The organism is Ureibacillus manganicus DSM 26584 (genome assembly GCF_000772945.1).
GTDB lineage: Bacteria > Bacillota > Bacilli > Bacillales_A > Planococcaceae > Ureibacillus > Ureibacillus manganicus.
Genome location: NZ_JPVN01000002.1, coordinates 57,672 through 173,014, shown reverse-complemented (window position 1 = coordinate 173,014; position 115,343 = coordinate 57,672). Strand labels below are relative to the sequence as shown.

Here is a 115,343-nt window from a genome sequence, read left to right as displayed (position 1 = left end):
GACGGGCACCGGTAATACCGTTCACCGTTACAGCATAAATAAAACCTTCACTTGCTTTCGTCAGACGTTCGATTCGTTCTGGTGAACTTGCTAGTGAAACCAATTGGACGAGCGCAATGCCTTCATCTTTCAATGGAGGGTGTACAACGCTACTTTCTTCTAATGGCATATCAGGAATAATTACACCACGAATCCCAGCTGCCTTTGCGTCACGTGCAAATTCCTCCACACCGTAAGCTAAAATTGGATTTAAGTAAGTCATAGCCACAAGTGGAACCGTAATTTGCTCTGCAAAACTGCGTAGTGTTTCAATAATTTTACGTAACGTAGCACCATTAGCTAAAGCGCGTTCACCTGCACGCTCAATCGTTGGACCATCTGCAACTGGATCAGTGAATGGAATCCCAACTTCAATCGCTGTAACCCCAAGTTCTTGCAATTTTAAAATAGTCGATTGTAGTTTATCTAATCCACCATCACCAGCCATGATGTAGGGAACAAAAGCTTTATCTCCATTGGCAGTTGTTTTTAAAATCGTTTCTTTTAATTGACTCATGCTAAATCACCTCCAAGTGCAGAAGAAATGGTATGAACGTCTTTATCGCCACGTCCAGATAGACAAATTACAAGAATTTCATCTGGAGACATCGTTTTTGCAAGCTTTGAAGCATAGGCAATAGCATGAGCACTTTCTAGAGCAGGTAGGATTCCTTCTGTACGGCAAAGTAGTTGAACACCTTCAAGGGCTTCTGCATCTGTTGCATTGACGTAAGTTGCGCGGCCGATGTCATTTAGATAGCAATGTTCAGGACCAACCCCTGGATAATCTAGGCCAGCTGAAATAGAATGTGCTTCTTGAACAAAGCCATTTTCATCTTGTAATAGATACATAAAGGCACCGTGTAATACACCTGTTTGCCCACCATTAATGGCAGCAGCATGTTTACCTGTTTCAATGCCCAGACCAGCGGCTTCTACACCATATAATGCAACATCTTGATCTTCCACGAATGGATAGAACATCCCAATGGAATTACTACCTCCGCCAATACATGCAACAACAGCATTTGGAAGGCGGTTTTCTACTTCTATTATTTGCTTACGTGTTTCATCCCCAATAACACGTTGAAAGTCACGTACAATTGTAGGGAATGGGTGAGGACCCATAGCTGAACCTAAAATATAATGTGTGTCTTCAATATTTGTAACCCAGTGGCGAAGTGCTTCATTCACGGCATCTTTTAATGTAGCTGAACCTTTTTCAACCCCAACTACTTTTGTGCCAAGTAGCTCCATACGGAATACGTTTAATGCTTGACGCTTTACGTCTTCAGCACCCATATAAACGATACATTCTAAACCAAGTAGAGCACATGCAGTAGCCGTCGCGACACCGTGTTGACCAGCACCAGTTTCTGCAACGATTTTCTTTTTACCCATACGTTTTGCAAGAAGCGCCTGACCTAAAGCATTATTAATTTTATGAGCACCCGTATGGTTTAAATCTTCACGTTTTAGATAAATTTTTGCTCCACCTACATGGGCTGTTAGTCGTTCAGCGAAATAAAGAGGAGTTTCACGTCCAACATAATTTTTTAAGTAATAGCTAAGTTCGTTTTGAAAATCTTCATCAATTTTATATTTGTCATAAGCTTCCTCAAGCTCTTGTAAGGCTGTCATTAATGTTTCAGGGACGAATTGTCCTCCAAAACGGCCAAAGCGACCTTTAACTTCTGTCGTTGTCATATTGAATACACTCCCTTATTTTGAGTTGCTATTTTAATGAATTCTTTTATTAAATTTGAATCTTTTACACCGTCGCGTTCAACACCACTAGAAACATCTACACCAAAGGGGGATAATTGTTTAATGGCTTGTTGAACGTTGCCGCTATTTAGTCCACCTGCTAAAATGACTCGATCTTTTGAGATTGAAAGTTGGTCAAGCAATGACCAGTCAAATACACGCCCACTCCCACCGGCAAAATCAGTTCCTGGTGCGTCAAATAAATAGTAATCTACATGATATTTGCTAGCTTTCTCTACATCTTCATACCCACGAATCGAAAAAGCTTTAATGGAAGGGTAGCCAAGCGTCTTAATGAAATCGGCACTTTCATTCCCATGATATTGAACGTAATCAAGACCAACTGTTTCAACGGCTTCACGTACATCATCTTCAGTTGGGTTAACGAAAACTCCGACTTTTTTAACATGAGGGGGAACGATTTTTGCAAGTTTTGCAGCGTGTTCAATTGTGATCCGACGTTTACTTGGTGCAAACATAAACCCAATAAAACTTGCACCTGCTTCGGCAGCTACTTGAACATGTTCAATTTCTTTCAGCCCACAAATTTTTACTTTTACCATTTACTTCACAACCTTCGTTGGAAGGGAAACTTGCAATGATTTTAGTGCATCTTCTACATTTCCACTTCTCATTAATGATTCACCAACTAAAACGCCACGAGCGCCAGCATTTGCTACACGTTCTGCATCTTCACTAGTCCAAATCCCACTTTCACTAATAAATGCAATATCAGGAATCGCATTTATTTTTTCAGCGAGTTTTTCTGTTTGTACTAAATCAAGATTAAACGTTTTTAGATCACGGTTATTCACACCAAGAATTTTAGGATTAATCGCTAATGCGCGATCAAGTTCTTCATCGTTGTGAACTTCGACTAAAACATCAAGTCCTAAATCAGTTGCATAATTGTAGAATGCTTTTAGATTTTCATCAGAAAGGGCTGCAACGATTAAGAGGATCACTGAAGCGCCAGCAGCTTTTGCATAATCAATTTGAACTTCATGAATAATAAAGTCTTTATTCAAAATAGGGATATCTACGTTATTTGCAATATCCGTTAAATCTTGGTAAGAACCTTTGAAATATTTGTCTTCAGTTAAAACGGAAATACAAACGGCACCGGCAGATTCATATTTTTTCGCTTGTTCAACTGGATCTGCGCCTTCGTTAATTAAACCTTTTGAAGGGGAAGCGCGCTTCATTTCAGAAATAACCTGCATTGTATCAGACTTACGCAATTCGTTATATAAAGAGGGACGAACCTTTTCCACTACGTCAAACTGTGGTTTATTTGCAAGTAAAGTTGGAATTAGTGTTTCTTTGTAATCAATAATTTTTTGTAGGATGGTCATTGTATTACTCGCTCCTTTAGGATACTTTCGCTAAACTCAACTATGGATTCTACTTTTGCTAAAGCACGGCCAGATAGGATTGATTCACGTGCTAATTCCACACCGTCTTTAATCGAACCGACAGAACCGGAAGCATAAAAGCCAATTGCTGAATTTAATAACACTGCATCAAAATAAGCACTTTGCTTACCTTTTAATAAGTCCAATAGGATAATTGCATTCTCATCAGGTGTACCACCACGTAAGGCAGTTACAGGTACAGGGGATAGTCCTAAGTCTTCTATACGAAGTTCAAATGGAGTAATTTCACCATTTTCTAACAATGCAAATGTGTTATCGTTTGAAAGGGATGCCTCATCCATCCCTTGTGTTCCAGAGACAACAATGGCACGTTTACGTCCTAAAATTTTAAGTACTTCTGCATATTCCGTAACAAATTCAGGACGGTTAATACCGATAATTTGAGTTTTTAAATTAACAGGGTTTGTTAAGGGTCCGGTCATATTGAAAATAGTAGGCTTTCCAATAGCACGTCGCACTTCACCGATACGTTTTAATTTTGGATGAACATTTGGAGCGTAAAGAAATGTGATTCCTTCTTGCTTTAACATGTCAACAGAATCTTTAATTGAAAAATCAGTGTGAATGCCTAATGCCTGTAAAACATCTGTGCTACCAGATGCACTTGAGATTTTACGGTTTCCATGTTTAGTTACTTGAACACCTGCAGAAGCTAACACGAATGCAGATGTTGTACTGATGTTAAAGCTCTTTAGACCATCTCCACCAGTCCCACAGTTATCGATATACGAACCCTCTGGAACAGGGACAGTGATAGCATTTGATTTCATAACCGTTGCAAGTGCAGCTATCTCTTGTGCCGTTTCACCCTTCTTGCTAAGTGCAATCAGGAAGTCCGCAATATCGTCTTTAGGTGTTTCTTCATTAAATACAAGTTCAACAGCTTGAATCATTTCTTCAAAAGGTAGATCTTGGTCGTTTCTAACTCGTTTTGTAAATTCCAAAATAGACATATTTATATTCCTCCTAATGTTTTAATGGAGGTTTAGATGGAAAATAAAAAAGCCCTCTACAAAAGAGAAAACCCTTTTGTAGAGGACGATAAATACCGCGTTGCCACCTCTGTTGAAGTATACGAATTACTTCCACTTGGCGTGTTTATTTAACTAAAAACGAAATAAACACTTCCTTATAACGTAGGAAAAACGTCAGCAGACTAACGCCAGCTGCTCTCATAAGACCCATTCACGAAAGGTATGCACTAGTTCACACCAACCACTAGCTCTCTAAACCATACGATTTTCGTTACTATTCTTATTCATCAATTTTACTCGGCTATTCTCATCTAAACTCTAATCTAGGCTCTGCTCTGACGGTGGTCGCGCTACCGCAACCTTTCTCCGTATCCGAACAATTAGTTAACTAGTATTGTAGTCTTAATTTTATTACTTGTCAATGTTTTCAGAAAAGTCGGTCGATACCTTTAGAAATAAAAAAACCGGTAGGCTTAGATCCTACCGGTTATAACGATTAAATTAAATCTTTAAAATTCAAACGTTTATTTAAAAGGTACATTATTGGTGCACCTACGGTTAATACGACAAATTCACCAACTGCACAAGTAAACCATGTCCATAAGAACAATGACCACGGAATCTCGAATGCTAAGTGTAACTCAAATGCGATGATGAACATTGTAAAAGTGAATAAAAATGAGTTAATGATCAAGCGTGCCCAAATATTTTTCACAAACTTACAAATGATGATGAAAAGTGTAAGGGTAATAATTGAGTGGGCAACACCAAATACTAAATCATACATGCCAAGTGGTGAAAATAAATTTGCAATAAATACACCAATGACAACCCCAGGCATAAAGCTGGGGCTAAATGCAACTAGATGGTTAAACATTTCAGAAACTCTAAATTGAATTTCTGTAAATCCAAACGGTGCAACAAGTAAGGTAACAGCAACATAAAGAGCTGCAATAATCCCTGTAGTTGCAATAAATTTTGCTTTCATATTCATTTCTCCTTAGTTTTTTTTCGTGGGATGGTTACGAACCACGGTGCGCGTAGTCAAATGTCGCATCTATATTGTTATTTTAAGTGCAAAATAGTATTATATGAAAATTCATTTCATGCTGTAAAAGGAAAACGCACAATAAAGTATATTAACAGAACCATAGAAATAGGTCAATATAATTAAGGAGAAGAAACTAAAGAACGAACTTTTCGTGTGAAAAGTCAAAATTTTAACTAAATTTAGCACTTTAAAGCGCTAAATTAATATGCTAGAATGAATAGTAGAATTACTAGTGAAATTACCCGCATCTAAATCTTATTGACTAACAAATGTTCTGATTGTAGAATAGCATAATCTCACTAGATTCAGAATATTCAAAACACACCATCTATTATCGTGGAGTGTGAAAGATAAAAACGGAGGAAGAAAATATGAAAAAATTGTCATTTTTATTAATTGGACTAATTTTACTTCTTGCTGCTTGTGGCGGCGGAAACAATAATGCGTCTAACGAACCTAAAGAAAATACAAGTGGTTCAAATGCAGGAGAAACATCTGAGGAAACAAAGTCTTATAAAGTTGGGATTACACAAATCGTAGAACATCCATCATTAGATGCTGCAACAGAAGGATTTATTGCTGCAGTTAAAGATTCTGGCTTAAATGTTGAGTTCGTGAAAAACAATGCACAAAACGATCAAAGTATGAACGTAACAATTGCCCAAGATTTAGTAAGTCAAAACGTAGATTTAATTTTTGCAAACTCTACACCATCAGCACAAGCTGCTAAAAATGCAACAGGTGATATTCCAATCATCTTTACATCTGTAACAGATCCTGTAAGTGCTGAGTTAGTAAGTTCTATGGAAGCTCCTGGAGCAAACGTAACTGGTACAGTTGATTTACATCCAGAGACAATTGCAAACACTGTTAACTTTATTGTCGATGAACTAGGTATTAAAAAAGTTGGTACGGTATATAACACTGGTGAACAAAACTCAGTTGTTCAAGTGGATCAAGTGAGAGCGCAATTAGAAGCAAAAGGCGGCCAATTAGAAGAAGCTGCTGTAACAACTTCAGCAGAAGTAAAACAAGCAACAGAATCATTATTAGGTAAAGTAGATGCAATTTACATTATTACTGACAATACAGTTGTATCAGCACTTCCTACAGTAGTGGATGTTGCAAATTCAAACAAATTACCACTAATCGTAGGTGAATTAGATTCTGTAGCTGGTGGCGGTTTAGCTGCATTTGGATTCTCTTACTATGATATCGGGTATGAAGCTGGTGAAATGGCTGTTAAAATTTTAAAAGGTGAAGCAACTCCATCTGATATTCCTTCAGCATACCCAGCGAACTTAAAATTAGTAGTAAATAAAAACACTGCTGATACAATCGGTGTTGAAATTAAAGATTCTTGGAATGCAGAATTAGTAGAATAATAGAAAAAGTCATTTTTTTATAAACTTCTCACTTTGCCAATGTGAAGTGGCAAAGTGAGTTTTTATAACAACTTAGAATAATTAAGAAGCTAGGAGATGATTCAATATGTTTTTATCAATCTTTGGTTCAGTCGAGCAAGGAATCATCTATGCAATTATGGCACTCGGAGTGTATTTAACATTCCGAGTGTTGGATTTTCCAGATTTAACGGTTGACGGGAGCTTTGTAACGGGAGCAGCAACAGCAGCAATGATGATTGTTTTAGGCTATCACCCGATTATAGCTACATTGATAGCAATCGTTGCTGGATTCGTTGCAGGATGTATGACTGGTCTATTACACACAAAAGGAAAAATAAACCCGTTATTATCAGGAATCTTAATGATGATTGCATTGTACTCAATCAATTTAAGAATCATGGGGTTATCTGCAGAAAATGCAATTGTAAAACCAAATATACAATTACAAAGTAATGAAACAATTTTTTCACAGTTTCAAAGTTTTTGGAGTCCTTTAGGCATTGATGATACGTTATCAAATTTTGTGAAATCTTTAGGAGCTGCTGTAGCTCCAAATACTTGGGGAACTGTTTTGATCGTACTAATCATTACTGTAATTATTAAGTTCGTTGCTGATTGGTTCTTAAAAACAGAGGTTGGTTTAGCCATTCGTGCAACTGGTGATAACAAAAGAATGATTCGAAGCTTTTCGGCAAATACAGACCGTTATACTATATTAGGTCTTGGGATATCCAACGCTTTAGTTGCATTTTCTGGAGCATTAATCGCACAATACTCTAAATTCTCCGATGTAAATATGGGAATCGGGATGATTGTAATTGGTCTTGCTTCCGTAATTATCGGTGAAGCTATTTTCGGTACGAAAACAATCTTTAGAGCAACACTAGCAGTAGTTTTTGGTGCGATAATTTACCGCATCATTTACGCACTAGCATTACGTGTTCCTTGGTTAGATTCTAGTGATATGAAACTAATTACGGCTATTATTGTCGTATTAGCTCTTGTAATTCCTCAGCTAGTGAGCAAACAACGTGATAAAAAGCGTAAAGAAAAGAGACGTTTAGAACGACTAGCACAGCAACGAGAATTAGTGACGCAGGGAGGGGAATAACCTTGCTTAAATTAGAAGGAATCAATAAGATTTTTAACGAAGGTACTATGGATGAAAAAGTAGCTTTAAACAATATCAATTTACATTTAGCACCTGGCGATTTTGTTACTGTAATTGGGAGTAATGGTGCAGGGAAATCGACAATGCTAAATATGATTTCAGGTGCATTAACACCCGACTTCGGAGCCATTACAATTGATGGGAAAGAAGTTACAAAATTACCTGAGTTCAAACGGTCACAATATATAGGCCGTGTGTTCCAAGATCCAATGGCTGGAACAGCACCAACGATGACGATAGAAGAAAATTTGGCGATTGCTTATTCGCGCAATAAAAAACGCGGTTTACGATTCGGCGTAAACCGTGAGCGAAAAGATTTTTTCAGAACATCGTTAGAGAAATTGGGTTTAAATTTAGAAAATCGTTTAAATGCAAAAGTTGGATTGTTGTCAGGTGGGGAACGCCAGGCATTATCTTTATTAATGGCGACTTTTACTCGTCCTGCAATTCTTTTGTTGGATGAACATACAGCTGCCCTTGATCCATCCCGTGCTGAGTTAATAACAAACTTAACGAAACAACTCGTTGAAGAAAATAACTTAACGACTTTGATGGTAACGCACAACATGCAACAAGCCATCGATTTAGGGAACCGACTGATTATGATGGATAAAGGCCAAATCATTTTAGAAGTTGATGAATCGAAGAAACCAACCTTAACAATTCCCGATTTGATGACCGAATTCGAACACATCCGCGGCGAAAAAATGGCGTCTGATAAGGCGTTGTTGGGAAGTTAATGAAAAAGATATGAATATACGAAAATAATCATTTCATAATTGTTGTGATTCAGGAAGAAACCTCCTACCTCAGGGGTTTCTTCCTTTTTATTTGCCTTTCTTACAGCTTGAAAACAAGATTTCTGTTTCAAAAATCAAGTGAAATTATACTTTTAAGAATTCGTTTTATGAAACAAAACAAATTAAAATTGTCAAAAAAGGAGGAGCTAAACTTTGATTGTTCTTAAGCGTGTAAAGTCAAATAGATTACAAGTTTTAGAAGCGCTATTGCGCAGATTACCAGTTGAAGATTGTGATTATCCTAAATTTCAAAAAAGCTTTTTCCAATTAAGGAAAGGATACTTAGGGGAGCTGCGAAGTGATCGTGAATGGAATGAAATTCGAATGCCCGATGATCATTATTTACTCTTCAATTATGAAACTGTGAATGAAGTAGGAAATATTAATCAGATTGACACCCTTATGCTAAGTCGTTATTTTCTTTTCATAATGGAGGTAAAAAATATTACAGGAAAAATTGATTTCGATGATGAAAAAAGACAGTTCACCAATTTTAAAGGTGATAATAATATAGAAGTTTACACGAATCCAGAAGATCAAATTGAAAGACACATGCGAATGATTTATAAAATCATGAAAATGCTTAATATCCATCTACCAATTTTAGGAGCAATAGTATTTAGCAATACCTCTACTATTATCGGAGAACCACCGAAAAGGATTCCAGCATTTCATTTAAGTGGGTTGAACTCTCATGTAAACTCCTTATTTCACAAATATTCTAAACAAGTAATAACTCTCAATGAATTGAATCTACTAAAAGATTATTTGTTAGAAATATTAGAAAGAGATAACTGGAAACCTAATATAGATAAAAGTAAATTGAAAAAAGGTGCTATATGCGAAAATTGCAATGATCATTCGCCGATGAAATACTACTATGGAAGGTTTATTTGCCAAAAATGTAAATCAATGAGTAAGGACATCTTGTTAGAAAGTTTACTTGATTATCGGGTTCTCTTTAACCCCTGGATATCAAATAATGAATTTAAACAATTCTTCTCTATTTCTTCAGTTAAAACATCCTATAAATTATTAAAATCATTGAATCTAGATTCTAAAGGGAACGATCGTTCAAGAATTTACTATATTCCTAATAATATAAAAATAAAGTAGGTGAAGGTAAATGTGAGGGGAGAAACTGCCAAAAAGAAGATCGATTAAGACACAAAGTAGGGTGAATCTGTCACAAAGTAGATCTATTGCTAAGCAAGAGAGCGATACTGCCATAAAGTTGATCGATTTTGTCACAAAGTAGGGCGAATCTGTCACAAAGTAGAACTATTGCTAAGCAAGGGGGCGATACTGCCAAAAAGTTGATCGATTTTGTCACAAAGTAGGGCGAATCTGCAACAAAGTAGGGCAACTCTGACACAAAATAGATCTATATCAACAACAACAACACATACAAAACCCCCGCACCTCATAAAAGTGCGGGGGGCCTATCAAAATCACTACACCAGCTACACCAACAACCCAAACAGCTGGCTATCCTTATTAACCTCTGTGAACTCAAAGCCATTGACACGCATACGATCGATTAAACCTTGGTAGTCTTCAGGCTTACTAACTTCGATTCCAACTAAAGCTGGGCCGCTTTCTTTATTGTTTTTCTTTGTATATTCGAAATGAGTAATATCATCATTTGGTCCAAGAACCACAGTTAAGAATTGGCGTAACGCACCCGCACGTTGAGGGAAGTTGACAATGAAGTAATATAACAATCCTTCAAACAGCAAAGATTTCTCTCGAATTTCTGCCATGCGACTAATGTCATTGTTCCCACCAGTAATGATCACAACTGCAGATTTTCCTTTAATTTGATCTGCATAAAGATCAAGTGCAGATACAGGAAGGGCTCCAGATGGCTCAGCTACAATGGCATGTTTGTTGTACAAATCAAGAATTGTAGTACTTACTTTTCCTTCAGGTACAACAACAATATCATCTAAATACTGATGACAAACTTCGTAAGTTGTATTGCCTACAAGTTGAACTGCGGTACCATCACAGAATTTATCAATTTTAGGAAGGTGAGTAGGGCCTCCGTTTTCGAATGCGGCTTTCATACTGGCAGCACCTGTTGGTTCGACACCGATAACCTTAGTGCTAGGTGAGATGCTTTTCACATAAGCAGAAACTCCGGACATTAGGCCACCACCGCCGATTCCACCAAAAATAAAATCTAGTGGTTCATCGATATCATTTAATACTTCAACCGCTACAGTACCTTGACCAGCAACGATATCTAAATCATCAAATGGGTGGATGAAGATCATCTCATGCTCTTTACAATATTCTTGAGCAGCCACAACAGAATCATCGAATGTGTCGCCTGTTAATATGATTTCAACTTGGTTGCGACCGAACATACGAACTTGGTCAACCTTTTGTTTTGGAGTCGTTAAAGGCATGAAAATAGCACCTTTAATTCCTAAATGGGCACAGGAATATGCTACGCCTTGTGCGTGATTGCCCGCACTTGCGCAAACAACTCCGCTATTACGTGCTTCAGTCTCAATTTTCTTAATTTTATAGTACGCGCCACGTAACTTAAACGAACGAACCGATTGTAAATCTTCACGTTTTAAATAAATATTCGCACCATATTTTTCAGATAAATAGTCATTTTTTTGAAGTGGTGTATGTACAACAACATCTTTCAAAAGATGATAGGCTTTTAATATATTTTCTACTGCATATGATTTAGCACCAGTAACTTCCATCGTTATGTACCTCCGTTATTGTTAGAACATTTTATCATTTTAACATAAAAACTAATGGTTTTTTCGAAATTTTCAAAATGAAAACGCTTTTAAATGAAAATAAATTTTTCCCATTTTTTCAACCTCTCTAATTGACGTGATTCAAAAAAAGAAGCTAGCATTTAAGCTAGCTTCTCTGAAAATTATTAGAATAAAATATGAGCAATTGCTGCAACAATTGGGATTGAGATAATAGTACGGATTAAGAAGATAGAGAATAATTTCCAAATATTTAATGGAAGCTTCGTACCTAAGATTAATCCCCCAACTTCAGACATGTAAATTAATTGCGTAACTGAAACTGTTGCAATAAAGAAACGCGTTAATTCTGATTCTATGCCAGCACCTAATACTGCAGGTAAAAGCATGTCAGCAAAACCAACGATCATTGTTTGTGCAGCTGCACTAGCTTCAGGAATTTGAAGTAGAGCTAAGATTGGCTCAAAAGGCATACCTAAAATTTTAAAGAAGCTTGTGTATTCTGCAAGAACAAGGGCGATTGTACCGAATGCCATAATTATTGGTGTAATAGCAAACCACATTTCAAGAACGTTTTTAAAACCTGAACCAATTACTTGTCCTAAATTTTTATTGCTTTCAGCTTTAGTTAAAGCATTTTTTAATCCGAATGAAACTACGCTAAAGCCCTCTGGTACATCTTCACGATTAGCAGGTGGTGTTGTCCCATCGATATTTGTATCATCAATACGACTTAATGGGAATATACGTGGCATAATTACTGCTAAAATAATACTTACTAAAATTACAGATACATAAAATGGTACAAAATAATTACTTATATCAATTGTTTCAAGAACTACGAAACAGAAAGTAATTGATACTACTGAGAATGTAGTGGCGATTGTTGCTGCCTCACGTGCAGTATAGTTGCCTTCTTCATATTGTCTATTTGTTAGTAAAACCCCGATTGTACCGTCACCTACAAATGATGCTAAACAGTCAATGGCAGCGCGACCGGGAATTTTAAATAATGGTCGCATAATTTTAACCATCATTGATCCGAAAAATTCTAGTAAACCAAAGTCTGTTAATAAAGGTAAAAGTAAGCCTGCAAATAAGAATAATGAGAACATCATCGTTACTAATCCGCCATCTGGTGTAATTAATAATCCAGATGTGTAGTCACTAGTGAAAGCTTCAGGTCCAATTTGGAATAAATACATCGCTGCGAAAATAACAGCTAGAATACGCATGATTGTCCAAAACCAGTGAACACGGAACAGTGAATCTACTAGCGTACGCTCTTTTTTCTCTGGAACAAAGTGCATAATGATCGATCCTACAGCTGCAATAATAAATACTATAAATGCAAACCAATGTATAAATGAAACGACATTAGCCGATAAAATATTTGCTAATATAGCGATTGGTACTTTTAAACCGTCCCCTGTATCAATTGGTGTAATAAATAAGAAAACACCTACTACAGATAAAACGATAAATAAGAACCATGTATAAGGTGTGAATTTTGTAGTCATGTTCTTTCCCTCTCAGATGTAAAATGTATGATTGAATATTTATACACTATAATAGCTGAATATTCATTTGTCTATATGTATATAAAAAGTAATATTATTCTGAAACTTTTGAACTTATTAAAATAGTGTTCGTTCTCTATTTTGTGGGGAAATTAGGAAATCATACTCAAGAAAATTAAAGTGGGTAAGGCAGCGAAATCTAGTTGTCGAAAAAAGAAAAATGACAGGAAGTGTTTTCCTGCCATTGCATATTTATTAATCTTCGAATGAATAAAGGTAATACGATTCTACATTAAACCAACTATCAAGCTTTGTAGTTTCTTCTTCAGTACGATGCTTTGTTTCTTGCATCATCCAACCAGTTTGAGAACTATGTGCTCGGAGTGCTGCTTCTTTCTCTTTTCTCACGCTACTTACATCGTGAACGATTGTTGGAACACCTAGCTTCGCCATTGTGTTATTAGCAAAACCTACTGCATAAATTCTTGGTCTAGCTTCTTTTGGAATACGGCGAACTGCTTCCATAACAGCTCGACCCGTTGCCTCGTGATCTGGATGGACTGCAAAACCAGGATAGAAGGTGATGATTAAGGAAGGATTTAATTCACTAATTAAGTCTGTTACAAGGTTAACCATTTTCTCATCATCTTCAAATTCAACGGTTTTATCGCGTAATCCCATCATACGGAGATCTTCAATCCCCATAGCTTCACAAGCGGCAATTAATTCTTTACGACGAATTTCAGGGAGCGATTCACGAGTTGCAAATGGTGGATTTCCAAGATTTCGTCCCATTTCTCCTAATGTTAAACATGCATATGTAACTGGAACTCCCATGTTTCGATAAAGTCGTATTGTTCCTGCAGAGGAGAAGGCCTCGTCATCTGGATGAGGAAAAATAACTAGTACATGACGTTCAGGTTGTAATGTCATTGGTTCATCTCTCCTTAATAAGAAAATGGCGTTTCACTAATTTCTAGTGCAACAGCAAGTTTTCCAGTATAGTCTAGTCCCGCCATCAATAGGCGCCCTTGTTCATCTGACTGATAATGGGTAATTCCTTGAGCATAAACCCATCCGTGTTCCATTTTCAATCCAACCCGGTGAGGGGATTCACCAACAACTTTACCTAATTCATAACGAATTTTAACATTTCGAATGAAAGCACCAGCATTAAAAAACTTTTCATCATAATGAGAAGCATAGGAACCATTAGTGGTTTCGAGGTGAATAAAGACGTCTTTGTTCGCAAAAGAATTTAGCAATGTTTGGAGTTCATTCACGTTTATTTCCTTCATCCTAATTCTCCTTTCCACGTATATGTAGTTAATAGTATAGTAAAAATTTCTATTTAATGATATTAAAATGCAATTCAAATTGAAAAAGCAGCATGGAACTGTTAGATGTATAGCAACTGCACAAGAATGTTTCTCCTTTTAACATATACAACCTAATATATGAGGATATCTTCCGCACAAATTACATTGAAAATCATCGCCCAATCAAGTACCGTAAATAATATGAGGTGTTAATAGATGAAAAATGTGTTCAACAACGACTGGCAACAAATACTCGCTGAAGAATTTGACAAACCATATTACGAGCAACTAAGAAAGAAAGTTGCACAAGAATTTAAGATAGCTACAATTTATCCACAGTTAGAGGATGTCATGAATGCCTTCAATAGCGTTTCCTATAAAGATGTGAAAGTAGTAATATTAGGACAGGACCCATACCATGGACCGGGACAAGCCCACGGAATGAGTTTTTCTGTTAGAAAAGGAGTGCCCCATCCTCCGAGTCTCCGTAATATTTTTTTAGAATTGCACAATGACTTAGGGTGTTCTGCGCCAACAGATGGCTCTTTAATGAAATGGGCAGAGCAAGGAGTATTTTTACTTAATACGGTACTAACTGTTCGTAAAGGAGAAGCTAATTCCCATAAAGGTATAGGGTGGGAACTGTTTACCGATGTAGTAATTGAAAAACTTGCACAAAGACAAGACCCAATAATTTTTGTCCTATGGGGAAGGCCTGCTCAAACAAAGGAATCAATTATCCATAAACTTGGTTCACACCATGCAATTATTAAAGCACCACATCCAAGCCCATTAAGTGCCCATCGAGGTTTTTTTGGAAGCAAACCATTTTCAAAAATAAATGACCAGCTTAGACAGTGGGAGAAACAGCCTATCAACTGGTGTCTCAATTAATCTACATAGAGAATTTGAAAAAACAGTACAATTTTAATAGCACAATCTTTTGTTATAGAAAGAAAGGGAGTCACTTTGAGAATCAATTGTTTTCAATGTCAGTATTTTAAAGTTACATGGGATCAAAACAACCCAAGAGGCTGTGCTGCTTACGGATTTAAAACTAAAAAACTTCCTTCAGTAGTCGTAAAGCAATCCTCTGGTATGGATTGTTTGCATTTCAAACCAAAAAAGCAGGAGGGAAAATAATGATCACTTTTCAAACACTGTTACAAACAATCGAAAAACATACTAAACTAGCTCAAAATACAGAAAATGAACAAGAAATTCGCGAGCAATTCATAGCCATTCGGACAATTTGTGAACTCGCTCTAACGGAACAAGGTTCTAACATTTCTGTGACAAAGCAACAATTTGAACAACAAATTATCCCCCAAACAGTACAATTAAATAGCACAACACAAAGCTCATTGTCATCTAATCCACTGAAAGAACAAGATGGAGCAAATGGGAGCTCGTTATTTGATTTTTAATAGTTTGATTAGTTTGATAAAATAAATTTAAAGAAATTGAGGAATGACGATGAAAGGTTCAATTATATCAGGTAGTATTCACGGGTTTCTTGCAGTTGCACTTGGCGCATTTGGTGCTCATGCATTAAAGGCAGTCCTCGATGATTATGGAGTAGGAATTTGGGACACTGCAGTCCAATATCAAATGTTTCACGCAACAGCTATTCTAATTATTGGAGTCTTAATGAGTACAAGATTAATGGGAAATGTTGCTACATTAAAATGGGCTGCTATTTTAATGAACCTAGGAATTATAATTTTCGCAGGTAGTTTATACGTACTTGCAATTTCAGGGATAAAAATCTTAGGTGCAATCACACCGATTGGCGGGGTACTGTTCCTCACAGCATGGATTTTAGTAATAGTTTCTGTTTTAAAACATGCAAAATAAATGAATTAGGTTCCAAAAAAGAGGTTATCTAGAAAGCAAAAATTTCTAGATAACCTCTTTTATCTTTTCCATAATGAACCCAATTTGGAAAAAAATCATTCAATTCTCACAGAAAGTAAATAAAATAGAGTATCATAATATGGAAGTATAACTTTAAGAACTTATTTACTTCATTCAGCAGAGGTCTCCCACTTCTATAAGTGGTGTGATGAATGCAATCAGTTTATGCTTCAGTAAGGTTCATAATCCAACTGAATGAAGTAAAAGCCTCCGGCGGATGCCACAGATTTTTAGAGGTAATTATCGAGCGAGCTCGATAAAATCTGGGCGCAAATACGCCAAGGCGCATTTGAATAGATAGAAATATAACTAGAGGGGGGCTTTTATATGGAACATTTATTAACTACGTTAGATAAAGAGTTTGAAGAAATGGTGTCAATCAGACGCTTCTTACATGCGAATCCTGAACTTTCTTTTCAAGAGGTTCATACGCCTGCATATATTGCAAGCTATCATCGGGAACTTGGACTCGAGGTTCGCGAAGGAGTAGGTGGTAGAGGTGTGGTAGCTACTCTCCGTGGTGCAAGACCTGGTAAAACGGTTGCATTACGGGCAGATTTTGATGCGCTAGCTATACAAGAATTAAACGATATTCCATACAAATCAAAAGTAGATGGTGTCATGCATGCTTGTGGTCATGATGGCCATACAGCAACATTACTAGTTCTTGCAAAGGTATTAAATGATAAAAAGGATGAAATTGCGGGAAATATTGTCTTTATTCACCAATTTGCTGAAGAAGTTGCACCAGGTGGGGCTAAACCGATGATAGAAGACGGCTGCTTAGATGGCGTAGATGTAATCTTTGGTACACATTTATGGGCTCCTACACCTTTAGGTGAAATTTGGGTCCGAAACGGTCCGATTATGGCTGCCGCTGATCGATTTGAAATAACGATTCACGGGATGGGGGGACACGGTGCCGAACCACATCATTCCGTAGATGCCATACTAACTGCTTCCCAGTTTGTAACACAACTCCAATCAATAATTTCAAGAAGAGTAAATCCGTTAAAATCTGCGGTTATTTCAGTGGGACATTTTGAAGCCATTAATCCATTTAACGTGATTGCCGGTAAAGTTGAATTAAAAGGGACAGTTAGAACATTTGATGAAGATTTACGTACACTCATTGAAAATGAACTCGAATTACTGTTAAAAACTGTTTGTGAGGGTTCTCATGCAACCTATGAATATAAGTATGTGAGAGGATATCCACCAGTTGTTAATCATCCTAATGAAACAAAGTTTTTGTCTAATATATCTAGTCAAATTCATGAAGTGAAGCAGGTGATAGAATGCGATCCATTCATGATAGGAGAAGATTTTGCTTATTATCTTGAAAAGGTTCCGGGAACATTTTTCATCACAGGGGCAAAAGATCCATCTTGGGAAACAGCATATCCACATCACCACGCGCAGTTCAATTTTGACGAAAGAGCTATGCTGATAGCAGCAAAGACTTTAGGTTTAGCAGCATTAGAGTATTTGAATAACAGCAACTAAATACAAAACTAGTATGATAATCTTATGAGTAAATTACATGTATAATAGAGTATACATCTACGATAAAAGAGAAAGAGTGATTCTATGAGCATTGGGAAAAAACTCAATACAGCGTTTTATACATTTATTGCGCTAATATGTATTATTATTGGTGTTAATTTCTACAACTTAAATAATATTGAAAGTAAGTTAGAAGAAGCATTAGATGATAGAATTGTACAAATTCAATTAACGGAAGATATTCGATATTATGCTTCTATGTTAGGGCTAAATTTACGTCAAGTTATGTTAACAGGTTCTACAAAAGCCCAAGAAGAATTAAGATCTGATAGCGATAATTTAACTAACAAGCTTGTAGAACTAGATAGCTTATCCGATAGTGATACGATGAAAACCTACCTTTCACAAATCGAACAATATAAGAATGATTATGAAACAAATCTCAATCTAGTTTTATCAACTTATCGTAAAGGTCAAGTAGAAGAATCTAAAAGAATTATGTCTACAGACTTATCAGTCGCATTTGAAGGTTTAACAGAAACAATCGATCAAATACATGTCTATCAAAATGGACAACTCACACAAATAAATGAAGACTCAGATGCAGCCATGGTCAATTCAAAATCTACATCGATTGTCATTCTAATCATCAGTTTAATAATCAGTGTCTTCTTTGTTCTTTATGTAAGGAAGACTATTTCTCTACCACTGAAAAAATCTGTTGAAAATTTAGAAACAATTGCTTCTGGAGATTTAACTTTAGAGGATATAAAGCATCATTCAAAAGATGAAATTGGTCAACTTGCAAATTCATTTAACATGATGAAAAACAACTTGAAATCCCTTATTAACAGAGTTCAAGAAAATGCGGAACATCTTAGTGCAGCTTCAGAAGAACTGTCAGCTAGTACAGAAGAAATTACCGCAACAACTGAAGATATTACAGCTCGGGTAAGCGATACAGCAAAAAGCTCGGGAGTTAGTGCCAAGGCGGCCATTGATAGTGCTGTGGCAATGGATGAAACGGCTGCTGGAGTTTCGCGTATTGCAGAATCGACACAAAACTTACATTCAAGTTCTGTAGAAGCAAGTGAAACTGCAAAAAATGGTGGTGCTATTATACTTACCGCAAAACAACAAATGGATGAAATTAATCATTCAACCAACTTGGTGAATGACCTTGTGCAAAAACTAAGTCAACAAACAAATGAAATTGAAAAAATTTCGAGAGTCATTACCGAAATTACAGAACAAACCAATTTACTTGCGTTAAATGCGGCGATTGAGGCTGCACGGGCAGGCGAGCATGGTAAAGGCTTTGCGGTTGTAGCAGATGAGGTTCGTAAACTTGCAGAACAATCAAAAGAATCAGCTGGTCAAATCGTAGGCTTAACAGTAGAAATAAAAAAAGATACAGAAAATGTTACTCATGCAGTAACAAACTCCATCTCATGTGTAACAGATGGTGTGAATATTATTGGGAATGCAGGAGTAGCATTTTCAAATATCGTACAAGCAGTTGAAAAAATGAATGTTCAAATTGCAGAAATCTCCGCAACAGCAGAGCAAATTTCTGCAAGTGCTGAAGAAGTTTCAGCATCTGTTACCGAAATTTCAAACAGTTCGTCTAAATCATCAACAGATGTAGATATAATTGCAGCTGCCATTGAAGAACAAGCTGCAACAATGGAACAAGTAAATACCATTGCTGTCGATTTAAGTGATAAAGCGCTATCCTTAAAAACGGAAGTTCAACAATTTAAACTTTAAACAAAGAAACCCACTTCATTTACCAAAATTGGAAATGTAGTGGGTTTCTATTTTTACTGTCTTGGGTTTGAGTTAACAACTGAACCGCCACGTAAATAAGTAATTGGTTCTTCAAATCTTGCATAGTCAAAGTAAATCATTGGGAATAAGAAATAATGATCCGTTCCAAACTCGTGAATAACAGCATGGTCACGTCCTGCTTCTACAACAGCACCTCGAACTAGTATTGTATTACCAGCTTCTTCAGTTCCTGTAGCTGATGGAATTGTGAAGGAAAATACAGCTTCTTTTCCACGATTTAATCTAAGTATATTTTCGATGTAAGATTCTTCACCGCGAATTGCGGCAGCTGGAATGCCAGCTCCTCCTGCTGGTGTGAATAATGCTCCACCAGAGTATGTTGGAGGCATCATTTGTTGTGATTGAGTAGGTGATTGATTTTGGGATTGGAATTGTGTGTAGGGTGAATAGGGTTGTTGCTGATTGCTAGGGTTCCAATAATAATAAGCCAATCAAAAACATCCTTTCAATTTAAATTTTAATTCCAGGGGTAATTCCTGGACTTGGCGCTAAACCACAATGGGAATTATAGCACCCCATGATCTCCAATCGAATTGAGCGCTACAACTGCAGGTATGAAAACCGAAGTGAACATTAACAAATCTTTTGCCAATAAGGTTTATTCATTGCAAATATTTTCGATCATCCATACCTCCTCTAAACAATGTATGCATCTGTAATCATTTCAGAATAAAAAATGATAAAAATGTAGAAAATTGTATTACAATGGCAAGAATTTTAATCCAAGTAACAAAATGAGTAAGAATTTAATCAGTTCGTAAATATACTAGTAAAAAGGGTGTGTAAAATACTAGGAAATGTTTTCGGAATAACTAAAGAGTAAGAAGAGTGGATTATAACTTAACTTAAGGGGTTGGTAAAATGCAATTAGGACCTTGGATCGCTATTGTCATTAGTGCAGTAATCGCATTTATCGTTGGTTCCTTATATGATCAACCTTTGCATTGGTATTTGTTTATATTGATTATATTTATTGGATTTTTCATTAATACAATCATATTAATATTAAAGGCAAATGATGAAAGTAAATAACAGGCTAGGACATACGTGAAAAGGTACAATCCATTCAATTGAAGTGACCCCTAAAAGTTAGACACGGTTATTTCATTTAAGCAACTAGGATAAAATGAGTTCGGTATTGAACCGGACTCATTTTTAATTTTGCCTTCAAGCGTTTCGTGTTGTAATAATTTATATAGTTTTCAAGTTCCAATTTAAAATGTTCGACACTTTGAAATTCTTTTAAATAGAGGAATTCTGACTTCATGATACCGAAAAAATTCTCCATTACCGAGTTGTCGTAACAGTTTCCCTTACGGGACATACTTTGAACAATACCTCTTGATTCAAGGGCATGACGATATTGCTTCATTTGATAATGCCAGCCTTGATCAGAGTGCATCAGTAGCTTGTGTTCTTCTGGTAATCTCATTAAAGCCTTCTCTACCATTTCAGAAACTAAAGAATATGTAGGTCTTGAACCAATTGTATATGTAATAATTTCTCCGTTAAATAAATCTAAAATCGGTGATAAATACAGCTTTTCTCCAAATAACTTAAACTCCGTAATATCCGTTACCCACTTCTCATTTGGCGCTTCAGCTTTAAAATTGCGATTTAAAATATTCGGGGCAATTTTACCAACTGTTCCTTTATAAGATTTATACTTTTTCATTCGAACTAAGCACTTTAAGCCTAGGGCTTTCATGATACGTTGCACTTTCTTATGATTAACTTTTTTCCCACGATTCGCTAGCTCATCTCGAATGCGACGGTATCCATAACGGCCTTCGTGTTCGTTATAAATGGCTTGAATTTCAGCCTTTAACTCGGCATCTGGATCTGGTCGATTCATCTTTTTTACTAAATCGTAATATGAGCTACGTTTGATTCCTGCGAATGCCACAAGCGCCTTCACCGAGTATTTATGCCTTAATTCAAAGATGACTCTTACCTTGTCTTTTTTGGTGATATTTCCTTGTCTTGAACTAAGGCGTTCAACTTTTTTAAATACTCATTTTCCATTTCAAGTTGTTTGATGCGTGCTTGGAGTGCTTCAGATGAACCTTCTACTGGTGCTTGTTTTAGTTGTCTTTTCGTTTCTTTTTTCATGGATAGACGCCCCTTTTTCCTTGATTGAAGGGCATCAGGTCCTTTTGTTTCAAATTGTTTTTTCCAGCTATCAAGTGTAGAGGGAGTAGGTATGTTAAAGATAGCTGCTGTTTCACGTGAGGACGTACCGTGTTCAATCATGTAATTTAGTACGTCTAGTTTAAACTGTACAGTATAATTTGTATACCGTTTAATAAAAGCTTCTACACCATGATGTTCATATAGTCTCGCCCACTTTAGAATCGCTGCGTGATTAGTTCCCATTGATTCAGCGATTTCAGTTGAACTTTCTTTTCCATCTAAGTAGCGTAGAGCTGCTTGTAATTTTCCTTCAGATGTATATTTCGCCATAAAAAAGCTGCACCTCCATTGTTAGACGTGTCTAACAATTGGGGTGCAGTTCATTCAAATGGATTGTACCTTTTTGATATAGTGACGTTCGTTTCCGATGCATGCTTCGCTTTCCGCAGGGAAGCCATGAGCCTCCGGGAGCTAAAGCTCTCCGGGGTCTCATGACTGCTTCTACGTCCTGCAGGAGTCTTCGCATGCCTCTCCAACGAACGATTTTCTAAAATTAAGTTAGCAGATTTTTATTATAAATAGAACTGACTTTCTGTAAAATTTATCTTTTGTCCAGCCTCTTTTATTTAGATACAGATAAGAATTTTAGTAAACGTTCTTGATCAAGCAGGTTACCAACTAAAAACTCACCGAATTCTCCGTAACGTGCTGATACTTCATCAAAACGCATTTCATAAACGATTTTTTTGAATTGTAGCATATCGTCTGAGAATAAAGTAACGCCCCATTCATGATCATCTAAACCGACAGAGCCTGTAATAATTTGTTTTATTTTACCAGCATATGATCGCCCAATTAATCCGTGAGAATGCATTAATTTACGACGCTCATCCATAGAAAGCATATACCAGTTGTCATTACCTTCACGGCGCTTGTCCATTGGATAGAAGCAAACATATTTCGTGCTTGGTAGTTCTGGATATAGACGTGCACGAACATGTGGGTTTTGGTATGGATCTTCATTTGATTCTTTTGATAGATAGTTTGAAAGTTCTACTACTGAAACGTATGAATATGTTGGGACAGTAAAATCAGCAATCGCAAGTTTATTGAACTCTGCTTCAAGTTCTTGTAGTTCTTCTGGAGTTTCACGAAGAATCATTAACATAAAGTCAGCTTTTTGACCAAGAATAGAGTAAAAAGCATGGGAACCTGTTTTAGCCACATGTGCTTCGTTTATTTTTTCTAAGTATTGAAGAAATTCTTCTGTCGCTTTTGTACGTTCTTCTTCAGAAACTAATTTCCAAGAAGTCCAGTCAATTGCACGGAAATCGTGTAAACAGTACCAGCCGTCTAATGTAATAGCTGCTTCATTCATTGGTTGAACACTCCCTTAATTGATTAACATTATCAATTACAATATTAGCATAAAAACAAAAATTTTTCCTTGAAATGAATGCTTTAGAATGTTGAAATTCATGATTTCGTCACTAGTGTGCCCACTTTTCTTCAAAAACTAAAACGTGTATGCTTAAAAAGTGAAGCAAATGTTAAAATGGATATTTAGGAGTTTTTAATAATGAATCATTTACTAAATCAAAAAAGTTGGCGCTTTATCGATCAATCAATAGTTGCATTAAATCGAACACCATTAGAATCCTTCGCAATGGACGATACCCTTTGTCATTTAGTTGGTCAAGGTATGAGTGATCCAACCATTCGAACATGGGTGCATAATGAAACAATCGTCTTAGGCATTCAAGACCATAGATTACCATACGTTCAAGAAGGTATTAACTTTTTAGAACAACGTGGCTATCAAGCAATCGTACGTAACTCAGGTGGGTTAGCAGTTGTACTAGATTCAGGTGTATTAAATATTTCGTTAGTATTACCTGAAAAAGACAATGCCATTAGTATTAATGCTGGCTATGATGCAATGGTAGATTTAGTTAAATCACTATATCCAGAAATTCAAGATGATATAAAAGCCTATGAAATAGTTGGTTCATATTGTCCAGGCTCATATGATTTAAGTGTTGAAGGTAAGAAATTTGCAGGGATATCACAACGTCGAATTAGACAAGGGATCGCTGTGCAAATCTATCTTTGTATTGAAGGTAGTGGCAGTGAGAGGGCAGAGCTAATTAGAGAGTTTTATCAATTAAGTTTAAAAGGTGAGAAAACAAAATTCGTATATCCAGACATTAATCCAACTGTTATGGCAAGTTTAAGTGAGATATTGAATAGAGAGATAACAGTTTATGAAACTGTGTTAAACTTACAAAAACTTATAAAATTCAATGGTGATATGAAACTGCAAAATCTCAGTAGTGAAGAAACAGAATACTATTCATATTATTTAAATAGAGTATTCGAGAGAAATAAAAAAATGCTTAACTCAAATGACTAGAAAATAAAAGCACGGATGTGCTTAGTGAGACACATCCGCGTTTTCTTTTCCAATCTCGCTACTATTAGTAGCATAGTTGGCAACTAGGTTCCCGTTTTTCTCCATCTTAAATACGGGTGCAATACGTTGTTCATCTTCTTCTAATGTTACGAGTCTTCGAGCACGATTCATAATTTGTACAAATTGCTCATAATCTTCACGAATCGCACGGTTCTCTGACTCAAGTAAAGTAATCTTTTTCTCTAGCTCTTTCATTTTCTCTGTTGCTGCATTTGCAACTTGACGCCATTTAGTAGCTTCATTGTCAGAACCGCCGTTATGTTGCAAACGTAGTAAGTAAGCAATCACTATATCTAGATTAAGAGCTGAAAGAGGAATAGATTTTACTTCTTCAGTAGTCTGAGAGGCAGTAGTTGTAGTAGGTAGTAAATATACACCTTGGCTACGACGTCTACCGTTCATTCCTAATACTCTCATTCTCTCTTTTCGCTCTTTTTTTGCTTCTGCTAATTCTTTTTCATATAAACGACGGACAACGGCATTCCAACGAAAACCACATGCAGCTGCCGTACGATTTAGTGCATCTCCTGCTTCCTCAAAAGCATTTAATTGAGTACTACCTTCTTTAACGTGACGCAAAACCGCTTCAGCTAATAATTCATCGTTTTCTTTTAGCCAAGCATCTTGTCTAATTTTGACCATTGTTTAACCTCCTGTGATGTTAATAGTTTTATTTGTTCAATATGAATCATCGCCAAAATTTTAGAATAATATTCATAATTATTAACTTAATAGTAAAAAAAATGTGTTGATTTAATATATACATTCAGACCTTTGACGGAAATGTCTGCTTTTGCTTGAATGCTACATCTTTTTTAGTTTAAAATAGCTTTTAGACTCGTAATAATTAAACTAATGATTAAAAGAAAATATACAAATAGAAAGGGTTGTAGACAATATGGCAAACGAATTTAAAGTTTGCGATGAATGTCAGGCCGTTAATTTAAAAACGTTAATTCCAAAGTTAAAAGAACTAGATCCAGAAGCAACGATTGAAATAGGCTGTCATTCATATTGTGGACCAGGTCGTAAAAAAACATTTACATTTGTAAATGGAAGACCCCTTAATGCATTAACTGAAGATGAGTTAATGGAAAAAGTAAAAGTAAAGTTAAAAGGAAAATAATGATGAAGCTATCTCAAAATAGAGATAGCTTTTTATTTGCGGATAAGAAATTATAAGTTTTTAAGGAAATCCGCATAAGAAAAGACATCATCTCGACCTATTTGGTTCGAGATGTGTTTTTCTATTGTACAATGAAATCAGTAGAGTTTAATGTAAATTGTTTGAAACTCACATATAATAGAAAGTAAGATTGTGGGAGTGAGGTGTGAACAGTGAGTAATTACGCTAATTCTAAGTTAGTAGAAGAAAAAGTATTTAAGGATCCTGTGCACCGCTATGTTCATGTGCGCGATCAAGTGATTTGGGATTTAATTGGAACAAAGGAATTTCAACGTTTACGTCGTATTAAACAGCTAGGTACTGCCTATTTGGTATTTCATGGTGCAGAACACAGCCGTTTTAACCATTCCTTAGGTGTCTATGAAATAGTACGTCGAATTGTAGATGATGTGTTTCGTGGTCGTCCAGAGTGGGATGATAGTGAACGTTTAGTAGTACTTTGTGCGGCTTTACTTCATGATCTTGGCCATGGACCATTTTCCCATGCATTTGAAAATGTTTTTCATACAGATCACGAATATTATACAAGACAAATATTATTAGGAAACACAGAAGTCAACGCGATTTTGAGGAAAGTGTCTGGAGATTTTGCAGAAAGAGTTGCATTAGTTATTGAAAAAAATTACACAAATAATATCGTAGTCAGTCTTATTTCAAGTCAAATTGATGCAGATCGAATGGATTATTTACAACGTGATGCTTATTTTACAGGTGTAAGCTATGGTCATTTTGATATGGAAAGAATTTTAAGAGTAATACGTCCAAGACAAGGTCAAATTGTCTTTAAAGCGTCAGGAATGCATGCCATTGAAGATTATATTATGTCGAGATACCAAATGTATCTACAAATCTATTTTCACCCTGTCTCAAGAAGTGCTGAAGCCGTTCTCAATCATATTTTAAAGAGGGCCAAAAAGTTATATGAAGAAGGGTATCAGTTTAAGTTTGAGCCAGTTCATTTCCATGCGTTCTTTAACAATGTTGTTTCGCTAGAAGACTATTTAGCTCTTGATGAGAATATTTTACTTGCGTACTTCCAATTTTGGATGGGTGAAGAAGATGCCATATTAAAAGATTTATGTAGAAGATTTTTAAACCGAGATCTATTTGCCCATGTAGATTTAAATCCTGAAGAAGAACCGGAACGTTATGCGTGGTTAATTGAGCAGGTGAGAGCACAAGGCTTAGACCCAGAGTATTATGTGAAACCAGATTCAACATCAGATTTACCTTATGATTTTTATCGCCCTGGTGATAAATCAACGAAAAAACCAATCTACCTTGAAATGCCGAGCGGTGAAATAAGAGAACTATCCGAACAGTCTCATATTGTTTCAGCTATGGCAAATAATATTAAAGTAGATTATAAAGTGTATTATCCAAAGGAAATATTATTTATATAATTTAAAGCGAACCTACAAACTCTAAGCATAAGTTATGAGTTTGTAGGTTTTTGAGTTAAAAAAAGAGAACCCTCCGGGATTCTCTTTTAAATGGAGCTTATTTATCGCTAGCTCGTACACCAGCAGTTGCATAATGATTTTTAGACATTTCTTCAATCACAATAGTTACTGCTTCTGGTGGCGCATTTACAGTTTCTACAACGGCTTCAGTTACTCTTTCAACTAGAGCTTTCTTTTGTTCATCTGTACGACCTTCAATCATTTTTACAGTTACAATTGGCATGTTGCATCCTCCTTAGTGGATATAATTAGTGTATATTCATTATAATAGTTGTAGATGGAGGGATTTACAATGACTAGTGGAGAAAAACCAAAACAAAAAATAGGATTCACGATTATAAAAGACGACCCAATTGATGGACATAAAGGCTTTGGTATTGGATCTTTGTCTTTAGAAAATGTAACACCATTATTTATCGATATTGAGGAAAAAAGTGCATTTATTGATATTGGAGCAATGCATGCGAAAAGTGCAGTAGAAAAGGGAATTAAATTCACAACAGATCGCGCTGATTCAGAAGGTGGTAAACCTTATTGGCTTGTGTGGGTAACCATTGATTTTAAAGAAGATGGCCCTTATTATGCTGGTGTGACAGCATGCGAAATGGTAGTTAACCGTGAAAAGAGGCGCGGGTATAAGATTTTAGCTGACCATGTAAATAGAATGGATAAATCCTTAAAGCGAAAAATTATGGTTGATTATATGGATGATGCATCTAAAGAAGTATTAGTCGATTTCTTACAAACTCATAATAAAGAAATGTGGGAACGAAGTGATGGACAGCTAAAAGTGGATTTAAATTCCAATTAATGAAATTATTTTACAATAATTCGCTAACTGTTGTAAGCGCTTTTGTCAATGATAATGGAATGGATTGCATTGTATTTATGAACAAAGTGTGACAGTTGAGGTTACCAATTAATCCTTTATTGAAACTACTGGTGAAAAAAGGTACATTAACATTATAGTTCAAATAATGAGCTAGGACACAGTGGCAATAGAAGGCTATGAAAACTATGCGGCATTTGTAACATTCCCAAGCCGAATGCCCCATAATTTTCATGCTTTCGAAGGCCCAAAAAAGCTCTCTCTTGTATTGGAAAGTATTATTTCCATATAAGAGAGAGCTTTTTTAAATTATTTACCGTTTAGAAACCAAAAATATCTGTAAAGCCTTCTATATCAAATAAGTTAAAGAATTGATTCCAATCGTCATTTTCAAAGAGTGAACATTTTTCTGTAGGTACATCTTCTGTTTTTACATAGACAAGACGTTGTTTTGGACATGCATCTGTAGCAATCTTTCCTGATTCAATGTCCACTACGACACTTTCAACCCCACTTGGAACTTTAAACGATTCGTTTTCAGTACCTTTATGAATTGCCTCCATAAATTCAATCCAAATTAGTTTTGTTGCACCTTTATCTTCTGAATTAGTTAATGTTTTCCCTTGGTCATATCCATTCCATACACCAGCAGTCAAACTTGGAGTATAACCAATTAACCAGTTATCACTAACTGTTGAGCCTGATTTTGCCGCATAAGTATGCGTCATACGAGCTCTTAAGGATACTCCTGTCGCAGGTGAGTAGTCATTGAATACTGGGTCAAATATCCCAGTCATTAACTGAGTCATTATAAAAGCATCCTGTTCAGATACTACTTGTTCTGCTGCAGGTGGACTATATTCGTATATAACTTCGCCCTTAGCATTGTGAATTGAAATGATTGTTGTTGGGTTACGTTTTTGACCATATGCTGCAATCATATTATAAGCATTCGTCATATCATATAAAGATGTTTCAATTGTTCCTAGAGCAGCTGATGGGTTATCACCTGATGAATAGGATAAATTAAAACGCTTAAGCATATCTCGGAAATCATTATGGCCAATTTCTTGTAACGTTTTTACCGCATAAATGTTATCTGAAATAGCAATCGCTTGTGCTAGAGACATAGCGCTATCAGCAAATTGCCCATTGACGTTTTTTGGTTGATATGTGGACCTGCCATCGTCATAAGTAAAAATCGTTTCGCTAACATCTAAATAAGTTAAAGGTGAAAAATCATTTTCTAATGCAGCGGTATAGAGAATAGGCTTAATTGTTGAACCGGGTTGTCTTGCTGCTTGTGTTACACGGTTAAACGAACTAGATCGGTAGTCTCGTCCACCAACCAATGCTGTCACAAATCCATTTTCTACATCCATGCTCACAAAACCAACTTGTAATTCGTTCTCTGGCATATTTTTCTCAATGGCAGCTTCTGCGGCTTGTTGATGTGCCTGATTCAGTGTTGTTCGAATTGTCCAACCGCCTTCTCGAATATTTAACCCTTTTTGTTCTAGGATTTGTGTAACTTCTTGCCAAACTGTATCTAAAAAGTATGGCGCAATCTTATGAGAAGCAATCCACTCATCATTTTTTAATACAATCTGTTGAGAAAGTGCACGCTCTTTTTCTGTTACACTAATCATTTGTTGATCTTCCATTAAACTTAAGATTAGTTTTTGACGGTTTGATGCCTTTTCAAAATTATTTAATGGCGAATAAATGCTAGGACCTTTTGGAATACCTGCTAACATAGCAGCCTCGGCTAAAGTTAACTCACTTGCGGATTTACTAAAGTAATACTGACTGGCTGCTTCAACCCCATACATACCATGTCCGTAGTTGACAGTATTTAAATAGCCTTCAAGGATTTCGTCTTTTGAATAGAAAATTTCTAATCGATAAGCATAGAGCGCCTCATTAATTTTTCGCGACCAATTTTTATCTAGTGTTAAGTAAAGGTTACGTGCTAGTTGTTGTGTAAGTGTACTTGCACCTTCCGCCATACTTTGAGTTTTTATATCAATAAGAATGGCACTAGCAATTCGAGAAAAATCGAATCCATTATGTGAATAAAAATCCTTATCTTCAACAGCAATAGTTGCATCTAGTAAATATGGTGATATTTCTTCAAGCTCGATCCAATATCGTCTTTCCTCGGTATAATAATCACCAATTTTATTTCCATTATTGTCTAAAAACACTGATGCTTTAGGTATGATTAGTGGAGGTGCTCCTGCAATTTGGGCGTAAATACGTAATGACAAAAGCCCTACAGCCATGGCACAAACAAACCCGACAACTGTTAAAACTGCAATCTTTAACCATTTTTGTCGTCTCTTTTTACGAAAATAGCTTCGTCTTTTCAACCATATTCACCCCATTCTTTCCAATTTACTATAGTATAGACGTGAAATGTTTCGTTTAATCTGTTCTTTTTTGAAAAAAGTATTGCACTATGACAGAAAAGCTCTATACTTTTTTGATGGATAATAGTTTCATGTTATTAGTGTTTTAGGTAAAGATTACAAATGTGACCGTCTTAAAGAAATAATGGTAACTTTGTATACAATTTAATACGAATATGATTAAAAAAAGTTTCAAAGCAAGATTTATTCATAATTTTCGGCAAATTTTTTTAGTGGAGATAGTTTTCACTAATATAGAAGCGTTGAAAAATGGGAAGATTAGCATTGGTAGATAGGTTAGAGTGCATTTTTAAATGTGAGCTTTATTAAAAAGTTATTTGTTGTAGATTATATTCAATTAAAAACTTATTAGCAGGTGATGAAAAATGAGATTTGATGAAACATATTCAGGAAATGTATTTATTAAAAGTCATCCAAATTACGAGGAATCAAAAGCAGTTCTTTACGGGATGCCAATGGACTGGACAGTAAGCTATCGTCCAGGTTCACGTTTTGGTCCTGGCCGTATCCGTGAAGTATCAATCGGATTAGAGGAATATAGCTTATATTTAGACCGTGAATTAGATGATGTGAAATTCTTTGATGCGGGTGATATTCCACTTCCATTCGGAAATCCAGAAAAATCACTAAAGGAAATAAAAGATTTCGTGAGAAAAGTATTAGCGGATGGAAAAGTTCCGATTGGAATGGGAGGAGAGCACTTAGTTTCTCTACCAGTTATGGAAGCTGTTTATGAAAAATATAATGACTTAGCCGTTATTCACTTTGATGCTCATACAGATTTACGTACAGATTATGAAGGTGAACCATACTCACATGCAACACCAATCCGTAAAATCGCTGAACACATTGGGCCAAATAATGTGTATTCGTTTGGTATCCGTTCAGGGTTAAAAGAAGAATTTGAATGGGCAAAAGAAAATGGTATGCACATTTCACCATTTGAAGTGTTAGAACCGTTAAAAGAGGTATTACCAACACTATCTGGCCGAAATGTTTATGTCACAATTGATATTGACGTACTTGATCCAGCACATGCTCCGGGAACAGGTACTGTAGATGCTGGTGGGATTACTTCTAAAGAATTATTAGCATCAATTCATGCAATTGCTGGTAGTGGTGTAAATGTCGTAGGATTTGACTTAGTTGAAGTTGCACCAATTTATGATCATTCAGAGATGACTGCAAATGCAGCTGCCAAGTTTATTCGTGAAATGATATTAGGTTGGGTAAAGTAATAACTTAAAGCATAAAAAATCATCTATTCTGCACCGAAAGAGAAGCGACAGGTGCAAATGCAGCTGCCAAGTTTATTCGTGAAATGAATTTAGGTTGGATAAAATAATAGAAAATCTGCACGGGGCTGAATCTGCCTCGTGCTTTTTTTAGTGGTAGTGCGATATTGTCAAAAAGGTTGGCGATACTGACACAAAAGAGGCTGATATTTTCACAAAAGAGGCTGAAATTTTCACAAAAGAGGTCCCTAATAACAGCAAAGAATGATGAATTAACAAAACTATCTAAAAATTCGAGTTGCCAAGTTACTTCTTGATTAATATCATTCAATCGTCCTATAATAAAAAGGTTATAAAAGGAAGGAAGTGACCACATATGAGCAATGTTGAAAAACAAGTAAAAATTAAACTTAAATCAACAATAGTTCCAGAGGGCGGAGAAAGCGAATCATATGAGCTTTGGTTACAAGGATCCTTTATTCAAAAAACAGATAAAATGTATTTACGTTATGAAGAAGTGTTAGATGGACAGCGTATTCGTACAACAGTAAGGATGAATACGGAAAATGCTCTTATCTTACGAAGTGGTGGCGTGAACATGAGGCTTCCATTGAATTTGGATCAACAAGAAAACGGACATTATGAAACGCAGTACGGTACACTACCAATACTAACAAATACAAAATCATTAACTCATAAAAATAATGAAGAAGCCTCTATAAAAGGAAGGTTTCATGTAACCTATGATTTAATGGTTGGTGGCCAAGCCGTTGGAGAATATAATTTAGAGATAAAATATTCGGAGGGATAAGCATGAACGCAGTAGAACAATTACAACAATCGATTAAAAATGCGTTAGCACAAGCTGTAACAAAAGCTGGCTTAATTGATAATGCGACTGAACTTAACATTCATTTAGAAACACCAAAAGATAAAGCAAATGGTGACTATGCAACAAACCTTGCTATGCAATTAACGAAACTAGCAAAAAAGCCGCCTCGTGCTATTGCAGAAAGCATACTAGAGAATCTTGAAACAGAAGGAACAGACATTGAAAAACTAGAAATTGCTGGACCTGGATTTATTAATATAACTGTACGTAAAGACTTCTTAGCACAAGTTATTAAAGCTGTAATAGATCAAGGCGAAAACTACGGGCGTTCAACAGCTGGTGGCGGTGAAAAAGTTCAGGTTGAGTTTGTATCGGCGAACCCAACAGGAGATCTTCACCTAGGTCATGCTCGTGGAGCGGCATTTGGAGATTCATTATGTAATGTTTTAGATTTTGCGGGCTATGCTGTATCTCGTGAATATTACATTAACGATGCGGGTAATCAAATCAATAACCTTGCGTATTCTTTAGAAGCACGCTATAAACAAGCACTAGGAATGGAAGCAGAAATGCCGGAAGATGGTTACCACGGCCAAGATATCATTGATATTGCAGGTAAAATTGTAGAGCAATACGGTAACTCCATTTTAGAAAAATCTGATGAAGAACGTTTTAATTTCTTCCGTGAAAACGGCTTAAAACTTGAGTTAGATAAATTAAAAAATGACTTAGCAAACTTCCGTGTAAACTTTGATGTTTGGTACTCAGAAACTTCTTTATACCAAAATGGAAAAATTGATGTTGCTTTAGATAAATTGAAGGCAAATGGTCATGTGTTTGAAGAAGAAGGTGCAACATGGTTCCGTTCCACAACGTTCGGTGACGATAAGGACCGTGTATTAAAAAAATCAGATGGTTCTTTCACATACTTAACACCAGATATCGCATACCACGAAGATAAAATTCAACGTGGCTTTGATAAATTAATCAACATCTGGGGTGCTGACCACCATGGTTACATACCTCGTATGAAAGCGGCAATTCAAGCACTTGGTTATGACCGTGAAAAATTAGAAGTAGAAGTCATTCAAATGGTTCAGCTATATAAAAATGGTGAGAAGTACAAAATGAGTAAGCGTACAGGGAACGCAGTAACAATGCGTGATCTTGTAGAAGAAGTTGGATTAGATGCTGTTCGATACTACTTTGTGAAAACTGCATGTGATTCGCACATGGACTTCGATTTAGACTTAGCTGTATCACAATCGAATGAAAATCCAGTTTACTATGCACAATATGCTCATGCTCGTATTAGTTCGATTTTACGATCAGCCCAAGAACAAGGCTTTGCAGCATCACTAGAGAACTTAAATTTACTAACTGCTGAAAAAGAAGAAGAAGTATTAAAGAAAGTTGGTTCATTCCCACAAGTTGTGGCAGACGCAGCAAAACACCGCACACCGCATAGAGTGGCGAACTACATCCAAGAACTAGCAGCAAGCTTCCACAGCTTCTACAATGCAGAAAAAGTATTAAACCCTGAAAATAAAGAGTTAACAGAAGCTCGTTTAGCTCTAATAAACGCTGTTCGCGTTACACTTGCTAATGCATTACAACTAATCGGAGTTAGTGCTCCAGAGAAAATGTAAAAAGATCAATTTAAACTTTCCTGTAAAGGGCATTACTTAAAAAATAGCTCCCTATTAGGTAGATGAAAAAATCATCATGCCTCGTAGGGAGCTTTTTCGTTCCAAAATATGAGTTAACACATTATTAGTGAGAATTACTCATGCTCAACTCCAATAACTTCATTTTAATTTGGGTAACGCCATCACGCTCTGCATAAATTACTTTGTTTTCAGGGAACTCATCTTTGATAGCATACATATTCCCATGGGACAGTCTTTCTAGACATACAACAATGAAGTCTTTATCTTTTGCATTTTGTTTAATTTTTGCTATTGGACCAAAGCCGTCAACAGTTGTTACATCATAGCCATTACGGCCAAGTTGTTGTTTATAGTTTTCAGAAAGAGCAATATTTCCAACAATTAATATCGGTGTTAAATCTTTTGGAGTAGAGTACGTAAACACTGTTTGTGATTTTTGTACCGGTCTTCTTGCCAATCTTTGTTCCAATGTTTCTTCCTCTGAAATTTGTTTATTATCTATCACATCTAGAAACGAATGATGTTCATCTATAATAATTACATCATCTACTTGTGGTTCATAGCTATCAGAAATATTTTTAATAATTACTATTTCACGATTTGCTTTCTTTGCAAAGCAATCTCCATCAATCTCGTAAATTGTAGCGAATTGCGTATGTTTATAATATTTTGATAGTTTATAAAATAGTGGATTACGAAAAGTACGAATCATTCTATTTTCTATGGCTGTTACTAAACTATTTTCATATAAACCATCCTCATTCTGTTCAAACACAATGTATTTTTCCTCATTTGTAAATACGTTTTCAACAATTGCACCATTTGCTACTAATTTCTGAATGAAATAAGGTGTATGGCCTTTCAACTTCATAGATTCATCAAAATAATCTAAAGTCATCCGCTTTTGCTTATAAAACCTTACAAGCTCTAACTGGGATGTAACTGATATTATTTGTCCATCTATTAATGTAATGTTTTGATCGTGAGTTACTTGTTCAAGTATTCCATTCACGTTCACATGAGGTTTTCCATCTGAAAATTTTACTGTACAGAAAAACCGAATGTTATGGTCGATTGGAGATTCGTCAAAAAAATTGTTATACACCTGCACAAACTCGTAATCTTTCGTTACTTGTACGAATTGCCCCTCACCTAAATATATATTTTCTGGTATTGCAATTATTTTATGTTTATCTCCATTTGGTAGGTTTAGATAATGCCCGTTAGAAGTAATTGTACAGTAACCGAATAAGTTTGTAGGTAACTCGCTCTTAGGCCTTTTTGCATTTTTCTCATCACAAGCAATTAAAAACATTTCAAAAAATTGCTTTATATTAGCTTCATCTTCATCCGAAACATTTTGAATTATTTTATGACCAATCTCTAGCCAATCTGTAACTGTTTCTACTTTTGGTATAGCAGCGGCTTTTAGTAAAGGTTGTAATTTCCTCTGTAGTTGACTATTTTCATTTTTTAGATGATCAATTTGGGCATCCCTCGCAAAAACTTTACGTTCACTTTCAGATGTTAACGATTGAATTTGTATTAATAGTTGGTCACGCTCGGCGGTCAGCTTTTTTACACTGTCTTCAAGATGTATATCTTTTACAATCGTTGTAGTTGCCGACTGTTTAGATTCTTTCAATTGTTCCTTTAGCTCGTTTAATTTAGTTTTTTGTTCGTTGAATTTTTCCTTCTGTTTTTCTAACTTCACATTGTTCTCATCATTCTTTTTCTTTAATGTTTGTATGGTTGTTTTATCTTTTTTTGCATTAGATTTTAAGTGTTCTGTGTAGCAAAGATATAAAACATGAATAAATTTATTTGATGTTATAGAACGTTGATTTTCAATTATTAATTCAAAATCCTTATCTTCTAAACTGCCTGAAATATCAAATAAGAATCTCCGTAATTGACTATAAAGAATAACACTTTCTAACATTGAAGTTAGAGGGGCAGTGTTTTTCATAAATATTTTAACAAATGTTGTTTCGTTAGTTAGTAAAGCTAAAAGTAGCTGAATGTGTGGATAGTCTTGGAAATCTTCATTGTACTTGCAGTTTAATTTTAACGGATCTAGGCGCATTTTTAATCGGAATTCTAAAACGCGAATGACCATTAATGATTGCGGTGAAATAGTATAGGTTTCCTCATTTTGTTGGAATACAATTTTATCTTTTAGTAGTCGCTCTTTTGTAAAAGGTACTAGCTCTTGTTCATAACCTTCAAAGGTAAAAAAATAAGAACTTTGAAGGTATTTGTAAGTAGAGTAGTCAAAAAAGTTAGATAATTCAAAAGTTAACTCACTACTCTTAATCTTAGAGTAGAATTGTGTGACCTTTGCAAGTAGATCTTGCTGTTGGGAGATTGAACTCTTTTTATAAAGAACCGCAAAATTTTTCACTAACGCTTCGAACTTTTTCTGGTCATTTAATGTTGTGAAAAAATCTTCGTGTTGTTCCTCAAACAGATCTATAAAGTGAGAGAAAATGGCGAGTTCGACAGTTGATAATTCTTTAAACAAGAGGTCATATTCAATGTCAAACTGAAAAAATGAGACGCCTTCAGCTATTGAAATTCCTTCAATTTTTTTTGTTGGATACATATAAGTAAATTCTGTCATTTTCAAAAACCCCTTTTATAATTGTTGGTACTGTTTTACTAGATAAAAGAAAAATGTATAGGGAAATAAGTTCCCCTTAAAGAAGCAGAGAATCTATTAAATTATACCATTTACATATACAAATGGTATAAAGGTCCCTAAAGTTACATTGCAATACTTAGAAAGTAAATTTTTTCTGCAAATAGTTAATATTTCAGCGTTATATGCTTATTTTTACAATTCCTACAAGAAAACTCAGAATTACCTATTGACGAAAGAATAAACTGGAAGTAAAATCAATTTTAACATTTAACCGACTTAACTAAGTGGTGAAGTAGGGATTAACCTATAAAAGTAGTTTGATTAACTAGGGGGGGCTTAGATCTGTATGAAAGATCTATTTATAAAAACAGAACAACAAAAACTTTGGATTGATAAGCTTTCGACTTTAGAACAAACGTTTAAGAAGAATGCTAGACAAATCGATGAAGACTCAAGTTTTCCACGAGAGCACATACAAGCATTACGGGATATTGGCTACACAAAATTAACATTGCCAAAAGAACTTGGGGGAGAAGGATTTAATGTATATGAGGCAATCGCATTACAAGAAACACTAGGTAGCTATGACGGAAGTACAGCACTTGCCACTACTTGGACACTTCTAACGGTGGGTGAGCTATTTGAAAATAAATACTGGGAACCGGCGAAATTAGAATCCTTTGCAAAGGCAGTTAAACAGGGAGCAATTATTAATCGTGCGGTTAGTGAAGTTGCAACGGGCAGTCCTATAAGAGGCGGGCGTCCTGGAACGCAAGCTGTACGCGAAGGACAAAAGTGGGTTATCAATGGTCGTAAAAGCTACACAACGGGCTCACCAGAGTTAGATTATTTCCTCACATCTGCGTGGATTGAAGAAAAAGAGAAAGTAGGATTTTTCTTAATTCACAAAGATACACCTGGTTTATCGATAGACGAGACTTGGGATGTGGTTTCGATGCGTGGAACAGGTAGTCATGATTTAGTACTTGAAAATGTGGTAGTAGATGAGTTCGATTTAGTTGAACTGCCTAATTATAATACAGGTTTTAAATTAAACGGTTGGTTATTATTAGTTCCTGCCACCTATTTAGGGATTGCACAGGCTGCACGTGACTATGCGTTAAGGTTTGCCAATACTCATTCACCAAATAGTATTCAAGGAACGATTGGGAGTTTACCAAACGTTCAAAGTTTACTAGGCGAAATTGAATTAGAACTTTCAACTGCAAGATTCTCATTATATGGTGCAGCACAAACTTATGTTGAGTTAAAACGAAAAGAAAACGATGGCCACGAATTATCGGAAGATGAAGGAACGATGATTGTGAACGCTGTAAATACTGCTAAGCATGTTGTCACAAATGCAGCGATTAATGTGGTCGACAAAGCAATGCGAGTGGTGGGAGCGAAAAGTTTACAAAGACAAAACCCATTACAACGTTATTATCGAGATGTTCGTGCTGGACTTCATAACCCGCCGATGGATGATTTAACGATAAAAAAGTTAGCGGAATTTGCATTAAAACAAGATGAAAACAAAGGGGATCAATAATTATGAAATTCACTAAATTACTTAAATTTGCTGCTGTAGGTTTTGCATCGATTTCAATTTTAGCTGCTTGTGGAAATGGAGAACAATCGGGCGGAACAAAAACAACTGAGGATGGTACTGAAGTTCGTGTTGTTAAAGTAGCTTACGATCAAGCGAGTAAACCGATGTCCTATAACGATGAAAATGGTAATCCAACTGGCTACGATGTAGAAGTTATGAAACTAGTAGATGAACTGTTACCAGAATACGAATTTCAATATGTTGGAACAACAAGTGACGATTTATTAATTGGAATTGAACAAGGAAAATATCATGCAGGTGTTAAAAACGCATTCTGGACACAAGAACGTTCAGAGAAATTCGTCTTCCCTCAAGAATTCTTAGGTCTAAGTAGTGCGGGACTTGTTTTGAAAAAAGAAAATGAACATATTAAAAATTTGAGTGATTTTGCTTCAGCTGGTATGACGCTTGCTCCGATTGCGGCTAACAATGCACAGTATACAGTAATTGCAGAATACAATGAGGCTAATCCAGATAACCCAGTGAAATTAAAAGCTGGTGAAGAATTCACTGTTGACGTAGTTCAATGGGTAAATGAAGGTCGTGTTGATGGAGGAGTAATCATCGAGGGCTCATTCAAAGGGCAAGTACTTACAGAAGGTGGTCCATATTACAACTTAAAAGATGAAGTCGTTTATAGCGAATTCGCGGTAATTAAAACATGGCCATTATTTAACAAAAAAGAACAAGAATTTGCAGATGCTTATGATAAAGCTGTAGCGCAATTAAAAGAAGAAGGGAAATTACGTGAATTAAGCGTTGAATTTTATGGCAGAGATTTATTTGAAGTTTTAGATCAAGTAAAACGTTAATATGTCAATCGAAGGGCTCTTAGTAGTCAGTTATTTAGAGCCCTTTTGTCACTTTAATAAAATCTATGAAAATGCTTTTGTTTCGGAAAATGATCTTTGTCGAAGGATTCTTGATAAAGAAAGTGGTGAGTAAATGGAGAAATATTTTGATATAAACTACCTTTGGACGGCACTCCCTCAATTATTACCATATCTTTGGATTACATTGTTTGTTGCTGCATTAGCCGTCATCTTTGGTTCTTTGTTAGGTTTAATAATTGCCGTCTTCAAGTTATCAAAGAATAAGTTTTTAAGTTTCTTAGCAAATAGCTATATTACTATAATGCGTTGTACTCCATCCATCGTACTATTATTCCTAGTTTATTATGGTATTCCAGCTTTTTCGGAACGCTTTTTTGGTATCTATTTACAAGATGTTCATACAGGAGTGTTCGTAGTCATCACATTTAGTTTACAATTTGCTGCAATGATGGCAGAAGTGATTAGATCAGCTTATTTATCAATAGATAAAGGTCAATATGAGGCAGCAGTTAGCGTTGGGTTAACTCCATTCCAATCTTATGCCCGTATCATATTCCCACAAGCAGTAGTCGTTGCTTTACCAAACTTCGGTAACGGGTTAATTTCTGTTCTACAAGAAGGAGCACTTGCTTATACAATTGGATTTATCGATATTGTTGGAAAAGCAAATCTCATAATTGCTAATAACTACAACACACATGCTCTAGAAATTTATATTGCTCTAGCAGTTTTTTATTGGGTATTATCCGTTGCTATAGCAAAAATCTTTGGGAAACTGGAAAAAGTATTTAGTAAAGGGCAACGCACGTTAAAAACTAGTTAAGGAGGCGCATTTAAGATGGATTCTAGTTTTATTAATATGGAATTTCTCATTGATACATTTTTCGTCGCTCTAAGTGGCGTTCCAATTGCGCTTCTAGTAACAGTTGTTGCTCTTTTGATAGCTATGCCTATTGGGTTTTTTCTAGCATTATCACGCATCACTGAAGTGCCAATTGTGAATGGTTTTACGAAGGTGTATGTTTCCTTTGTGCGAGGAACGCCAATTATTATCCAAATTTTTGTTTTATACAGTATTTTACCGTTAATATTAGCGGGGATCTTTGAACGATATAATATTGATTTCCCAATTTACGATGTAAATCCATTATGGTATGCATTTATTATCTTTTCATTTAATACAGCAGCAGTTTTAGTTGAAGTTTTTCGCTCGGCACTTAAAACGGTTCATGCTGGCCAATTAGAAGCGGCCTATTCGGTCGGCTTAACAACTGCCCAGGCTTATCGCCGTATTGTTATACCGCAAATGCTAGTATCTGCCATGCCAAACCTTTGTACCGCAACGATAAATTTGATCAAAGCAACATCATTGGGGTATGCAATATCATTGCAAGAAATTACGTTAAAAGCGAAAGTAGCGGCAAATGTAGGGTACAACTATTTGGAAGCATATATTGATATTTTTATAGTTTACTTAATTTTGTGTATTACAGTTGAATACTTATTTAAAGTGTTTGAAAAACGGTTAAGTCGATATAAGGCTGTAGCTACTGCATAGGGGGTTGTATAATGTTAGATATCCAAAATGTCCATAAATCTTTTGGGAAAAATGAAATATTAAAAGGCGTAAATCTTACCGTAGATAAAGGCGATGTAGTTGTCATTCTTGGGCCAAGTGGATCAGGGAAAACGACACTCTTACGATGCATTAACTTTTTAGAAAGAGCAGATCAGGGGACAGCAAAATTTGGGGAGCTGACTGTTGATTTACATTCCGCTTCCAAAAAAGAAGTGTTAGATGTTCGCAAAAGGTCAGCATTTGTATTCCAAAACTACAATCTATTTAACAATAAAACTGCAATAGAAAATGTAGCAGAGGGATTGATTGTTGGTCGAAAAATCCCGAAAGTAGAAGCATACAAAATTGCACGTGAAGCTCTAGATAAAGTAGGGTTATCTGAAAAATATGATTCTTATCCAAGCCAATTATCAGGTGGTCAACAGCAACGTGTCGGGATTGCGCGTGCGGTGGCTCTAAATCCAGATGTCATACTTTTCGATGAGCCAACTTCAGCCCTAGACCCTGAGCTAGTTGGTGAAGTGCTTGAAGTAATGAAAGAAATTGCACGTGAAGGAACAACCATGATTGTTGTAACACACGAGATGCAATTTGCTAAGGATGTAGCAAAAAAAGTGATCTTTATGGATGGTGGTAACATTGTAGAGGAAGGAACACCTCATGAAATCTTTGTTACCCCTAAGGAAGAACGAACACGTAGATTTTTACGTCGAGTACTGCCAGGAGAATATGATTTTCAAATTTAACCAGTCCTTAAAAGGGCTGGTGTTTTTTTATATGTAATAGTAAATGTAGGTGGCGAGGTGAATTCGCGGATCCCTTAATATTAAACTTTCACGATCAGAGAGGAAATCTTTTTTGAAACAGCTTTTTATGTAATTACTGATCATTTGCTATATATTATAAATAATGGGTTAGGTTTTTACGTTAAAGTATGAAGTAATTATTAAGGGGAGAAGAAAAATGAAATTATATACAAAAACAGGGGATAAAGGGAAAACTGGTTTATTAGGTGGTCGGGTGAGTAAAGATGATCTACGTGTTGAAGCGTATGGTACGATTGATGAACTAAATTCATTTATCGGAAAAGCAGTGACGGAACTCGATCAAAAGGTGTTTAAAGATCTGATAGAGGACTTAGAGGCAATTCAACATGAGTTGTTTGATTGTGGTGGTGACTTAGCAAATGTGATGAAGGAGAGAAAGTACAAACTGCAAGAGGCATCGATTGAAGTGTTAGAAAAACGCATTGATGTATTGTCAGATGAGGTTCCACCTTTGAAACGTTTTATTTTACCTGGGGGATCAGAAGCCTCCGCAACCCTGCATATAGCAAGAACAGTGTGTCGACGTGCAGAACGACGTGTCGTTACGCTAATGAACTCAACTGAAGATGTACCAACCATTGTACAAAAATATTTGAACCGCTTATCAGACTATTTCTTTGCAGCAGCAAGAGCAGTGAACCACCGTCTTAATGTGAAAGACGTTGAATATGTTCGTGGCGGAGATGTGTTTAAATAATGTAATGAGCCTAGTATCTTACTGAAGATATCTAGGCTTTTTTATTTTTAAGGATTGAAGCAGGGTGGGAGATGGCAAGTGTATATTTGAAGCGGTTTACTGGACAAAATTTGGCGAAATACCATGAAAGTGTCTAGTAAAAGCGATTTACTAGACAATATTTAGTGAAACGCCAAGTAAGAGTCTAATATAAAGGATCAAAATTTTTATTAAAAGAATGCACATCAGATTGCTAAATTAGTAATATACTATAATTTCAATAGCATTCTTTATAATATTTAGAAAATTGTAAACTACTCATTGACTGAATGCTCATTCATAAATTAAAATAAATGCATAAACGAAGAATTTTGGATGTAAACGCTTAAATCTCGTAACATATTTAAGGTTTAGTAGGAATAAGAACGTATTACAGGGAGACTAGGGGGAAACGGTATGAGTCCATTGTTAATTGCCAATTGGATATTCTTCATTGCGGTAGTGCTCTACGGGGTTGGATTATTTGTCTATCTTTTAAAAACAAGATACGCATATGTGAAACTCGGTAAAAAGGAAGAATTTAATGACAGTGTAAAAGAACGACTAGAGAAAATTTGGGTGAATGTATTCGGCCAATCGAAGCTTTTAAAAGATCCAAAAAGTGGATTAATTCATGTTTTATTTTTCTATGGCTTTATACTTGTCCAACTTGGAGCGATTGATTTTATATGGAAGGGACTAGCTCCGGGATCACATATGCCATTAGGTCCGGTATATTCGATTTTTACACTTTTTGAAGAAGTTGTTGCACTAGTTATTTTATTTGCCGTAGTTTGGGCATTTTATCGTCGTTATATAGAAAAGCTTGTCCGCTTAAAACGCGGCTGGAAAAATGGACTTGTTCTTATTTTTATTGGTGGATTAATGGTTTCCACTTTAATAGGAAATGGAATGAGCTTAATTTGGCAAGGTCATGAATTTACTGCTAGTGAGCCAATCGCATCAAGCATAGCAGCAATTTTAGGTTTTTTATCTCCTACTATTGCAGCAGTAGTCTTTTATGTTATGTGGTGGGTACACTTACTGATTTTATTAACATTCTTAGTATACGTTCCACAATCGAAGCACTTCCATTTAATTTCCGGACCTGTCAACGTCTATTTCCATCGCCTTGATCGTGCTGGAACACCTCGTCCAATTGATTTTTCGGCAATGGAAGAAGCAGAAGATGAAGATGAAATGCCAACATTCGGTGTAGGGAAGATTCAAGACTTTACACAGAAACAGTTAATAGACTTATATGCATGTGTAGAGTGTGGTCGCTGTACAAATATGTGTCCGGCAACTGGAACAGGAAAAATGTTGTCTCCAATGGATTTAATCGTAAAGTTAAGAGACCACTTAACAAATACAGGTGCTGTTGTAACAAAGAAAAAACCGTGGGTACCAGCTTATTTCTTTAATAATTCAAAAGGCAATCAATTGGCTCTCGCTGCTGGAGCAGAAGGTGCTGTTATTGAAAATATCTATAATCCTTCCTTAATTGGAGACATCATTACAGAAGAAGAAATTTGGGCTTGTACAACTTGCCGTAACTGTGAAGACCAATGTCCAGTTATGAATGAACATGTTGATAAAATTATCGATCTTCGTCGTTATTTAACGATGACTGAAGGGAAAGTAAACCCAGATGCGCAACGTGCGATGAACAATATCGAACGACAAGGAAATCCATGGGGAATTAACCGTAAAGAAAAGGAAAACTGGCGTGATCTTGATCCAACAGTGAAAATTCCTACTGTGAAAGAGGCAACTAAATCTGGTGAAGGCTTCGAATACTTACTCTGGGTAGGATCTATGGGGGCATTTGACAGTCGCTCACAAAAAATTGCTCTATCCTTTGCTCGTTTAATGAATGAGGCTGGTGTCAAATTTGCAATTTTAGGAAATAAAGAAAAGAACTCGGGGGATACGCCTCGTCGTTTAGGTAATGAGTTTTTATTCCAAGAATTAGCGACAGCAAATATTGAAGAATTTGAGAAAAATGATGTAAAGAAAATCGTCACAATCGACCCACATGCATACAATATCTTTAAAAATGAATATAAAGATTTTGGTTGGGAAGGCGAAGTGTATCACCATACAGAGCTTCTTTATGATTTAGTGAATGAAGGACGATTAACATTAAATCACCGTGTAGATGAAACGATTGTATTCCATGATTCATGTTACTTAGGTCGATACAATGATGTCTACGATCCACCACGTGAAATATTAAAAGCCATTCCTGGTGTGAAACTTGTAGAGATGGAACGTAACCGTGAAGAAGCTATGTGCTGTGGTGCTGGTGGAGGGTTAATGTGGATGGAAGAACATGTAGGAAATCGCATTAACGTAGCTCGAACAGAACAAGCATTAGCAACAAATGCATCCGTCATTTCTTCAGGCTGCCCATTCTGCTTAACAATGCTTTCAGACGGAACAAAAGCAAAAGAAGTAGAAGATAAGGTCGGCACGTATGATGTTGTTGAGTTACTAGAACAATCTGTCTTCGGAGAAAGTGTGAAAGAAGAAGTAGCTGTCGTTGCTGAATAATTGACTAAAAGCAGAAAATATAAGAGTAATAGAGAAAATATTTATTTGATAGAAATATCAGAATTGAATGAAATGTGATTATGGAGTAAAATGAATGAAGATAAGGGAGTTCTAAGCGACTCCCTCTTTTCATATGAATAAACCGAGCGAGCGTTCAGTCAATTTAATGAAACAACTTTGTTGTTTCATTAAATTTGCGCCGAGGATAGCGAAGCGACGCAGAAGCAAAAATCTAGAAATGGATAATTGTACTTAGTGACATTTGCTAAGAAAAAATGAGACGACATGTTTGCTTCGAGGATGGTGACAACTCGTTGTGACCACCGCAGAAACACAATAATTTGCGCCGAGGATAGCGAAGCGACGCAGAAGCAAAAATCTAGAAATGGATAATTGTACTGAAGTGACGTTTGCTCAGCAACAATGAGACGACATGTTTGCTTCGAGGATGGTGACAACTCGTTGTGACCACCGCAGAAGCACATAAATTTGCGCCGAGGATAGCGAAGCGACGCCGTACGAATTAATTCATCAAAGGGGAACATTAATAATTAATTAACTTTAGAAATCTTAAGAGTTTAATAGTTTTAAACAAAAACAATAGGGGTGGGAAAATGAGAAAAACGGTTATTTTAGATGGAGCAAGAACAGCATTTGGGAAATTTGGTGGGGGTTTATCTTCACTATCAGCTAGCGACCTTGGAGGTATAGCTATAAAAGGGGCGTTAGAAAAAGCTAATATTAAACCAGAAGATGTAAACGAAGTCATTATGGGGACAGTCCTACAAGCTGGCCAAGGCCAAATACCTTCTCGTCAAGCAGCAACTAAAGCTGCTATTCCATTTAACGTAAAAACAGAAACAATCAATAAAGTATGTGCTTCTGGTATGAGAAGTGTTACTCTTGCAGATCAATTAATTCGATTAGGGGACGAAGAAGTGATTGTAGCAGGTGGTATGGAGTCTATGTCGAACGCACCTTACCTTTTACCAAAAGGACGATGGGGTCTTCGTATGGGAGATGCACAACTAATTGATGGAATGATTTTTGACGGGTTATCTTGTGCCTTTGATCCGAATCATGTACACATGGGAACGTACGGAAATAGTACTTCAAGTGAGTTCGAAATCTCCAGAGAAGCACAAGATGAATGGTCCCTACGCAGTCACCAACTAGCTTTACAAGCAATCGAAGCAGGAAAGTTTTCAGAAGAAATAGTACCTGTAGAAATTAAAGGCCGAAAAGGAGATATCACGGTAGTAGATCAAGATGAAGCTCCTCGAAAAGAAACTTCATTGGAAGCGTTATCAAAATTAAAACCAGCCTTCGATAAGGACGGCACTATTACAGCCGGAAATGCACCAGGTGTCAATGATGGAGCTTGTGCAATGGTATTAATGAGTGAAGAACGTGCAGATAGAGAAGGACGCAAACCACTTGCTTATATTTTAGGGCATGCAGAAATTGGAGTAGAGCCAAAGGATTTCCCGCAAACTCCTGGATTAGTTATCAATGAATTGTTAAATAAAACTGGTAAATCAGCAGAAGAAATCGATTTAGTGGAGATCAATGAAGCATTTGCTACTGTTGCTTTAGTTAGTAACAAAATCGCTGGCATAAATCCTGAAAAAGTTAACGTTAACGGTGGTGCAGTCGCTTTAGGTCATCCGATTGGAGCTTCAGGTGCAAGAATTATTTTAACACTTGCTTACGAGTTAAAACGCCGTGGTGGTGGCATAGGTATTGCTGCAATCTGTTCTGGTGGTGGCCAAGGAGATGCAATCATGATTGAAGTACCAAAACAATAAAAGAGCTGTAGAATCCAACTATTTACTAATGAATAGCAAAATATAGGAGGAAAATATTATGGCAATCCAAAAAGTAATGGTAATTGGTGCAGGACAGATGGGATCGGGTATTGCCCAAGTGTGTGCCCAGTCAGGATATGATGTCATTTTAAATGATATTAAACAAGAATTTTTAGATCGAGGGATACAGGTAATCACTCAAAATCTTTCAAGAGATGTTGAGAAAGGTAGAAAATCAGAGGAAGAAAAAGTTGCTACACTAAGCAGAATTACTCAATCACTTGATATAAAGGATGCAGTTGACGTTGATATAATTATCGAAGCTGCTACTGAAAATATGGATATTAAACAATCTATATTTAGAGAAATTGATGCAATCGCGCCAAAAGATGCAATTCTAGCAACGAATACTTCTTCATTACCTATTACTGAGATTGCAGCTGTGACAGAAAGACCGGAACAAGTTATAGGTATGCACTTTATGAATCCGGTTCCTGTAATGAAGCTTGTAGAAATTATTCGAGGCCTTGCCACAACTGATGAAGTATATAAAGCAGTTGAAGATATGACAGTTACATTAGCAAAAACACCAGTTGAAGTAAATGACTTTCCAGGATTTGTATCAAACAGAATATTAATGCCAATGATTAACGAAGCAATCTATACATTGTATGAAGGGGTTGCCTCTAAGGAAGCCATTGATAGTGTGATGAAGCTAGGAATGAATCATCCAATGGGTCCTTTAACTTTAGCCGATTTTATCGGTCTAGATACTTGTTTATCTATAATGGAAATTTTATATGAAGGATTTGGAGATAGTAAATACCGTCCATGTCCTTTGCTTCGTAAGTATGTAGCGGCAGGTTGGTTAGGAAAGAAATCAGGTCGCGGCTTCTATGTGTATGACTAAAAGGGGAGATTTCCGATGAACTTGCAATTTACTGAAGAACAACTGATGGTTCAAGACATGGTTAGAGACTTTGCTCAATCTGAAATTACACCATTCATCGAAAAGATGGAAGAAGGCGAATTTCCAAGAGAAATCTTAAAGAAAATGGGAGATTTAGGTCTAATGGGGATGACGACACCAGAAGAATTAGGTGGTGCCGGAATGGATTTTACATCCTATATATTAGCGATCAATGAGCTTTCAAAAGTAAGCCCAGTTGTGGCTGTCATTTTAGCTGTTCACACCTCTGTTGGAACTAATCCCATACTCTATTTTGGAACGGATGAGCAAAAGAAAAAATATATTCCTAAGTTAGCTCGTGGGGAGTATTTAGGTGCATTTTGTTTAACGGAGGCAGAAGCTGGGTCAGATGCAGCATCTATTAGAACACGAGCTGTAAAATCAGCAGACAATTATGTATTAAATGGTTCAAAAGTATTTATTACTAATGGTGGTGAGGCTGAGGTTAATATCGTGTTTGCTTCCACGAATCCTGAAAAAGGCGCACGTGGCATTTCCGCTTTTATCGTAGAAAAGGATACACCTGGTTTTATTGTAGGTAAGAATGAAGAAAAGATGGGACTTCACGGCTCAAAAACGGTGCAAATTACCTTTGAAAATATGAAAATACCAGCTAGTCAATTGTTAGGTGAGGAAAACCACGGATTTAAAATTGCAATGGCTAACCTTGACGTTGGACGGATCGGTATTGCTGCTCAAGCGCTTGGCATTGCAGAGGCGGCTTTAGATGCTTCAATCGAATATGCTAAACAGCGCGTCCAGTTTGGAAAGCCAATTGCACAACAACAAGGTGTAGGCTTTAAATTAGCAGATATGGCTACGATGGTCGAGGCTGCTAAATTACTAGTTTATAAGGCGACTGATTTAAATAATAGGGGTAAAGATTGTAGTAAAGAAGCATCAATGGCGAAACTGTTAGCTTCTAGAGCTGCAGTACAGGTGACGACAGAAGCAATACAAGTATTCGGAGGTTACGGTTACACAAAAGACTATCCAGTAGAACGATACTTCAGAGATGCCAAAATAACCGAAATATATGAAGGTACAAGTGAGATTCAAAGAATTGTTATAAGCAAAAATCTTTAATAGTACTAGGCATTTAAACAATCGGGGGGAAAATGATGAACTTTCAACTTTCTGAAGAACATGAGCAATTACGAGAAATGATAAGAGATTTTGCGGTAAATGAAGTAGCACCTTCAGCAGCAGAACGCGATGAAAATGAATCTTTTGATCGTTCGATATGGGATAAAATGGCAGAACTAGGTTTAACGGGGATTCCTTGGCCAGAAGAATATGGCGGAGCTGGTTTTGACTATTTAGCTTATTGTATTGCTGTCGAAGAACTTTCACGTGTCTGCGCTTCTACTGGTGTAACTTTATCTGCCCATACCTCACTTGCTGGATGGCCAGTTTATAAGTTTGGAACGGAAGAACAAAAGCAACAATATCTACGTCCAATGGCAGAAGGTAAAAAAATGGGTGCTTATTGTTTAACGGAATCAGGTTCTGGTAGTGATGCTGGTGGTATGAGAACAACAGCAAAACTTGAAGGTGATGAATATGTCCTTAACGGATCGAAAATTTTCATTACAAACGGTGGAGAAGCTGAAATTTACGTTGTTTTCGCTGTAACGGATCCAACTTCAAAACATAAAGGAACAAGTGCTTTTATTGTTGAATCTAACTTCCCAGGATTTAAAGTTGGGAAAAAAGAAAAGAAAATGGGTATTCGTTCATCTCCAACAACAGAAATCATCTTTGAAAATTGCCGAGTACCAAAAGAAAACCTACTAGGTAATGAAGGTGATGGATTCATCATTGCGATGAAAACATTAGATGGTGGACGAAATGGAATTGCAGCTCAAGCAGTTGGAATTGCACAAGGTGCGTTAGATGCGGCGATAGGCTATGCTAAGGAACGTGTCCAATTTGGGAAGCCAATTGTTGCAAATCAAGGGGTATCCTTCAAATTAGCAGATATGGCAACAGCAGTTGAAGCATCTAGACTATTGACATATCAAGCTGCATGGTTAGAAACAAATAACCTTCCTTATGGTAAAGCTTCTGCAATGGCAAAATTAATGGCTGGAGATACTGCGATGTCAGTAACAACAGATGCTGTTCAAATTTTTGGAGGCTACGGCTATACAAAAGAATATCCAGTAGAACGTTTTATGCGCGATGCAAAAATTACTCAAATTTACGAGGGTACACAAGAAATTCAACGTCTTGTGATTTCTCGAATGATAACGAAATAATGTATGACAGAAAAAGAGAAAATTGTTGTTAAAACATCTGTCAAGGATGAAAGCCTTATTGAAATTAGACGACTCCAAATTATAAATGGAGCAGTCAACCTTTTTAAAGAAAAAGGATTTCATCGGGCTACGACAAGAGAAATCGCAAAAGCTGCTGGATTTAGTATAGGGACATTGTATGAATACATCCGGACGAAAGAAGATGTCCTCTATTTAGTATGTGATCACATTTACGACAAAGTGAAACAACAACTTAGCATGATACTTTCAGATACTGGAACAGTTAAGGAGTTAAAAGAAGCCATTAAGCAATATTTTTACTTAATAGATCGCATGATTGATGAATTTACCATTATGTATCAAGAAACAAAGTCACTTTCCAAAGAAGCCATGCACTATATATTTGATAAAGAACTAGAAATGGTTCGAATATTCGAGGGGATTATTAAAAACTGTTTACCTTCTTTGGAAAATAGATTAACGGATAAAGAGGTCTTTTTAGCTGCCAATCATATCGTTGTCCAAGGGCAAGCATGGGCTTTTAGAAAATGGGCATTAAAAAAGCGATACACAATTGAAGAATATGTAGAAGACCAAACGAAACTATTTCTCTCTGGTATTCTAAATTTTCATGAAAAGTGAAATGAAATATAGCTAGTTTAGAAGAACACACTTTTAGAAGTTCAAAAATTGACACCGCTAAGTAGCATACGTTTAACGATTGTGCATTAGCGGTGTTTATTTATAAGAAAAGCAGTTTATGTTCTAGAAAGGGGTTAGTCGTATGGTGAAACTTGAAAATCAAGTGGAAAATGGGGTATATAAAGCGAAGCATCACGTACGATTTGTGACAGCATCTAGTTTATTTGATGGTCATGATGTTTCAGTAAATATAATGAGAAGAATATTACAAGCAAGTGGCGCGGAGGTCATTCATCTCGGACATAATCGTTCTGTAGAGGAAGTGGTCACTGCTGCGATACAGGAAGATGCTCAGGCGATTGCGGTTTCTTCTTACCAAGGTGGGCATTTGGAGTACTTCAAATATATGTATGACCTACTTCACGAAAAAGGTGCTCCTCACATCAAAATTTATGGTGGGGGTGGGGGGGTTATTCTCCCTCGTGAAATTAAAGAGCTTCATGAATACGGGATTGCTGGAATCTTCTCTCCGGAAGATGGTATGAAGCTGGGACTTCAAGGAATGATTAATAAACAGCTTGAAGGTTCAGACTTCTCGACACTAAAAGGAAACTATATAGAATTACTTAACCAATTATCAACAGATAAGCCAGAGGTACTAGCGAATTTAATTACCGCAGCGGAAATTGGTGGAACACAAGAAATAAATGAACTAATACAACAAGCCAAAAAGAAAAATAAAAATACACCAGTCCTTGGTATTACTGGAACTGGTGGGGCAGGAAAATCCTCACTAACCGATGAATTAATCCGCAGATACCTTAGAGAGTTCCCAGAAAAAACTGTTGCAATCCTATCTGTGGATCCGACAAAACAAAAGACAGGTGGAGCACTATTAGGTGATCGCATCCGAATGAACGCAATTTTTGATAAAAGAGTATATATGCGTAGTTTAGCAACACGTGGATCTAGAACCGAACTATCAGCATCAATTGGGGATGTGCTTTCAGTTGTAAAAGCGGCAGGTTTTGACTTAATCATTGTTGAAACAAGTGGAATTGGTCAAGGTGATGCTGAAATTACAAAATATACCGATTTATCAATGTATGTAATGACAAGTGAATTCGGAGCTCCAACACAACTTGAAAAGATAGACATGATTGACTATGCAGATTTAATCGTTATCAACAAATTCGAACGAAAAGGCTCTGAAGATGCGTTAAAACAAGTACAAAAGCAATACCAAAGATCCCATGGATTATGGTCAGAAAATCTTGACAATATGCCAGTTTTCGGGACAATAGCAAGTCAATTTAATGATAAAGGTACAAACTCGCTGTTCGCGGCGTTAGTAGCGAAAGTAAATGAGAAATTTGGTTTCAATTGGCAAACTTCTTATGAGCAATTCGTTAAAACACAAAAACAAGATATTATCATTCCTTCTAATCGTAGATATTACTTAAGAGAAATTGTTGATACAGTACGTCATTATCACAAACATGCACAGCAGCAAGTAGAACTTGCTCGAAAGTTATATCAGCTTGAAGGTACAATTGAAACAGTTCGAACACAAAATACAGATGCGGATGCCTTAATTGCCTCTCTTACATCACTAGCAGATGGTATTAAAGGGCAATTAACCAACGAATCCATTCGCATTATTGAAAATTGGGAGAAACTTAAGGAAGCTTATTCTGGGGATGAATTCATTACAAAAGTTCGAGATAAAGAAATTCGGACTATATTAAAAACAACATCACTATCGGGAACGAAAATTCCAAAAATTGCATTACCAAAGTTCAAAGATTATGGAGAAATCCTACGCTGGGTATACACAGAAAACGTACCTGGTGAGTTTCCATATACAGCTGGTGTATTCCCATTCAAGCGAGAAGGAGAAGACCCTAAACGTCAGTTTGCTGGAGAAGGAACACCAGAACGCACAAATAAACGATTCCATTATTTATCTAAGGATGATGATGCGAAACGACTTTCCACTGCCTTCGACTCAGTAACACTTTATGGAGAAGACCCAGACTATCGACCAGATATCTTCGGAAAAGTAGGAGAGTCAGGTGTGAATGTTTGTACATTAGATGACATGAAAAAGTTATATGCAGGTTTTGACTTATGTGCTCCAAGTACATCTGTATCCATGACAATCAATGGACCTGCACCTATTATATTGGCTATGTTCTTAAATACAGCGATTGATCAGCAAGTGAAGAAAAAAGAAGAAGAACTTGGCCGTACTTTAACATTAGAGGAATTTACAGAGGTGAGGGAAAAAACCTTACAAGTAGTGCGCGGAACTGTACAGGCGGATATTTTAAAAGAAGACCAGGGGCAAAATACTTGTGTTTTCTCAACAGAATTTGCTCTGAGAATGATGGGTGATATCCAACAATATTTCATCGATCAAAAAGTGCGAAATTATTATTCTGTATCAATTTCTGGTTACCATATTGCAGAAGCTGGTGCAAATCCAATCTCACAACTTGCATTTACACTAGCAAATGGGTTTACTTATGTTGAGTATTATTTAAGCAGAGGAATGCATATTGATGATTTTGCGCCAAATTTATCATTCTTCTTCTCTAATGGTTTGGATCCTGAGTACACAGTAATTGGTCGTGTTGCGCGAAGAATTTGGTCCATTGTTATGAGAGATAAATACGGAGCAAATGAGCGTTCACAAAAATTGAAATATCATGTACAAACATCTGGCAGATCCCTTCATGCACAAGAAATAGATTTCAATGATATTCGAACAACACTTCAAGCATTGATGGCATTGCAAGATAATTGTAATTCATTACACACAAATGCTTATGATGAAGCTATTACAACACCAACAGAAGAATCAGTTCGTAGAGCAATGGCGATACAACTCATTATTACAAAAGAACACGGACTATCAAAAAATGAAAACCCGCTGCAAGGTTCTTTTATTATTGAGGAGTTAACGGATTTAGTAGAAGATGCCATTCTAGAAGAATTTGAACGAATCAATGATCGTGGTGGAGTTCTTGGAGCGATGGAAACCCAATATCAACGAGGGAAAATTCAAGAAGAATCCATGTATTATGAGCACCTAAAACATTCAGGCCAGCTGCCAATTATCGGAGTAAATACTTATTTAAATCCAAACGCACAAAATACTCTCGATATTGATAATTTACAAGTTGCTCGAGCGACAAAAGAAGAAAAAGAACTTCAAATCTATAATTTAAGAGAATTCCAAAAACGTAATGAAGATCACATTGATTTAGAACTTGAAAAACTAAAACAAGTTGCCCTTTCTGGTGGAAATATCTTCGCCCAACTAATGGAAACTGTAAGGTTTGCAAGCTTAGGTCAAATAACAAGTGCCCTTTACGAAGTGGGAGGACAATATCGAAGAAATATGTAATGAAAATGTAATAGAAGAATTAAAAAAAAATCAAGCAAAAGATTGTTTTCAGTGGTATGTTTATTGATGAAATGAAAGAACTCATTAGGCGTTTATGAACATGACTTGAAGGAAGGTTACATCGATGGGGCGATTCGTACACTATTTCATTATTATTTCTTGTGTGATTACAACTTTTCTTTTGTATAATTTTGGAAAAGGTGCGATTCCGTTATTGGTTTTATCTGCATATTTTTTCTTTCTAGCATCGATTGAAGTTAATAATATAAAAAACAGTAAATCAAACTAGCATAGATTATAGTACTTTGTATATAATGGTTATTATTGCAAACTTGTTTGCCGTGTGAGTAATGTATTAAGGAAAGGACGTGCACGAATTGAACCTTCGTGAATTAACAAAAGATCAATTAGTGGAAGAATCATTAATAGATCTAGCGTACGCACTACTTGAAGAAAGAAAATCTCCTCTAGCATTTTTAGATCTTTTAAAAGAAATCCAAAACCTGAATGGTTTTTCAGACGAAGAAATCCAAAAGCGCTTAGTTCAGTTTTATACAGATATGAACGTTGATGGACGTTTTTTACTAAACAATGACAACACTTGGGGTCTTCGCGAGTGGTACAAAATTGAAACAATTGAAGAAGAAACAGCACCTACTGTTAAATCTCGTAAAAGAAAAACTAAATCTGCTCTTCTTGATGAAGATGAAGAAGAAATCGAAATTGATGAAGACGATTTAGTATTTGAAGAAGACCTAGATGAATTTGTTGACGAAGATGAAGAAGATTTAGATGTAGATGAAGATCTTGATTTTGATGAAGATATCGATGATGTGGATGCAGACGTAGATGTAGACGTTGACGTTGATGTTGATGTCGATACAGAAATTGATGAAGATCTCATCGACGAAGAAGATGCGTTCATAATTGATGAAGATGAAGATGAAGCTTTAGAAGAAGATGACGAAGAAAAATAAAAACATCTAAAAGCTACAGATGAATCATTGTATTTATTAAATTTCGCGACTGAAAAGTAGGAGTTCTTCGGAAAATTGTATTAGAAAACATCTTGACTTCTATTATCGTTCCGTTTAATCTTTTACTTGGGCTCCTTGAAAAAGGAGAATGGCCGTGATTATTAATTGCTCCCCCTGCAAATGATATGCAGGTGGGGCTTTTTTGTTTTTTATAACATTGACACTCTTTTTTAAAGATTCGGTGTGCTATAGATAATCCTACATAAATCAGATGTGTACGATTTGCCAAATACCCTTCCATTCACATCAAAGAAAAATAAAAAGAAAAGTAAATAGAAATATTTATGTATAGCTATGAAGAACTCGTGGAAAGTTGCATATAAGGTGAAATTTGAACGAGAATCTCAAGGCTTTTCTTCGCGGATTCTATTGTATCGGTTTTGGAAATCCGCATAAGAAAGACATCAACTCAGGCCAACAGGATGTTGGTCACAAAGCCATTGCCACAGAGGCCAACAGGAAGTTGGTCATGTCGCTGATGCTACAGAGGCCAACAGGAAGTTGGTCATATCACCGATGCCACAGGACGTGGCGTTTTCGGGGATAAGTAGCGTTCTCAGCGACAAGTGGCGCTTTTTGGCTTTGTTCATTAATTTGGGTCGAGTTGTGTCTTTCTAGTTTATTCGTATAAGAGGAGGAAAAAATAAATGACAAAGTATATTTTTGTTACAGGTGGAGTAGTTTCATCATTAGGGAAGGGAATTGTCGCATCTTCATTAGGGAGATTGCTAAAAAATCGTGGTTTACAGGTAACAATTCAAAAATTCGATCCATATTTAAATATTGACCCAGGTACAATGAGTCCATATCAACATGGTGAAGTTTTCGTAACAGATGATGGTGCTGAAGCGGATTTAGACTTAGGTCACTATGAACGCTTTATTGACATTAACTTAGGGAAACATTCTACGGTTACTTCTGGACGTGTATATCAATCAGTACTTGCAAAAGAACGTCGTGGCGATTACAACGGAAAAACAGTTCAAGTAATTCCACACGTAACAAACGAAATTAAAGACCGCATTCAACGAGCAGGTCGTGAAACAAATGCAGATATCGTAATTACAGAGGTTGGCGGTACTGTTGGTGATATCGAGTCACTACCTTTCCTTGAAGCAATTCGTCAAATGAGATCAGATTTAGGACATAAAAATGTAATGTACATTCACTGTACGTTAATTCCATATATCGCAGCTGCAGGTGAATTAAAAACTAAACCAACACAACATTCTGTTAAAGAATTACGTTCTTTAGGAATTCAACCAAATATATTAGTAGTGCGCACTGAACAACCAGTTTCAGAAGAAATGAGAGAAAAATTAGCATTATTCTGTGACGTAACAGCTCGCGATATTATTGAATCTGCTGATGCTGAACATTTATATGAAATTCCATTGAACTTACATGCTCAAGATTTTGATGATATTGTTTTAGAACATTTTGGGATTGAAGCACCTGAAGCGGATATGTCAGATTGGAAAGAACTTGTTCATAAGGTGAAAAATCTTTCAAATAAAACTCGTATTGCACTTGTTGGAAAATACGTTGAACTTCAAGATGCATACATCTCAGTAGTAGAAGCATTAAAACATGCTGGTTATGTATATGATTCTGATATTGAAGTAGATTGGATTAATGCAGAACATGTGAATGCGGAAAACGTGAGTGAGTTATTGCAAGGAGCAGATGGAATTTTAGTTCCTGGTGGCTTCGGTGATCGTGGAATAGAAGGGAAGATTTCTGCAATCCAATATGCTCGTGAAAACGACATCCCGTTCCTTGGTATTTGTTTAGGTATGCAATTAGCAACAATTGAATTTGCACGTAATGTACTTGGGCTACAAGGAGCACATTCAACAGAGTTAAACAAAGAAACACCTTACCCAATTATTGACTTCTTACCAGATCAAAGCGATGAGATAGACCTAGGTGGAACATTGCGTTTAGGGTTATATCCATGTAAATTAAAAGACGGTTCTCGCGCGATGGAAGCTTATAATGATGAGTTAGTTTACGAGCGTCACCGTCACCGTTACGAGTTCAATAATGAATTCCGTGAAGCTATGGAAGCAGAAGGACTAGTATTCTCTGGTACAAGCCCAGATAATCGTTTAGTAGAAATTATTGAATTACCTGAGAAAAAGTTCTTTATAGCATGTCAATTCCATCCAGAACTTGTATCTCGCCCACAACGTCCACAACCATTATTCCGTGAGTTCGTAGGTGCTGCATTTAATAATAAGCAATAATTTAGTTATACGAGAGAACCTCCAAGTGTACTGTGCTTGGAGGTTTTTTATATTGATCACTTGATTAAGTGGTAAGAAATTTATCAAATATGGTTGGATAAAGTGATGAACGACATTCTAAAGAACAAGTGCGAAGGGTTATGGTTACGGACACAATGTATTTTAAAGGCATATTAATGAAGGCGTTTTCTAGTAGAATTTCCAGCTCAAAAGGTCTTCATCATCAATATGCAGACCTGTTATAGTGAAATTTCCCGCTCAAAAGGTCTTCATCGCCTTTATGAAGACCTTTTCTAGTGGATTTTTTTGCTCAAAATGTCTTCATCATCCGTATGAGGACATTTTCTAGTGAAGTTTCCGGCTTAAAAGGTCTTCATCGCCGTTATGAAGACCTTTTCTAGTGGATATTCCGGCTTAAAAGGTCTTCATCGCCGTTATGAAGACCATTTCTAGTGGATTTTCCTGCTCAAAAGGTCTTCATCGCCTTTATGAAGACCTTTTCGGGATGAAGATCTTGTTAAAAAAAAGTCTACATTTCCGCAATGAAAGACATTCAAATCCGAGAAACGAATTCAAATGTCCTTCATACTTGTTACTAGATTGAATGATTGAATCGAACTTACAATTCGTCATCATCAAAAATGATTTCATCATAGTTCAATTTAATCGCTTCGTAAACAAAAAGCGCACCAAGTAAATGAGGTATTAATGTTCGTTCACCTAATTTTGTAGGATGTGGTAAAATACCACCTCTTATTTTCATAGAAATATAAGTGTATGCTAATTCACTTAATGGATTATTTTCATCTGCTTTTTCACTTGCAACAGCTGCAAAAGGAATGAATTCTTCAGATAACTTTTTTGCAAATGCAAGTGCGGCCTCATTTTCACAACTTTTTGTGAAAATACAAACTCGATCAACGTCGCTTATAACGGTTTCAGGTGTCCATTTTGCTAATTTATGAAATGGTTCAGAACCATTTAACGCATTTAACTCAACACCTTCTAACTCATCAAAGCAAGCAAGGTAAACTTTTCCTTCACCAACTGATGCTTGAGCTAGTAATCGTGCTGTTTCTTCAATTGCTTCTTCTTCACTTTGAGCTATTCTCTGTAGTAAACCTGATAATTGTGTTGTAAGTATTTTCAATTCCGTCACCTCTAAACCGTATTATAAAGATATATTAGTAAAATGGAAAATTGTTTAGATATAATTGACCAATTTGTAGTAACAATATATTTTGGCTATCAACATATTAAGTATTACGGTACTATCGTAATTCTATTAAAGAATATTAAATAGGGTGCAAATACCTACAAGAAATACAACTAGATTTATAAATATACAAATAAATGTTTCAAATGCAAATTTTGAGGGAAGTGAATAGATAAATAACTTGATAATTAATGGGAATAGGTGATGATTGTAATGAAAGAACTATTAATTGTAGATGACCATCAAGGTATAAGAATTTTATTAAAAGAAATTTTTAATAAAGAGGGATATCTAGTTCATCTTGCAACTAATGGGGCTGAAGCAATCAGTATAGCTGAAAGTAAAGAAATTGATTGTGTGATACTTGATATGAAAATTCCAGATATGGATGGTCTAGAAATTATAAGAAAAATAAAGGCTATAAAGTGTGACATACCTGTTATTATGATGTCTGGTTTTTCTGAGCAGACTGTAATTCGAGAAGCTATTGAACGTGGCGCTTCATGTTTTTTTACAAAACCATTTAATATACATGATTTAATAGATAGTGTGAGGAACAATGTTTTGATAAAAAGTGATATGACCTAATTATTGCAAATAAGTAATATTGAAAAGTATTTTTGCACCTGTCGCAAACTTTCGGTGCAGAAATCCCTCCACACTTGTGAGTGTGATAAAGGATAAATGATACTAAATATTGGGAAAATCTAATAAAGTTTTTTTTGTGGCTGTCGCATGCTTTCGCCACAGGAAAGGCTGTTGTCTCTTGGCTTGTGAGACTGACAAAACATAATCGTTCTAATTCTTTGAAAATACTAACAAGGTTCTTTTTGTGGCTGTCGCAAGCTTTCGCCACAGAAATCCCTCCACACTTGTGAGTGTGGAGGGATTTTGCTAATATTAAATGGAATATTTAATAAAAAAAACAATCTTCAGGAGGATTTTCATAATGCCATTAGTATCAATGAAAGAAATGTTAATTAAAGCAAAAAATGAAGGATATGCGGTTGGTCAATTCAATATTAATAATTTAGAATTTACTCAAGCAATTTTACAAGCGGCAGAAGAAGAAAAGTCTCCGGTGATTCTTGGTGTCTCTGAAGGCGCAGGAAAATATATGGGCGGATTTATATCTGTAGTTCATATGGTTAAAGGTTTAATGGAAAGCTATAAAATTACAGTTCCTGTTGCGATTCATTTAGACCACGGTTCAAGTTTTGATAAATGTAAAGAAGCAGTTGATGCAGGTTTTACTTCAGTAATGATTGATGCTTCTCACCACTCATTTGAGGAAAATGTAAAAATTACTAAAGAAGTTGTTGAATATGCACATGCAAATGGCGTTTCTGTAGAAGCAGAATTAGGTACTGTTGGCGGAGAAGAAGACGGAGTAATTGGTGGTATTATCTATGCAAATCCTAACGAATGTAAAGCGCTTGTGGAACAAACAGGAATTGATTGCTTAGCACCAGCATTAGGGTCTGTTCATGGGCCATACAAAGGTGAACCTAATTTAGGTTTTGCTGAAATGGAAGAAATCTCAAATTTAACTGATATTCCACTAGTACTTCATGGTGGTACAGGAATCCCAACAAAAGATATTCAACGTTCAATTTCTTTAGGTACAGCTAAAATTAACGTAAATACAGAAAACCAAATTGCAGCAACAAAAGTCATTCGTGAAGTATTAGAGAGTGACAAAAAAGTATACGATCCACGTAAATATTTAGCTCCTGCACGTGATGCAATAAAAGCAACAGTTATTGGCAAAATGCGTGAATTTGGAAGCTCTCAAAAAGCTTAATTGATAAAAAGGAATACAATCGGTGGGCTTTTGACACAAAGGGCCTAGTAAGCATATGTTATATTTAAAATACAAGTAGCAGTATTAATATAAATCTTGCACACATATGTACGTATAACCATAAAAATGGTTAAACTGAAAAAAGAAGCCGAATTATCTTAATAATTTTATCCAATTAAGTAAATAATATGTGATACGTATACACTGCTTTTCTAAATTCATTTTTATCAAGGTGAATGTTCTGGAGGAGAAGTGTCTGGTAGAATAATCAGCCTTCTCTATTCTTTTAGGTAAGGTTTTCCAATAATATGCAGGAGGAAATACGAAATGAAATTTTTTATTGATACAGCAAATTTTGAAGAAATACAAGAAGCACACTCATGGGGGATTATTTCTGGAGTAACAACAAATCCATCATTGGTTGCAAAAGAACAAAATATCTCTTTTCATGATCGTCTGCGTGAAATTGCAGAACTTGTAAATGGTTCTGTAAGTGGTGAAGTAATCTCGCTAGATGCAGAAGGGATGATTAAAGAAGGACTTGAACTTGCGGCTATTTCCCCTAATATTACAGTGAAATTACCAATGACTCCGGATGGATTAAAAGCATGTAAGTTTTTTGCTGAAAAAGGTATCAAAACAAATGTTACGTTAATTTTTAGTGCAAACCAAGCTTTAATGGCAGCTCGTGCTGGAGCAACGTATGTTTCACCATTTGTTGGTCGTTTAGATGACTTAGGTCAAAGTGGAGTTGAACTAATTTCTACTATTGCCGACATTTTTGCGATTCATGATATCCAAACAGAGATTATTGCCGCTTCAATTCGTCATCCAGCACACATTACTGATGTTGCTTTAGCAGGAGCTGACATCGCTACTACACCATATAAGGTATTGAAACAATTATTCCATCATCCACTAACTGACAAAGGTATTGAAGGCTTTTTAGCGGATTGGAAAAAGCGCGAAGGTCAATAATAATGTTAAAATGATTATGCTCATATTTTTTAGCTGATATGAGGAGGATTTAATTGTAGATTAAAAAGTTTACAACTTTCTAACCTGCATAAGTGAGAAGTAGACTAATCACCAAACTCCGGTGATTAGTCGTAACATTCTCTAAGAAAATAGTCAAGGGACACATCTTTCAAGCTAATTTAGTTGGAAAATGTATTTCGTATTTCTATTGTAAGGAAATCTCGTTTCGTACCTAAATTTTTGTGGCAATTCACTAATTTTCACTAGTAGGTACACATACAAAAATTGCCGAAGTTGACTATAATAAGGGAAACTTTCCAATTACGAGGGAGAACGCGTTATGGATGTATATAAAATCATTGGCGAAAATCGTCTAAAGGGTACAATCAAAGTCAGCGGTGCCAAAAATAGTGCGGTAGCGTTAATTCCAGCATCAATTCTGGCAAATTCCTCAGTTACTATTGGGGGAATACCTGAAATTGCTGATGCATGGACGTTGAAGGCATTATTGGAAGAAATAGGTGGAGAGGTAACATTTGAAAATGGACAAATGATTGTTGATCCAACTAATATGCTTGCAATTCCTTTACCAAACGGTAACGTTAAGAAGCTGCGAGCTTCTTATTACTTAATGGGAGCAATGCTTGGGCGTTTCAAAAAAGCAGTTGTAGGATTACCGGGTGGATGTTTCTTAGGACCACGCCCAATTGATCAACATATTAAGGGCTTTGAGGCGTTAGGTGCAAAAGTGACGAATGAACACGGTGCCATCTATTTGCGTGCAGAAGAGTTAAAAGGTGCTAAAATTTATTTGGACGTGGCAAGTGTTGGTGCTACGATTAATATTATGCTCGCAGCAGTTCGAGCAAAAGGTCGTACAGTTATTGAAAATGCAGCAAAGGAACCAGAGATTATTGATGTTGCAACCCTCCTTACAAATATGGGAGCGAACATTAAAGGTGCTGGTACGAGTGTCATTCGAATCGATGGAGTAGATGAACTTCACGGGACAAAACATACGATCATTCCTGACCGTATTGAAGCTGCTACATTTATGATTATGGCTGCTGCAATTGGAGATGGTATTACGATTGATAATATTATTCCTTTACATTTAGAAGCAGTAATTGCAAAACTTCGAGAAATGGGTGTAAAGGTAATTGAAGGTGAAGAAAGTGTCTTCATTCCAAAAGCAGATTCTTTGCAGGCCGTTGATGTAAAAACACTAGTATATCCAGGAATCCCCACAGACATTCAACAACCACTTTCCGTTTTAATGACTCAAGCAGTCGGAACATCAAAAGTTACAGATACAATCTATTCAGCAAGATTTAAACATATCGATGAATTACGTCGTATGAATGCAAATGCGAGAGTAGAAGGTAATACTGCCATTATTCAAGGACCAGCAATACTACATGGTTCGTCTGTTACTGCAACTGATTTAAGAGCTGGTGCTGCACTAGTTTTAGCTGGATTGCTTGCAGAAGGAGAGACAGTAATTCACGACATTCATCATATCGAACGTGGATATAGCTCTTTAATCGAAAAGTTAAATTCTTTAGGTGCTAACATTAGACGTGAAACGATTGCGGTTAGCTCCCTTGAATTACAGGAATAAAATTGTATAATCTCTAAAAATGTTTTATGTTACAATAGAGTGTGACATAAACATTCGGGTCACCGAATCGGGAGGAAATATAGCATGGAACGCAGTTTAACAATGGAAGTTGTCCGCGTCACTGAAGCAGCAGCAATTGCATCTGCAAAATGGATGGGACGTGGATTGAAAGACGAAGCAGACGAAGCAGCAACCGCAGCGATGCGTGCATTATTTGATACTATACCAATGCACGGGACAGTTGTAATTGGTGAAGGTGAAATGGACGAAGCTCCGATGCTTTACATCGGTGAAGAATTAGGTCTTCGTAATGGTGGCCCACATGTTGATATTGCAGTAGATCCGCTTGAAGGGACGAATATCGTTGCAAAAGGTACAAATGGCGCGATGACAGTACTTGCAATTGCTGACAGTGGAAACTTATTAAATGCACCTGATATGTATATGGATAAGTTAGCAGTTGGACCTGAAGCAGCTGGAAAAGTAGATATTAACAATTCAGTTACAGAGAATTTGCATGCAGTAGCTAAAGCAAAAAATAAAAACATTTCAGACGTAGTAGCTGTTCTTCTTGATCGCCCTCGTCACCAAAAAATTGTTGATGAAATACGAGCAGCTGGTGCACGTATCAAATTCATTCAAGATGGTGACGTAAGTGCCGCGATTAATACAGCCTTTGATGAAACAGGAATTGATATTATGTTTGGTATGGGTGGAGCCCCAGAAGGAGTCATTTCAGCGGTTGCCTTAAAATGTTTAGGTGGCGATTTCCAAGCGAAATTAGTTCCAGAAGATGATGCACAACTTGAACGTTGCGTAAAAATGGGTATTGATGTATCTAAAGTTCTTTACTTAGAAGACTTAGTAAAAGGTGATGATGCTATTTTTGCTGCTACTGCAGTAACTGATAGCGAATTACTTAAAGGTGTTCAATATAAAGGTGCATATTGTTTAACTAATTCCTTAGTTATGCGTGCAAAAACGGGCACAGTTCGTTTTATCGAAGGTCGTCACAATATCGATAAGAAACCTAGATATGACAAATAACTTCTAAAATATGATGTCTGGTAATATATATAGTTATCAGACATCCTTCCTACAAAACTTTCATTTAACCCTACAATTAGAACATTCCAATGTGTAGAAAACAAAAAAATAAAAGACTGGAGTCATGCAATGTCAGCACTAACAATAGCTCAACTAGAGAATATGACCTTAAAAGAATTATATTCTTTAGCTCGCGATTATAAAATTTCATATTATAGTAAATTAACAAAAAAAGAATTAATATTTGCTATTTTAAAATCTCGTTCGGAACAAGAAGGCTTTTTCTTTATGGAAGGTGTTCTAGAAATTGTATCAAGCGAAGGTTTTGGTTTCCTCCGTCCGATTAACTATTCTCCATCAAAAGAGGATATTTATATTTCTGCTTCACAAATCCGTCGTTTCGATCTTCGAAATGGGGACAAGGTATCTGGAAAAGTAAGACCGCCAAAAGAAAATGAACGTTATTTTGGTTTATTACAAGTGGATGCTGTCAATGGTGAGGATCCAGAAATAGCTAAAGAACGAGTGCATTTTCCTGCATTAACTCCACTTTATCCTGACCGTCATATTAAACTTGAAACAGTACCAACCAAATTATCTACTCGTATAATGGATTTAATTGCTCCTGTAGGATTTGGACAACGTGGATTAATCGTAGCACCACCAAAAGCAGGGAAAACGTCATTATTAAAAGAGATTGCAAATGCAATTACAACAAATTACCCGGAAGCTGAACTAATTGTTCTATTAATCGATGAACGACCTGAGGAAGTTACAGATATTGAACGTTCTGTAAATGCAGATGTAGTAAGTTCAACGTTTGATGAATTACCTGAAAACCATGTTAAAGTAGCTGAGCTAGTTTTAGAACGTGCACGCCGCTTAGTTGAGCATAAAAGAGATGTTATTATTTTAATGGATTCTATTACACGTCTTGCACGTGCATATAACCTTGTTATTCCACCAAGTGGAAGAACGCTTTCGGGTGGTATTGACCCTGCTGCATTCCATAGACCAAAACGTTTCTTCGGTTCCGCAAGAAATATTGAAGACGGTGGAAGTTTAACAATATTAGCAACTGCATTAGTCGACACTGGCTCGCGAATGGATGAGGTTATTTACGAAGAATTTAAAGGTACAGGTAACCTTGAACTGCATTTAGACCGCCATTTATCAGAACGTCGAGTATTCCCAGCGTTAGATATTCGTCGCTCTGGAACGCGAAAAGAAGAGTTATTAATCCCAAGTGAACAGTTAGAAAAGTTATGGGCAATTCGTAAAACATTTACTGATGCACCTGACTTTACTGAGCGTTTCTTAAGGAAGCTTCGCGTTTCAAAAACAAATGAAGAATTTTTTGAAAAGCTAAATGAAGAAATGAAAAAAGCTACTAAAGGAAAAGGTCTAATCTAAGAACTATTGAAATTGGTTAAATCTACAATTGGATTTAATCTTGCATTAATAAATAATTCTTGCTATAATCTTTCAAGTATGTAACGTGTGCATATGTAACTGGCATATTCGGGTTATGTAAGGCACAGTTGGAATAATAAACTCTGTTCCGGATGGTTCAGGGCGAGAGGAGAAAACGAATATGAAACAAGGAATTCATCCAGATTACAAAACTGCAACAGTAACTTGCTCTTGCGGTAACACTTTTGAAACTGGTTCAGTAAAAGAAAAAATTGCAATTGAGTTTTGCAATGAATGTCACCCATTCTATACTGGCCGTCAAAAATTCGCGTCTGCTGACGGACGTGTTGATCGTTTCAACAAAAAATACGGTATTAAATAAGATGAAGTTTAAAGTGCCTGCCATACTAATGGCAGGCATTTTTTAGCTTAAAACACTTAAAATTTTATAAACTAAACTGACTCGATCGAATTTGAGTCATATAACACATAATGTTAATATAATTTTCCATTCCGAAAATGGTTAACAAAAGACAAAATTATTACAGGATAAAATAGATAGAGAAAGTTCATGATAGGGAAAGAGGTAGTTTTAATGGCACAATTATTTTTCAAACATGGTGCAATGAATAGTGGAAAATCAATTGAAATTCTTAAAGTTGCACATAATTATGAAGAACAGAATAAACCAGTATTACTCTTCACTTCTGGTATTGATGATCGTGATGAGGTTGGTTATGTTTCAAGTCGAATTGGACTTAGACGTAAGGTAATTCCAGTTTTTGACCATACAAACATCTTTGAGTATGTAAAGCATCATCACGAACAAAATGAACAACTCTATTGTGTTCTCATCGACGAAGTTCAATTTTTAAAGAAAGAACAAGTTTTACAATTAACAAATATCGTTGATGAACTAAATATCCCCGTAATGGGCTTTGGATTAAAAAACGATTTCCAAAATGAACTTTTTGAAGGTAGCCGTTACATGCTTATTTATGCAGATAAAATTGAAGAAATGAAAACAATTTGTTGGTTCTGTCATAAAAAAGCAACTATGAATTTAAGAGTAGATGAAAATAACAAACCTGTTTATACAGGTGAACAAATTCAAATCGGTGGCAATGATACATATTATCCTGTTTGTAGAAGATGTCATGGGAACCCGCCACTGTAAACTAAGTGCAGATTTTTAAAAAAAGGCCCCGAAAAGTGCCATTCCATAATACACATTTTTACCATAACACTAGCGGTATAGCACATTTTTCTATATACTAATGTAGTGGTTTTTCAATAGATACACGGTATTATGCCGATTATAAAATAAACAAAACTAGAGAGAACAATAGAGGTGAAGTACATGTTTGATCGACTGCAGGCGGTTGAAGATCGTTATGAACGACTGAACGAATTATTAAGCGATCCAGACATCGTTAGCGATAGTAAAAAACTTCGTGAATATTCAAAAGAACAATCAGATATTCAAGATATGGTTGAGGTTTATCGTGAATATAAACAAGTAAAACAACAATTAGCTGATGCAAGGGAAATGCTTGATATCGAAAAAGATCCAGAAATGCATGAACTTGTAAAAGAAGAATTTAATGAGTTGAACGATCGAATTCCAGAATTAGAAGAACGTTTAAAAATCCTTTTAATTCCAAAAGATCCTAACGATGATAAAAACGTTATTATGGAAATACGTGGAGCAGCAGGCGGGGATGAGGCGAATATTTTCGCAGGTGACTTATTCCGTATGTACACTCGGTACGCAGAAGCACAAGGGTGGAAAATTGACATTATGGAAGCATCACCAAACCCAGCAGGTGGTTATAAAGAAGTAATCTTTATGATTAATGGTCAAGGAGCATACTCTCGATTCAAATATGAAAATGGTGCACACCGTGTACAACGAGTTCCAGCTACAGAATCTCAAGGTCGAATTCATACTTCTACAGCAACTGTTGCTTGTTTACCAGAAGTAGAAGAAGTAGATGTAGATATTCATGAAAAAGATATTCGTGTCGATACATTTGCATCATCAGGTGCAGGTGGTCAATCTGTAAATACAACAATGTCCGCGGTACGTATGACCCATCTTCCAACAGGTGTTGTTGTTTCCATGCAAGATGAACGTTCGCAAATTAAAAACCGTGAAAAAGCGATGAAAATCTTACGTGCTCGTGTTGCTGATATGTATATGCAAGAAGCACAGAAAGAAATCGACGCAACGCGTAAATCTGCTGTTGGTACAGGTGATCGCTCTGAACGTATTCGCACATATAATTACCCACAAAACCGTGTTACAGACCATCGCATTGGCTTAACAATCCAAAAGTTAGACCAAATTATGGAAGGTAAGCTTGATGAAGTCTTTGATGCATTAATATTAGAAGACCAATCTGCAAAACTAGCTCACCTAAATGATTAAGCATAGAACGATTTTCGAGGCCCTTAATTGGGCTTCTTCTTTTTTAGTAGAAAAGGGTCGTGATGAGAATGCAGCAAGACTATTAATGCAACACGTTCTCGAAACAAACTATTCTGGATTAATGATGCGAATGCACGATGAAATATCACAAAACCATGGTCTGCAATTTGAACAATATGTTTATGAGCATGCAAAAGGTCGCCCAGTACAATATATTACTGGGGTTGAGGAGTTTTATGGAAGGAAGTTCCTTGTTGACGAGACTGTACTAATTCCTCGTCCTGAAACAGAAGAATTAGTACATGGAATGTTAGAACGAATTTACCGTATGTTTGGAACTACTAAGAGCATTAACTTAGCTGATATCGGAACTGGTAGTGGGGCAATAGCGATTACTATGAAACTTGAACATCCTTCTGCAAGTGTTACTGCAACAGATATTTCGGCAGATGCCCTACAAACTGCTAGGCAAAATGCAAAGATATTAAATGCTGACATTAATTTTAGGCAAGGTGACTTAACGGAACCAATTCAAAATGAAAAGTGGGATGTTATATTATCCAACCCACCGTATATAGCTTTTGATGAAGCAACTGACATGTCTGATGTTGTTTTGGACCACGAACCGCATACAGCTCTTTTTGCTGAAGAAAACGGACTGATTCTCTATCGTAAACTAGCAGAAAACCTTCCAAAACTAGTAAACAAACCTGCAATAATTGGGGTGGAAATAGGTTATACACAGGGAGAAGCGGTTGCGAGTTTCTTTAAAAATAGTTTCCCCCAAGCGAAAATTGACATTGTAAAAGATATTAACAAAAAAAATAGAATGATTTTTTGTGAAATAAATGAATAAAAACATTCCTTTCTGACAATCATGGTGTCAGGGAGGAATGAAACTATGTTAAATGATTACGAGATTACAAGAGAAGAAAATCCTATAAAGTACCATCCAATCATTAGTGTTTTAAGATTAATAGCTAGTGCTATTGCAGTATATTGTGTGATTTTAATGGCTCCACAAGTAATGGAACAAATCTATGAAACTCGTGGAAGCTTTGTAGATGATTCTTTGAAAATTCGTGTAGTTGCGAACAGTAATACAGTTGCAGATCAAAAGTTAAAAGAAACAATGGTTGAAGACTTATCTCCACTTTTTCATGAAATAAAACAAAATGAATTGCTATCTCTTAGTAATGAAGAAGCGTTATCCAAATTGTCTACAGCGATTGAACAAAACTACGCACAGCATGATGTGAAAATCACATTAGGCAAGCATGTCATCCCTGCAAAAGTAGATGTGAATTATTTCTATCCACAAAGCTTGTATAATTCATTAGTTGTGACAATCGGAAGCGGACGTGGGGATAATTTCTGGTGCAGTATATTTCCAGATGTTTGCGAAGGGCCAAGTAGTGCACAAAATGACAATAAAACTGTAGAAGAAAAAGAAGAAAAAGAAGTTGTATTTGTTATTTGGGAATGGATCTTAAGTTTGTTTGGATTCTAAATCTAAATAGTTGGAAAATTCAAAGAATTAAAAACTTATTCACATTTCAGAATAATCTATCCACAAGTTGTGAATAAGTATGAGTGAACTCGATTGAAATAAGGAAGTGTCAGTATGAAAACGTCTTGTATTTCTGTGCGCAATTCGGTGGATAATTCAGAAATTTATTCACAAGCTGTGGATTTGTTAAATGAAGGAGAAGTTGTCGCATTTCCAACCGAAACTGTTTATGGGTTGGGGGCAGTCGCAACAGATGATGAGGCTGTAAAAAAAATTTTTGCTGCAAAAGGCCGTCCTTCAGATAATCCACTCATCGTACATATTGGTTCGATTGAAGAAGTATCATATTATATTGAAGAAGTTCCAGAAACTGCAAAACTATGCATGGAAAAATTTTGGCCAGGTCCATTAACAATTGTCATGAAAGCAAAAAAGGGTATTTTAGCACCAAGTGTTACTGCAGGACTTTCAACGGTTGGTTTACGAATGCCCGATCATCCAGTAGCATTAAATCTCTTAAAAGAATTAAAAAAACCTGTTGCAGCGCCAAGTGCAAACAAAAGTGGAAAGCCAAGTCCTACTAAAGCAAACCATGTAGAAGAAGATTTACAAGGAAGAATTCCATTAATACTTGATGGAGGAACAACAGGAATTGGTTTAGAATCAACTGTATTGGATGTAACGGTTACACCACCCGCGATATTAAGACCAGGGGGTGTAACAAGAGAAATGCTAGAAAATGTAATTGGCGAAGTACTCCAACCATCATTGTCCGAACTAAATCAGAAAGAAACACCTAAAGCACCGGGGATGAAATATACTCATTATGCACCAAATGCACCTGTATTTTTAATTCAACAAGATAGAGAAACTGTGAAAAAAGCAATTAGACAATTACAACTAGATGGTGAGATTGTTGCTTTAATAGCGCCAAGTAAGTTTGAAGATTTAAAAGCTAACTTTTTCTTTTCTCTTGGAAGTAATTTGATTATGGAAGAAATTGGTGCGAAGCTTTATGATGATTTACGTGCTTGTGATAAAACGAACGCTACAATAATATTAGCAACTGCAACATCAACTGATGGTGTTGGAGCAGCCATTATGAATCGTCTAGAAAAAGCCGCTGGACAAAAATGGTTTCAAATTCATGAATAATGTGTTAAAAATTTTTAACTCCACCATAATTAATCTGGTGGGGTTTTTCTTTGGCGGATAGGAAAGTATAGGTTTATCAGAAATCCGCATAAGAAAAGACATCAACTCAGGCCAACACGACGTTGGTCACAGAGCCGTTGCCACACGACGTGGCGCACTTAGGCTCTGTTCATTAATATTCGGGTCGAGTTGTGTTTTTCTAAGTTCAATTACTGATATTGCATGTCCTTTTCGCATAATATGGTAATAATAAAACCAAAGGAAAGAGGACGAGTTTGCAGGAGATACTAATTGGCCTCATAGTAGCACTTGATGTGGTAGCACTATACTTATTGCTTCCATCTGTAAAGCAACGATTTTTATTAGCACTTTGGACAGCCCTATTACATATGATATTCCCGATTATTGGTTTTACAATAGGGAATATGATGGTTGCATTTTTAACGCAATGGTCGAATATTATTTCGAGCATTCTATTGTTTTTTATTGGATTACACTTAATTCTTTCTACACAAAATAGACAAATAAATCCAATTCCTGTCTCAATTTTGGCTATTTCTGCTAGTTTAGATACCTTTTCAGTAAGCATTTCTTTTGGTATGCTTAATTTACAAAAATATTTATTTATTGTAAGTGCAGGGATTTGGACATTCTTCTTATCTTATATATCTTTAACCCTAGCAAGAAAAGGTCATCGTAAATATAAAGGGAAATCCTTAAAGTGGGTCGCGGGGATATCATTAATGGCTTTTAGTATTTATGCCTTACTTAACTATCAATAAACAAAATATACAAGAGAGAAAGAGTGAGATAGCAGCATGAACATTTATTTTGTTTGCACTGGAAATACTTGTCGAAGCCCGATGGCAGAAGCAATTTTAAAACATAAAAATATTGAGGGAATCGAAGTGAAATCTGCGGGAATATACGCATTAGAGGGAGGGGAAATCTCAGAAAATTCAGGAGCAGTTTTGGCTAACGAAGGTATCTTTACTAATCATAAAACTAGTCAAGTTAATCCTGAAGATATTGAATGGGCGGACCTAATTTTAACAATGACATTAGCTCATAAAGAGATGATTCTACGTAGTTTTCCAATTGCAGTAGGAAAAACATTTACATTGAAAGAATACGTTACTCCATACAGTTCAAAAGATGTATCAGATCCTTTCGGTGGAGATATTTACACGTACACACAAACCTATCAAGAATTAAAGAAGTTAATCGATGAACTAGAAACGAAAATCACTGGAGGCTAAACGAATGAATCACAATAGTAATAAAACATTTAGTTTAAGGAAAAAACTTGTTTTATTTGTAACACTATTAGCTCTAATAACGTACTCAACTAGTTTTGTATTTATACATTATTTACATCCATATATTTTTGCTCAATTTGATTTTCTATCCAATAAGATAATATTTGAAATTCTTACATATGTATTGGGAATTGCATGGTCTGGTATCTTAGCTGCAATTTTAGCTGTGGTAATAACGAAACCATTACAACGATTAGAAGCTACTGCCAAAAGTGTTGCTGAAGGTAAAATTGGACAAGATGTTGAGATGCCTAAAACACGCGATGAGATTCAATCTGTAGCCGAGGCATTTCAATTAATGCTAGTAAACTTGCGTCAAATGGTAGAAAGTATTGATACAAATTTCCAAAAGACAAATGCAACAATTATTGATCTATCTGAACAAACTGAAGCAGCATCTAGACAAGCAGAGGGTATTGCAACAACAGTTAGTCAAATTTCACTGGGTGCTGAACAGTCAGCTGACGCAGTGCAAGAAACAGTAGAAGCAATTGAGGATGTGCGGGAATTAGCTAGTGAGGTAAATTCCCGAGCATTAAACTCTGCGACACAATCTAAACAAATTATTCAAGAGTTAGAGACAACAATAGGATCGATTCAAGGTTTAGTCAATAGTATTCGTCAAATCGTAACAGGCAATGAAGAAGCATTGAAAAATATACATCAATTAGAGAAAAATGCAGAGCAGATTGAGAGAATTATTGGTTTAGTAGGTGATATTGCAGCCCAAACAAACCTTTTAGCTTTAAATGCGTCAATCGAAGCAGCTCGTGCTGGTGAACATGGTAAAGGTTTTGCTGTAGTTGCAGAAGAAGTTCGTAGCTTGGCAGATGAAAGTGCAAAAGCTGTGCAGGGAATCACTTCATTAATTAAGACAATGCAAGAGAATGTTAATATTGTAGTAAGACAAATGAATGAGCAAGTTTCGTTTGCTGTAAAAGAATCTGCTAAAGTATCTGAGACTACGAGATTAGTAGAAAGTATGGCAACAAATGTTCACGGTATGGCGGATGCAGTTGTTGATATCTCAGGACTAATCGAAAAGCAAATGGAAAATATTCAAACAACTGCCCATCAATCTCAAGAAGTTGCAGCAATAGCAGAAGAAACATCAGCAGGTGCACAAGAAGTGCGCAGTTCCACAGAAGAACAAGCTTATGCAATTGAACAAATAGAAACACTATCACGTGATTTAAAACTACAATCAGAACAACTTTACAAAGTAATTCAACAATTTGACCGAAATAACTAAAGAAATGCATGGCACCCGACTTTAAGCTTGGGTGCTTTTTTATTTGGTGCCAGGGACTCAAATAATATTGAGTATTCAGGCAGTAAATGCATACGGATAACCTTGTGAAATCTCAATTTATCCAATTTCACAAAAATCACATGTTATAATTAAGATAAAAGTAAGTACTGCTTTCGAAGGCGATTCTAAATCAAATCCTAAATTCAACAATGTATATAAAAAGGATTGAAAAGGGTAAAAACCGAATTAACAGTACAGTTAGGCAGTATTATTCGCCTAAAAAGTGAACGATTAATATAGGTTGTTAAATAACATTCGGATTTTGTTCAAATATTTTCAGAAAAAGAACGGAATTTCATGTTAATCTTATTTAAAAAGTGGTACACTGTTGTTGATAATAGTATAAAATTTTTATCTATTTCATCGTTAGAATATAATAATTCATGTTTAGACAGTTCTATTTATGTAAGAATTAGTCTTATAGGAAGAAATAGAATGAAAAGAGGTAATCTTTGTGAAAATAGCCATTTCATCGGATCATGGTGGAAATAATTTAAGAAGAGAAATTATGGAGCTTTTAGACGAGCTTCAAATACAATATGAAGACTTCGGTCCGCAAACGACAGATTCTGTTGACTATCCAGATTTTGCTAAACCAGTTGCAGAAGGAGTTGCAAGTGGAGAATTTGAACGTGGAATTTTAATTTGTGGTACAGGAATTGGAATGTCCATAGCTGCAAACAAAGTAAAAGGAATTCGTTGTGCTTTAGTTCATGATGTTTTTAGTGCGAAAGCAACGAGAAATCATAATGATTCCAACATTCTAGCAATGGGTGAACGAGTAATCGGCCCTGGATTAGCCCGTGAAATTGTTTCCACTTGGCTAAACACAGACTTTGAAGGTGGACGTCATACACGCCGAGTAGAGAAAATTTCAAAACTAGAAGATTAATTATATTGCTAGGCACTTAAACAATTACAGATATTGCGAATTCTTCGAGTGCCTGGCACCACATAAGGAGGAAGTGTTAAATTGGCAACGTTAGATGTAATTCAAAATGAAATAGCACTTCTATTAACTGAACTAGAACAACAAGTGGAGCTTAAACCAAAACAGCTTTTTATCGTTGGTTGTTCTACTTCTGAAGTGCTAGGTTCAAAAATTGGGACTGCAGGTGCAATGGAAGTTGCAGAAATTCTATATAAAGAACTTCAACAATTTGCAAAAAAACATAACATCTACTTAGCATTTCAAGGGTGCGAGCACATAAATCGAGCATTAACATTAGAATATGAAGCTGCAGAGAAATATGGCTATGAACCAGTAACAGTGGTTCCAGTTAAAAAGGCTGGTGGTTCAATGTCTGCCTATGCATATACACAATTGCATCAACCTGTCGTGGTTGAACATATTCGTGCTCATGCAGGTATTGATATTGGACAAACACTGATTGGTATGCATTTAAAAGAGGTTGCTATTCCACTAAGAACTTCGGTGAAACAGATTGGTGAAGCAATTGTAACGGTTGCGAAAACTCGCCCGAAACTTATTGGTGGGCCAAGAGCTATTTATGAATAGCTGCCTGGCACTCAAGCGATTTGGAAAATTCCGAATTGTTTGAGTGCCAGGCACATACAAAAAAGGGGGAAATTGTGAAAATGGCTTATGAAAAATTAGCGGTGCAAGACAAAGCTGTACTTGAAGGAATTTTAGCAGAGAAAAAACGCCAACAAGCAAACATCGAATTGATCGCATCTGAAAACTTTGTTTCAGAAGCAGTAATGGAAGCACAAGGATCAGTTCTAACAAACAAATACGCTGAAGGTTATCCAGGTAGACGCTACTATGGTGGTTGTGAACACGTTGACGTTGTAGAAAATATCGCTCGTGATCGTGTAAAAGAATTATTTGGTGCAAAATTTGCAAACGTGCAAGCTCACTCAGGTGCACAAGCAAATATGGCTGTATACCACACACTTTTACAACCAGGGGATACAGTTCTAGGGATGAATCTTTCTCATGGTGGTCACTTAACACACGGTTCACCTGTAAACTTCTCAGGTGTTCTATATAATTTTGTAGAGTATGGTGTAACTAAAGATACGAATGTAATAGATTACGAGGATGTTCGTGCGAAAGCATTAGAACATAAACCAAAGTTAATCGTTGCAGGTGCATCAGCTTACCCACGTGAAATTGACTTTGCAAAATTCCGCGAAATTGCTGATGAAATTGGTGCTTACTTTATGGTTGATATGGCTCACATTGCTGGACTTGTAGCAACTGGTGAACATCCATCTCCAGTACCTTACGCACATTTTACTACATCAACAACACATAAAACATTACGTGGACCACGTGGTGGATTAATTTTAACTAATGACGAAGAATTAGCGAAGAAAATTGATAAGTCTGTATTCCCTGGAATTCAAGGTGGTCCATTAATGCACGTAATCGCTGCAAAAGCTGTAGCATTTGGCGAAGCATTACAACCTGAATTCAAAGAATATACAATTCAATTGAAGAAAAATGCAAAAGCTTTAGCTGAAACGTTAATTGCTGAAGGTTTAAAAATTGTTTCAGACGGAACAGATAATCACTTATTACTAGTAAACGTTAAATCAGTTGGCTTAACAGGAAAAGTGGCAGAACATGTTCTGGACGAAGTTGGAATTACATGTAACAAAAACACAATTCCTTATGATGAGGAAAAACCATTTGTAACTTCTGGTATCCGTTTAGGTACAGCTGCTGTTACGAGCCGTGGTTTCAAAGAAGAAGAATTAAAAGAAGTTGGATTAATTATTGCAAAACTTCTTAAAAATCCTGAAGATGAAGCAACAAAACAAGAAGCCGCAGAACGTGTTAAAGCACTAACTGATAAATACCCATTATATGCTTAATCAATAAATATACAGCTATTTATTTAGCTAGATATTTTTAAATCTATTAAAAACTTAATTGAACATTCTGCTAGATTAATAAAAGGGTGACTCAAATTGTTATTATAAATAACGTTATGAGAACACCCTTTTATTATTTTACTAGATATAAAAGTATCATTTGCTCTATTACATAATACGTATTTACTTATATGAACTAAAGAAGGTAAAATATTCATGAATATGTTTATTTTAGGGAGGGAAATGTGTGCTACAACTAATTGATAAAAACAGAATGGCCCTCTTTCAATCAATTAAGTTACTAGGAGATCAGTCCAAAAAAAGTTATGTACTTTTAGAGGTTAATAATGACAAATTCTCAATACTATTTGTCAATGACTCGTTTTGCCATATGACAGGCTTTGAAAAAAATGAATTGTTAAATCAAACATATAATTTACTATTTTCTTATGAGAATAATAAAAAATTAAAAACTTTTGAAGAAATGATACATAGCGGTAAACTTATAAAGGTGGATATATTATTAAATCATAAAAGAGGATTACCTTCTTTAGTTGATGTTACATCTATTCCCTTTCACGTTGAGAATGATAATAATATTTTAGTCTTATTACTTTTTGAAGAATTTTCAAAATTTCACCTTGACCATACATTGCATTTTATAGAAGAACAAATTTATACAGCCATCGAAAAGGAAAGTTCATTATTTAAAAAGTTACAAATGATATGTAATGGTTTAAATGAAGCGTTCCATTTTAATACAGTATCTACCATAATTATAAAAAATGATAATGATATTAATAGTTTACAAATGGTTATGTCACACAATAATGAGCTGAGTGAACCAATAATTATCGAAAGAAAGGCCGAAATTGAATATTACAAACAATACATATTACAGTCGGAGTCCTATGAGATTAAAGACACAAAAGACATTAGAGTACACGCTTACCATAAAAAGATAGTTGAAGGAAAACAATTATTAAAGAGCTTAATAGTACCTATAAAAAATCATGCAAATGATCGAATAGGCGTTATTTTTATGCACTTTAGCGGAAACATTTCTCAAGAAGATTTTGTATACAAAGAATTTATACATAAAATCAATGATTTAATTTCATTAGCCTATATATATGATCAAAAGTTAAGGGAAATTTCTTACCTTGCATATAATGATGTGCCAACAGGAATCCCTAATCGATTAGGCTTTACCGAGAAATTAAGAGAATTAGAACAACGACAAATATTTGGTTTTATTCATATAATTGAGCCAACAGAGTTCTCGGAAATTGTAGAGTTATATGGTCGAGATGCGGGGGATGAATTACTTAAACAACTTTGCAGAAAAATGAATATGATGCGCAGAAAAGAAGAAGATTTTATTGGAAGGTTTTCTAGTTCGAAAATCATCGCATTTACTAATTGCATTGTTGGTGAAAAAATTCCGGATTTTGAAGCGATCATGGAAATTTTAGTGGAAACACCATTTATCGTTCAAAACAACCAAGTCTATATAACCTTAAAAAATGGGACATCCCCATTTAATGAAAAAGTTTCATATAATGACTCAATCCGTTTTGCTGAAAATGCATTTAGAAAGGCGAAAAGTAAAGCTGGAAACGTAGTTATGGAATATAAAAATGAGATGGATAGGAACTTAAAACAAAATTTATTAATTAGTAGTCATTTAACAGAGGCAGTTAAAAATAAGGAAATCCAAGTCTATTTTCAACCAAAAATTAATTTGAAGAATAGAACAGTTAGTAGTATAGAGGCTCTAGCAAGATGGAATTCTCCAACTCTTGGATTTATTTCACCCCAAGATTTTATGGCGGTAGCCGAGAAAACGGGACTAGTAAGAGATATTGACTTACAAGTAATCGAATTAGTATTACAGTGGTTTCAAAATAGAAAAAAAGATTCAAAGAAAGTTATACCAGTGGCAGTTAACATATCACCAGAGCATTTCTATCATCCTAGATTTATAGATCAACTTTCAGATTTAGTAAAAAAATATGATGCAGACCCAACAAATATAATTATAGAAATTACAGAAAACATGAGTCTTGTTGATTTGCCGAAAGCTAGACAAATTATCAATGAACTAAATGCTAAGGGATTTAGTTCTAGTGTTGATGACTTTGGAATGGGTTATTCGTCTCTAAATTATTTGCAAGAGCTACCTATTTCTGAACTGAAAATAGATCGTAATTTTACAATGAAACTTCATGATTCAGGAACTTATGCGATTGTCAAAGCAATTTTACAGATTGCCGATGCGTTAAATATTGAAACAGTTGCTGAAGGTGTGGAAACAGAAGAACAGGCAAGAATTTTAAAAGAACTTGGATGTAACACAGGTCAAGGGTATTTGTTTGATAAACCGATACCAGTTGAGGAATTTAATCGCAAATTCGAATGATTATAAAAAGGTGTGGCATATTAGAATTGGTCACATCTTTTTTAGCGGATAGGAAAGTATAAGTTTTTCGGAAATCCGCATAAGAAAAGACATCAACTCGACCTATTTGGGTCGAGTTGTGTTTTTCTAATTTGCAAAAAAATAGCAAATGAAATAAAACTCAATATGTTGTAAAAAATGTGTCGGATTCTGTACTTTAGAGATGAATACATTTTTGTTATACTAAGTAAGATTTAACAACAGATAGGAGAGATCCCAAAATGGGCAAAGTTTATGTATTTGATCATCCATTAATCCAGCATAAGTTAACGTATATTCGCGATAAAAATACTGGAACTAAAGAATTTAGAGAATTGGTAGATGAAGTCGGCACATTAATGGCATTCGAAATTACACGTGATATGCCGCTAGAAGAAATAGAAATTGACACACCGATTCAAAAAGCGAAAACAAAAGTGTTATCAGGAAAGAAATTAGCAATTGTTCCTATATTAAGAGCAGGTCTTGGAATGGTAGAAGGTGTTTTAAAACTAATTCCAGCTGCGAAAGTAGGACACGTTGGTTTATACCGAGATCCGCAAACTTTAAAACCGGTTGAATATTACGTGAAATTACCTGCTGATGTGGAAGAACGTGAATTTATTGTAGTTGACCCAATGCTTGCCACTGGGGGATCTGCTGTTGAAGCTATAAATGCACTGAAAAAACGTGGTGCGAAGAATATTAAGTTCATGTGTTTAGTTGCTGCTCCTGTTGGGGTAGAAGCAATGCAAGAGGCACATCCTGATGTAGATATTTACATTGCAGCATTAGACGAAAAACTAAATGACCATGGATATATTGTTCCAGGATTAGGAGATGCTGGGGATCGTTTATTTGGAACGAAATAAAAGTAACTTGTATTTTATGTTAAGATATATCTGATGTTTAGAAAAAGTTTGAAAAAACATAGTGTAAAGCGTCCTTTTTTGAAAAGGGCGTTTCTCTATGAAAATAAAAAGGTGGTGCAAGTGTCATGAGTAAAAAGTGGAAAGTCATGACCATTTTTGGTACAAGACCAGAAGCTATTAAAATGGCTCCTCTTGTATTAGAACTTCAAAAGAATACGGATACAATCGAATCCATAGTTGCTGTTACGGCGCAACATCGTCAAATGCTTGACCAGGTACTAGAAACGTTTGAAATTACTCCAGATTACGATCTAAATATAATGAAGGATCGTCAAACGCTTATTGATGTAACAACAAATGCGTTAAAAGGCCTTGATGAAGTAATGAAAGAAGCAAAACCAGATATTGTCCTTGTACATGGAGATACATCTACGACATTTGTAGGAAGTTTAGCTGCTTTCTATAACCAAATTGCGATTGGACATGTTGAGGCAGGACTTCGCACAGGCAATAAATATTCACCATATCCTGAAGAAATGAATCGCCAGTTAACAGGAGTTCTTGCCGACCTTCATTTTTCACCTACAGAACAATCAAAAGAAAATCTTTTAATTGAAAATAAAAATCCTGAAACGATTTTTGTAACGGGTAATACAGCAATCGACGCCTTGAAAACAACGGTTCGTGATCAATATAGTCATCCGGTTTTAGATAAAATAGGTGATGATCGTATGATTTTATTAACTGCTCACCGACGTGAAAATTTAGGTGAACCTATGCGCAATATGTTCCGTGCGATTAAAAGATTACTATCGGAACATGATGATTTACAAGTAGTCTATCCTGTTCATTTAAACCCTGCTGTCCGTGAAGTTGCAGATGAAATACTAGGAAATGACGAAAGAATTCATTTAATCGAACCTTTAGAAGTTTTAGACTTCCATAACTTTGCTGCAAGATCATACATGATTCTAACAGACTCAGGTGGTGTGCAAGAAGAAGCGCCGTCTTTAGGAAAGCCTGTACTTGTATTACGAGATACAACAGAACGTCCAGAAGGAATTGCTGCTGGAACATTAAAGCTTGCAGGAACAGATGAAGAAACGATTTATACTTTGGCAAAAGAATTAATAGAAGATTCAAATGCTTACGAAAATATGGCAAAAGCCTCGAATCCATATGGTGATGGATTCGCATCCCGTAGAATTGTAGAAGCATTGATTAATTTTTTGAATAGAAGTAAATAATACTAACCAATCCAATGGACAAAAGTGACAAAGAATGAAAATGTCAACGTATCATTGTTTTTGTCAACAAATTGACAATCTTTTTGAAGTTGTGAAGTTTTTCACTTTAACCAATTGACATCATTTTTTCACTATTGTATGCTTACAAAGGGTAAGTATGATAAGGGTTTTGACAGGTTATACAGCCTCTGAACACTTGTTATATCAAGTTTCTACTAGATTGACAGTAAAAACTTTTTAATGTCAATTTGCAACGTCATCTAGCGTAAAATTGCTATGTGTATTGTTCAAAGTTTACAAAGAGAATTAGGATGTTTGTTTATTCGAGAAATTTCGATACAAAAGAGCAAATATTTTCTAATTCCTACACTATTTGTATCCTAATGTAAACGTTCACTTGATATCACTTATTATGTGATAGCCGATACCATGTTTACTCGAAAAAATGTTCAGGAGATATAGTCCAATGCTAGATTTGCATCAGATTTTTATTATGCAGAAGAAAGCGCTATTTTTTTTGCTAGCTCTCTGTGTATTAGGTTGGGGAATTACACCGTATGGATCCATTTTCCTGGGATTAGGTTTAGGTGCATTCTTTGGTACATATAACTTTTGGATACTTACTCGACGTATGGACAGGTTTGATCGGAACCTTGAAGTGGGGAAGAAAACTGCTTCTCTTGGAACAGCATTACGCTTTGGATCAGGTGTTGCAGCAGCAGCTGTCGCTCTTACGTTGCCACAATATTTTCACTTGATTAGCACAATTGTTGGGCTAATGATTCCATACGTATTCCTCTTTGTAGGAGCTTTCGTATCTTTAGTTAAAAAAAGTAGCAATGGAAAGTGAGGTGAAATGCAGTAATGAGTCATGGAGCTCCAGAGATTACACTATTTGGTTTTTTAACATTTAACTTATCAACAGTTTTAATGTTATTAATTACAGCTGCTATTGTATTTATTATCGCAGTTATAGCTACTCGTAATTTAAAATTGAAACCAACTGGTATGCAGAACTTCTTTGAGTGGGTAATGGATTTTGTTAAAGGAATTATTAATAGTAACATGGATTGGAAAACAGGTGGGCGATTCCATATTTTAGGGATTACACTTATCATGTTTATCGCAATTGCAAACCTTATAGGTTTACCACTCGGAGGTTTATACATTAACGGCGATCTTTGGTGGAAATCACCAACAGCTGACCCAGTTGTTACAATGACATTAGCATCTATGGTAATGGTGCTTGCAACGTATTACAGTATTCGTATGCGTGGAACAGGTCATTATTTAAAAACATTTGTTCAACCAATGTCTTTTATGTTCCCACTTAAAATTATTGAAGAATTTGCAAACACATTAACATTAGGTCTACGTCTTTACGGTAACATTTATGCCGGTGAGATCTTACTTGGTTTACTAGCTGGACTAGCTGGTTCAAGTATTTTAGGTTTCTTCGGTGCTATCATTCCAACGATGGCATGGCTTGGATTCTCGATTTTCATTGGATTTATCCAGGCGTTCATCTTCACTATGTTAACAATGGTTTATATTTCACACAAAGTGAGTACAGACCATTAATAATAAAAGCTTTTAGTGTATCACATTAAGATGCTTAAAAAATTAAACACAAACACAATTCCAAGGAGGAAATTTACAAATGACAGGTTCAATAGGTTTATTAGCAGCAGCAATTGCTATCGGTTTAGCAGCACTAGGTGCAGGTATTGGTAACGGTATGATCGTATCACGTACAGTAGAAGGTATCGCTCGTCAACCAGAAGCAAAAGGTACTCTTACAACTACAATGTTCATCGGGGTTGCGTTAGTAGAAGCATTACCGATCATCGGGGTAGTAGTAGCATTTATCGTAATGAACCAATAATTGTTGTTCTTTACTTACTAAGAATGGCGAAGAGTATTTCCATAAAGAAACTTCGCCATTCATTTTATTGAGAATAGGCAACTGTCTATTCATATGAAAATGAATGAAATGTGATTTTTTTAAATAGAATTAGCGCCATCATGCAGTTTGGTTAATAAGGTTATTCTATGATTCTAGATAGTCCTATATACCCTTAAAAGTTACTATTGGCGTAAAGTGAATTCAAGCTCTTGAAGGGAGTGAAACAATCGTGTTTTTAGATAATTTTGTACTGAATGCGGAAGTCAGCTTTAACGGCGGTGACGTATTAGCTACACTGATTATTTTCTTAGTATTAATGATACTTCTTAAAAAATTCGCTTGGGGTCCATTAATGGGCATCATGAGACAACGTGAAGAATTAGTAGCTAGTGAAATCGATGCAGCTGAAAACGCTCGCAAAGAAGCAGCGAAAACATTAGAAGAACAAAAAGCATTATTAAAAGAAGCTCGCACAGAAGCTCAAACAATTGTTGAAAGTGCGAAAAAACAAGGCGATATTCAACGTGAAGAAATTATCTCAGCAGCTCGTGCGGAAGCAAACCGCTTGAAAGAATCTGCTGTTCGTGAAATCGAAACAGAAAAAGAAAAAGCAATTCTTGCTGTTCGTGAAGAAGTCGTTTCACTATCAGTTCTTGCGGCATCTAAAGTTCTTGGTAAAGAAATTTCAGAAGAGGACAATAGCGCATTAATTAAAGAAACGATTGCGAAGGCGGGCGAAGCGAAATGAGTAGATCGCAAGTAGCAAAACGTTATGCAGAAGCTCTTTTTCAACTAGCTCAAGAAAAAAAGGCTCTTGCTGAAGTAAGTAGTGACTTAAAGGAATTAGTAAAAGTAATTATAGCTAACCCAGAGTTACTTTCATTACTATCTAATCCAAAGTTCTCTATTGAACGTAAGAAGCAAATCGTATCTGAAATTTTCTCAAATGCTAATAAAATTGTAGTTAATACTCTTGAACTTTTAATTGATAAGAAAAGAGTTAATGAACTAACAAATTTAGCTGAAGAATTTTCAGTATTAGCTGCGGCTGCAGAAGGTGCAGCTGATGCAAAAGTATTCTCAACTCGTGCACTTACAGATGCAGAATTAAACGAAATCTCATCTGCATTTGCAGTTCGTGTTGGAAAACAAAAATTAAACATAACAAACGAAATCGATCCATCACTTTTAGGTGGAGTTCGCGTTCAAATCGGCAACTACATTTTTGATAACACTGTAGCTAGTAAGCTTGCGGGATTAAAACGTACGTTAGTTGGTTAATAAAAGAAATGTGAGAGGTGACATTCATGGGCATCAAGGCTGAAGAAATCAGCGTGCTGATAAAAAAGCAGATTGAAAATTATCAATCTGAATTAGAAGTAAGCGAAGTTGGTACGGTAATCACTGTTGGTGACGGTATCGCTCGTGCTCATGGCCTCGACAACGTCATGGCTGGAGAGCTACTTGAGTTCTCAAATGGTGTTATGGGTATGGCTCAAAACTTAGAAGATGGTAACGTTGGTATCATTATTCTAGGTAATTACCTAGGCATCAAAGAAGGCGATGAAGTTCGTCGTACAGGTCGTATTATGGAAGTTCCAGTTGGTGAAGAACTAATTGGTCGTGTAGTAAACCCACTAGGTCAACCAGTGGATGGACAAGGTCCTATCAATACTACAAAAACTCGTCCTATCGAAAGCCCAGCTTTCGGAGTTATGGCTCGTAAATCAGTACATGAACCATTACAAACAGGTATTAAAGCGATTGACGCACTTGTTCCAATCGGACGTGGTCAACGTGAGTTAATCATCGGTGACCGTCAAGTTGGTAAAACTTCGATCGCAATCGATACAATCCTTAACCAAGCAGACCAAGATATGATTTGTATCTACGTTGCTATTGGTCAAAAAGAATCTACAGTTCGTGGCGTAGTTGAAACACTACGTAAACACGGTGCTCTAGATTACTCAATCGTTGTAACTGCATCTGCATCTCAACCAGCTCCATTATTATACTTAGCACCTTATGCTGGTGTATCTATGGCTGAAGAGTTCATGTTACAAGGTAAACACGTATTAATCGTATACGATGATTTATCTAAACAAGCAGCAGCTTACCGTGAGCTTTCATTATTATTACGTCGTCCTCCAGGTCGTGAAGCTTACCCAGGTGACGTATTCTACTTACACAGTCGTTTATTAGAACGTGCTGCAAAATTAAACGAAACATACAAAAATGGTTCGATTACAGCTCTTCCATTCGTTGAGACACAAGCTGGGGATATCTCTGCATACATCCCAACTAACGTAATCTCAATCACTGATGGACAAATCTTCTTACAATCTGACTTATTCCACTCAGGTGTACGTCCAGCGATTAACGCGGGATTATCTGTATCACGTGTTGGTGGATCTGCTCAAATTAAAGCGATGAAAAAAGTTGCTGGTACACTACGTCTTGACTTAGCTGCTTACCGTGAACTTGAAGCGTTCGCTCAATTCGGTTCAGATTTAGATAAACAAACTCTTGCAAAACTTGAACGTGGTAAACGTACGGTTGAAGTTCTTAAACAAGATCTAAACAAACCAATTAAAGTTGAAAAGCAAGTAACAATTCTTTATGCATTAACAAAAGGTTTCTTAGATGATATTCCAGTACAAGATATCACTCGTTTTGAAGCTGAATTATACAGCTGGTTAGATGTTAACCACACAAACGTTTTAGATCATATCCGTACGACAAAAGAACTTCCATCTGATCAAGAAATGGCAACTGCTCTTAACGAATTCAAAAAGACTTTTGCAAAATCAGAATAATTCCAGTCGTAAGTCAATGTGAATAAAAACGAAAAGGTGGTGAAATACCGGTGGCAAGTTTACGTGAGGTCAAAAATCGTATTAACTCTACGAAGAAAACAAAAGCAATGACAAAAGCGATGCAAATGGTTTCTGCTTCTAAGAAAGCACGTGCAGAGCAAAATGCGAAAAGTTATGTTCCTTACATGGAGAAAGTACAAGATGTTGTAGCTGCAATTGCTTCAGGTACAACTGATGCTTCACATCCAATGTTAGTATCACGTCCTGTAAAGAAAACGGGCTATATCATTATTACTTCTGACCGTGGTTTAGCAGGGGCATATAACTCAAGTGTTATTCGTGGATTAGTTAATACGTTAAATCAACGTCATAAGTCAAAAGATGAGTATGTCATTTTAGCGATTGGTCGTGTAGGTAAAGATTACTTTGCAAAACGTGATTACAACGTTGTTGACAGTGTAGTAGGACTTCCTGACCAACCTTCATTCTCAGACGTAAAAGCAATCGCTCGTAAAGCTGTTGGTATGTTCGCTGAAGGTACATTCGATGAATTGTATATGTACTACAACCACTATATCAGTGTTATTCAACAAGAAGTTACTGAGAAAAAGGTGTTACCAATTACTGATTTAGCACCAGCTTCTGAAGGGGTAACTGCTTCTTATGAATTCGATCCAAGTGCGGAGGCAATTTTAGAAGTGTTATTACCACAATATGCAGAAAGCTTAGTTTTCGGTGCAATTTTAGATGGTAAAGCAAGTGAACATGCTGCTCGTATGACAGCGATGAAAGCTGCAACAGACAATGCAGACGAATTAATTAAATCATTAGATCTTTTATATAACCGTGCGCGTCAAGCGGCGATTACACAAGAAATTACAGAAATTGTTGGTGGAGCGGCAGCCTTAGAATAGGCTCGCTTCCCAATGTCCGTATAAGGTGAAAGCGAAACTTAATCGAATTACTTTATATTCATTACATAGATTTCGCTAAATTACCAAACTCGATAGGAGGGCACACAGAAATGAACATAGGACACGTTAGCCAAGTAATGGGTCCAGTTGTTGACGTAAAATTCAGCAACGGCCAATTACCAGCAATCTATAACGCGTTAACAGTTAAGATTGAACGTCCAAACGAAGAAGCTGTAACTTTAACGTTAGAAGTAGCTATTCATTTAGGTGACGACTCTGTCCGCACAATTGCCATGTCATCTACTGACGGTTTAAAACGTGGAGCAGAAGTTACTGATTTAGGAAATCCAATTTCTGTACCAGTTGGTGACGTAACTTTAGGACGTGTATTCAACGTACTAGGTGAAATCATTGACCTTGGTGAAGAAATTCCAACAGCAGCTCGCCGTGATCCAATTCACCGCGAAGCTCCAAAATATGAAGAATTAACTACAGAAGTACAAATCCTTGAAACAGGTATTAAAGTAGTAGACCTATTAGCCCCATACATTAAAGGTGGTAAAGTAGGTTTATTCGGTGGTGCCGGTGTAGGTAAAACTGTATTAATTCAAGAGTTAATCAACAACATCGCTCAAGGACACGGTGGTATCTCCGTATTCGCTGGTGTAGGTGAACGTACTCGTGAGGGTAACGACTTATTCCACGAAATGAGTGACTCAGGCGTTATTAGCAAAACATCAATGGTATTCGGTCAAATGAACGAGCCACCTGGTGCACGTATGCGTGTTGCCTTAACTGGTTTAACAATGGCTGAATTCTTCCGTGATGAACAAGGTCAAGACGTTCTTTTATTCATCGATAACATCTTCCGTTTCACTCAAGCAGGTTCTGAGGTATCAGCGTTATTAGGTCGTATGCCTTCTGCCGTTGGTTACCAACCAACTCTTGCTACAGAAATGGGTAACTTACAAGAACGTATCACATCTACAAACAAAGGTTCTGTTACATCGATCCAAGCGATCTACGTACCAGCCGATGACTATACTGACCCAGCACCAGCAACAACTTTTGCTCACTTAGATGCAACAACTAACTTAGAGCGTAAATTGTCTGAGATGGGTATCTACCCTGCGGTGGATCCACTAGCATCAACTTCTCGTGCATTATCACCTGAAATCGTTGGCGAAGAACACTATTCAGTAGCTCGTGGTGTACAATCTACATTACAACGTTACCGTGAATTACAAGATATCATCGCTATCTTAGGTATGGATGAGTTATCTGATGACGATAAGAAAACAGTTGAACGTGCTCGTCGTATTCAATTCTTCTTATCTCAAAACTTCCACGTTGCGGAACAATTTACTGGTCAAAAGGGTTCATTCGTACAAGTAAAAGATACTGTACGTAGCTTCAAGGAAATTCTTGAAGGTAAATATGATCACTTACCAGAAGATGCATTCCGTTTAGTTGGTAGCATTGAAGAAGTTGTTGAAAAAGCAAAAGCTATGGGCGTAGAGGTATAATATTAGGGACGAGGAGGAAAAAATATGAAGACAGTACAAGTCAATATTGTCACTCCCGACGGCCCAGTATACGATTCTGAAGTTGCAATGGTCATTGCTAAAACAGTTTCGGGGGAAATTGGGGTTCTTCCTGGCCACATTCCTTTAGTTGCTCCGTTAACAATTGGCGGGGTTCAATTAAAAAACGCAAGCGGCAAAAGTGATTTTGTAGCGGTAAGCGGTGGTTTCATCGAAGTACGTCCTGATAAAATCTCGATTTTAGCTCCTTCTGCTGAACTAGCTTCTTCAATCGATGTAGCTCGTGCTCAAGAAGCAAAAGCTCGTGCCGAAGAACGTTTGAAAGCAAAAAAGGATGAAGTCGATTTCCAACGTGCTGAATTAGCGTTAAAACGTGCCATCAATCGTATCAACGTTCATGAGGGTAATATGTAATAAAAAAGTAAGAAGCGGACAGACAGCCTGTCCGCTTTTTTGTTAGTAAGTTTTTTCGATTTAAGGTATTCTTTCGAAGAATGAGTGCTGTTGAGTTGAATTGCTTGAGATTTTGCGGAAGAATTTACATTATTGAGCAGGTTAATCAACGTAAAATAGAACGTTAAAATTAACCCGCAAGTAAATAGTCTTAAATTGCAAGTAAAAACGAGAAAACGCAAATATTTACTTAAATATCGCAACTAAACAATCTGAATTCACAAGTAAACGAGATCTCGCAAATATCTTGCTTGAATTCACAAATATCGTTCTGGAATTCGCAAATATTCACTTACTATCGCAAATAAGTATTATGAAATCGCAAATATTATATTCCAACGCAAATAAGACACCTGGATTCGCAAATAACCATCTTACTAACGCAGATAAATATAATAAATTCGCAAGTAAAAAAATCAGGAGGAAATACTCTATGGAAATATACAGTTCATTAGGAATCCAAGCTGGGATTAGTATTTTTTCTCATATATTTTTTATTGGGATTACATTCTATGCTTTACAAGCGTTTCGATTAGATCAATTGTTCAAGAAAGGTCGTACTATCCAAATACAGCTTATTTATATACTATTAAGTATTGCAATAGGTTCAAGCGTATCTAACTTTATTCTTGATATATCTAATTGGTCAAAGCAATTACCATACATATTTACATAATTAATAATAGAGAATTAAAACTATGTTTTACTAGTCCTCAAATATGTAAAATGTCTTAATTATTGCAATAAATTCAATAAAAATAGCATAAAAACATAAACTATTACTTTTTTAACCTTGTAACAAAAATGATAACTTTCAATAATAAATGAAACAAATCTGATGTTTTATTTCTATATATATATGGAAATGTAAAATAAGACGACTTGTTTGTCGTCATAATACATAAAAAGTCGATATTCCCTGGGAAATTTTCCGAATTTTGTTGAACCACAAATTAACATTATTTGTATTATTGGTAAAAGCATCTGAAAATTCACCAAAGTGTATTGTTTTGCGTAATATAAATTGTAGATTAATATTTAAAAATAACGTAAAATAGTTAGTTGAGAGCTTGTTTATATAGCTTAAAAACTGTAACATATTGATTGTTAGTTATTTTTAAATAGATTAATACTAGAAATTAGATTAGTAGTTACGGACAATTGAATTCGGAGGGACGAATTGTGGAGAAAATTATTGTTACGGGAGGCCAAAAATTAAGAGGGTCCGTAAAAGTAGAAGGTGCAAAGAATGCAGTGTTGCCAATCCTTACGGCATCTTTATTAGCATCCAAAGATCGTACAACAATAAAGGATGTTCCAAATTTAGCAGATGTTCACATTATCAACGAAGTACTTAAAAGTTTAAATGTGGATGTACAATATGACGTAGATAAAAATGAAATTAATATAAATGCTACAAATACATTAAATAGTGAAGCTCAATTTGAGTTTGTTAGTAAAATGCGTGCTTCGATTTTAGTAATGGGTTCATTATTAGGACGTAATGGCTATGCTAGAGTTGCACTTCCAGGTGGGTGTGCAATTGGTTCACGACCAATAGAACTACATTTAAAAGGCTTCGAGGCTATGGGAGCAAAAATAACTTTTGGCCATGGCTATGTTGAAGCAATTGTTGAAGATCGATTAAAAGGCGCAGATATTTATTTGGATTTCCCAAGTGTAGGGGCAACAGAAAATATTATGTCTGCAGCAGCACTTGCTAGAGGTACAACAATTATCGAAAATGCGGCTAAAGAACCAGAAATTGTTGATTTAGCGAATTTTATCAATAGTATGGGTGGACGTGTAAAAGGTGCTGGAACAGACACAATTCGGATTGAAGGTGTGGAAGAACTACATGGAACAACTCATCATGTAATTCCAGACCGAATTGAGTCTGGAACGTTTATGGTTGCAGCGGCGATTACACGTGGCGATGTATTGATAGAAAATGCAGTTCCAGAACACATGTCAGCTTTAATTGCAAAACTTCGTGAAATGGGTGTTGAAATAATTGAAGAAGACAATGGTGTTCGTGTACGTGCAATAGACCCACTAAAAGCGATAGATATTAAAACGATGCCTCACCCTGGTTTCCCAACTGATATGCAAGCGCAAATGATGGCATTATTGCTAACAGCCAATGGCGCAAGTATCATTACAGAAACAGTATTTGAAAATCGCTTTATGCATGTTGAGGAATTCCGTCGTATGAACGCGGAGATTAAAATTGAAGGAAGAACTGTGTTTATTGATGGTCCAACAAAACTTCAAGGTGCTGAGGTTGCAGGTACAGATTTAAGGGCTACGGCTGCTTTAATCTTGGCTGGATTAGTTTCAGAAGGTATTACTCGAGTTACAAATTTACATCATTTAGATCGTGGTTATGTGAATTTCCATGAAAAACTTAAATCATTAGGCGCTAACATTGAACGTGTTAACGATGATCAACTTAAAAAGGAAATCAATACGAATCATTCAACTTTAAATCAATTAGTCTAATCCTTGATTCCTATTTTTAAAGTATGTAAACCAATATATAATTATGTACAGTTAAAAGTAATTTTCTTATAAATTTTTTTTGGAAATAATTCGAAATAATTACTGAGATACTGAATTTTTAATATCCCACAACTGAACGATAATTTAATAAAATCCAGTGAAAAACGACAATTTGCTCAAAAAAGCTAGTTGTCGTTTTTTCTTACCTTTTGTTACTACTAAATTGCTAACTTCATACATATGAATAGTAGTATGAAAAATATAAACTATATGAGTAAATGGATTCCATTCATACTAATAGGTGCTTTTATCCTTGTATTATTTATTATGCCATTATTGTTTCGATCACCCGTTCAAACGTCAACTACTGTAGAAATACCTAGCAGTGAAAAAGTATGTGAAATTACTATTAAAGTTGCGGATGCAGATGCACCAATTTCACTTGAAGAATACGTGGTAGGGGTAGTGGCTGCAGAAATGCCTGCCAATTTCCACCCAGAGGCATTAAAAGCCCAAGCTATTGCTGCAAGAACGTATGTGTTACAGACGACGAATTATGGAGAAAGTGAAATAGAGCCTACAGTAGCTAGACAAGTTTACTACGATCAAACAGTACGTCAAAACAATTGGCAAAGTGCTTATTTAGAAAATGAACAAAAAATACGAGAAGCAGTGAAAAATACAGAAGGCGAAGTAATTGTTTACAATGATGAGTTGATCACGGCTATGTTCCATTCAATGAGTAACGGTATGACAGAAAGTGCAAAAAACTACAGCGGAAATGACTTACCATATTTACAACCTGTTGCAAGTACAGATTTCCAATATGCAACAAATTATGAAGTGACAAAAACGTTTACTATCAATGAATGGAATGAAAGACTAGGTGTTAATTGGACACTTAAACAGGTGGATCAGCTAAAACTGACTAGAAATAATACGGGGAGGGTAGATACAGTTTCATTACAAAATAAAGTTTGGACAGGACGCGAGTTTCGTACATTATTAGATTTGCGTTCAACTGACTTTAATATTGATGTAAGTGGAGAAACGATTATTGTGACAACAGAAGGTTTTGGACATGGTGTTGGTATGAGTCAATACGGTGCAGATGCAATGGCAAAACAGGGTTCAACAGCACATCAAATCCTTAATCACTATTACAAAAATACAAAAATTGAGAAAAAAAGTTGTTTGTGGAAATAAATTTGGAAAATTTATGATTAAAAATGGAATAAACTGTTCACACTGCTTTTAGAGGTGATGAACATGAGAGAAGATAACAAATCTAAAATTCCTTCTCCAACTAACAAAAAAGACGGTTTACAAAATAAACCTTGGTTTTGGCCAACTGTATATGCTGCTATTGCCGTTGCGCTAATCGGTCTAATTTTTAGTTATAACGCATTAATTGGCAATAATGAAGACGAGCAAAATGTTACTGTGCAAAATCAAACTAATAATGAGGAAACAGTAATAGAAACTAACGCTCAAGTTGAGACAGTGAAGTATCCATTCGATGAAACTAAAAAAGATCAAGTGGCAATACTTCAGGATTTCTATGATTTAAGTGCTGATGAAGCTACAAGAGAAAAAGCATTATTAGTATTTAATCAAACATTCTCAACATCTTCAGGTGTGTCAATTTCAATGAACAGCGAACCATTCGAAGTAAGAGCAGCAATGAGTGGTGAAGTCACAAAAGTGAAATTGGATGCATTTACAGGTAATCAAATTATCATTACACATCCAAACGGAATGGAAACACGTTATAGTTCTGTAACGGACATCCTTGTTAAAGAAGGCGACAAGGTTGTTCAAGGACAATCACTTGCAACGACAATGGAAAATTCCTACAATCCAAACGCAGGAGTTCATTTATTCTTTGAAGTGTTGCAAGATGGTGAACACGTAAACCCAAGAAACTTCCTTGCTTTCTAATGTCACACACTGGGTACTAGGTACTCCTTCAATTCGGAGAATTCCGAAATGAAATAGTATAGTGGCAGAGCCGGGCACTCAAGCAATTCTTCCTATTAGAATTGTATTGGTGCCTCGCACAAGCAAACACAACAAGGCATAGACTATTTACCTAATGATGTTCTGAATGCAGTCGAATTATCATATTGTGAATAAACGTTAAAATCGCTAGTTGCAAACGTCTATGAAATGATCGCAATATGAACACGTCAAATTTACGCTTATCGTTAGCAAAACGGCACATTCTTATATCCGATAGAAAGGAAGAGAACGTGCACGAGCACATTCGACATCGCTGCGTTCGACTAGGTGAACTGCTCCTTGAAACTGGTGAAACGGTCCGCGTTCTTGCAAAAATGACAGGCTATTCTAAAAGCACTGTTCATAAAGACTTGACGGAAAGATTATATCTTGTAAATGAAACACTTGCTAATGAAGTAAAAGAAGTATTAGCTTACCATAAATCAATTCGTCATTTGCGAGGGGGCGAAGCTACACGCCAGAAGTGGCAGTCCCGACAAAATCAATGAAAAAGCATTTAGTTTGGCTTATCACAAAGGCCAACTAAATGCTTTTTTTCATAAATAAATGCATAATACCATATGTTAGACTACTATGCACTAAATTAAAGATGTATTTATAATTTGAATATGATAAAATATTCTAGATAATGATATAGAAATGTTAGAAAAATGTTACAAAAATGTTGGAAATGGCGGGAAGGAGATATTTCATAGATGTTTTCCAAAGATATTGGTATCGATTTAGGAACTGCAAATGTCCTAATCTATGTGAGAGGAAAAGGAGTCGTTTTAAACGAGCCATCTGTTGTAGCAATTGACAAGAATACAAACCGTGTACTTGCTGTAGGTGAAGAAGCAAGACAAATGGTAGGGCGTACTCCGGGTAATATTGTAGCCATTCGTCCAATGAGAGATGGCGTAATTGCTGACTTTGATGTCACAGAGGCTATGTTAAAACACTTTTTATCAAAACTGAACGTTAAAGGCTTTTTATCTAAACCACGCATCCTAATTTGCTGTCCAACAAATATTACTAGCGTGGAACAAAAAGCAATACGTGAAGCTGCCGAAAAATCAGGCGGTAAGAAAGTCTATTTAGAAGAAGAACCAAAAGTAGCTGCAATTGGTGCAGGTATGGATATTTTTCAACCAAGTGGAAATATGGTCATTGATATAGGTGGCGGTACAACAGATGTTGCAGTTCTATCAATGGGTGATATCGTAACAAGCGAATCAATAAAAGTAGCTGGAGACGTCTTTGATAACGATATATTACAATACATAAAGAAACAGTATAAGTTGTTAATCGGAGAACGTACTGCAGAACAAATAAAAATTAACATTGGTACAGTATTTTCAGGCGGACGTAATGACGAGATGGAAATTCGTGGACGTGATCTAGTTTCTGGATTACCTCGTACAATTACCATTCACTCTAATGAAGTTGAAAAAGCACTTCATGAATCTGTTTATATGATTGTACAGGCAGCGAAAAATGTTTTGGAAAGAACACCACCAGAATTATCAGCAGATATTATCGATCGAGGAATTATTATAACAGGTGGCGGAGCATTACTTCACGGCATGGATCAGTTACTTATAGATGAGTTAAAAGTACCGGTGTTTATTGCAGAAAACCCTATTGATTGCGTAGCAATTGGTACTGGAATGATGTTAAATAATATCGATAAGGCAGCATCATCTAAGTATTAAAAAGAGGTGAATCGCATTGTTTAAAGGACTTTATACTGTAGCAACAGGAATGATCGCTCAACAAAGAAAAACAGAAATAATTACTAATAATATGGCAAATGCAAACACACCTGGATTTAAAGCTGATCAGTCAACGATTCGCTCGTTCCCAGATATGTTACTATCTGCAGTTGGAAATACAAATATACCAGTAGATAAGAAAATCAACGCTCCATTTATACAAGAAATCGGCGCTGTAAACACGGGTATATACTTACAAGAAACACTTGCAAATCATGCGCAAGGGTCATTAATAGAAACGAATAAGACGACAGATATTGCTCTAATCGATGGATTATTCCCTATAGATGAAGAATCAGGAAATAGTGGCGCAATCTTCTTTAGATTAGAGCATCCAGATGGTGGAGAGGCCTATACTCGTAACGGGAACTTCACATTAGATCCAGAAGGTTATCTTGTTAATGGAAATGGTTATTATGTTCTATCAGATACTGGGGAACGTATTATTGTGCCAAATGATAATTTTGTTGTTTCAGGAGATGGAACGGTATCTGTGGATGACGTTGAAGTAGCAACATTAGGAGTATCATTTTCACTAAATCCTGCTCTTTTAGTTAAACAAGATAACGGCTTATTTCAAACAGTAGACGGTACGAATTTAGCATCTGCTTTTAACCAAGAAGGCGTTACATTCGGGTTTAAACAAAACTTTTTGGAAGGATCCAATGTGGACTCAGCAAAATCTATGACAGATTTACTGACAGCATATCGTGCCTTTGAAGCAAACCAAAAAGTACTTCAAGCTTATGATAAAAGCATGGAAAAAGCAGTAAATGAAATTGGACGAGTCTAATACAAAAATTCAGGTTCTGTATGTGCAACTTTTTGTATTAATCTAATCCGAATGAATGGAGGAGTTTTGACATGCTTCGTACAATGATTACAGCGACAAACACTCTTAATCAGTTGCAACAACAAATTGACACAATAAGTAATAATCTTTCAAACAGTACCACAGCTGGTTATAAAGCAAAAGAAGCAAAGTTTTCAGAGCTTTTATACCAACAGTTTAATAACGATAAATTAGACTCTGCACAACGACAATCACCAGCTGGTATTCGATATGGTGTTGGTGCGAGGATTAGCCAAATACAAACAATTCATTCACAAGGGAACATTCAACAGACTGATCGTGACTTAGATATTGCACTTACAAAAGAAAAGCAATATTTTAATATATTAAGGCCAAATGGTGAAAATGAAGTAAACGTTGCCTATTCAAGACAAGGTAACTTCTATGTTTCCCCTGTTGAAAATGGCCAAGTTATGCTAGTGAATGGTGATGGGTATGCTGTTGCTGATTCAACTGGTAATGCAATTTTATTCCCATCAGATTTTAGTAATTTCAGCTTAACTGAAGATGGAATTCTAGGTGTTAATTACCCAAATGGCGAGACACTTTCCGTTGAACTTGGTATTACTGAACTTCAAAAACCACAAGCAATGGAACATATTTCAGATACATATATTGGAATTCCGGAAAACTTTGCTGAGTTAGAAGAAGTAATATTAATCAACTTACAGGGCCCGGCTCGTTCTGAAATAGGGATTCGAAATGGCGCACTAGAACAGTCCAATGTAGACATCTCTAAAGAAATGACAAATCTTATTACAGCCCAAAGATCTTATCAATTTCAATCTCGTGCTATTACTTTAGCAGATCAAATGCTTGGACTGATAAATGGCATTAGATAATTTAAAGTACTATTAAATCTAGTATGTTTAGTAGATAAAGAAATCGTTAATAATAATAAAAAACTAACTTCACATGGTATCAACTCCTGATACCATGTGTTATGTGATTTTAAAGGAGTACAAATAAATGACGAACGAATTAATAAGTGAGAGACCAAACTCAAACGAAGATACATCAGGGCTAAAGAAAACTAGTCGAAGACGTATGCGAAAAGAAGAACAAAAGAAAAAGAATGAAGTAAAACAACCACAAACAACAAAAGAGATTTTCTTATCTAGACTTCTTGCAACAAGTATTAAAGTAATAATTTTCTTTACTGTACTTCTTTTTGTTGCAATACTTGGTCTAATGATTGGTTATGGTGTAATCGGCGACGGAAATCCAATGGATGCTTTAAACTGGGCTACATGGCAACATATGTTAGACATCATTAATGGGATAGAATAATGCATTCATAATAAATGCTTTTTTGCATTTATTTTTGAAACATATTCTTCCCACTTTTTTCTTCTATAAAAGCTACTTTAGAGACATACTATCTTTGTACTCATTTGTTATGTAAGTCGTAAAAATATGGAAAGTTATCCATCAAAGGAAAAATATGTTGAATTTTATGATATGATAAATTAAGTGGAAATATTTAGTTTGTTTATTTATATACAAAAACTAATACATATTAATTGAAAATAGGAGGATATATAATGTTACATGCTGATCAAATTCAAGAAATTTTACCACACCGTTATCCATTCTTATTAGTGGACCGCATTATTGAAGTTGAAGAAGGGAAGCGAGCAGTTGGTCTGAAAAATGTTTCCATAAATGAAGACTTTTTCAATGGACATTTCCCTGGTTATCCAGTAATGCCTGGTGTATTAATTATAGAAGCACTAGCTCAAGTAGGTGGAGTAGCATTACTTAAATCAGAGCAATTTAAAGGTAGACTAGCTTTTTTAACAGGAATTGATAACGCGCGTTTTAAACGTCAAGTTGTTCCTGGTGACCAATTAAGATTAGAAGTTGAATTTGTCAGAATGAGAGGGCAAATGGGAAAAGGTCATGCTATTGCTACAGTAGATGGAGAGTTAGTTTGTGAAGCTGACATATTATTTGCTATCGGACCAGCACAACCAAAATAATTAGCGACTAAATTTGATGTTCTCCTATGTGGCTTCTTATATTAGAAAACAGATGAATTAATTGAAATCAAATTTTATAAAAGATACAATAGAAAGAGTGAATTATTAAAGGCTAGGAAAATCCGGTCAAAATTTGCTTTTTTAAACGTAGGAGGTTATAAAATAATGTATAAAGATTTGTCTTCTGGCGTAAAAATCAGTATTACGCGTTCGATCTCGAAATCGTTTGAAGCATATTTAGCAAGTATAGGCTGGGATGAAGATAAATTTTCCATGGAAGATTTTATAAAAAACTGGCAAGAATATTTTACTGAAAACGCTGCTTGGTATGAAAAAATACCTAATGAAATTTTAACAAACTCACAATTCCATGAAGAAATTGCGCAAAAAATTGATGAAGTAATTGCAAAAATTCTAAACGAAGAACCAACGGAAAAGCAAATTGAATCAATTGATGAAATGCAAAAACAACTTGGAACTGATTATACTTATAGTTGTAAAGCAGAAGCTGCCTATATAGAACAGTTGTTAAAAAATCAGTTAAATCAATAAAAGCCTTAACTATAGAGTAATGGCTTTCATACTCAATGTAATCAGAATGTTAAAGCCTTTATTGTTTAACTAATTTAAAAAAACTGGAAAGTTGCATTAAAATAGTCAAGGATAGTTCCCACTCTTACCGGGCAATCTATGAACAGTCACATCAGAAGTGTGTGATGTAAATTAGATTGACTTGAGAGGAGGGAGCTTTTTTATATGAAAAAGCCATTGTACGCATTTATCTTAGGATCAGCTCTATTAGTGGGGTGTAATACTGCAGATAATGCAGCAAACGATCTTGGAGAGGATGTCCGAGAGGGAGCAAATGATGTCGAGAACGGCGTTAATGATGTTCTTGATGGGAACAACAATAATGACGGTTTGTTAGACAACAATGGCAACAACAACAACGACGGTTTGTTGGACAACAACAACAACGGCACTGTTAATGATAACAATGGGATGACCCCAGAAGTTAACAACGGCGGGCTAGAAGGAACTACAAATAACGGTCTAAACGGTACTGTCAACGGTGGTAATGGTATGGACGGAACAACTACTAGCGATGGGGTACAAAATAGTAACGGTGCTGGCCAAAATGGTAATTCTGGAGTTATCAATAATAACGACGAGCGTATAGTAGATGACAACAAATAACCATTAGTTATGCCATCATTTGAATAGCACGAAGACAGGACAAAAATCAGAAACGCATTTTCTAGAGGGCTCTAGAACGCGTTTCTGATTTTCTTTATGAAATGTTAAGTCGTGGTATAGACCTGCAACTTTCTTTATTATTTACTTTCTAGTTTAAATTTCCTTCAACTTTGGTCGTTCTCTCATACCTTGTTCAAAACGAGTAATCAGTTCTTCTTTAGGCAAATTTTCTTCAAGCAATAACTTTAGAAGTTGTTCTGCATATTTTTTTCTTAATTGTTTTACAGCCCCTTTTAGCAAGACTGAGTAATTTCCCCGAATTTCACGAATTTCGTTCACCACAACAGAAAATGGTGCAGGTTCATTATCAGGGAAAGAAATAACAACATGTACGTCAAATACTTCTCCGGAATTATGTAATTGATGAAAGGTTTTTATATGTTCTTTTGAAATAAATAGCTCTAAAACCCATGATTTATGACTATTTTCTTGATTAATGACAATGCCATCGATTAAAGGAAAGTTTAGCTTACCATCTTCTTTAATTAGATCAAAAGAGAGCATTTTAAATGTCTTCATTGCGCATTCTCCCTTCAAAAAATAGATAAATTAAGTATAACATAGAAAATTGCCAAACTTTTTATTTGGATGTTTAAAATAAACGAACACAACCTTATATATCATCACAATCTCCCCAATTCTCAGTAAATCTATCCCTTTATAAAAACAATATTTAAATGTAAATATTAAGCCATATGTGATTTTTCGCGTTTTGCTAATATTGCATCTCACAAAGTAAGATAGTATCGAAAGGAGGTGCTAATAATGAATCAAGTCGGACTAGTAGGTCGAATAACAAAAGATCCAATGTTAAAAAAGTTATCAGAAGGTCGAATACTAACTAGCTTTACACTGGCTATCAATAGGAACTACCGTAATAACGAAGGTACGGTAGAAGCAGATTTCGTTCTATGTAGTGCATGGGGAAAACTTGCAGAACGAATCGCTGCGTATTGCGGAAAGGGATCACTTGTAGGTGTGAATGGCAGATTACAAACAAGATCTTATACGAATAAGGAAAATAATAGAGTGTATTCAACCGAGGTATTGATTGATGATGTCCGATTCTACGTACTAAAAACTCCTGGAAATAAAGGTTCCAGTGAAAAGGTTCTTAGTGAAGGTGCTCATGTAGCAGAAACAACAGCAACTTTTGATTTTGGGGAAAATCAATCGGCTGCTAATGAAAAATCGATTGGCTCGAAGGAAATTTTAAGCGATTTTGAATTACCGCATACAGAAAATGTATTACCAATAAGGTAATGTCTGATGTAAATGTTGAAGGAAATGAAGGATAGCACAACTAAATCCATACAAAACAGAATGTAAATTAAGCCCTAACATTAAAAATAATTGTTCACTTGGTAAGAAACATAACAAAAATGAGTTAATCTTTAGTGTATTCAAAATGTAAATAATTTTTTATGATCAACCACGTTTTATGACCCTTTTAGTATTAGTAGTCAAATTAGCTTTCGGGCTACATAAAAAACCCTCTAAATATATTTCCTCGAAAATAAGGGAGGTGAGAGTAGAATCATTACTGACTGACCGCACAGTAGTGATGGCATTCTTCCTAACTCTACAAGATTTCATCCTAAAGAATGAACTTGTATTGAGTATATGACAACTGAATAATAGGTAAGAGTATATAATGACAAGGCAAAATGTAGAGTCGAAGCAGCTTCAACTTCGACTCTATTTACTACGTTTTACTTAAGACCTTATCATAGTTGTATCAAGTGTTAACAAATCCATTAGTTCCTCATCCTGCAATTCTGTTAACCAGTTACTCGATTGAATTAATTCTTCTGAAAGTGCGGATTTTAATTCAATCATTTTATCAACTTTTTCTTCAATTGTACCAATCGTTATAAATTTATGAACTTGCACAAATTGAGTTTGCCCGATTCGATAAGCCCGATCAGTTGCTTGGTTTTCCACCGCGGGATTCCACCAACGATCAGCGTGTAAAACGTGAGTAGCAGCAGTTAAATTTAAGCCCGTTCCACCTGCTTTTAAGGAAAGTAAGAAAATAGGGAATTCCCCCATTTGAAATGCATCAACTAACGAATCCCGTTGACTTTTTGGCATACTCCCTGTTAAAAACGGTACATCCACATCAAGAATTTCACTGAAGCAATGTTGTAACAAATTACCCATTCCAATGTATTGGGTAAATATTAAACATTGTTCACCATTTTCAACAATTTCAGTTGCCAGCTCCACTATACTTTTTAACTTAACAGATCGTTCCATCATTGATTGAGCATCTTCGAAGGATTCTTTTAAGTAAAGAGCGGGATGATTACAAAGTTGCTTCAACTTACTTAACATTTGTAAGACTCGTCCCTTTTTTTCAAATCCATTCATTGTTTCAATTTGAGATAAGGTGTCTTGTATATACCCCTCATAAAGTGCTGCTTGTTCATTCGTTAGTGGGCAGAATTTCTTTGTTTCCAATTTATCTGGTAAATCCAAATTTAAATTTGGATCATTTTTTGTTCTACGTAGTAAGAATGGGCGGATCTTCGAACGTAATATTTCTTTATGCTGCTCAGATTCATCTCGTTCAATGGGCAAAATAAATTGTTCTTGGAATTTTCCAAAGCTACCTAAATAACCTTTATGGATAAAATCAAAAATAGCCCATAATTCAGATAATCGATTTTCAATTGGTGTACCAGTTAAAGCTATATTATGTGTCCCATCCAATTTACGAATTGCTTTTGACTGTAAGGTTTGCATATTTTTTATATTTTGAGCCTCATCTAATACAATGGTAGACCAGTGAATATGCTCTAAAAAGTCAACATCCTGCGAAATTGTACCATAAGTCGTTAACACAACATGGGGTTTTTCATTTTCTAAATAATTTCTAAAAGTTTCATCTTTCAAACGGGATGAACTGTAATGCGTATGAACTCGTAAAATCGGAGCAAATCGTGATAATTCTTTTTGCCAATTACCTAACACGGATGTTGGACAGACAATAATTGTTGGAGCAGGATCACCTAATGTTTCTACTGTATGCAATACATAACTAATTAATTGCACTGTTTTTCCTAGTCCCATATCGTCTGCTAAAATGGCTCCAAATCGTTGCTCTCTCATGAATACGAGCCATTCAAAACCTTCTTGTTGATATGGTCGTAACTCAGTCTGTAAAGAAACTGGAACTGTTACTTGCGGTAAACCTTGTTTATCCTGCAATTGTTCCACATATGTTTTCAATGATCTCTGCATTTCAAAGGCAAACAATGGATCGTCCCGTTCCGCATCTTCTAAGTCCTCATCGTCTTGAACAGGTGCGACTAGTTCTTCAGGTAACTCTCGGAATAATAGTTCCTTAACAGTCCAATTTTCTTCTTCTGCTTTATCCATAAGTTCACGAATGCTGTTCATCCACTCGGCGTCTATGCGGAACCATTCAGACCCAACCCGGATAAATTCGCGATTTTCATTTACCATTTGTCGGAATTGTTCTTCAGAAATCTCAGAACCTCCAAGTGATAAATTCCATTTGAAAGTTAAAATATCGTCAAGTCCAGCAACTTTTCTCGTTGATTGATTCGTTGCACTGACACGTACACGCATTCTAGCTTGCTTAAGTTCTTTTAACCAACCAGGTAAAATAACATCAAATCCTAGAGCTTGTAATTTTACGAAATCGTTTCGTAATAGTTCTCGCACTTCAGGATCTTCCAGCTCAACATGTAATAAGACATCTGTAGAAAGGCCAGGGTGATCTAATTTAATCAATTCAAATATTTGTTTTTGTATTAATTCGATTTCCTCTGAATAGGCTTCCCATTTAGTAGGAAGTACCTGCTTAATGGATAAATGTCGTTTACGTACAGGTGGTGTCCATAGTTTCGCAGATTTTACCGAGCTAATCACTGTTTCAAGTAACCAAATCTCACGACCATCCTCTGGTTCACTTAATCTCAGTGAAACCCTCACATCCCCAATTGTGCGCTCATTGTTTAATGGCCAACCGCCGTTTTTGAAGAAGGGAATTAAATTTGGAATTTCTTCACTTGGTAAACCAGCAAATAGTAACTTTTGTTTAGTCGCTGTATTTAAAAGTTCTACACATTTTGGCAGGTCGACTGTGAAAGGCTGGAAGCTAGTGATTACATGGTCATCTTTACTAAACGAAGATGGTAAATCGAATTCTAAGCCTTTTTCCGAAAATACAGCATAATCCCAAAGTGCTGTGTTGTTCCAAAGTTGCTGAACTGCTCTTGCTGCACAAATTAGCTTTTCTGATTCATCATTTGCACCTTGGAAATGTACAAAAGGGTGTGAAAACTTTGGTGATAATACATCTAAAAATTCACTCATAGTTAAAATAATTGAGTCATTCTCTATTGTTGAACGGAGACCATAAAAGTTTGTTTCGTATTTATAAAATAAAAGATGTCCCCAAGTGACTACTGGAAGCGTAGTGTTTCTATCCTGTGAAACAGCCTCTACAGTTAATATTCCAGGCTGATGTTCAACTAACTGTAGTTGTATGGCTTTTGTAAAAGGAGAAGTTAATGGACCACTTTGTATCATACTAGTAGATTTCCTTTCTCTAACTCTTCTTGAAGTGCGCGCAAACGTTTATATTGCTCACTGACTGACTGAATATAGTCTGCCCAAAACCCAAGCTTGCCACTTTTTTTAGCGGCAGATTTCATCATCTTCCAAATGCGAACGGCCTGTTTATAATTTAGCCTAGATTTTTGACTAACTTCTTCCATCGCATAAAAGTGATAGAGGGGTAGAGTTGTTTGTGGGGCTTCTTCCAGTACTTCACGCAAACCACATGACTCTAAATAAGAAATTGAAGAAGGATGCAATTGATGTAGCGCAGCCCATTCTTCATAGCGCTTATTTTTTAATAAGTACATTGAAAACGGCTGAATTCCATAAACTCCAAATGCTGAATATAAAGTCTGTTCTTCTTGTTCAGTAAGGGAAAGATTTTCATATAATTTATTCACTTTTTTCACATACGTTTGTCGATAGCCAGGCTGTAAATAGTTGTTTAGGAACTTGTTTAAATAAGGTAAGATTGCTTTTAATAGTAATTCAGTGGCGATGGAATCATTTTTTGAAACAGCAAACTTTGCTAAACCAAAATATAATAATAGATGTTCTTCATAAATGGTCTTCAAATTCGTTCTTATTGCATCATAATTCTTTAAGATAATATAAAACATGTTTTTAATGATTTCCCCTGTTACATCTTCTTGATCGGCCAATGTATTCTCTAGTATTTCGAGTTCCTGAATTGCGCGGCTTCGTTCGATAAACATTGTATCCCAAAAGAGTAAATAAAGGTTCATGCGGCGATTAATATGACCTTCGCGCTCTGTTAATAGCTCACGCACTAATAGTTGAAGGGCATTATAAAAAGGATCCATTGCAAATAGGCGAGACTTTGCTGTAATTTCTTGAATTTGATCCTGTAGCGAATTAAAGCGTCGATCAAAGAAATACTCGAAATAGTCACTATGTACCCTTGAATTTGTTGTTGATAGATATTCCCATATTTTATTTAATACGGAAAGCTCCATGAAGATATTGTAAAGTGGCTGCCATTCACGTTCAAAAGGAAGATGCTTTTTCAATTTGGTCAGCGCATTGTCGGCCATTGTTGATATTAAGTAGGTGTCCATAGTTGTGTTGTCTTTTAATATATGGGACATAACTTCATCGACCATAGCTTGCCAGCTTTCTGGGCTTCGATCACTTGCCAAAACATGCAGGGACACGTTTTTTTTCTCACGCCATTTAGTAGCCCAATCCTGTACAGAATCTAAGTATTGATATAGCGATAGCATAACGCTAACTTTGTGACGACACAGTCCTTCTTGTGGACAACTACATACTAATAATTTGTTATAAAAATCAATCATTACATCTGTTGAACGTACATCCTGTACTGATATGTAAAGGCGCTTTTTCAATGGTATATATCGTTGAAACAATACAGATTGATTGCGCACCGCGAAAAGGGCACGACGAACAAGCTCCTCATCCTCTGTTACAGAAGGATGGAAAGTTCGTTCAATCTTGTCAATTTGATCATAAATAAATGGCGAATACTCTCGCGCAATTTCTGAAACCGACAAACTCATTTAATCGCTCCTAAAAAATTATTGTCTGAAAAAGTCCTTCCTTTCATTATACCTTGAAAAATAAGCAATGATAAGTAAAACGATGGTATGAGTAAGGTGAGGATATAAAAATTTGAAAACTCAAATAAAGTAAGGAAACTCGTAAATAAGCACACAGAATTCGGATACAAATGATCATCTATCGCAAATAAAACTAATACCTTTGACCTAAAGAAAAAACCCCGCATCTAGATAGTGCGAAGTTTCATAATTATATTTACTCTTTCTCAAAATCAACATCTTCGTACCTATTATCTTTAGATTGTGCATGATGTAAATCATCATATACAACTAAAATTTGTCTTAATCCGTTTAAGTAGAGTCGTTGTTTTTTTGTATCCATCATTTGTATAAAGCCTAAAAGTTGGCGTAACTCTGCAGAATTGTTAATTACTTCGTATAGTGAGTCCGTTACACCTGTAATATATTTTTCACGCATGTCTTTTAGCCTAACAGCAGCATCTTCTACAGATTCACGTTTTTTATTGCGAGGGCGATCTAGAAGCATGTCCAAGAAACGGTCATCGGGTATTTTAAATACTTCTTTAATTTTTGGGAGGTATACCATTGGAATAGGCCGTTCACAGCGCTCATAATTTGAATACGTATTTGGAACAATCCCTAGCATATATGCAGCTTCATTTTGATTGATATTCAATTCTTCACGGTATTCTTTAAGGTGCTTCCCAAATTTCAAAATATCGTTCTTCATTTCTCTCACCCACTTCTAATATTTTCTTTAAATTTAGCGAAATGCCCATGAGAAAAATGAAATCCCCCCATAGCGAAAAAAATTCACAACGAGGGGATTTACAAAATTTGATAAATTTCTAATAATATATAATTAAATAGACCTATTATGAAATGGAGGAAACGCAATTGAGGAGATATGAAATAACAATACCCCAGACAACTCTTGGCCAATTACGAGATTCTAAATTTCATTGGACTTTTACGATTCACGAGAATCTTGTAGACGAATATCGAGCACAGTACTCATCTATGGAAACATACAAAAAATTTAATGAGATTAGAGTAGATGACGTAATGTACGAATGTATTATTTTTGACTTTATTCAAGGAAAACTAATTATTGAAACGAAAGAAAAGGACAAGCACAAAGTTTTAAAAATTTTAAACTTCTTTACAATTAACATATCATCTACAAATCGTACATATTTTATCAACTCTAAAAAAATCGATGGAGTTCTATAAATTAGTTGTATGACTTTCCTCAATGAATGTAATGACTACAAAAGACGACCGCAATGTAAACGCTATGTTTAAAAATACACATCACCTATGAAAAACTAAAATTATTCGGTAAGATGCCGGGATAATCCATAATAATACAAAATTCGAACTTCTGTTGAAGTTTGAAAGATGAAAAGTGTGGAGAACCTATCATTATCGCCACCGAACAATCGTATAAATAAACATACAGATAATTTTTACTTGATAATAGCTGTTGCTGTAAGCAAAGGGAATTTTAAAGTGCAATCGCTTACATCAGGTCCGATTAAAAAATTGTTAGAATTTACATTTAGGAGGGGAACGATGATTAATGTTCAATATATGAAACCTTTCTACACGAAAGTGACAGATAACACTTTGCGTTTAGTGTTTGCTTATCAATATTTCTCAATTACGAAGGATGATGAGTTATATCACTTTATTCCAGTGGATGGAAAAGAAATGATTATCAACCTGAACACTATGCAAATTGAAAATCTTTCTGAGATTTTCGTGTTCCAGCGGGGAAACCGTTTTGTTCGTTACCCACTGTATCAACTGCTAGTACAATCCGATGTTCACGATCATTTAATGTCTATTATCGATGAGGCTATCACTCAAAAAGAAACGGTGAATCTTGTTACGTGCAAGGAAGAATCCGAAATCGAAGATATTATCTCATTGCTTGAAGTGACAAATCTTGAGAGGCTGATAGACGAGGCATTAGAGGAACGTAATGAGGCACTATTTTATGATTTAGTTGAAAAGAGAGAGAAATATAAACAGAAAAGTAGTTGATTGGTTCAATTACTAAAGCTGAACAAGAGATACTTGAAAAACGATTTATCTATTCATGACTGGCATTTAACGGAGGAACAAACAGCATGATTCTGCAAAAATAGAAAGCACCTCGATTTATCAAAATCGTAGGTGCTTTTGCTTTTGAGTTTAATTGAATCAAAATCGCTAAAATAGGATTATATAGTCATTTCAAAATCTTATCAAAAAAACAAAAGAGTTCTCCTTAAAAAGTCGAACCCTTTTGTTATTTCAATGGAGAGTGGTAAAGATTCTCAAGTGGGATTGGCTAATCGGTTTCTATTAAGGGAGGGGAAAGCAAACAAAAAATTCGATGGCAAAAAACAAATTTTAAAGTTCGTTAAATGATAAAAAGATGGATAATGATAACAACTATACCAGAACCAACTACCCCGAATAGCCAATCTTCTTTACTTAATGAGTAAAATCTTGAATCTTTCATGCGTGTACCACCTTCTTTGATTATCCCTATTATTACCAATAGTATTTAAGAATATACATTTTAAATCAGACTTATAAAAAAATGGAAAGGCAAATTACAGTAGTGCATACCTTTGGACAATAAAAAAAATGCCCTGAAAGATAAACTTTCAAGACATCTCAACTGAACTATCGTTAAGCTTTTTGTAATTTTCCTTCAAAAACATCCAAAGCAAGTTTTGCAGTTTCAACTGCTTCACCTTGTAGTTTCTCAACTTTAGAGCGAATTCCTGCTACAATCTCGGTGCGATTTGATAAGATCTCCGAGGATAACTCAAACAACTGTTGCGCGTTCCAATCATCCTTTTCCACATGACCAAGTATTGGTTGCGAAACTATTTGTGCAAAAGCATCAATTTTTGGATCATAAGATAACGCAATAAAAGGTGTATATTGGATCGCACCAAATATTAGAGAATGAAGTCTTAATCCAATTAATAATTCGGACTTTCCAATCACAGCAATTTTTTCTTCTATCGACAAATCGAAAGGTGCAATGACACTTTTTTCTTTCATAAGGCTTGCAACAGTTTGAGATGCTTTATCATCATGTTCACCGTGCATTGGGATAAAAACAACAGTCTGTCCATTTCTCACAAGTAAATCTAAGCCCGCTGCTATTTTCTCCATAAACTGTACAGGTGACGGCCAGTCACGTACACTCACGGTAACATAAGAACTAGCTTTAAACACTTGGGAATTCAACCAATTACTCTCAAAGTCATTTCCGCCTAGTCCAATTACTGGATCAGGGACGATTTTAATTTGCTTCTTAACACCAATCGTTTGCAGTAGTTTGCGTGATGCTTCATCTCTGACAGTAATCGCATCAACTTTATTTAATATTTGCTTCGTAATGAACTTACTAATCCATTTATCAATCGGTCCCATACCTTGTGCGTAAATAAAGATAGGCTTTTTAAGCCTTTTTGCTATGCGCATAATTTCTGTATAATAGGGAATTGATTTTAAACCTGTTTTATCTTGAAGCAAACTACCACCACCACTGACTAATCCATCAGCGTTTTTTAAAACAGCACCTACTTCTGTAAACTTCCATCTATTTACTGCATTCACTTGATAGGTTTTTGCAGTAGCTTCCGGATTATTGGATAACACGGTAATTTTAATTTCTGGTTTCAACCTTCTAAATGCTTGAATAATAGAGTATAGAATGGCTTCATCTCCAACATTGTCAAATCCGTAATAACCGGATAAAACGATATGCACAATAGCCACCTCCGTTCTAATTAATTTTTTAATATCATTACTATTTTGAAATTATGGTGTGGAATCCCACTTAACTTTAGCTTTTTGCCAATAGTGGCGTAAAATTTTGAAAATCAATATAAATAGTAAACCTACGATAAATCCAATAACTACACTATATAATGTACGTAGTAGGGAAATGCCAATTGGTATGTGTAAATGTGTGAATGTATTTACAATCGATAAGAATCCAATGACTCCAGGGACTAAGAAAATCATACCCCACTTACGACTAACTCCCATCGCATACAATGCTAATATGAAGAATGGGAAGCCGATTAAAAACTCCTTCGTTCTTGGTCGTACATATAATAAGTCTTCTTGAAGCTGTCTAAAGGATAATTCTAAATTACTAACTGGACCAGTGTTTCCAGTTCTGCTTATATAGAACAATCCGATCACAGCAACAATGATAAATAACACTAAATGCCAATATCTAACTTCTTTATTCAACAAAGTAAACGTATGATTTAAACTCGATTTAATACCACCAGAACCAATGCCCGTCCATTTTGATAAAACATATAATAAAATTCCTGCAATTGGAATGATATAAACTAGTTTTACACCTCTAAATTCAAAATAGCCTGTAATAAATCCATTACCATTCAATAATCCAATAACAATGGCAATCCCGATTAAGCTAATCCCAATTGCTTTAGCGTACTGCACTAAAATATCACGAATACGGGTAGATCCATGTGATGCCTTAATTACAGCATAAATTGGCACGAGGCAAGCGATAATTAATGCAAATGCTTGAGTAAATTTAATTGAATCCAACGCAAAGTAAGCAATGGCTATTAAACCCATAAATCCAGTAATCGCTAAACGTAATTTCAAATTTTTTACTATTTCAGACATTAAATACGTGAAAATTATACCTGATAGTAACACAAGAGCTGTTACCCAAGCAGGAATTGCAAACTTATCAAACAATATAGGTGTTCCTGCAGTAAATGCTGAAGGTACTTTTTCCTTAACATCATTTAAATAAGTAACTGCTTCATTTAAATTTTCTTCTGCATCGCCCTTTGTTTTTATGTGGTAGAAGAACGATTTAATATTACGTTCTTTTAAGGCACGGACTGTTCTGTCAACACTATCACCAACTTTTAGTGTAGTTTCTCTATTGACATCCATACTTAATAATCTGATCATGTCAAAATTCGTCATACTAGCTAACTTATCTTCACCTTTTTGAGTGTTACCCTCAATAGAATAAAAGAAATAGCCTGCATTTTGTAGTTTTTGGATGAGTTCAACTTGTTTTTCTTGACCATTTCCAATTACTTGTTCTCCCGAGCCTAGAATACCTGAAACGGAATCATTTTTTAGCTCGACTAACTGATTTACAATCGTTTCATTTACATGTTCTTCGTCATTTCCAACACGGAAAACATGTAAAAGACCGTGTTTATTTATTTTCTTTGTAGCTGACCCGTTATAACCAATTGGTGTTTCGAAGAAGTATTCTCCATTATCTTTCGGTAGGAAATAGAAACGTTCGCCACCAATTTCAACTTCTTCTGGTTGGATCGTTTCCTTTAGGAATTGATCTGTTTCAGGATCTTCAGGGAGGCTAATATACAAACCTAACTTATCCTTATCAAAGTCGTCAATATAAGGTGTAAATCGTAACAAACTTGCAAGCTCATGTTCCTCATAAACTGCAATCGTACCTTGCTTCTCCATATCCTTTAGAGAGGAAACCTCTAAACTTACAGTTGTAAGTCCTGCTTCCTTAAGAGTAGCAAGGACATCATCAATCGAAAGGTCACTATTATCAGCAACTCCAACAATTTCGTGATAAGGAATAATAATTTCATAATTATTGCTTGCTGTTTCTACATTCCATCTACTAATGAGACCTGGAATGGAGCCGATTAGTAATAGTACGACTACTAACCATAACCACTTCTGTTTTAACATATACTGTTCATCCTCTCCTGTTTTCAGAGTTTTTTCCCGATAATCGGAAGTTGCTTTAAATCTTGCTTCGTAATGGTTTTCGTCACATATAAAAGGGCAAAGTAAATCAACCCACCAACAACTATTGCTATGAACACATAAGCTAACGCAATAATTCTTGACCAATTTGTTAGATCAAATAGTAAAGTTGGAAGCCCTATTATACATCCCATTACAATAGAAGAAATAATAATCATTACTATCTGGCGATTTATTATAGAATATCGAATTCGCTTGAAAATAAAAAGAGAATTTACAATAAATAACACTGCATATACAAATAATGTAGCAATCGCTGCTCCATCTAACCCGTACAATTGGATAAAGAGGATGTTTGAAACTATTTTTAATACAACGCCACCAAGGATAACGAGAGCAGCAATTCTTTCAACATTCATCCCTTGTAAGATTCCCGTTCCTAAAATAGTTAATGATGTAAAAACAGAACTAAAGTTAATAATGGCGAGCATTGAACTTCCTTCTAAGTTTGTAAATAATGCTAAATTCAAAGGCAAAGTTAAAGCTAGTAAACCGAAGGCAGCTGGCCATGAAATAAGATGGGTCATTCTGTGCGTACGTTCAATAACTGCACGAGTCCCAAGTAAATCCTTTTCGGCAAGCTTTTTCGTAATTAAAGGAATTAATGGTAGGATGATGGATGTTGCAAAAACAGTTGCGATTTGCACAAGCGTAAGGCCACGACCATATATTCCGTATAAATAATTGATTTGATCTGCAGGAGTTCCTGTATTTCGCAAACCAGCAGTAATTGTAAATGAATCCACGAAGTTAAATAAGGCCATCATTACAGAACCAATTGCAATTGGTATGGACAATTTTAAAATAATTTTACTCCAATTGGAGAATTCCCCAAATGTAAACTTCTTAGAAGATGCTACTTTTATAGAAGAACGTGCATATTTGACACGTAAGTACACTAGGGATGCTAATGCACCAAAAACAGATCCTATTGTGACACCACCTGCTACGATTTCAATAGAATAATTCATTGAAACCAAGACATAAGCGATAATCAAAATTATAGCTACACGAATAAATTGCTCTAGTACTTGCGAAACTGCTGTAGGTTGCATATTCCCATAACCTTGGAAATAGCCTCTATAAACGGCCATATAAGGTGCAACTAGCAAAGTTAATGCAACAATAATTAATGCAAAACGATTTGATGGCCCGCCAAGAGCGTTGGCAATCTCATGGGAAAATCCATAGATAATCGTAAAGCTAAGCACACCAAAAGATAGGGCGAGGATACTTGCTGTTATGTAAATTTCTTTCACCTTGTGTGGCTCGCCGTTTGCATTAACTCCTGCTATCAGTTTTGAAATTGCTACAGGAATTCCAGCAACAGACAAGTATAGTGCAACCATATAAATGGGATACACAAGGTTAAAGATTCCAAGAACTTCGTCACCAGCAATGTTTTGTAAAGGAATTCTAAAAATACTTCCTAATATTTTTGATAGTAATGTTGCAACTGTTAAAATAATTGTACTTTTGACAAATGTAGATTGACTCATTTGGTAGACCCAGAACCTTTACGTTTTAATTGACGGACTTTCAGGGCGAAGCGCGGTAGTACGAGCATTCGGCCAAATCGACTAGGTTGTTTTAATAAACGATAGAGCCATTCAATGTTTAGCTTTTGCCAAATAAGTGGTGCACGTTTCACCGTTCCAGCAATAACATCAAATGAACCACCAACTCCGATAAAGACACCATGTGAAAACTTATCGTAATTTTCGACAATCCATTTTTCCTGTCTTGGTACACCTAATGCAACAAAAACAAGATCAGGTTTTAAATTAGCAACCGTTTCAGCAATCGTATTATTATTCCAATCAAAATACCCATCCTGATAACCGACGATATCAACATTAGGGTAGGTTGCATTAATATTTGCAACTGCCTTCTCAATTGTTTCTTTTTGAGCACCTAAAAGGAAAATTTTATAGCGTTTTTTATTTCCTATTTCAAGAAGTTTTACCATCGAGTCGTAGCCTGTTACGCGCTCCGGAAGGTATTCACCAAGCATTTTCGCCGCTTTTACGACACCAATCCCATCAGCGCAAACATAAGTAGCCTTTTGGACGATACTCATAAACTCTGGTTCTTCATAGGCCTTCATAACAATTTCAGGATTAGCTGTAATAACGAACGTTTTTTCTTTTTGTTCTACACGCTTGTCCAACAATTCTACAAACCCTTGTTGGGTAATATTTAAAAAGGGAACCCCCATAATATTTACATATTTCATTTATTGCTCAAACCTTTCTACCAAGCTATTTACTGCAAATTATCATAACATAAAAGCCTACGATGGAGTAGATTTCTATTGTTGGGAAGTGAAGTAAATAACCTAAATTTGAATGTATTATTAGCATTTGCAAATAAAGTTAGGTGATTCGCAAATATGAATACTAAATGCGGAAATAAATCTTGGAATACGCAAATAAACCTGAGATTGCAAAAAAGATTACTAAATCCGCAAATAAACTTAAGAAAATCGCAAATAAACTTCCCAGTTTCGCAAGTAAACTATCCTAATTCGCAAATAACACAATAATCAATAAAAAAACGGTGAAAAAACAATTTAGTTTTTTTCACCGTTTAAAATTATTTACTTATTTAGCAGGTGGTACGATATAATCCCCATGAGCCCAACCCGTTTTGCCATCTACAAGCACTTGATACCAGTCGCCGTTTTTGACGAAATTCTTATTTTCATCAAATACTCCAATCACTAATGATTTTGCTGGTAATTCTTTAAGAATCTTACTTGATGTGTTAGGTTCACTACGAACTCTAAGTTTTGTATTCATATCGATGACATATAGTCCATTGAGTACTTTTACGTTATCATTTCTGATCCAGCCTTCTTGGCCAAGCTCAGTTTTTACACGATACCAATTACCATTATTACCGATAATGTTGACTTGTGTATTTAAAGGTAATTTTAAAATACTATTTGATGGTGAATTCATTACTACTGGATAAGTACGCACATTCACATTATCAGCAGTAAGTTGACCAATACCACCACTATAAGTTGGAAGGATTGCATATCGATTCTCTTTTGTTGGCATCGGTGAAGATGCTGGTTGGAAGTTATATTCCGGAACTTCAAAAACAACCTTTGTTGTTTCATCTGAATTCGTTACTTTGTAAATGTCATAGATATATTTTGCTTGTGCTACAGCCCACACAACATGTGTTGCATATTGATGGTTTGTAGGTTGATCTGGATCCCATTTCATTTTGTATAATGTATCTTGACCTTGGTCAATATAATCTACTTTTACAAATTTAGCTCCACCAACGATTGCATCATGAGTTGTAAACCAACCCTCTTTATATGCTCTTTCTGAACCAAGCTTTATTGGGTCAGCATCTTTTGCACCGATTCCGTAGAAGTTATAAGTTGTTTTAATATCAACTAAATCATTACGGTTTTCATCCGTCACCATTTTGGCAACTCCGCTAGCATCTAATCCTACTTCAATCCCACTTGCTAACTTAGAAACCCCTTTACCAGTTTCATGTAAAGCATGAGAAATCAAATAAATGGCATTTACGTTATGATCTATCCCAGCTTGTATAAAGGAAGCGGCAGTATTTTCTAGGATTCCTTGTCCTTTTAAGACTTTTTCATTAATCACTGCAGCATCAAGATTTTCAACAGGTGTAGATAACTTTAGGAATTGATAATATTCCAGCGTATCCTTTTTGAAGTTATTTGGATTCAAATAGAATTCTACTAATGCTGCCGAAGCTGTAAAGATTCCACCACCATCTTCTTTCGGACTGTGATTTGCTTGAAGTGATACAACGTCTGCAAAATTCAGGTTATAAAGAACTTTATTGTATTCTTTTCCGATTTCAATAGGTTTATCTACTGGTTTTTCTTCAGGCTTCAAGTAAAAATACAATACAGTTGAAGCTTCAGCTCGAGTTGTATTACCTAATGGTTTAAACGTACTGTCTGGATAGCCATTTATTAATTTAAATGAAACAACAATTTGAACATCATCGTAAGCCCAGCTCGCAATTTTGTTGTTATCAATAAATGATAATGTAGCAGGTGAAACAGAAACACCATTGTAATTTAATGCATTATTCAACATAACGGCCATTTCTTGACGTGTAATCTTTGAATCGGGATTAAAGTTACCTTTCTCGTCCCCAGCAACCAATCCATAATAAGATGCACGTTTTACAGAGTGATAGTACCAATCGCCTTCTTTAACATCGTGAAAGCTAACAACCCCATCTACTTCTGGTAACTGTAATACTTTAACTAGTAAAGTAGCGAACTCCGCACGAGTAATCGAATCATCCGGACGATACTTTCCACTTGGATCTCCATTCATTATTTCATTTCCAATAAGATAACTCATCTTTTCATAAGCCCAGTGCTTTGAAATATCTTCTGCAGAAGCAGGAGGTGCTGTGAATTGAACAACAGCAAATAGCACAACTAGTGCTGCAATTAATCTACGTTTCATTTCTTCGATGTTCTCCTTTTCTTAATTTCCTAGGTCAGTTGTTTATGGAATCAATCTTTCTCTATTACTCTATCAAACTCCGTAATAAAAAAATAGGTATTTAAGTAAAATCTATTATTTTTTTGATAACCTTTGGGAATTAAGTAAAAAAACAATAATTTTATAATAAGAAGTTACAACGCCAAAATGCTGTGAAATGATTAAGAGGTAGAAGATTTATGTGTTTCTTCTTATTTAATAAGAAGATAAAACGGATTCGATTGAATTTTTATGAAATGAAAAGGCATATTTTGATTTTAATAGAATATAACTTTAAAGGGGATTTGATTTGGGTCTTTTGGGTATTTAGTAAATAGATGGGGATTGAGGAAAAAATCTTAGTAAGGATCCAATGATGTAGTAACAAATGGAGATTTTTGAAAAAAATTAAAAAAAGTGTAACTCTTTTGTAATTTATCCGTCTATATATTGTGGTTACTGATTATAGGTTAATAGAGCTAGAGTAATAAAAAAGAAATCCATGATTCAATCACTTATTACTAGATTGATTGGAAATTTAATGTATAATATGAAATGTAAGGTGTTGTAAATACTTTATTTCAACCCAAATTTCCTGACGATTTTAAGATTCTATTAATCTATAAGGAAGTTAAGGTAATGTAATGTATTATTATGGGAATTTAGAATTCCTGTAATAATATTGTAATCTATTTAACGGAACAATAACATTTTTTTGGATAAAGTGGTATTGAAAATCAAAAATG

Annotated in this window: 105 protein-coding genes, 1 riboswitch and 1 other annotated feature (1 of these 107 only partly in view); of the genes, 78 read left to right on the top strand and 27 right to left on the bottom strand. The window is 35.7% G+C overall.

All coding sequences use genetic code 11. The features are described 5' to 3' along the window. The 6 genes from trpA to CD29_RS02335 all read right to left on the bottom strand — a co-directional run. Positions 1-556, bottom strand: the 5' portion of a protein-coding gene (gene trpA, locus CD29_RS02360; protein WP_036182432.1) for a tryptophan synthase subunit alpha. 227 nt of this gene lie to the left of the window's left edge; the window shows 556 of its 783 coding nt (coding positions 1-556); it begins with the start codon at positions 554-556; the stop codon falls past the left edge of the window. Next, positions 553-1,746: a tryptophan synthase subunit beta gene (trpB, locus tag CD29_RS02355; protein WP_036182430.1), complete on the bottom strand. Its 1,194-nt coding sequence runs from the start codon at positions 1,744-1,746 to the stop codon at positions 553-555. Before trpB ends, trpA begins: the two co-directional genes overlap by 4 nt. After that, positions 1,743-2,369 carry a phosphoribosylanthranilate isomerase gene (locus CD29_RS02350; RefSeq protein ID WP_036182428.1) on the bottom strand — a complete coding sequence of 209 codons (627 nt, stop codon included), beginning with the start codon at positions 2,367-2,369 and terminating at the stop codon, positions 1,743-1,745. The genes trpB and CD29_RS02350 overlap by 4 nt, the downstream gene beginning before the upstream one ends. After that, positions 2,370-3,161, bottom strand: a complete 792-nt coding sequence (trpC, locus tag CD29_RS02345; RefSeq protein ID WP_036182426.1) for an indole-3-glycerol phosphate synthase TrpC — start codon at positions 3,159-3,161, stop codon at positions 2,370-2,372. Then, positions 3,158-4,195, bottom strand: a complete 1,038-nt coding sequence (gene trpD, locus CD29_RS02340) for an anthranilate phosphoribosyltransferase (protein WP_036182424.1) — start codon at positions 4,193-4,195, stop codon at positions 3,158-3,160. The genes trpC and trpD overlap by 4 nt, the downstream gene beginning before the upstream one ends. Positions 4,196-4,273: 78 nt before the next feature. Beyond that, positions 4,274-4,513 (bottom strand) — a binding site (T-box leader). Positions 4,514-4,712: 199 nt separating this feature from the next. Then, on the bottom strand, positions 4,713-5,204 hold the full coding sequence (locus tag CD29_RS02335; protein WP_036182422.1) for a QueT transporter family protein: 492 nt from the start codon (positions 5,202-5,204) through the stop codon (positions 4,713-4,715). A 6-nt stretch (positions 5,205-5,210) separates the two neighbouring features. Continuing rightward, a riboswitch (PreQ1 riboswitch) is annotated at positions 5,211-5,255 on the bottom strand. Positions 5,256-5,638: 383 nt separating this feature from the next. Between CD29_RS02335 and CD29_RS02330 the strand changes: the two genes are divergently transcribed. The 4 genes from CD29_RS02330 (at position 5,639) to CD29_RS02315 (ending at position 9,760) form a co-directional block, all read left to right on the top strand. Continuing rightward, positions 5,639-6,652 (top strand): ABC transporter substrate-binding protein, encoded by a 1,014-nt coding sequence (locus tag CD29_RS02330; protein WP_036182420.1) that lies wholly within the window; start codon positions 5,639-5,641, stop codon positions 6,650-6,652. Positions 6,653-6,758: 106 nt separating this feature from the next. Next, positions 6,759-7,784: an ABC transporter permease gene (locus CD29_RS02325; protein ID WP_036182418.1), complete on the top strand. Its 1,026-nt coding sequence runs from the start codon at positions 6,759-6,761 to the stop codon at positions 7,782-7,784. 2 nt (positions 7,785-7,786) lie between these two features. Further along, positions 7,787-8,584 carry an ABC transporter ATP-binding protein gene (locus CD29_RS02320; RefSeq protein WP_036182416.1) on the top strand — a complete coding sequence of 266 codons (798 nt, stop codon included), beginning with the start codon at positions 7,787-7,789 and terminating at the stop codon, positions 8,582-8,584. Between the two features lie 213 nt (positions 8,585-8,797). Then, on the top strand, positions 8,798-9,760 hold the full coding sequence (locus tag CD29_RS02315) for a nuclease-related domain-containing protein (RefSeq protein WP_036182414.1): 963 nt from the start codon (positions 8,798-8,800) through the stop codon (positions 9,758-9,760). A gap of 347 nt (positions 9,761-10,107) precedes the next feature. Here the strand turns inward: CD29_RS02315 and ilvA are convergent, their stop codons facing one another. From ilvA to CD29_RS02295, 4 genes are all read right to left on the bottom strand, one after another. After that, the gene (gene ilvA, locus CD29_RS02310; RefSeq protein WP_036182412.1) at positions 10,108-11,370 is read right to left on the bottom strand and encodes a threonine ammonia-lyase IlvA; all 1,263 of its coding nucleotides are present in this window, start codon (positions 11,368-11,370) and stop codon (positions 10,108-10,110) included. Between the two features lie 185 nt (positions 11,371-11,555). Continuing rightward, on the bottom strand, positions 11,556-12,908 hold the full coding sequence (locus tag CD29_RS02305) for a YjiH family protein (RefSeq protein ID WP_036182410.1): 1,353 nt from the start codon (positions 12,906-12,908) through the stop codon (positions 11,556-11,558). Between the two features lie 255 nt (positions 12,909-13,163). Further along, positions 13,164-13,841 carry a bacillithiol biosynthesis deacetylase BshB2 gene (gene bshB2, locus CD29_RS02300; protein ID WP_036182408.1) on the bottom strand — a complete coding sequence of 226 codons (678 nt, stop codon included), beginning with the start codon at positions 13,839-13,841 and terminating at the stop codon, positions 13,164-13,166. Between the two features lie 14 nt (positions 13,842-13,855). Next, complete coding sequence (locus CD29_RS02295) at positions 13,856-14,206, bottom strand: YojF family protein (RefSeq protein ID WP_036182407.1); 351 nt, start codon at positions 14,204-14,206, stop codon at positions 13,856-13,858. 237 nt (positions 14,207-14,443) lie between these two features. Here CD29_RS02295 and CD29_RS02290 point away from each other — a divergent pair, with 237 nt between their 5' ends. The 6 genes from CD29_RS02290 to CD29_RS02265 all read left to right on the top strand — a co-directional run bounded on the left by CD29_RS02290 (position 14,444) and on the right by CD29_RS02265 (position 19,420). Further along, positions 14,444-15,121, top strand: coding sequence for a uracil-DNA glycosylase (locus CD29_RS02290; RefSeq protein ID WP_036182406.1), 678 nt, complete (start codon positions 14,444-14,446; stop codon positions 15,119-15,121). Positions 15,122-15,196: 75 nt separating this feature from the next. Beyond that, positions 15,197-15,370 (top strand): hypothetical protein, encoded by a 174-nt coding sequence (locus CD29_RS20575; protein WP_036182405.1) that lies wholly within the window; start codon positions 15,197-15,199, stop codon positions 15,368-15,370. After that, positions 15,370-15,654 carry a YwdI family protein gene (locus CD29_RS02280; protein WP_036182403.1) on the top strand — a complete coding sequence of 95 codons (285 nt, stop codon included), beginning with the start codon at positions 15,370-15,372 and terminating at the stop codon, positions 15,652-15,654. Before CD29_RS20575 ends, CD29_RS02280 begins: the two co-directional genes overlap by 1 nt. A 49-nt stretch (positions 15,655-15,703) precedes the next feature. Next, on the top strand, positions 15,704-16,084 hold the full coding sequence (locus CD29_RS02275; protein WP_036182401.1) for a DUF423 domain-containing protein: 381 nt from the start codon (positions 15,704-15,706) through the stop codon (positions 16,082-16,084). Between the two features lie 387 nt (positions 16,085-16,471). Continuing rightward, positions 16,472-17,650 carry an amidohydrolase gene (locus tag CD29_RS02270; RefSeq protein ID WP_036182399.1) on the top strand — a complete coding sequence of 393 codons (1,179 nt, stop codon included), beginning with the start codon at positions 16,472-16,474 and terminating at the stop codon, positions 17,648-17,650. An 84-nt stretch (positions 17,651-17,734) separates the two neighbouring features. Then, positions 17,735-19,420 (top strand): methyl-accepting chemotaxis protein, encoded by a 1,686-nt coding sequence (locus tag CD29_RS02265; protein ID WP_036182397.1) that lies wholly within the window; start codon positions 17,735-17,737, stop codon positions 19,418-19,420. 53 nt (positions 19,421-19,473) lie between these two features. Here CD29_RS02265 and CD29_RS02260 read toward each other — a convergent pair whose 3' ends face one another. Further along, positions 19,474-19,932: a spore coat protein GerQ gene (locus CD29_RS02260; protein WP_052123956.1), complete on the bottom strand. Its 459-nt coding sequence runs from the start codon at positions 19,930-19,932 to the stop codon at positions 19,474-19,476. Positions 19,933-20,362: 430 nt separating this feature from the next. Here CD29_RS02260 and CD29_RS20400 point away from each other — a divergent pair, with 430 nt between their 5' ends. Beyond that, on the top strand, positions 20,363-20,533 hold the full coding sequence (locus tag CD29_RS20400; protein WP_036182395.1) for a hypothetical protein: 171 nt from the start codon (positions 20,363-20,365) through the stop codon (positions 20,531-20,533). 76 nt (positions 20,534-20,609) lie between these two features. On the opposite strand, the gene CD29_RS19875 is transcribed toward CD29_RS20400, so the two are convergent. Next, a protein-coding gene (locus tag CD29_RS19875) for an IS3 family transposase (protein WP_088322079.1) occupies positions 20,610-21,964 on the bottom strand; the annotation gives its coding sequence in 2 pieces (ribosomal slippage) (positions 20,610-21,511 and positions 21,511-21,964; 1,356 coding nt in all). Between the two features lie 292 nt (positions 21,965-22,256). Continuing rightward, complete coding sequence (gene hemQ, locus CD29_RS02240) at positions 22,257-23,012, bottom strand: hydrogen peroxide-dependent heme synthase (RefSeq protein ID WP_036182389.1); 756 nt, start codon at positions 23,010-23,012, stop codon at positions 22,257-22,259. Between the two features lie 201 nt (positions 23,013-23,213). Here hemQ and CD29_RS02235 point away from each other — a divergent pair, with 201 nt between their 5' ends. Further along, positions 23,214-24,047, top strand: a complete 834-nt coding sequence (locus CD29_RS02235) for a lipoate--protein ligase family protein (RefSeq protein ID WP_036182387.1) — start codon at positions 23,214-23,216, stop codon at positions 24,045-24,047. Positions 24,048-24,068: 21 nt separating this feature from the next. On the opposite strand, the gene CD29_RS02230 is transcribed toward CD29_RS02235, so the two are convergent. After that, on the bottom strand, positions 24,069-24,749 hold the full coding sequence (locus CD29_RS02230; protein WP_036182386.1) for an RsfA family transcriptional regulator: 681 nt from the start codon (positions 24,747-24,749) through the stop codon (positions 24,069-24,071). A gap of 256 nt (positions 24,750-25,005) precedes the next feature. Here CD29_RS02230 and CD29_RS02225 point away from each other — a divergent pair, with 256 nt between their 5' ends. After that, a complete protein-coding gene (locus CD29_RS02225) occupies positions 25,006-25,233 on the top strand; it encodes a DUF1450 domain-containing protein (RefSeq protein ID WP_036182385.1) in 228 nt (75 codons plus the stop codon). A gap of 212 nt (positions 25,234-25,445) precedes the next feature. Then, complete coding sequence (locus CD29_RS02220; RefSeq protein ID WP_052123955.1) at positions 25,446-26,696, top strand: HD domain-containing protein; 1,251 nt, start codon at positions 25,446-25,448, stop codon at positions 26,694-26,696. Between the two features lie 97 nt (positions 26,697-26,793). Here CD29_RS02220 and CD29_RS02215 read toward each other — a convergent pair whose 3' ends face one another. Beyond that, positions 26,794-26,979, bottom strand: coding sequence for a 2-hydroxymuconate tautomerase (locus tag CD29_RS02215; protein ID WP_036182384.1), 186 nt, complete (start codon positions 26,977-26,979; stop codon positions 26,794-26,796). 69 nt (positions 26,980-27,048) lie between these two features. On the opposite strand from CD29_RS02215, the gene CD29_RS02210 reads away from it, so the two are divergent. Beyond that, positions 27,049-27,567 carry a YwhD family protein gene (locus CD29_RS02210; protein WP_036182383.1) on the top strand — a complete coding sequence of 173 codons (519 nt, stop codon included), beginning with the start codon at positions 27,049-27,051 and terminating at the stop codon, positions 27,565-27,567. A gap of 338 nt (positions 27,568-27,905) precedes the next feature. Here the strand turns inward: CD29_RS02210 and CD29_RS02205 are convergent, their stop codons facing one another. After that, the gene (locus tag CD29_RS02205) at positions 27,906-29,957 is read right to left on the bottom strand and encodes a transglycosylase domain-containing protein (protein ID WP_036182382.1); all 2,052 of its coding nucleotides are present in this window, start codon (positions 29,955-29,957) and stop codon (positions 27,906-27,908) included. A 425-nt stretch (positions 29,958-30,382) separates the two neighbouring features. Between CD29_RS02205 and speB the strand changes: the two genes are divergently transcribed. The 3 genes from speB (at position 30,383) to argS (ending at position 33,733) form a co-directional block, all read left to right on the top strand. Further along, positions 30,383-31,255, top strand: coding sequence for an agmatinase (gene speB, locus CD29_RS02200; protein ID WP_036182380.1), 873 nt, complete (start codon positions 30,383-30,385; stop codon positions 31,253-31,255). A gap of 373 nt (positions 31,256-31,628) precedes the next feature. Beyond that, a complete protein-coding gene (locus CD29_RS02195) occupies positions 31,629-32,063 on the top strand; it encodes a DUF1934 domain-containing protein (protein WP_036182378.1) in 435 nt (144 codons plus the stop codon). Between the two features lie 2 nt (positions 32,064-32,065). Further along, positions 32,066-33,733 carry an arginine--tRNA ligase gene (gene argS / locus CD29_RS02190; protein WP_036182376.1) on the top strand — a complete coding sequence of 556 codons (1,668 nt, stop codon included), beginning with the start codon at positions 32,066-32,068 and terminating at the stop codon, positions 33,731-33,733. Between the two features lie 124 nt (positions 33,734-33,857). On the opposite strand, the gene CD29_RS02185 is transcribed toward argS, so the two are convergent. Then, positions 33,858-36,377 (bottom strand): hypothetical protein, encoded by a 2,520-nt coding sequence (locus CD29_RS02185; protein WP_036182375.1) that lies wholly within the window; start codon positions 36,375-36,377, stop codon positions 33,858-33,860. A gap of 367 nt (positions 36,378-36,744) precedes the next feature. Between CD29_RS02185 and CD29_RS02180 the strand changes: the two genes are divergently transcribed. The 15 genes from CD29_RS02180 to CD29_RS02110 all read left to right on the top strand — a co-directional run bounded on the left by CD29_RS02180 (position 36,745) and on the right by CD29_RS02110 (position 56,899). Next, positions 36,745-37,950, top strand: coding sequence for an acyl-CoA dehydrogenase family protein (locus CD29_RS02180; RefSeq protein ID WP_036182373.1), 1,206 nt, complete (start codon positions 36,745-36,747; stop codon positions 37,948-37,950). Positions 37,951-37,952: 2 nt separating this feature from the next. After that, positions 37,953-38,822: a transporter substrate-binding domain-containing protein gene (locus tag CD29_RS02175; RefSeq protein ID WP_036182371.1), complete on the top strand. Its 870-nt coding sequence runs from the start codon at positions 37,953-37,955 to the stop codon at positions 38,820-38,822. A gap of 133 nt (positions 38,823-38,955) precedes the next feature. After that, positions 38,956-39,666, top strand: a complete 711-nt coding sequence (locus tag CD29_RS02170; protein ID WP_036182369.1) for an amino acid ABC transporter permease — start codon at positions 38,956-38,958, stop codon at positions 39,664-39,666. 15 nt (positions 39,667-39,681) lie between these two features. Then, a complete protein-coding gene (locus tag CD29_RS02165; RefSeq protein ID WP_235801760.1) occupies positions 39,682-40,401 on the top strand; it encodes an amino acid ABC transporter permease in 720 nt (239 codons plus the stop codon). 11 nt (positions 40,402-40,412) lie between these two features. Next, positions 40,413-41,168: an amino acid ABC transporter ATP-binding protein gene (locus CD29_RS02160; protein WP_036182367.1), complete on the top strand. Its 756-nt coding sequence runs from the start codon at positions 40,413-40,415 to the stop codon at positions 41,166-41,168. 217 nt (positions 41,169-41,385) lie between these two features. Further along, positions 41,386-41,946: a cob(I)yrinic acid a,c-diamide adenosyltransferase gene (locus CD29_RS02155; protein ID WP_036182365.1), complete on the top strand. Its 561-nt coding sequence runs from the start codon at positions 41,386-41,388 to the stop codon at positions 41,944-41,946. Positions 41,947-42,381: 435 nt separating this feature from the next. Then, positions 42,382-44,520: a heterodisulfide reductase-related iron-sulfur binding cluster gene (locus tag CD29_RS02150; protein ID WP_036182363.1), complete on the top strand. Its 2,139-nt coding sequence runs from the start codon at positions 42,382-42,384 to the stop codon at positions 44,518-44,520. Positions 44,521-45,134: 614 nt separating this feature from the next. Then, the gene (locus CD29_RS02145; RefSeq protein WP_036182361.1) at positions 45,135-46,328 is read left to right on the top strand and encodes an acetyl-CoA C-acetyltransferase; all 1,194 of its coding nucleotides are present in this window, start codon (positions 45,135-45,137) and stop codon (positions 46,326-46,328) included. Positions 46,329-46,386: 58 nt separating this feature from the next. Beyond that, a complete protein-coding gene (locus tag CD29_RS02140; protein ID WP_036182359.1) occupies positions 46,387-47,238 on the top strand; it encodes a 3-hydroxybutyryl-CoA dehydrogenase in 852 nt (283 codons plus the stop codon). Between the two features lie 15 nt (positions 47,239-47,253). Further along, positions 47,254-48,384, top strand: coding sequence for an acyl-CoA dehydrogenase (locus CD29_RS02135; RefSeq protein WP_036182357.1), 1,131 nt, complete (start codon positions 47,254-47,256; stop codon positions 48,382-48,384). Positions 48,385-48,419: 35 nt separating this feature from the next. After that, positions 48,420-49,559: an acyl-CoA dehydrogenase gene (locus CD29_RS02130; RefSeq protein WP_036182355.1), complete on the top strand. Its 1,140-nt coding sequence runs from the start codon at positions 48,420-48,422 to the stop codon at positions 49,557-49,559. A gap of 3 nt (positions 49,560-49,562) precedes the next feature. Next, positions 49,563-50,201 (top strand): TetR/AcrR family transcriptional regulator, encoded by a 639-nt coding sequence (locus CD29_RS02125; RefSeq protein WP_036182353.1) that lies wholly within the window; start codon positions 49,563-49,565, stop codon positions 50,199-50,201. Positions 50,202-50,343: 142 nt separating this feature from the next. Next, the gene (icmF, locus tag CD29_RS02120) at positions 50,344-53,613 is read left to right on the top strand and encodes a fused isobutyryl-CoA mutase/GTPase IcmF (RefSeq protein ID WP_036182351.1); all 3,270 of its coding nucleotides are present in this window, start codon (positions 50,344-50,346) and stop codon (positions 53,611-53,613) included. Between the two features lie 368 nt (positions 53,614-53,981). After that, complete coding sequence (rpoE, locus tag CD29_RS02115) at positions 53,982-54,590, top strand: DNA-directed RNA polymerase subunit delta (RefSeq protein WP_036182349.1); 609 nt, start codon at positions 53,982-53,984, stop codon at positions 54,588-54,590. Positions 54,591-55,297: 707 nt separating this feature from the next. Then, complete coding sequence (locus CD29_RS02110; protein WP_036182348.1) at positions 55,298-56,899, top strand: CTP synthase; 1,602 nt, start codon at positions 55,298-55,300, stop codon at positions 56,897-56,899. A 619-nt stretch (positions 56,900-57,518) separates the two neighbouring features. Here CD29_RS02110 and CD29_RS02105 read toward each other — a convergent pair. Continuing rightward, complete coding sequence (locus CD29_RS02105; RefSeq protein ID WP_036182346.1) at positions 57,519-58,049, bottom strand: DUF2529 family protein; 531 nt, start codon at positions 58,047-58,049, stop codon at positions 57,519-57,521. Positions 58,050-58,328: 279 nt separating this feature from the next. On the opposite strand from CD29_RS02105, the gene CD29_RS02100 reads away from it, so the two are divergent. The 42 genes from CD29_RS02100 (at position 58,329) to CD29_RS01895 (ending at position 98,051) form a co-directional block, all read left to right on the top strand. Further along, a complete protein-coding gene (locus CD29_RS02100) occupies positions 58,329-58,703 on the top strand; it encodes a response regulator (RefSeq protein ID WP_036182344.1) in 375 nt (124 codons plus the stop codon). A gap of 361 nt (positions 58,704-59,064) precedes the next feature. Continuing rightward, a complete protein-coding gene (locus CD29_RS02095; protein ID WP_036182342.1) occupies positions 59,065-59,919 on the top strand; it encodes a class II fructose-bisphosphate aldolase in 855 nt (284 codons plus the stop codon). A gap of 327 nt (positions 59,920-60,246) precedes the next feature. Continuing rightward, a complete protein-coding gene (gene fsa / locus CD29_RS02090; RefSeq protein WP_036182340.1) occupies positions 60,247-60,897 on the top strand; it encodes a fructose-6-phosphate aldolase in 651 nt (216 codons plus the stop codon). A gap of 340 nt (positions 60,898-61,237) precedes the next feature. Beyond that, entirely contained in the window at positions 61,238-62,518 is a 1,281-nt protein-coding gene (locus CD29_RS02085; RefSeq protein ID WP_036182338.1) for a UDP-N-acetylglucosamine 1-carboxyvinyltransferase, read from the top strand. 84 nt (positions 62,519-62,602) lie between these two features. Next, a complete protein-coding gene (gene glpX, locus CD29_RS02080; protein ID WP_036182336.1) occupies positions 62,603-63,565 on the top strand; it encodes a class II fructose-bisphosphatase in 963 nt (320 codons plus the stop codon). Positions 63,566-63,694: 129 nt separating this feature from the next. Beyond that, complete coding sequence (gene rho / locus CD29_RS02075; RefSeq protein ID WP_036182334.1) at positions 63,695-64,978, top strand: transcription termination factor Rho; 1,284 nt, start codon at positions 63,695-63,697, stop codon at positions 64,976-64,978. 181 nt (positions 64,979-65,159) lie between these two features. Then, positions 65,160-65,360, top strand: a complete 201-nt coding sequence (rpmE, locus tag CD29_RS02070; RefSeq protein WP_036182332.1) for a 50S ribosomal protein L31 — start codon at positions 65,160-65,162, stop codon at positions 65,358-65,360. A gap of 213 nt (positions 65,361-65,573) precedes the next feature. After that, positions 65,574-66,155, top strand: a complete 582-nt coding sequence (locus CD29_RS02065) for a thymidine kinase (RefSeq protein WP_036182329.1) — start codon at positions 65,574-65,576, stop codon at positions 66,153-66,155. Between the two features lie 183 nt (positions 66,156-66,338). Further along, the gene (gene prfA / locus CD29_RS02060; protein ID WP_036182327.1) at positions 66,339-67,409 is read left to right on the top strand and encodes a peptide chain release factor 1; all 1,071 of its coding nucleotides are present in this window, start codon (positions 66,339-66,341) and stop codon (positions 67,407-67,409) included. Next, a complete protein-coding gene (gene prmC / locus CD29_RS02055; protein ID WP_036182325.1) occupies positions 67,402-68,265 on the top strand; it encodes a peptide chain release factor N(5)-glutamine methyltransferase in 864 nt (287 codons plus the stop codon). The genes prfA and prmC overlap by 8 nt, the downstream gene beginning before the upstream one ends. A gap of 45 nt (positions 68,266-68,310) precedes the next feature. Beyond that, a complete protein-coding gene (locus CD29_RS02050) occupies positions 68,311-68,919 on the top strand; it encodes a stage II sporulation protein R (protein WP_052123954.1) in 609 nt (202 codons plus the stop codon). Between the two features lie 114 nt (positions 68,920-69,033). Then, positions 69,034-70,074 (top strand): L-threonylcarbamoyladenylate synthase, encoded by a 1,041-nt coding sequence (locus CD29_RS02045; RefSeq protein ID WP_036182323.1) that lies wholly within the window; start codon positions 69,034-69,036, stop codon positions 70,072-70,074. A gap of 275 nt (positions 70,075-70,349) precedes the next feature. Beyond that, positions 70,350-70,856, top strand: coding sequence for a manganese efflux pump MntP (locus tag CD29_RS02040; protein ID WP_036182321.1), 507 nt, complete (start codon positions 70,350-70,352; stop codon positions 70,854-70,856). 36 nt (positions 70,857-70,892) lie between these two features. Beyond that, positions 70,893-71,333 carry a low molecular weight protein arginine phosphatase gene (locus tag CD29_RS02035; protein WP_036182319.1) on the top strand — a complete coding sequence of 147 codons (441 nt, stop codon included), beginning with the start codon at positions 70,893-70,895 and terminating at the stop codon, positions 71,331-71,333. 4 nt (positions 71,334-71,337) lie between these two features. Continuing rightward, positions 71,338-72,645 (top strand): methyl-accepting chemotaxis protein, encoded by a 1,308-nt coding sequence (locus tag CD29_RS02030; protein WP_036182317.1) that lies wholly within the window; start codon positions 71,338-71,340, stop codon positions 72,643-72,645. A 514-nt stretch (positions 72,646-73,159) separates the two neighbouring features. Then, positions 73,160-73,597, top strand: a complete 438-nt coding sequence (gene rpiB / locus CD29_RS02025; RefSeq protein WP_036182315.1) for a ribose 5-phosphate isomerase B — start codon at positions 73,160-73,162, stop codon at positions 73,595-73,597. An 81-nt stretch (positions 73,598-73,678) separates the two neighbouring features. Beyond that, positions 73,679-74,224 carry a TIGR01440 family protein gene (locus tag CD29_RS02020; RefSeq protein WP_036182313.1) on the top strand — a complete coding sequence of 182 codons (546 nt, stop codon included), beginning with the start codon at positions 73,679-73,681 and terminating at the stop codon, positions 74,222-74,224. Positions 74,225-74,304: 80 nt separating this feature from the next. Continuing rightward, positions 74,305-75,549 (top strand): serine hydroxymethyltransferase, encoded by a 1,245-nt coding sequence (gene glyA / locus CD29_RS02015; protein WP_036182311.1) that lies wholly within the window; start codon positions 74,305-74,307, stop codon positions 75,547-75,549. Between the two features lie 247 nt (positions 75,550-75,796). Then, positions 75,797-77,971, top strand: coding sequence for a bifunctional diguanylate cyclase/phosphodiesterase (locus tag CD29_RS02010; protein ID WP_052123953.1), 2,175 nt, complete (start codon positions 75,797-75,799; stop codon positions 77,969-77,971). A gap of 260 nt (positions 77,972-78,231) precedes the next feature. After that, entirely contained in the window at positions 78,232-78,861 is a 630-nt protein-coding gene (gene upp, locus CD29_RS02005) for a uracil phosphoribosyltransferase (protein WP_036182309.1), read from the top strand. 125 nt (positions 78,862-78,986) lie between these two features. Beyond that, positions 78,987-80,108: a non-hydrolyzing UDP-N-acetylglucosamine 2-epimerase gene (gene wecB, locus CD29_RS02000; protein WP_036182307.1), complete on the top strand. Its 1,122-nt coding sequence runs from the start codon at positions 78,987-78,989 to the stop codon at positions 80,106-80,108. A 466-nt stretch (positions 80,109-80,574) separates the two neighbouring features. Continuing rightward, on the top strand, positions 80,575-80,958 hold the full coding sequence (locus CD29_RS01995) for an ATP synthase subunit I (protein ID WP_036182305.1): 384 nt from the start codon (positions 80,575-80,577) through the stop codon (positions 80,956-80,958). Between the two features lie 14 nt (positions 80,959-80,972). Continuing rightward, positions 80,973-81,689 carry a F0F1 ATP synthase subunit A gene (atpB, locus tag CD29_RS01990; protein ID WP_036182303.1) on the top strand — a complete coding sequence of 239 codons (717 nt, stop codon included), beginning with the start codon at positions 80,973-80,975 and terminating at the stop codon, positions 81,687-81,689. A 79-nt stretch (positions 81,690-81,768) separates the two neighbouring features. Continuing rightward, positions 81,769-81,993 carry a F0F1 ATP synthase subunit C gene (gene atpE, locus CD29_RS01985; RefSeq protein ID WP_036182301.1) on the top strand — a complete coding sequence of 75 codons (225 nt, stop codon included), beginning with the start codon at positions 81,769-81,771 and terminating at the stop codon, positions 81,991-81,993. 250 nt (positions 81,994-82,243) lie between these two features. After that, positions 82,244-82,762 carry a F0F1 ATP synthase subunit B gene (gene atpF / locus CD29_RS01980; RefSeq protein WP_036182299.1) on the top strand — a complete coding sequence of 173 codons (519 nt, stop codon included), beginning with the start codon at positions 82,244-82,246 and terminating at the stop codon, positions 82,760-82,762. Continuing rightward, a complete protein-coding gene (locus tag CD29_RS01975) occupies positions 82,759-83,295 on the top strand; it encodes a F0F1 ATP synthase subunit delta (protein ID WP_036182297.1) in 537 nt (178 codons plus the stop codon). The genes atpF and CD29_RS01975 overlap by 4 nt, the downstream gene beginning before the upstream one ends. Before the next feature lie 26 nt (positions 83,296-83,321). Next, positions 83,322-84,830, top strand: coding sequence for a F0F1 ATP synthase subunit alpha (gene atpA, locus CD29_RS01970; RefSeq protein ID WP_036182295.1), 1,509 nt, complete (start codon positions 83,322-83,324; stop codon positions 84,828-84,830). A 50-nt stretch (positions 84,831-84,880) separates the two neighbouring features. Further along, positions 84,881-85,744, top strand: a complete 864-nt coding sequence (gene atpG, locus CD29_RS01965) for an ATP synthase F1 subunit gamma (protein WP_036182293.1) — start codon at positions 84,881-84,883, stop codon at positions 85,742-85,744. A 110-nt stretch (positions 85,745-85,854) separates the two neighbouring features. After that, positions 85,855-87,270 carry a F0F1 ATP synthase subunit beta gene (gene atpD / locus CD29_RS01960; protein ID WP_036182291.1) on the top strand — a complete coding sequence of 472 codons (1,416 nt, stop codon included), beginning with the start codon at positions 85,855-85,857 and terminating at the stop codon, positions 87,268-87,270. 24 nt (positions 87,271-87,294) lie between these two features. Then, complete coding sequence (locus CD29_RS01955; RefSeq protein ID WP_036182289.1) at positions 87,295-87,702, top strand: F0F1 ATP synthase subunit epsilon; 408 nt, start codon at positions 87,295-87,297, stop codon at positions 87,700-87,702. 472 nt (positions 87,703-88,174) lie between these two features. Next, the gene (locus CD29_RS01950) at positions 88,175-88,417 is read left to right on the top strand and encodes a DUF1146 family protein (protein WP_036182286.1); all 243 of its coding nucleotides are present in this window, start codon (positions 88,175-88,177) and stop codon (positions 88,415-88,417) included. Between the two features lie 506 nt (positions 88,418-88,923). Continuing rightward, positions 88,924-90,243, top strand: a complete 1,320-nt coding sequence (murA, locus tag CD29_RS01945) for a UDP-N-acetylglucosamine 1-carboxyvinyltransferase (protein WP_036182284.1) — start codon at positions 88,924-88,926, stop codon at positions 90,241-90,243. A 270-nt stretch (positions 90,244-90,513) separates the two neighbouring features. Beyond that, positions 90,514-91,449, top strand: a complete 936-nt coding sequence (gene spoIID / locus CD29_RS01940) for a stage II sporulation protein D (RefSeq protein WP_036182574.1) — start codon at positions 90,514-90,516, stop codon at positions 91,447-91,449. A 63-nt stretch (positions 91,450-91,512) separates the two neighbouring features. Beyond that, entirely contained in the window at positions 91,513-92,184 is a 672-nt protein-coding gene (locus CD29_RS01935; RefSeq protein WP_036182282.1) for a M23 family metallopeptidase, read from the top strand. Positions 92,185-92,495: 311 nt separating this feature from the next. After that, a complete protein-coding gene (locus CD29_RS01930) occupies positions 92,496-92,753 on the top strand; it encodes a sporulation transcriptional regulator SpoIIID (protein WP_036182278.1) in 258 nt (85 codons plus the stop codon). Positions 92,754-92,960: 207 nt separating this feature from the next. Continuing rightward, entirely contained in the window at positions 92,961-93,959 is a 999-nt protein-coding gene (gene mreB / locus CD29_RS01925; protein WP_036182276.1) for a rod shape-determining protein, read from the top strand. A gap of 16 nt (positions 93,960-93,975) precedes the next feature. Further along, a complete protein-coding gene (locus tag CD29_RS01920; protein ID WP_036182273.1) occupies positions 93,976-94,812 on the top strand; it encodes a flagellar hook-basal body protein in 837 nt (278 codons plus the stop codon). A 71-nt stretch (positions 94,813-94,883) separates the two neighbouring features. Beyond that, positions 94,884-95,714, top strand: a complete 831-nt coding sequence (locus CD29_RS01915; RefSeq protein ID WP_036182271.1) for a flagellar hook-basal body protein — start codon at positions 94,884-94,886, stop codon at positions 95,712-95,714. Between the two features lie 127 nt (positions 95,715-95,841). Further along, on the top strand, positions 95,842-96,162 hold the full coding sequence (locus tag CD29_RS01910) for a DNA-directed RNA polymerase subunit beta (RefSeq protein WP_036182269.1): 321 nt from the start codon (positions 95,842-95,844) through the stop codon (positions 96,160-96,162). A gap of 254 nt (positions 96,163-96,416) precedes the next feature. Beyond that, complete coding sequence (fabZ, locus tag CD29_RS01905; protein WP_036182267.1) at positions 96,417-96,854, top strand: 3-hydroxyacyl-ACP dehydratase FabZ; 438 nt, start codon at positions 96,417-96,419, stop codon at positions 96,852-96,854. Between the two features lie 165 nt (positions 96,855-97,019). Then, positions 97,020-97,406, top strand: a complete 387-nt coding sequence (locus CD29_RS01900) for a hypothetical protein (RefSeq protein ID WP_036182265.1) — start codon at positions 97,020-97,022, stop codon at positions 97,404-97,406. 204 nt (positions 97,407-97,610) lie between these two features. Beyond that, entirely contained in the window at positions 97,611-98,051 is a 441-nt protein-coding gene (locus tag CD29_RS01895) for a hypothetical protein (protein WP_036182263.1), read from the top strand. Positions 98,052-98,204: 153 nt separating this feature from the next. Here CD29_RS01895 and CD29_RS01890 read toward each other — a convergent pair whose 3' ends face one another. Then, the gene (locus CD29_RS01890; RefSeq protein ID WP_036182261.1) at positions 98,205-98,630 is read right to left on the bottom strand and encodes a YwpF family protein; all 426 of its coding nucleotides are present in this window, start codon (positions 98,628-98,630) and stop codon (positions 98,205-98,207) included. Positions 98,631-98,876: 246 nt separating this feature from the next. Here CD29_RS01890 and CD29_RS19870 point away from each other — a divergent pair, with 246 nt between their 5' ends. Further along, positions 98,877-99,374 carry a single-stranded DNA-binding protein gene (locus tag CD29_RS19870; protein ID WP_081976112.1) on the top strand — a complete coding sequence of 166 codons (498 nt, stop codon included), beginning with the start codon at positions 98,877-98,879 and terminating at the stop codon, positions 99,372-99,374. A 453-nt stretch (positions 99,375-99,827) separates the two neighbouring features. Here the strand turns inward: CD29_RS19870 and CD29_RS01880 are convergent, their stop codons facing one another. From CD29_RS01880 to CD29_RS01870, 3 genes are all read right to left on the bottom strand, one after another. Further along, positions 99,828-102,674: a DEAD/DEAH box helicase gene (locus CD29_RS01880; RefSeq protein ID WP_036182259.1), complete on the bottom strand. Its 2,847-nt coding sequence runs from the start codon at positions 102,672-102,674 to the stop codon at positions 99,828-99,830. Next, positions 102,671-104,245: a hypothetical protein gene (locus CD29_RS01875; protein ID WP_036182257.1), complete on the bottom strand. Its 1,575-nt coding sequence runs from the start codon at positions 104,243-104,245 to the stop codon at positions 102,671-102,673. Before CD29_RS01875 ends, CD29_RS01880 begins: the two co-directional genes overlap by 4 nt. A gap of 256 nt (positions 104,246-104,501) precedes the next feature. Continuing rightward, complete coding sequence (locus CD29_RS01870) at positions 104,502-104,996, bottom strand: helix-turn-helix domain-containing protein (protein WP_036182255.1); 495 nt, start codon at positions 104,994-104,996, stop codon at positions 104,502-104,504. 167 nt (positions 104,997-105,163) lie between these two features. On the opposite strand from CD29_RS01870, the gene CD29_RS01865 reads away from it, so the two are divergent. After that, positions 105,164-105,499, top strand: a complete 336-nt coding sequence (locus tag CD29_RS01865) for a hypothetical protein (protein WP_036182253.1) — start codon at positions 105,164-105,166, stop codon at positions 105,497-105,499. A 342-nt stretch (positions 105,500-105,841) separates the two neighbouring features. Continuing rightward, on the top strand, positions 105,842-106,315 hold the full coding sequence (locus tag CD29_RS01860; protein WP_036182251.1) for an IDEAL domain-containing protein: 474 nt from the start codon (positions 105,842-105,844) through the stop codon (positions 106,313-106,315). 636 nt (positions 106,316-106,951) lie between these two features. On the opposite strand, the gene csaB is transcribed toward CD29_RS01860, so the two are convergent. From csaB to CD29_RS01835, 5 genes are all read right to left on the bottom strand, one after another. Then, the gene (gene csaB, locus CD29_RS01855) at positions 106,952-108,046 is read right to left on the bottom strand and encodes a polysaccharide pyruvyl transferase CsaB (protein ID WP_036182249.1); all 1,095 of its coding nucleotides are present in this window, start codon (positions 108,044-108,046) and stop codon (positions 106,952-106,954) included. Positions 108,047-108,097: 51 nt separating this feature from the next. Beyond that, complete coding sequence (locus tag CD29_RS01850) at positions 108,098-110,017, bottom strand: DUF5693 family protein (protein WP_052123951.1); 1,920 nt, start codon at positions 110,015-110,017, stop codon at positions 108,098-108,100. Between the two features lie 23 nt (positions 110,018-110,040). Further along, positions 110,041-111,594, bottom strand: coding sequence for a putative polysaccharide biosynthesis protein (locus CD29_RS01845; RefSeq protein WP_036182247.1), 1,554 nt, complete (start codon positions 111,592-111,594; stop codon positions 110,041-110,043). Further along, positions 111,591-112,331, bottom strand: coding sequence for a WecB/TagA/CpsF family glycosyltransferase (locus CD29_RS01840; RefSeq protein ID WP_036182245.1), 741 nt, complete (start codon positions 112,329-112,331; stop codon positions 111,591-111,593). Before CD29_RS01840 ends, CD29_RS01845 begins: the two co-directional genes overlap by 4 nt. 367 nt (positions 112,332-112,698) lie before the next feature. Beyond that, positions 112,699-114,579, bottom strand: a complete 1,881-nt coding sequence (locus tag CD29_RS01835; protein WP_036182243.1) for an S-layer homology domain-containing protein — start codon at positions 114,577-114,579, stop codon at positions 112,699-112,701. Positions 114,580-115,343 lie beyond the last annotated feature (764 nt).

What these genes read in the sequence shown, in the direction of transcription:
- CD29_RS02035 (WP_036182319.1), top strand. Translation starts at nt 70,893, where the DNA reads ATGAACATTTATTTTGTTTGCACTGGAAATACTTGTCGAAGCCCGATG.
- CD29_RS02235 (WP_036182387.1), top strand. Translation starts at nt 23,214, where the DNA reads ATGAATCATTTACTAAATCAAAAAAGTTGGCGCTTTATCGATCAATCA.
- CD29_RS02335 (WP_036182422.1), bottom strand. Translation starts at nt 5,204, where the DNA reads ATGAAAGCAAAATTTATTGCAACTACAGGGATTATTGCAGCTCTTTAT.
- CD29_RS02125 (WP_036182353.1), top strand. Translation starts at nt 49,563, where the DNA reads ATGACAGAAAAAGAGAAAATTGTTGTTAAAACATCTGTCAAGGATGAA.
- CD29_RS02155 (WP_036182365.1), top strand. Translation starts at nt 41,386, where the DNA reads ATGAAATTATATACAAAAACAGGGGATAAAGGGAAAACTGGTTTATTA.
- icmF (WP_036182351.1), top strand. Translation starts at nt 50,344, where the DNA reads ATGGTGAAACTTGAAAATCAAGTGGAAAATGGGGTATATAAAGCGAAG.
- rho (WP_036182334.1), top strand. Translation starts at nt 63,695, where the DNA reads ATGTCAGCACTAACAATAGCTCAACTAGAGAATATGACCTTAAAAGAA.
- CD29_RS02230 (WP_036182386.1), bottom strand. Translation starts at nt 24,749, where the DNA reads ATGGTCAAAATTAGACAAGATGCTTGGCTAAAAGAAAACGATGAATTA.
- CD29_RS01900 (WP_036182265.1), top strand. Translation starts at nt 97,020, where the DNA reads ATGTATAAAGATTTGTCTTCTGGCGTAAAAATCAGTATTACGCGTTCG.
- trpD (WP_036182424.1), bottom strand. Translation starts at nt 4,195, where the DNA reads ATGTCTATTTTGGAATTTACAAAACGAGTTAGAAACGACCAAGATCTA.
- trpC (WP_036182426.1), bottom strand. Translation starts at nt 3,161, where the DNA reads ATGACCATCCTACAAAAAATTATTGATTACAAAGAAACACTAATTCCA.
- CD29_RS01915 (WP_036182271.1), top strand. Translation starts at nt 94,884, where the DNA reads ATGCTTCGTACAATGATTACAGCGACAAACACTCTTAATCAGTTGCAA.
- CD29_RS02150 (WP_036182363.1), top strand. Translation starts at nt 42,382, where the DNA reads ATGAGTCCATTGTTAATTGCCAATTGGATATTCTTCATTGCGGTAGTG.
- CD29_RS02030 (WP_036182317.1), top strand. Translation starts at nt 71,338, where the DNA reads ATGAATCACAATAGTAATAAAACATTTAGTTTAAGGAAAAAACTTGTT.
- CD29_RS02085 (WP_036182338.1), top strand. Translation starts at nt 61,238, where the DNA reads ATGGATGTATATAAAATCATTGGCGAAAATCGTCTAAAGGGTACAATC.
- CD29_RS02110 (WP_036182348.1), top strand. Translation starts at nt 55,298, where the DNA reads ATGACAAAGTATATTTTTGTTACAGGTGGAGTAGTTTCATCATTAGGG.
- CD29_RS02330 (WP_036182420.1), top strand. Translation starts at nt 5,639, where the DNA reads ATGAAAAAATTGTCATTTTTATTAATTGGACTAATTTTACTTCTTGCT.
- CD29_RS02175 (WP_036182371.1), top strand. Translation starts at nt 37,953, where the DNA reads ATGAAATTCACTAAATTACTTAAATTTGCTGCTGTAGGTTTTGCATCG.
- spoIID (WP_036182574.1), top strand. Translation starts at nt 90,514, where the DNA reads ATGAGTAAATGGATTCCATTCATACTAATAGGTGCTTTTATCCTTGTA.
- upp (WP_036182309.1), top strand. Translation starts at nt 78,232, where the DNA reads ATGGGCAAAGTTTATGTATTTGATCATCCATTAATCCAGCATAAGTTA.
- atpB (WP_036182303.1), top strand. Translation starts at nt 80,973, where the DNA reads ATGAGTCATGGAGCTCCAGAGATTACACTATTTGGTTTTTTAACATTT.
- CD29_RS01870 (WP_036182255.1), bottom strand. Translation starts at nt 104,996, where the DNA reads ATGAAGAACGATATTTTGAAATTTGGGAAGCACCTTAAAGAATACCGT.
- CD29_RS02225 (WP_036182385.1), top strand. Translation starts at nt 25,006, where the DNA reads ATGGCAAACGAATTTAAAGTTTGCGATGAATGTCAGGCCGTTAATTTA.
- CD29_RS02290 (WP_036182406.1), top strand. Translation starts at nt 14,444, where the DNA reads ATGAAAAATGTGTTCAACAACGACTGGCAACAAATACTCGCTGAAGAA.
- glyA (WP_036182311.1), top strand. Translation starts at nt 74,305, where the DNA reads ATGGCTTATGAAAAATTAGCGGTGCAAGACAAAGCTGTACTTGAAGGA.
- argS (WP_036182376.1), top strand. Translation starts at nt 32,066, where the DNA reads ATGAACGCAGTAGAACAATTACAACAATCGATTAAAAATGCGTTAGCA.
- trpB (WP_036182430.1), bottom strand. Translation starts at nt 1,746, where the DNA reads ATGACAACGACAGAAGTTAAAGGTCGCTTTGGCCGTTTTGGAGGACAA.
- CD29_RS01835 (WP_036182243.1), bottom strand. Translation starts at nt 114,579, where the DNA reads ATGAAACGTAGATTAATTGCAGCACTAGTTGTGCTATTTGCTGTTGTT.
- CD29_RS01845 (WP_036182247.1), bottom strand. Translation starts at nt 111,594, where the DNA reads ATGAGTCAATCTACATTTGTCAAAAGTACAATTATTTTAACAGTTGCA.
- CD29_RS02275 (WP_036182401.1), top strand. Translation starts at nt 15,704, where the DNA reads ATGAAAGGTTCAATTATATCAGGTAGTATTCACGGGTTTCTTGCAGTT.
- prmC (WP_036182325.1), top strand. Translation starts at nt 67,402, where the DNA reads ATGATTAAGCATAGAACGATTTTCGAGGCCCTTAATTGGGCTTCTTCT.
- rpmE (WP_036182332.1), top strand. Translation starts at nt 65,160, where the DNA reads ATGAAACAAGGAATTCATCCAGATTACAAAACTGCAACAGTAACTTGC.
- CD29_RS02135 (WP_036182357.1), top strand. Translation starts at nt 47,254, where the DNA reads ATGAACTTGCAATTTACTGAAGAACAACTGATGGTTCAAGACATGGTT.
- CD29_RS02170 (WP_036182369.1), top strand. Translation starts at nt 38,956, where the DNA reads ATGGAGAAATATTTTGATATAAACTACCTTTGGACGGCACTCCCTCAA.
- CD29_RS02065 (WP_036182329.1), top strand. Translation starts at nt 65,574, where the DNA reads ATGGCACAATTATTTTTCAAACATGGTGCAATGAATAGTGGAAAATCA.
- CD29_RS20400 (WP_036182395.1), top strand. Translation starts at nt 20,363, where the DNA reads ATGCAATTAGGACCTTGGATCGCTATTGTCATTAGTGCAGTAATCGCA.
- CD29_RS02350 (WP_036182428.1), bottom strand. Translation starts at nt 2,369, where the DNA reads ATGGTAAAAGTAAAAATTTGTGGGCTGAAAGAAATTGAACATGTTCAA.
- CD29_RS02295 (WP_036182407.1), bottom strand. Translation starts at nt 14,206, where the DNA reads ATGAAGGAAATAAACGTGAATGAACTCCAAACATTGCTAAATTCTTTT.
- prfA (WP_036182327.1), top strand. Translation starts at nt 66,339, where the DNA reads ATGTTTGATCGACTGCAGGCGGTTGAAGATCGTTATGAACGACTGAAC.
- CD29_RS01840 (WP_036182245.1), bottom strand. Translation starts at nt 112,331, where the DNA reads ATGAAATATGTAAATATTATGGGGGTTCCCTTTTTAAATATTACCCAA.
- wecB (WP_036182307.1), top strand. Translation starts at nt 78,987, where the DNA reads ATGAGTAAAAAGTGGAAAGTCATGACCATTTTTGGTACAAGACCAGAA.
- CD29_RS02305 (WP_036182410.1), bottom strand. Translation starts at nt 12,908, where the DNA reads ATGACTACAAAATTCACACCTTATACATGGTTCTTATTTATCGTTTTA.
- CD29_RS02050 (WP_052123954.1), top strand. Translation starts at nt 68,311, where the DNA reads ATGTTAAATGATTACGAGATTACAAGAGAAGAAAATCCTATAAAGTAC.
- CD29_RS01995 (WP_036182305.1), top strand. Translation starts at nt 80,575, where the DNA reads ATGCTAGATTTGCATCAGATTTTTATTATGCAGAAGAAAGCGCTATTT.
- CD29_RS02210 (WP_036182383.1), top strand. Translation starts at nt 27,049, where the DNA reads ATGACTAGTGGAGAAAAACCAAAACAAAAAATAGGATTCACGATTATA.
- CD29_RS01955 (WP_036182289.1), top strand. Translation starts at nt 87,295, where the DNA reads ATGAAGACAGTACAAGTCAATATTGTCACTCCCGACGGCCCAGTATAC.
- glpX (WP_036182336.1), top strand. Translation starts at nt 62,603, where the DNA reads ATGGAACGCAGTTTAACAATGGAAGTTGTCCGCGTCACTGAAGCAGCA.
- bshB2 (WP_036182408.1), bottom strand. Translation starts at nt 13,841, where the DNA reads ATGACATTACAACCTGAACGTCATGTACTAGTTATTTTTCCTCATCCA.
- atpD (WP_036182291.1), top strand. Translation starts at nt 85,855, where the DNA reads ATGAACATAGGACACGTTAGCCAAGTAATGGGTCCAGTTGTTGACGTA.
- CD29_RS02325 (WP_036182418.1), top strand. Translation starts at nt 6,759, where the DNA reads ATGTTTTTATCAATCTTTGGTTCAGTCGAGCAAGGAATCATCTATGCA.
- CD29_RS01890 (WP_036182261.1), bottom strand. Translation starts at nt 98,630, where the DNA reads ATGAAGACATTTAAAATGCTCTCTTTTGATCTAATTAAAGAAGATGGT.
- CD29_RS02215 (WP_036182384.1), bottom strand. Translation starts at nt 26,979, where the DNA reads ATGCCAATTGTAACTGTAAAAATGATTGAAGGTCGTACAGATGAACAA.
- CD29_RS02095 (WP_036182342.1), top strand. Translation starts at nt 59,065, where the DNA reads ATGCCATTAGTATCAATGAAAGAAATGTTAATTAAAGCAAAAAATGAA.
- CD29_RS01875 (WP_036182257.1), bottom strand. Translation starts at nt 104,245, where the DNA reads ATGAGTTTGTCGGTTTCAGAAATTGCGCGAGAGTATTCGCCATTTATT.
- CD29_RS02195 (WP_036182378.1), top strand. Translation starts at nt 31,629, where the DNA reads ATGAGCAATGTTGAAAAACAAGTAAAAATTAAACTTAAATCAACAATA.
- ilvA (WP_036182412.1), bottom strand. Translation starts at nt 11,370, where the DNA reads ATGGAAGTTACTGGTGCTAAATCATATGCAGTAGAAAATATATTAAAA.
- CD29_RS02100 (WP_036182344.1), top strand. Translation starts at nt 58,329, where the DNA reads ATGAAAGAACTATTAATTGTAGATGACCATCAAGGTATAAGAATTTTA.
- mreB (WP_036182276.1), top strand. Translation starts at nt 92,961, where the DNA reads ATGTTTTCCAAAGATATTGGTATCGATTTAGGAACTGCAAATGTCCTA.
- CD29_RS02265 (WP_036182397.1), top strand. Translation starts at nt 17,735, where the DNA reads ATGAGCATTGGGAAAAAACTCAATACAGCGTTTTATACATTTATTGCG.
- CD29_RS01935 (WP_036182282.1), top strand. Translation starts at nt 91,513, where the DNA reads ATGAGAGAAGATAACAAATCTAAAATTCCTTCTCCAACTAACAAAAAA.
- CD29_RS02185 (WP_036182375.1), bottom strand. Translation starts at nt 36,377, where the DNA reads ATGACAGAATTTACTTATATGTATCCAACAAAAAAAATTGAAGGAATT.
- CD29_RS01860 (WP_036182251.1), top strand. Translation starts at nt 105,842, where the DNA reads ATGATTAATGTTCAATATATGAAACCTTTCTACACGAAAGTGACAGAT.
- CD29_RS01895 (WP_036182263.1), top strand. Translation starts at nt 97,611, where the DNA reads ATGAAAAAGCCATTGTACGCATTTATCTTAGGATCAGCTCTATTAGTG.
- CD29_RS02130 (WP_036182355.1), top strand. Translation starts at nt 48,420, where the DNA reads ATGAACTTTCAACTTTCTGAAGAACATGAGCAATTACGAGAAATGATA.
- atpA (WP_036182295.1), top strand. Translation starts at nt 83,322, where the DNA reads ATGGGCATCAAGGCTGAAGAAATCAGCGTGCTGATAAAAAAGCAGATT.
- CD29_RS01975 (WP_036182297.1), top strand. Translation starts at nt 82,759, where the DNA reads ATGAGTAGATCGCAAGTAGCAAAACGTTATGCAGAAGCTCTTTTTCAA.
- CD29_RS02140 (WP_036182359.1), top strand. Translation starts at nt 46,387, where the DNA reads ATGGCAATCCAAAAAGTAATGGTAATTGGTGCAGGACAGATGGGATCG.
- CD29_RS01910 (WP_036182269.1), top strand. Translation starts at nt 95,842, where the DNA reads ATGACGAACGAATTAATAAGTGAGAGACCAAACTCAAACGAAGATACA.
- CD29_RS02160 (WP_036182367.1), top strand. Translation starts at nt 40,413, where the DNA reads ATGTTAGATATCCAAAATGTCCATAAATCTTTTGGGAAAAATGAAATA.
- CD29_RS01850 (WP_052123951.1), bottom strand. Translation starts at nt 110,017, where the DNA reads ATGTTAAAACAGAAGTGGTTATGGTTAGTAGTCGTACTATTACTAATC.
- hemQ (WP_036182389.1), bottom strand. Translation starts at nt 23,012, where the DNA reads ATGAATGAAGCAGCTATTACATTAGACGGCTGGTACTGTTTACACGAT.
- CD29_RS02270 (WP_036182399.1), top strand. Translation starts at nt 16,472, where the DNA reads ATGGAACATTTATTAACTACGTTAGATAAAGAGTTTGAAGAAATGGTG.
- atpE (WP_036182301.1), top strand. Translation starts at nt 81,769, where the DNA reads ATGACAGGTTCAATAGGTTTATTAGCAGCAGCAATTGCTATCGGTTTA.
- CD29_RS02165 (WP_235801760.1), top strand. Translation starts at nt 39,682, where the DNA reads ATGGATTCTAGTTTTATTAATATGGAATTTCTCATTGATACATTTTTC.
- CD29_RS02145 (WP_036182361.1), top strand. Translation starts at nt 45,135, where the DNA reads ATGAGAAAAACGGTTATTTTAGATGGAGCAAGAACAGCATTTGGGAAA.
- fabZ (WP_036182267.1), top strand. Translation starts at nt 96,417, where the DNA reads ATGTTACATGCTGATCAAATTCAAGAAATTTTACCACACCGTTATCCA.
- CD29_RS01880 (WP_036182259.1), bottom strand. Translation starts at nt 102,674, where the DNA reads ATGATACAAAGTGGTCCATTAACTTCTCCTTTTACAAAAGCCATACAA.
- CD29_RS02180 (WP_036182373.1), top strand. Translation starts at nt 36,745, where the DNA reads ATGAAAGATCTATTTATAAAAACAGAACAACAAAAACTTTGGATTGAT.
- CD29_RS01950 (WP_036182286.1), top strand. Translation starts at nt 88,175, where the DNA reads ATGGAAATATACAGTTCATTAGGAATCCAAGCTGGGATTAGTATTTTT.
- CD29_RS19870 (WP_081976112.1), top strand. Translation starts at nt 98,877, where the DNA reads ATGAATCAAGTCGGACTAGTAGGTCGAATAACAAAAGATCCAATGTTA.
- CD29_RS02045 (WP_036182323.1), top strand. Translation starts at nt 69,034, where the DNA reads ATGAAAACGTCTTGTATTTCTGTGCGCAATTCGGTGGATAATTCAGAA.
- CD29_RS02280 (WP_036182403.1), top strand. Translation starts at nt 15,370, where the DNA reads ATGATCACTTTTCAAACACTGTTACAAACAATCGAAAAACATACTAAA.
- speB (WP_036182380.1), top strand. Translation starts at nt 30,383, where the DNA reads ATGAGATTTGATGAAACATATTCAGGAAATGTATTTATTAAAAGTCAT.
- fsa (WP_036182340.1), top strand. Translation starts at nt 60,247, where the DNA reads ATGAAATTTTTTATTGATACAGCAAATTTTGAAGAAATACAAGAAGCA.